Raw genomic sequence first — 113,553 nt, forward strand, 5'->3', positions numbered from 1 at the left:
GCCCGGGGGGGGGGGGGGGGGGGGTGTCGCGGCCATTTCCCCGGGCCCGCGGTGTGTTTTGGGCGCCGGCCCGGGGGGGGGGGGGGCGGCCCCGCCCCGCCCCCCCCCCCCGCCGCGTCGTCGTCCAGGCGGCGGCTATTCGGCCAGATGCCGCTCCACGGTCTCCACCTTGGAGGTGAGACCGTCACTCACGCCGGGCCTGATGTCCGCCTTGAGCACCAGCGACACCCGCGGCGCCCGCGCCTCGACGGCGGCGACGGCCCGCTTGACGACGTCCATGACCTCGTCCCAGCTGTCGCCCTCGATGGACGTGAACATCGCGTCGGTGCGGTGGGGCAGGCCCGACTCGCGGACCACTCGGACGGCGTCGGCGACGTACTCCCCCACGTCCTCGCCGACGCCGAGCGGCGTCACGGAGAAGGCGACGATCATGCGTTGACCTTGCCTTCCCTGCGGGCGCGGGCGGCGATGACCGCGTCCTCGGCCTCGCGCTTGAGCTTGCGCTCGGCGAAGAAGCCGCCGGTCGGGAGGACGGAGAGGACGAAGTAGAGCGCGGCGGTCTTCAGCGGCCACTTGGTGCGGTTCCAGGCGTCCGCCCAGAAGATCACGTACAGGATGAAGAGAACGCCGTGGATCATGCCCATCGCGGGCACCGCGTTGAAGTCCGTGGTCCGCTTCAGCACCGAGCAGACGAGCAGGAGCAGGAACGAGACCGCCTCGGGGGCCGAGACGAGACGGAGGCGGCGGAGGGCGGTGGCGGTCTTGATGTCCACGGGTCACCTTCGGGTGGGTTCGGTGGGTGAGACGTCGGTCGGCTCAGCTCAGCTTGTGAACGCAAGCACAAACGCTTGTCCATTGTGGCAAACCCCGGACGCCGGTTCGGCCCCGGGGTCGCAGCTCCCGGCTGCGCCGGGACGAGTCCGGATGAGCGGCGCCTAAGGGGCCCGTCAGGGGTGAAGTCAGCCTTGGGGATCTGTTGGCGGGACGCCCCGACGGTTACCTTCGCTGCGTGGCGATGTTCCGACTTCAGGGCAGCAAGGTGCTCGCCGTCGACATGACCGGGGACGCCGTGAAGGCGAAGAACGGCTCGATGGTCGCGTACGACGGGCAAATGGACTTCAAGAAGATGAGCGGCGGCGGTGAGGGTCTGCGGGGCATGGTGACCCGGCGCCTCACCGGCGAGCAGATGACGCTGATGGAGGTGAAGGGGCACGGGACGTGCTGGTTCGCGGACCGCGCCTCCGAGATCAACCTCGTCGGCCTCCAGGGCGACAAGCTCTACGTCGAGTCGAGCAACCTGCTCGCGACCGACGGGGGGCTGCGCACCGGCACGTCCTTCACGGGCATGCGCGGCGCCTCGCAGGGCAATGGGCTGTTCACGACGACCGTCGAGGGGCACGGCCAGGCGGCGATCATGTCGGACGGACCGGCCGTGGTGCTGCGGGTCAGCGCGCAGTATCCGCTGACCGTCGACCCGGGGGCGTATGTGGCCCATCAGGGAAACCTGCGGCAGTCCTTCCAGTCCGGTGTGACGTTCCGCACGCTCATGGGCGAGGGCGGCGGCGAGGCCTTCCAGATCCGCTTCGAGGGGGACGGGCTGGTGTACGTACAGCCGAGCGAGCGGAACACGATCGCGGGGGACGTGTGACATGGGCTTCCGCGAGATCAACTCCAAGATGGTCGAGGCGACGGTCATGCCCGGCCAGCGGCTGTTCAGCCAGCGCGGCGCGATGCTCGCCTACAAGGGCGAGGTGTCCTTCACCCCCAACACGGCCGGCGGGCAGGGCGGGATCGTGTCGATGCTCGGGCGCCGGGTGGCGAACGAGGACACCCCGCTGATGACGGTCGAGGGCAGCGGCACCGTGCTCTTCGGGCACGGCGGCCACCACGTCCAGGTGATCAACCTCACCGGCGACACCCTGTGCGTCGAGGCCGACCGCCTCCTCGCCTTCGAGGGCACGCTCCAGCAGGGCACGATGTTCCTCGGCTCGCAGGGCGGGGTCATGGGCATGGTCCGGGGGCAGATCAGCGGGCAGGGGCTGTTCACGACCACCCTCAAGGGGCACGGGTCCGTGGCCGTCATGGCCCACGGCGGCGTCTTCGAGATCCCCATCACCCCGCAGCGCCCCGTCCACGTCGACCCCCAGGCCTACGTCGCCCACCACGGCGACGTACGCAACAAGCTGTCCACCGCGCTGGGCTGGCGCGACATGGTGGGCCGGGGCTCCGGCGAGGCCTTCCAGCTGGAGCTCAGCGGCAGCGGTGCGGTGTACGTCCAGGCGTCGGAGGAAAAGCTGTGAGCCACTACCCGGGTGCGGGTCCCACCGTGTACGACCCCATGACCCTGCCCGCCGACGACAACGTCAACGCCTACACCTTCTGCGTGGAGCTCAAGGGGAGCCAGTGGTTCCTGCAGAAGGGGAAGATGATCGCCTACTACGGCTCGATGGAGTTCAACGGCATCGGGCACGGCCGACTCGACGGACTTGTCCGTACGTCCTTCCATTCGCCTCTGCACGCGAGCGACTGGGTCGTCGCGGCGGGCTCGGGCAAGATGCTGCTGGCCGACCGGGCCTTCGACGTCAATTCGTACGACCTCGAAGACGGCAACCTGACCATTCGCTCGGGCAACCTGCTCGCTTTTCAGCCAAGTCTCGCGCTCAAGCAATCGATCGTGCCGGGTTTTCTGACCCTCATCGGAACCGGAAAGTTCGTGGCCGCATCTAACGGTCCGGTGGTGTTCATGGAACCCCCGATCCGGGTGGACCCGCAGGCGCTCGTCGGCTGGGCCGACTGCCCGTCGCCGTGCCACCACTACGACCATGGCTACATGACCGGCGTGATGGGCGGTCTACGTGCACTGACAGGCCTCGGCGGGGCCTCCGGAGAGGAGCATCAGTTCGAGTTCGTCGGAGCCGGCACGGTGCTGCTCCAGTCGACCGAGACCCTGATGGCCGACCAGGCCACGGGGGCGGTTCCGTCGGAGCCCGGAGTGCCCGGTTCCGGCGGGTCGCACACAGGCCCTTCACAAGTGGCCGGGGCACCGCGCCTTCCCGGACAGCTGGGGGACCTCCAGCGTCGCTTCGGGCTGTGAGCGGTAGTCTGCGGAGTGTGACATCGAACGTGTGAGCAAACAGAGTTCACACAGACGTGTCATAGAAAACCCTCACTAGTTCGCCTTTCAACTTCTTAGGTAGACTTCATTCATGGAGACCGAGACGGCCACCCGCTGGCTGACCGATGCGGAGCAGTGCGCCTGGCGCACCCACCTGGAGGTCAACAGGCTGTTGAGCTACCAGCTCGAAAAAGACCTTCAGCCGTTCGGCCTGACGATGAACGACTACGAGATCCTGGTGAACCTCTCCGAGTCGGAGGACGTACGGATGCGGATGAGCGACCTCGCGTCGGCCACCCTCCAGTCCAAGAGCCGCCTCTCCCACCAGATCACCCGGATGGAGAACGCGAACCTGGTCCGGCGTGAGAACTGCGAGTCCGACCGCCGCGGGCTCTACGCGGTCCTCACCGACCACGGCATGGAGACGATGAAGAAGGTCGCGCCCCATCATGTGGCGTCTGTGCGGAGGCACTTCATCGACCTCATGGCCCCCGAGTCCCTGACCGAGCTCGACAAGGGCCTCAAGCCGATCGCCGAGCACCTGCGCGGCCAGCGCGGACGCCCGTAAACCGGGCCGAACCGGCGCCCAGGGCCTGATCCGCCGGACAGGCCCTACCTCTCCTGCCGCAGGCGGAGTTCGAACAGGGCTCCGCCCGCCGGTGCCCGGCCCACGGTGAGCGTGCCCCCGTGCCGCACGGCGACGTCGCGGGCGATGGCCAGGCCCAGCCCGGCGCCGCCGTCGTCCCGGCTGCGAGCCTCGTCCAGCCGGACGAACCGCTCGAAGATCCGCTCCCGGTCGGCCTCGGCCACCCCGTCCCCGTCGTCGGCGACGGCCACGACCGCCCAGGCACCGTCCCCGCGCACGGTCACGGTGACCGCCGAGCGGGCGTGCCGCTGGGCGTTGTCCAGCAGGTTCGTGAGCACCCGGCCCACCTGCCCCCGCGACCCGGCCACCTCCACGCCCTGCGTCTGAACCGTCACGCCCGCCCGCCCCTCGGCCTCCCGACGGGCCAGCGCCCCGAGGTCGAACCGCGTGTCACCGGGCCGCTCGCCCGCGTCCAGGCGGGCAAGGAGCAGCAGGTCGGCCGCGAGTCCCTGCAGTCGTACGGTGTCCTCCACGGCACCGTCGAGGTCGAGCAACTCGGGGTGCGCGGCGGCCACTTCCAACTGGGTGCGCAGGGAGGCGATCGGGCTGCGCAGCTCGTGGGAGGCGTCGGCGACGAAACGGCGCTGCTGTTCCACGGAGGACTGCAGCGCGGCCAGCGTCTCGTTGGTGGTGCGGGCGAGCCTGGCCACCTCGTCGTGGGTGTCCGGCTCCGGCACACGCCGGGCGAGGTCCTGGGACGCGGTGATCGTGGCCATCTCGCGCCGGATGCCCTCGACCGGGCGCAGGGCGCGCCGGGTGACCAGCCAGGTCACGGCCCCGACGACGCCGAGCAGCAGCGGGAAGCCGATCAGCATGACGGTCAGCGCGCTGTTCACGGCGCTCTGTTCGGCGTCCAGCGAGCCACCCGCATAGACGGTGAGCTGCCCCCTGTCGCCGGCCTCCACCGGGACGGCGGCGAAACGGTAGTCGGCGGTCTCGCCGTCGATCGTCGCGGAGCCGTCGGTGAAGTCGGTCCCCTCGCCGATCTCGCCGGCGTCCTGGGCGGTGTGGTCGTCGGCGTCGTCATCGGCGTCCTCGCCGCCCGTGCCGCCCGTGCCGGTCGTCCCCGTACCGCCCGTCCGTGCCTGCGGCTTCACCGCGTCGGTGGCCGTGCCGCTGATCCGCTGCAGGTCGTCACTGGCCGCGACCAGCGTGTTGTTCTCGTCGACGACCTGGACCGGACTGTCGTCGTCCATGTCCAGCTGGCCGTAGGCCTTCCCGGCGGCGAGCTGGGCGACGACGTTCTGCGCCGAGCGTTCCGCCTCGTTGCCCGCCTGGTCGATCAGATTGGACCGTAGCGACAGCAGCACCGCCGCCCCCGCCGCGACCAGCGCCACGGCGACGACGAGGGTGGCGCCGAGCGTGGCCCGCGACCGTACCGAACCGAAGAGCCTGCTCATCGTTCTTTCTCCAGCCGGTACCCGGCGCCCCGCACCGTCCGGATGAGCCCGGCGCGCAGCTTGCGCCGCAGGGTGCTGACGTACACCTCGACGATGTTCGGATCGCCCTCGTACGCGAAGTCCCAGACGTGCTCCAGGATCTCGGACTTGGACACCACCTCGCCGGCCCGCAGCACGAACTGCTCCAGGACCGCGAACTCCTTGGCGGTGAGGGTCACTTCGTCGTCGCCGAGGAAGACCCGGCGGGCGGCGGTGTCGACCTTCAGATCACCGTGGACGTGCACGGGAGAGGCCCCGGCGCCCTGGCCGCCGCGCCGCAGCAGCGCCTTGACGCGGGCCACGAGGACGACGTACGAGAACGGCTTGGTGAGGTAGTCGTCGGCACCGGTGTCCAGCCCCTCGGCCTCGTCGTACTCGCCGTCCTTGGCGGTGAGCATCAGGATCGGCACCTCGTGGCCGGCGGCGCGCAGGGCGGCGCAGACGCGGTAGCCGTTCATGCCGGGCAGCATGATGTCGAGGATCACGAGGTCGTACGACCCCTCCGAGGCGCGGTACAGCCCCTCACGGCCGTCGTGGACGACGTCCACGGCGTATCCCTCGGCGGTCAGGCCCTTGGCGAGCGACAGGGCCAGCCGCTTCTCGTCCTCCACGATCAACAGGCGCATGCGTAAAGGTTCGCAAAGCGAAGCTGAAGATCTCTTCAGGGGGCTTCAGGTTCCTCTCAGCGTCGGTTCGGCAGATTGGTTCCCGTCGAAGCGAAGAGACACGAAACGACGCGAAGTGAATTACCTCGGGAGGAACCGGAAATGAAGCGCAACATCGTCATCGCCACCGTCGCCGCCGCGGCCCTGATCGGAGGCGGCACCGTCGCGGCCTACGCGGTCGGTGGCGACGAGAGCGCGCCCACGCGGCAGCAGTCGAACGTGCGGGTCGCCGACGACCGGGACGACAGCGCGGAGGACGGCGCCGAGGACAAGGCGGACGACACCGCCGATGACCGGGACGACGACGTCACCGAGATCCGTTCGGAGGCCGCCGCCGCCAAGGTCACCTCGGCCAAGGTCACCGCCGCCGACGCCATCGCCGCCGCGCTGAAGCACACGCCGGGCACGGCCGTCGCCGCCGACCTGGACGACGACGGCTCGAACGTCTGGGAGGTCAACGTCGTCAAGGGCGACGGCGCCGACTACGACGTCCGGGTCTCCGCGGACAACGGCAAGGTCCTCGGCGCCCAGCGCGACGCCGACGACGACAACGACGGCCGCGAGGACCTCGCCGCGCTGAAGGGCGCGAGCGTGGACGCCCGCGAGGCCGCGCGGGCCGCCGCCGCGAAGGGCGCCGTCACCGACGTCGACCTGGACGACGACGGCCCCGCCGCCTGGAGCGTGGAGACCGCGAAGGGCGAGTGGAAGGTCGACCTCAAGACGGGCAAGGCCACCCAGGACCAGGACGACCGGGACGGTCAGGACGACCGCGACGGCGCCGACGACTGACGTCGGACCGTTCACACGAGGGGTACGGGATGTCCGGTACCCCTCTTTCGTTTCTTTCGCCGGCGTCAGGTCGAGCTGGACCGCGAGCGCGGCACGGTCGCCGTCCAGGTCGGCGTCCGCCCTGACCGCCGGGTCCCGCACCGCATGCCACGGCCAGGGCGGTCAGCAGCATCACGGCACCGGCCAGCGCGAAGCACATCGCCGCCGGCAGCCACCCGACCAGCACACCGGCCGTCGCGGCACCGGCCGTACTGCCCGCGTTGACCGCGGTGTTGACCCAGGCCCCGGCCTGGACCCGGGCCTCGGGCGCGGCCGTCTCGTCGGCGATGAGATACGCGGTGGTGATCAACGGGGCGACGAAGACCCCGGCGACCGCGACCGCCACGGCCAGGGTGCCCAGCCCCTGCGCCAGCCCGGCGCCGCACAACGCAAGACCCAGTCCGGCCGCCTGCCCGGCCAGCCGAGTCCCGGCGGAGGCCCGCCACGCGACGGCCCCGTTGAGCAGCCCGCCGACGGCGCTTCCGGCGGACAGGGCGGCCAGCACCCAGGCGGCCGCACTGCCACCGCCGTGACCGTGCGCCTCGGCGAAGGCCACGACCAGCAGATCGACGACGCCCAGCGCGAGGCCGACCCCGGCGGCGGCGATCACCGGCCGCCCGAGCCCGCGCAGCACTCGCCGCCCGGCCGTACGCGGCCCCGCCTCGCGCCCGCCGGCCGGCACCGCCCGCACCACGGGCGAGGACACGAACCCGGCGGTCCCGACGACCATGAGGGCAGCACCGAGGAGCACACCGACCGCCGGCGGAGCGAAGCCGACGAGCACGCCCACCAGCAACGGCCCCGAGACGAAGAGCAGTTCCTCGGCCACGGCGTCGAGACTGTAGGCCCGCTGCATCAGCGCCCGCTCGGGGGCCAGCCGCCCCCACACCGCCCGCATGGTGGGCCCGAGCGGCGGAGTGCAGGCCCCGGCGAGGGCGCCGGCGGCCCCGAGGACGAACGGCGAGGCACCCGGCCGCCAGACGAGCGCCGCCAGCAGCCCGAGCAGGCAGGTGTGGGCCGCGACCATCGGCACGAGCGCCCGGCGCGGCCCGTACCGGTCGATCAGGGCCGCCCTCGCGGGCGACAGGAAGACGCTGGCACCGGAGAACAGCGCGATGACGATGCCCGCCACCGCGTACGACCCGGAGGCCCGGGCCACGGCGAGCATCACGGACAACGGGGCGACGCCGTACGCCAGCCTGCCGAGCAGGGCGGCGGCGAAGGTACGGCGGGCATGGGGGATCCGGAGAACGGCGGCATACGAAGGCCGCACCACAGACGTGGAAGACACGGAGGTTCCTCGACTCGAGGCGGAAAAGGGAACGCGCGAGCGCCGCGACGGCCCCGGCCGAGCGGCCGTTCACCGTGCGCGGGCAGGGCGTGCCCTATGCCAAGAGGAGGTACATGTGGGTCAACCTAGCAGCGGAGGGCGGGAGTTGACCACGTAGAGGCCCTCGGGCCTCAGGTCCGCGTCAGCCCCGCCACCAGTTCGTCCGCCGCCCGGTAGGGATCCAGTTCCCCGGCGACGATCCGCTCCGCCAGGGCGCCGAGGCGGCGGTCGCCGTGGAGGTCGGCGATGCGTTCGCGCAGGGCCGTGACGGCGATGGACTCCACCTCGCGGGCGGCGCGGGCGCGGCGGCGTTCGGCCAGGACTCCGTGCTCCTCCATCCAGGCGCGGTGCTTCTCCAGGGCTTCGAGGACCTCGTCGATGCCCTCGGCGCGGGCGGCGACCGTCTTGACGATCGGCGGGCGCCAGTCGCCGGGGCCGCGGGATTCGCCGAGGCCGAGCATGTGGTTGAGCTCGCGGGCGGTGGCGTCGGCGCCGTCGCGGTCGGCCTTGTTGACGACGTACACGTCGCCGATCTCCAGGATGCCCGCCTTCGCCGCCTGGATGCCGTCGCCCATGCCGGGGGCGAGCAGGACGACGGAGGTGTCGGCCTGGGAGGCGATCTCCACCTCCGACTGGCCGACGCCGACCGTCTCGACCAGGATCACGTCGCACCCCGCCGCGTCGAGCACACGGATCGCCTGCGGGGCGGCCCACGCGAGGCCGCCGAGGTGGCCGCGCGTCGCCATCGAGCGGATGTAGACGCCGGGGTCGGAGGCGTGGTCCGACATCCGGACGCGGTCCCCGAGCAGAGCGCCGCCCGAGAACGGCGAGGACGGGTCGACGGCCAGGACGCCGACCCGCTTGCCCTGCTTGCGGTACGCGGTCACCAGGGCGGAGGTGGACGTCGACTTGCCCACCCCCGGAGAGCCCGTGAGGCCGACGACGTACGCGTTGCCCGTCAGCGGGGCGAGCGCCGCCATGACCTCCCGCAGCTGCGGGGACGCCCCCTCCACCAGGGAGATCAGCCGGGCCACAGCCCTCGGCCTGCCCTCCCTGGCCTGGGCCACCAGCGTGGAGACGTCCTGCATCACAGCTCCGTTCCGAGAGTCACGTACGGCGGGTTCAGGCCTTGGGTACCCGCACGATCAGCGCGTCACCCTGCCCGCCGCCACCGCACAGCGCGGCCGCGCCGACCCCGCCGCCCCGCCGCTTCAGCTCCAGGGCCAGGTGCAGGACGAGTCGCGCACCCGACATACCGATCGGATGGCCCAGGGCGATGGCCCCACCGTTGACGTTCACCTTTTCGGAGGACACTCCGAGGTCCTTCATTGACTGCACCGCGACGGCGGCGAAGGCCTCGTTGATCTCGATCAGGTCGAGGTCGGAGACCTCCAGGCCCTCCTTCTTCAGGGCGTGCAGGATGGCGTTGGAGGGCTGGGACTGGAGGCTGTTGTCCGGGCCCGCGACGTTGCCGTGGGCGCCGATCTCGGCGATCCAGTCCAGGCCGAGCTCCTGCGCCTTGGCCTTGCTCATGACGACGACCGCGGCGGCACCGTCGGAGATCTGCGAGGACGAGCCCGCCGTGATGGTGCCCTCCTTCGAGAAGGCCGGGCGCAGCTTGCCGAGCGACTCCGCGGTGGTGTCGCCGCGGATGCCCTCGTCCTTGCTGAAGAGGATCGGGTCGCCCTTGCGCTGCGGGATCTCGACCGGGGTGATCTCCGCCTCGAAGATCGCGTTCTTCTGCGCGGCGGCGGCGCGCTGGTGGGACAGGGCGGCGATCTCGTCCTGCTCGGGGCGCAGGATGCCGAGGCGGGTGTTGTGCTTCTCCGTCGACTCGCCCATGGCGATGTTCTCGAAGGCGTCGGTCAGACCGTCGTACGCCATCGCGTCGATCATCTGCACCGCGCCGTACTTGTAGCCCTCGCGGGACTTCGGCAGCAGGTGCGGGGCGTTGGTCATGGACTCCTGACCGCCCGCGACGATCACGTCGAACTCGCCGGCGCGGATCAGCTGGTCCGCGAGGGCGATCGCGTCGAGGCCGGACAGACAGACCTTGTTGATGGTGAGCGCCGGGACGCTCATCGGGATGCCGGCCTTCACGGCCGCCTGGCGTGCCGGGATCTGGCCCGCGCCGGCCTGCAGCACCTGGCCCATGATCACGTACTGCACCTGGTCGCCACCGATCCCCGCACGGTCGAGGGCGGCCTTGATCGCGAAGCCGCCGAGGTCGGCTCCGGAGAAGGACTTCAGCGAGCCGAGCAGCCGCCCCATCGGGGTGCGGGCACCCGCGACGATCACGGACGTCGTGCCGTTTCCAGAAGACATGAGGTGCGATCCCCTTCCAGCTTGGACAGCCGAGGAGTGAACGAGGGTTTACTTCGAATGTACTGAGTGGCACTCCGTGCCGTCACCGGGCCGTCGGTGTGATCGCGCGCACGTTGCGTAACCACCTCGGGAGCGCTGCACTGAACAACATGCTGACGCGAATCGACCACATCGGGATCGCCTGTTTCGACCTCGACAAGACCGTCGAGTTCTATCGGGCCACCTATGGCTTCGAGGTGTTCCACTCCGAGGTCAACGAGGAGCAGGGCGTCCGCGAGGCCATGCTCAAGATCAACGAAACCTCCGACGGCGGCGCCTCCTACCTGCAGCTTCTCGAACCCACGCGCCCGGATTCGACCGTCGCGAAGTGGCTCGACAAGAACGGCGAGGGTGTCCACCACATCGCTTTCGGTACGGCGGATGTCGACGCTGATGCCGCCGACATCAAGGACAAGGGCGTACGCGTTCTGTACGAAGAGCCCCGACGCGGCTCCATGGGGTCACGAATCACCTTCCTGCACCCAAAGGATTGCCACGGCGTACTGACAGAACTGGTCACTTCGGCGCCTGTTGAGTCACCTGAGCACTGACCCTCGTACATATGGGCCGGTAGGGTTGGGGGCGGTCGCCGCTCACTCCAGGGTGACCCGGCCCCTCCGTCCTGACGGTGGGACCGTCCGGGGTCCGGGTTTCGGGGGACGAGGGTGGGGCAACAGCCCGTGCTCCGCCGTTGATCTGACACCATTCCCCGGGGGCCCCGTTCGGCGGATGGACGGTGCTCGTATGGAGAGACTTGCGACCAGGGGACGGATGGGACCGCGCAGTGCGGGGCTACGAACGCCAGGAGCGAGAGCCGGCGGCTGACGTCGACCACCTCTCTCGGTTCGAGGCCGAGATGGATCGGCTGAAGACCGAGCGGGAAAAGGCGATTCAGCACGCCGAGGACCTCGGCTACCAGGTCGAGGTGCTGCGCGCCAAGTTGCACGAGGCGCGGCGCACCATCATGTCCCGACCGGCCTTCGACGGCGGTGACATCGGCTATCAGGCCGAACAGCTGCTGCGGAACGCCCAGGTCCAGGCGGACCAGCTGCGCCAGGACGCCGAGCGGGAGCTGAGCCAGGCCCGCGCGCAGACCCAGCGCATCCTGCAGGAGCACGCGGAGAACGCGGCCCGCCTGCAGGCCGAGCTGCACCAGGAGGCGGTCACCCGCCGCCAGCAGCTGGACCAGGAGCTGGCCGAGCGACGGCAGACCGTCGAGTCGCACGTCAACGAGAACGTGGCGTGGGCCGAGCAGCTGCGCGCCCGCAGTGAGTCGCAGGCCCGCCGTCTGCTGGACGAGTCCCGCGCCGAGGCCGAGCAGGCCATGGCGACCGCGCGCGCCGAGGCCGAGCGGCTCACCGGCGAGGCCCGCCAGCGCCTCACGGGTGCGGCCGAGGAGGCCCGGGCGGAGGCCGAGCAGATCCTGCTCCGGGCCCGTACGGACGCCGAGCGGCTGCTGAACGCCGCGTCCACGCAGGCCCAGGAGGCCACCGACCACGCCGAGCAGCTGCGCAGCTCCACGGCGACCGAGTCGGACAGCGCCCGCCGCCAGGCCACCGAACTCAGCCGCGCCGCCGAGCAGCGCATGGCGGAGGCCGAGGAGGCGCTGCGCAAGGCGCAGGCCGAGGCCGAGAAGCTGGTCGCCGAGGCCACGACGGCCGCCGAGAAGGCGCTCTCCAGTGCCGAGTCGGCCAACGAGCAGCGCATGCGTACGGCGAAGGAGCAGGTCGCCCGCCTGGTCAGCGAGGCCACCAAGGAGGCCGAGACCACCAAGTCGGACGCCGAGCAGGTCGTCGCCGACGCGCGCGCCGAGGCCGAGAAGATCGTCGCCGAGGCCGCCGAGAAGGCCCGCACGATCACCGCCGAGGAGAGCGCGACCCAGCTGTCGAAGGCGGCCAAGACCGCCGAGGACGTCCTCAACAAGGCGCAGGAGGACGCGCAGAACACCACCAAGGCCGCCGCCGAGGAGGCCGAGCGGATCCGCACGGAGGCCGAGGCCGAGGCGGACCGGCTGCGCGCGGAGGCGCATGACATCGCCGAGCAGCTCAAGGGCTCGGCGAAGGACGACACCAAGGAGTACCGCGCCAAGACGGTCGAGCTGCAGGAGGAGGCCCGCCGGCTGCGCGGCGAGGCCGAGCAGCTGCGCTCGGACGCGGTCGCCGAGGGCGAGAAGATCCGTGCGGAGGCCCGCAAGGAGGCCGTCCAGCAGATCGAGGAGGCGGCCAAGACCGCCGAGGAGCTGCTCGCCAAGACCCGGCAGGACGCGGACGAGCTGCGCCAGAAGGCCACGACGGACAGCGAGAAGGTCCGCACCGAGGCCATCGAGCGCGCGACGACGCTGCGCCGCCAGGCCGAGGAGACCCTCCAGCGCACCCGTCAGGAGGCCGAGCGGCACCGCGAGGAGGTCGTCGAGCAGGCCGAGGGCATCAAGTCCGACGCCGAGCAGGCCGCCCGTGAGCTGCGCGAGGAGACCGAGCGCGGCGTCGAGGCCCGCCGCGCGGAGGCCGCCGAGGAGCTGGCCCGGCTGCACACCGAGGCCGAGCAGCGGCTCGCGGCGGCCGAGGAGGCGCTCAGCGACGCCCGTGAGGAGGCCGCCCGCATCCGGCGCGAGGCAGCCGAGGAGACCGAGCGGCTGCGCACCGAGGCCGCCGAGCGGATCCGTACGCTGCAGCAGCAGGCCGAGGAGGAGGCCGACCGGCTGCGCAACGAGGCCGCGTCCGACGCGTCCGCGTCCCGTGCCGAGGGCGAGGCCATCGCCGTACGCCTGCGGTCGGAGGCCGCCGCCGAGGCCGAGCGGCTGAAGTCGGAGGCCCAGGACACCGCCGATCGGGTACGGGCCGAGGCACAGGCCGCCGCCGAGCGGCTCGGCACCGAGGCGTCCGAGACGCTGGCCGCCGCACAGGAGGAGGCCGCCCGGCGCCGCCGCGAGGCCGAGGAGACCCTCGGCTCCGCCCGCCAGGAGGCCGACCAGGAGCGTGAGCGGGCCCGCGAGCAGAGCGAGGAGCTGCTGGCATCCGCCCGTAAACGGGTGGAGGACGCGCAGGCCGAGGCGGTGCGGCTGGTCGAGGAGGCCGACCGGCGCGCCACCGAGATGGTGTCGGCGGCCGAGCAGCACGCCCAGCAGGTCCGCGACTCCGTGTCGGGGCTGCACGAGCAGGCCCAGGAGGAGATCTCCGGGCTGCGCAACGCGGCCGAGCATGCGGCGGACCGTACCCGCCGGGAGGCCCAGGAGGAGGCGGACCGGGTCCGCTCCGACGCCTACGCCGAGCGGGAGCGGGCCAGCGAGGACGCGGGCCGCATCCGCCGCGAGGCGAACGAGGAGTCCCAGGCCGCCAAGTCCCTCGCCGAGCGCACCGTCGGGGAGGCGATCGCCGAGGCGGAGCGGCTGCGGTCGGACGCCGCCGAGCACGCCCAGCGGGTGCGTACGGATGCGTCGGAGACCGTCGCCGAGGCCGAGCAGGCCGCGTCGCGCACCCGGGCGGACGCCCGCGAGGACGCCAACCGGATCCGCTCGGACGCGGCGACGCAGGCCGACACCCTCATCACCGAGGCGCGTTCGGAGGCGGAGCGGCTCCAGTCGGAGACGGTCACCGAGGCCGACCGGGTGCGCACCGAGGCGCGCGCCAAGGCCGAGAAGCTGGTCGGGGACGCCACGTCGGACGCGGAGCGGCTGCGCGCCGAGGCCGCGGAGACGGTCGGGTCGGCGCAGCAGCACGCGGAGCGGGTCCGCAGCGACTCCGAGCGGGTCAAGGCGGAGGCCGCGGCGGAGGCCGAGCGACTCGTCACGGCGGCGCGCGAGGAGGCCGAGCGCACCCTCGACGAGGCCCGCAAGGACGCGGGCAAGCGTCGCCAGGACGTGGCCGAGCAGGTCGACAAGCTCATCTCCGAGACCACGGCCGAGGCCGACAAGCTGCTCACCGAGGCGCAGCAGCAGGCGCACAAGACGACCGCGGACGCCGAGGCGCAGGCCGACACCATGGTGGGCGCCGCCCGCACGGAGGCCGACCGCCTCGTCTCGGAGGCGACGGTCGAGGGCAACTCGCTGGTGGAGAAGGCCCGTACGGACGCGGACGAGCTGCTCGTCGGCGCCCGCCGGGACTCCACCTCGATCAGGGAGCGGGCGGAGGAGCACCGCGACCGTGTCACCGGCGAGGTCGAGGCGCTGCACGACCGGGCCCGCCGGGAGATCGCCGAGACGATGAAGTCGACCGGCGACCGCTGCGACGCGCTCATCAAGGCCGCCGAGGAGCAGATGGCCAAGGCGCAGGCGAAGGCCAAGGAGCTGGTGTCGGAGGCCAACTCCGAGGCCGGCAAGGTCCGTATCGCCGCCGTCAAGAAGGCCGAGGGCCTGCTTAAGGAGGCCGAGCAGAAGCGGTCCACGCTGATCCGCGAGGCCGAGGAGCTCAAGGCCGAGGCGATCCGCGAGGCCCGGCGCACGGTCGAGGAGGGCAAGCGCGAACTGGAGGTCCTGGTGCGGCGGCGCGAGGACATCAACGCCGAGATCTCGCGTGTCCAGGACGTCCTGGAGGCGTTGGAGTCCTTCGAGGCACCGTCCGCCGGCAAGGATGGCGGGGTCAAGGCCGGTGCGACAGTGGGCGCCCCCCGATCGGGTGGCAAGTCGCCGGACAGCTAGCCAAGAGACCGGACTGCGGTGTTTTCTGGGGTCTTTGACCAGATCTTTGGCAAGCAGTCCTGAGGTTAGCCACCCAAAAGGGGTGTCATTCTCCAGATCAAACACGCATCCGCTCGATGACACACCGCTTCGGCCCCTAGGATTCCACCTATCACCTCACCGGTCTCATTCGACAGGAACCCCATGAGCGACACTTCCCCCTACGGCTTCGAGCTTGTGCGGCGTGGGTACGACCGCGCGCAGGTGGACGAACGCATCTCGAAGCTCGTCTCCGACCGCGACAGCGCTCTGGCCCGCATCACCGCTCTGGAAAAGCGCATCGAGGAGCTCCACCTCGAAACGCAGAACGCCCAGGCCCAGGTGACCGACGCCGAGCCGTCGTACGCCGGACTCGGCGCGCGTGTCGAGAAGATCCTCCGCCTCGCCGAGGAAGAGGCCAAGGATCTGCGCGAGGAGGCCCGCCGCGCTGCCGAGCAGCACCGCGAGCTCGCCGAGTCCGCGGCCCAGCAGGTGCGCAACGACGCAGAATCGTTCGCTGCGGAGCGCAAGTCCAAGGCCGAGGACGAGGGCGTCCGGATCGTCGAGAAGGCCAAGAGCGACGCCTCCCAGCTGCGCGCCGAGGCGCAGAAGGACGCTCAGTCCAAGCGCGAGGAGGCCGACGCCCTCTTCGAGGAGACCCGCGCCAAGGCCGCGCAGGCCGCCGCCGACTTCGAGACGAACCTCGCCAAGCGCCGCGAGCAGTCCGAGCGCGACCTGGCGTCCCGTCAGGCCAAGGCCGAGAAGCGCCTCGCCGAGATCGAGCACCGGGCGGAGCAGCTGCGCCTGGAGGCGGAGAAGCTGCGCACCGACGCCGAGCGCCGTGCCCGCCAGACGGTGGAGACGGCCCAGCGCCAGGCCGAGGACATCGTGGCCGACGCCAACGCCAAGGCCGACCGCATCCGTTCGGAATCCGAGCGCGAGCTCGCGGCTCTCACCAACCGCCGCGACAGCATCAACGCTCAGCTGACGAACGTCCGCGAGATGCTGGCGACGCTCACGGGCGCCGCGGTGGCCGCCGCCGGCACCCCGGCCGAGGACGAGCCGATCTCCCGTGGGGTTCCCGCCCAGCAGACCCGGTAACGATCCGGCGCACGTCTGCTGAATTTTGGCAAAGCCCTCTGCCACTGGGGTGGCAGAGGGCTTTGTCCCGTTTTAGCGTGGGCGGCATGATCGAGCTAGAGGGGCTGACCAAGCGGTACGGCGAGAAGGTGGCGGTCAACAACCTGACCTTCACCGTCAGACCGGGCATGGTCACGGGCTTCCTCGGCCCGAACGGCGCCGGGAAGTCCACCACGATGCGGATGATCCTCGGCCTCGACCACCCCACCGCGGGCGACGTCCGCATCGACGGCAAGCACTACGACCAGCTCAAGGACCCGCTGACGTACATCGGTGCCCTGCTGGAGGCCAAGGCCTGGCACGGCGGGCGCAGCGCCTACAACCATCTGCTGTGCCTCGCCCAGAGCAACGGCATCGCGAAGCGGCGGGTGCGCGAGGTGCTGGAGACGGTGGGGCTCACGACGGTCGCGCGCAAGAAGACCAAGGGCTTCTCGATGGGCATGGGCCAACGGCTCGGCATCGCGGGCGCGCTGCTCGGCGATCCCCGGATCCTGATGTTCGACGAGCCGGTCAACGGCCTCGACCCCGAGGGCATCCACTGGATCCGCAACCTGATGAAGTCCCTTGCCACACAGGGCCGTACGGTCTTCGTCTCCTCGCACCTGATGAGCGAGATGGCGCTGACCGCCGACCACCTCGTCGTCATCGGGCAGGGCCGGCTGCTCGCCGACACCACCATGGCCGACTTCATCGAGCGCAACTCCAAGTCGTACGTCCGGATCCGCACCCCGCAGCGGGAGCGGCTGCTCGACGTGCTGCACACGGCCGGGATCACGGCCGTGGAGACGGGCAACGGCACGCTCGAAGTGGACGGCGGCAAGGCGGAGCAGATCGGGGAGCTGGCGGCGCGGCACGGGGTCGTGCTGCACGAGCTGAGCCCGCAACAGGCCTCGCTTGAGGAGGCGTTCATGCAGCTGACCGCGGAGTCGGTGGAGTACTACGCGCACGCCGAGGCACAGCCGCCCACGCAGCCGCCCCCCGAGCAGCGGCCGTGGGGCGAAGGCTGGAGGAGGAGCTGAACATGGCAGCCACCCAGGTCATCCGCTCCGAGTGGACCAAGATCCGCTCCGTCGCCTCCACCGTGTGGACGCTCTCGCTCGCCGTGGTGATCACCATCGCCCTGGGCATGCTGATCGCCGCCCTGTCGAAGAGCGAGTTCGACAGCATGAGCCGGGGCGACCAGCTGTCCTTCGACCCGACCTTCATCAGCTTCGCCGGGATGAGCCTCGGTCAGCTCGCGATGATCGTGTTCGGGGTGCTCGTCGTCTCGAACGAGTACAGCACCGGCATGATCCGCACCTCACTGGCCGCCGTGCCACGCCGCGGCACCTTCCTGTTCAGCAAGATCGCGGTGGCCACCGGCCTCTGTCTCGTCGTCGGCCTGGTCACCAGCTTCGTCGCGTTCTTCCTCGGGCAGGCGATGCTCGGCGCGCACCGGGCGGAGATCGGCGACCCGGGTGTGCTGCGCGCGGTGATCGGCGGCGGGCTCTACATGACCCTGATCGCGATGTTCTCGATGGGCGTCGCCGCGATGCTGCGCTCGCCGATGCTGTCGCTGGGCATCCTGATGCCGTTCTTCTTCCTGGTCTCCAACATTCTCGGCAACGTCTCGGCCACCGAGAAGATCGGCCGGTATCTGCCGGACCAGGCGGGCAGCCGGATCATGCAGGTGGTCACCCCGATCGACGACGACAAGCCGTACGGCCCCTGGGGCGGGCTCGGGATCATGGTGCTGTGGGTGATCGCGGCGATCGTGGGTGGCTACGTGACGATCAAGAAGCGGGACGCGTAGGGGGTTCCCGGGTGGCCGCCGGGCCGCAAGGTTTTACCAGCTCTTGAGTGGAACCGTCAGCGCCTCGGTATCCTCCTAACCCTTACGGGGGGCGTGTGCCCCGCTGTCCTGAACCTTTCGATGGGTGCGGAGCATGATCGAGGCAGTCGGCCTGACCAAGCGTTACGGCGACAAGACCGCTGTGTACAACCTGTCCTTCCAGGTGCGGCCCGGTGCGGTCACCGGCTTCCTGGGCCCCAACGGCTCGGGCAAGTCGACGACGATGCGGATGATCCTCGGCCTGGACAACCCGACCGCGGGCCATGTCACCATCGGCGGCTATCCCTACCGCAGGCTGCCCAACGCCCCCCGCCAGGTCGGCGCCCTGCTGGACGCCAAGGCGGTGCACGGCGGCCGGGCCGCCCGCAACCACCTGCTGTCCCTCGCCCAGCTGTCCGGCATCCCGGCCCGCCGCGTGGACGAGGTGCTGGGCGTGGTCGGCCTCCAGGACGTGGCCAGGAGGCGCTCCAAGGGCTTCTCGCTCGGCATGGGCCAGCGGCTCGGCATCGCAGCCGCGCTGCTCGGCGACCCTCAGGTGCTGCTGTTCGACGAGCCGGTCAACGGCCTCGACCCCGAGGGCATCCTCTGGGTGCGCAACCTGATGAAGTCGCTGGCCGCCGAGGGCCGGACCGTCTTCGTCTCCTCGCACCTGATGAGCGAGATGGCGCTGACCGCCGACCACCTGATCGTGATCGGCCGCGGGCAGCTGCTCGCCGACATGAGCGTCCAGGACTTCATCGCGGCGAACTCGGCCGGCTTCGCCCGGGTCCGCACCCCGGACACCGAGCCGCAGCTGCGCGAGAAGCTGGCCGGCGCGCTCACCGAGGCGGGCGGCCATGTGCTGCCCGAGCAGGACGGCGCGCTGCGGGTGACCGGTCTGCCGCTCCCCCGCATCAGCGACATCGCGCACGACACCGACGTACGGCTGTGGGAGCTGTCGCCGCACCAGGCCTCGCTGGAGGAGGCGTACATGCGGATGACGCAGGGCGCGGTCGACTACCGCTCGACGGCCGACCAGAAGGAGGGGCTCCAGCAGCCGCTCCCGCCGGGCGCGCAGCCGCAGATGCCGGTCCCCGGCCAGGGCCAGCCGGGCTGGTACGCCCCGCCGCCGCCCCAGCAGGGCGGGCAGCCGTTCGCCCCGCCGCAGGGGGCGCCCGCCGGCCCCTACGGCGCGCCCGACGCGGGCACGGCCAACCCGTACGCCCAGCAGGCGCCCCAGACGCCGCCCAGCCAGGCTCCGGGACAGTCCGCCGTGCCGCAGGCCGCCGCCGCGCCCGCGCCGCAGCAGGCGCCCGCACAGCCGCCCGCGTTCGCCCCCGAGCCGACCGCCGCTCCCTCCGCCCCTGCCGCCCCGACCCAGCCCGAGGACGCCCGATGAGCACGCCCCAGCCCCCGATGCCGCAGACCGCCGCACCGAACTGGCAGGCGGCGCCCGGCTCGTCGTACCCCGCCTACACCTCGCCGATCCCCGTCGTGCGCACGCACCTCGGGCACGCGCTCTCCTCCGAGTGGACGAAGATCCGGTCGGTGCGCTCCACGATGTGGACGCTCGGCGTGTTCGTGCTGCTCGTCGTCGGCATCGGCCTCGGGGCCGCCGCGCTGGTCGCCGCCAACTCCGAGGGGGCCGGCCTGGAGGGCGAGAACCCGCTGGCGTTCGGCTCCTTCGGGCTGCTGCTCGGCAGCATGTGCATCATCACGCTGGGCGTGCTGACCACGGCCTCGGAGTACGGCACCGGCATGATCCGCACCACGATGACCGCGTGCCCGACCCGTGGCCGGGTGCTGGCGGCGAAGGCCATCGTGTTCTTCGCGGTCGCGTTCGTGGTGACGCTGTCGTCGGCCGTCCTGGTCGCCCTCGCGGACGTGGCCATGCTGGAGGGCGCGCGGGAGCCGTCCGGCGAGGAGTGGCTGAAGGGCACGGTCGGCATCTCGCTCTTCATCGCGCTGCTCGGCCTGCTGTCGCTGGTCGTCGGATCGATCATCCGGCACTCGGCGGGCGCGATCACCATCATGATCGGCGTCGTGCTGGCCCCGCTGGTCATCGCGATGTTCATGTTCTCGGAGTCGCTGCGGGACCTCCAGCAGGCCCTGATCGAGTACTCGATCCCGAACCAGCTCAGTGTCTTCTACTCCCAGTCCCTCAGCGAGTCCGGCCCGTCCGGCTGGGACCCGCTGTGGATCATGCTCGGCGTGACGGCCGCCGCGTTCGCCGGCGCCTACGCACTACTGGAGAAGCGGGACGTGTAAGTCCACAGGCTCTCAGGAACCGGCTCAGAACCTCGGCGCGTTACGGGACCGCTGCACCCGCGTGGTGCGGCGGTCCTTCGCGTTCCAGCACGCCTTGTGCCAGTGGCGGCGGTCGTCGACGCCCCCGTGGTCCGGCCAGGCGACGACGTGCGGGACGCCGTCCGGGATCATCTGGTCGCAGCCCGGGCAGCGGTACGACTTGCCCTGTGCGCTCGCGCCCGCCACATGCCGCACGTTCCAGTCCTCGCCCTGCCAGTTCTCCGTGGACTGCCAGCCGCCGTAACGGCCGGACCGGTCGGCCTCGGCGCTGTGCGCGGACGAGGCACCGCCCTGGGGGCCATTCGGTCGGTTGCGACGCGGGGACACGGAACACCTCTCGGGGCTATACAGGATGCACGGGTCATGTCCAGCCTACGCGGCACGGACAGGGGTAGCCGTACGGCACCAACCCCCACAAGTCCCGCACTTCGGCGATTCGTTCTCCCGACAATCCGCAAATCTCTTCGCCAAGCCGTGTCCTCGGCACGTGTCAGACGGTTATGCCGGGTGGGGGAGCTCCGCGTCGGAGCCAAGGAAGCAGGAAAAGCAATGCGCGTAGGAAGTTTCGTGTTGGCGGCCCGGTTCCCGGGGCAGGGCGACGGGGAAGCGCTGCACCGTGCGGTCCGCTCCGCCGAGGTCGCCGAGGAAGCGGGCCTCGACTCGGTCTGGCTGGCCGAGCACCACTTCGTGCCGTACGGCACCTGCCCGTCCGCGATCACCCTGGCCGCGTTACTGCTCGGCCGCACCAGGCGACTGCGGGTCGGCACGGCGGTCAGCGTGCTGCCCACCGCCCACCCGGTGGCCGTCGGCGAACAGGCCGCGCTGCTGCACATCACCTCCGGCGGGCGGTTCTCGCTGGGCGTGGGGCGCGGCGGACCCTGGGTCGACCTGGAGGTGTTCGGCCAGGGCCTCAAGGCGTACGAGGAGGGGTTCCCGGAATCACTCGATCTGCTGCTGCGCTGGCTGCGCGAACCCTCGGTCGCGGCCGTCGGCGAGCGGTTCGGCTTCCGCGAAGTCCCCGTCGTACCAAGGCCGTCGGACTGCCTCACGGACGCCGAGGGGCCCGAGGTCGTCGTGGCCTGTACATCGCCGCGGAGCGTGCGTCTCGCGGCCGAGCGCGGGCTGCCGATGCTGCTCGGGATGCATGTGGGCGACGAGGAGAAGGCCGAGATGGTCGCCCTGTGGCGGGACCTGGCCCGCGCGGCCGGTCGGCCGGCGGACGAGATCCACGGCGCGGCCCATGTGTCGGCCGGCGTCTGCCAGATCGCGGACCGTCGCACGGACGCGGTCGAGAGCCTCACGAAGGCGATGCCGGGCTGGCTCCGGCAGGGCCTGGAGGCCCATGTGACCGTGGACGGCCGCCATCGCGCGATGCGCGACCCGCTGGCCTACACCGAACTGCTCTGCGGGCTGCACCCGGTGGGCACCCCGCGGCTGTGCGCCGACCGCCTGGCGGCGACCAGCGAACGGACCGGCATCTCCCGCTTCGCCCTGCTCGTCGAGGGCTCGGGCGACCTGGCGGCGACCGAGGAGAACGTACGACGGCTGGGCACCGAAGTGCTGCCACACCTCGGCTGAGAGCCTGTCCACAGGCCCTGAACCGCCCTGCCGAGGATTGCACGGCCCGGTCACACCTGAACCCCCGGTCCGCCAGGAGGGCTTGCCGCCCCACTACTCAATGCACCTCCCGCGTAAGGAGCGGCAAGCAAGCGGGTCACTGCGTCAGCAGTCCCGGAATTCCGGGGACTGGTTCAGCACCTGACTGCGGACCGAGGTGAAGCGGGCATGCGTCTCGTCGACCGAGACGTCAAGCGGGAACACCGCCACCCGGTGGCAGTTCTGGAAGGCCAGTCGCACCCCGAAGTGCCGCTGCAGCGCGCCGCGTATCGCGTCACTCGCAAGCGCACGCAGCAGCTGGCCACGTGCCTGCTCGTCCGGCGGGGGCGTCTGGTTGTCGGCGAACGAGCCGCCGTCGACCTTCAGCTGGGCCACCAGGGAGCTGATCATCTCCCACGCATAGGGCAGGGAGGTCCGGACGCAGTCGACGAAGGCTGCTTCGTCGACCTCGCCTCGCTCGGCCTGTTCGAGTAGGGCCGGTGAGACGTCGAGCGACATGGGTTCTCCTCTCGCACCCCCGCAGTAGCAGGGGTTGCCGGACAGATAAGGAAGTTCGCGATACCGGACACTCTGTGTACACGCCTCGCGACCTCCCGTTTAATACGGTAGGCAACGGACGGTGACGGCACCAGGAGAATGCGTACATGGGCGGTCCTCGTTAGGCACACAATCGGCCAGAAATGAACAGGGGCAGTCCGGGGTCATACGGACTCTCGCAGGGCGAATCGCGTCCACCGGGACCCGTCGAGTAGCGTTGCCGACCATGCGTCTCGTCATTGCCCGATGCTCCGTCGACTACGCGGGCCGGCTCACCGCCCATCTGCCCACGGCACCCCGTCTGATCCTGGTCAAGGCGGACGGCAGCGTGTCGATCCACGCGGACGACCGGGCCTACAAACCCCTGAACTGGATGTCGCCGCCCTGCACGCTGAAGGAGGGGGACGGCGAGCAGCAGGACGTCTGGACGGTCACCAACAAAGCGGGCGAGAAGCTGATCATCACGATGGAGGAGATCCTCCATGACTCCTCGCACGAACTGGGCGTGGATCCTGGCCTGATCAAGGACGGCGTGGAAGCGCACCTCCAGGAACTCCTCGCCGACCGCATCGAGACGCTGGGCGAGGGCTACACGCTCATCCGCCGCGAATACATGACGGCCATCGGGCCGGTCGACATCCTGTGCCGGGACGCCGAGGGCCAGACGGTCGCGGTCGAGATCAAGCGCCGGGGCGAGATCGACGGCGTGGAGCAACTCACGCGCTACCTCGACCTGTTGAACCGCGACCCCCATCTCGCGCCGGTGCGCGGCATCTTCGCGGCCCAGGAGATCAAGCCGCAGGCCCGGGTCCTGGCGACGGACCGGGGGATCGGGTGCCAGGTGCTGGACTATGACGCGATGCGGGGGATCGAGGACGACAAGTTGCGGTTGTTCTGACCGACCGTTCTTGGCCGTTCTTGGCCGACCTCGATTTTTTTACGACAGTGAGGGCCGGGTCCTGGTGGACCCGGCCCTCTTGTCCTGATCGGCGCCTCAGATCACCGAGTCCGAGATCACCGAGTCCGAGGTGGTGCTCGGCGTGCCCTCGTCGGTGGATGCCGGGGCGCTCGCCGAGCTGGTGGTCTCCGCCGGGCTGGACGGAGCCGGACCACTGGCCGTGGTGGATGTCTCCGGGGGCGATGGCGAAGCCGTCGGCGTGGGCGTCTCCGACGCCGACGGCGTAGGTGTCTCCGAGTCAGTCGGTGGAGGCGTCTCCGACTCCGTGGGCGAAGGCGGATCCGACTCGGTCGGCTTGGATGTCGGCTTGGATGTCGGCTTCGTCGGCGAACTCGACGTGCCCCCGCCGGAACCGCTTGTGCCACTCGGGTCGTCCGACGGCTCCGTGGAGCCATCCGTCGGCGTCGGGTCGTCCGCCGTCCCGTACGTCCCGTCAGGGCCCGGATCCGTCGGTCGGCTCGTCGCCGTGCCGGTGTCGCCGGTGTTCTTGTCGTCGTCGCCCTCGGCCTTGTCCGCGCCCAGGCTGTCGTCGCCGACGCCCTGGCTCGCGGACGGGTTGACGCCGACCTGGTCGGCCGGGACGTTCGGGTCGTTGTCGGAGGTCGCCCCGAGCGTCACCACCGTGCCGAGCACCGCCACGAGGAGCGCGCCCGCGCCGGCCGCGACGAGGTTGCGCCGCGCGAAGTTCCGGACGCCGCCGCGGCCCTTGTGCGCGGCCGACGGGGACGACTGAGCGGACGACTGGTGGGTGACCAGCACCGTGGTGTCGCCGCCCGTGGGGAACGCGGCCGGCACGCCACCCGGCGGCGACTGCGACTCCTCGTACCGGGCGTCCGGCACCTCCTCCCCCGCGGTCGCGCCGAACGCGGCCACGCCCACCCCCGGCGTCGTACCGGAGCGGTCCGAGACCAGCGCCAGGGCCCGGCGGCCCGCGACCGTGCCGCGCTTGTCGGCGAGGGCGCCGCGCAGCCCGATGGAGGTCTCCAGCTCGGCGCGGGCCCGGTCAAGCCGGCCGCCGCAGAGCGCGTGGATGCCCAGTTCGTGGTGGAAGTACGCCTGCTCGGAGACGTCACCGGCCAGGCGGGCGGCCTCGGCGCCGGCCCGCAGCACCCGCTCCCAGGCGCTCCAGTGCAGCCCCGCGGCGAAGGCGGGCGCGGCCGTGCGGGCCAGCTGCACGGTCGGGCTGTCCTCGCCCTCGGCGGGCGGGCTCGTGGTCGGCACCAGCACGCCCAGCGCGGCGAGCACGGCGTCGGCCTCGGCGCACACACGCTCCGGCGTGACCGACGGGTGCCCGGCCCACCAGGCGTAGTGCCGGGCGGCGGTGAGGGCGCCGCCCTTGACGTCCTCGGCGTATCCGGCGGCCTCCAGCTGGGCCTGTACGCCCGCGGCGAGGCGGTAGCGGGAGCCGACGGGCGAGACCAGCCCGCAGTCGGCGAGCTCGCCCAGCGCGGCGTCCGCGTGGGTGTCACCGACGAGCGCGGGCAGGTGCGCCTGGTGCGGCACCTCGCCGCCGAGCGCGACGGCGAACTTCAGGGTGGCGCGGGCCGAGGCGCTGAGCCGCGAGGCGAGCAGCGGCGCGGGGCCGGCCGCCTCGCCGAGCGACGGCAGCGGCACGTCCTCGTTGCCTGTCTCGCCGCCGATTGGAGCGTCGAAGGGCGCGTCGACGGGGGCCGCGTCCTCGAAGACGCCGTACTCGTCGACGGCGTCCGCGCCGGCCCGCAGCCGGTCCCGCTGCCGCAGCAGCGCCCCGGCCTGGACGAACCTGAGCGGCAGGCCCTCCGACTCGAACCACAGGTCGCCCGCCCAGTTCAGCTCGTCCTCGGTGAGGACCCGGCCGACCCCGCGCTCCAGGAGGTCCACGCTCTCGGCACGGTCGAGCCCGCCGAGGACGACGTCCTCGATGCCGGACTCGACAGACGGCGCGGGCACGTCGGGTGTGGCGCCGATCAGGAAGGCGCACTCCGGGGTCGCGTCCAGCAGCTCGTCGAGAGCGGCGCCGCCGAACTCGATGTCGTCCAGGACGACGACGGCGCCGACCTCGCGGACGAAGGTGAGCAGTTCGTCCCGGTCCGGGCGGTGCAGGGGTGCGCTGTAGACGGCGTGGAAGAGGTCGTACAGCAGGTCGGCGGGTGCGCGATGGAAGCCGGTGAGGCGGACCACACCGTCGGGGGCAAGATCCTCGCAGTCCTCGGCGACGAGGTCGAGGAGGCTGGTGCGGCCGGCGCCCGGAGAGCCGACGAGGCGTACGGAGCGGCCGCGGGCGAGCATCCGTACCAGTTGCTCGCGTTCGTCCTGGCGGGACAGCAGCGGCTGTGCCGGACGGGTCGGGCCGGGTGGGACGGGCGGTCTGGCGGCGCGGTCGGCCTCGGCGCGTTCGGCCGGGCTCAGCTTCCCGGGTCGCGCGGGGCGCTCCGCCGGCGGGCAGGCCTCGATCTCGCTGCCGTCGACGGGGTTGACGGTGAGCAGGAAGTCGCCCGAGACCAGTTGCACGGTGCGGGCGAGTGCGGGCGAGTGCTGTCCGAAGTCGGGTGTGAGGGGATCCCTTGGCGGGCGCTGGCGCGACGACTGGCCGTCGGCGTCATGGCCGTACTCCTCGGGTCCCCGGGTGTTCGGGTCCATAGGTTTCAAGCCCCCCAAAAGCGTCGTGTGCTGTGGCTTCCTGTCTTCGGCGACAGGATCCGGGCCCCTCCCGGCCTTTGCACACCGCGCTGTCGCTTCTGGTCCGGGCCCGCTCGAAGGGGTTTGTCTAGTCGGCGGGCAGCCGAACCCTAAACCTTCGCACAGTATCTACGACAGATCGGGGTACCGCGCCGTCCGAGACGTCACAGTCTCGTGAGGATTGTGCCCGACGTTCGCTTCGCAGCCGGAACGCCCGGCTGTCCCGTCCCACCCGTGCCGCGTGTCACACCCGGGGCAGTGACTCCACCCCGATGCCGCCCTCGATCGCCAGGATCCGGTGCAGCCGGGTGGCCACCAGCAGGCGCTGCATCTGCGGCGGTACGCCGCGCAGCACCAGGCGCCGGCCGCAGCGGCCGGCCCGTCGGTGGGCCCCCATGATCACCCCGAGTCCGGTGGCGTCCCAGAACTCCAGCTCGGACAGATCCAGCACCAGATCGCCGACTCCGTCGTCGACGGCCGAGTGCAGGACCGTACGGGCGTCCGCCGCGCTGCGGACGTCGAGGCGGCCCCCGACGACCAGCTCGGCGTGGTCGCCCCTGATGTACATATGCGCTCCCCAAGCGTGCGTTCGTACTCCGCGATGCGTTGTCTGTGTCTGCGTCTGTGCCCGTGGTTGCCTGTGGCTGTGTTTGCTATGAGTCTTCGCTGTGGCAGGTGATGCAACCTCTGACTGCGTAGAGCGCCCGGAGGTTGCCGTCTGTAAGCGAACCGATACCGAATTCACCCCATCGCGTGATGCGCTCAGGGGATGTGCGGTGCTTTACGAATGCTCAGTAGCTGTAAAAGCCTTGCCCGCTCTTGCGGCCGATGTCACCCGCGTCCACCATCCGGCGCATCAGCTCCGGCGGGGCGAACTTCTCGTCCTGGGACTCGGTGTAGATGTTGCCGGTGGCGTGCAGCAGGATGTCGACGCCGGTGAGGTCAGCCGTGGCGAGGGGGCCCATGGCGTGACCGAAGCCCAGCTTGCAGGCGAGGTCGATGTCCTCGGCGGTGGCGACGCCCGACTCGTAGAGCTTGGTGGCCTCGACGACCAGCGCCGAGATGAGGCGGGTGGTGACGAAGCCGGCGACGTCCCGGTTGACGACGATGCAAGTCTTGCCGACGGACTCGGCGAACTCCCGCGCGGTGGCGAGGGTTTCGTCGCTCGTCTTGTACCCGCGGACCAGTTCGACGAGTTGCATCATCGGCACCGGCGAGAAGAAATGCACACCGACGACCCGCTCCGGGCGCTCGGTGGCCGCCGCGATCTTGGTGATCGGGATGGCGGAGGTGTTGGAGGCGAGCACGGTGTCGTCGCGCACGATCTTGTCGAGCGTGCGGAAGATCTCGTGCTTGACCTCCAGCTTCTCGAAGACGGCCTCGACGACGATGTCCGCGTCGGCGGCGGCGTCCAGGTCGGTGGTCGCGGTGATGCGGGCGAGCGCGGCGTCGGCGTCGTGCGCCTCCAGCTTGCCCTTGTTGACGAACTTGTCGTACGAGGCCTTGATGCCGTCGGTGCCACGCTTCAGCGCCTCATCGGTGACGTCACGCAGGACCACCTCCCAGCCCGCCTGAGCAGAGACCTGGGCGATGCCGGAACCCATGAGTCCGGCCCCGATGACGGCGAGCTTCCGTGCCACTGACGACTCCCCTTTGAATCACGGCAGCATGACTGCGCGTGCGCTTACACGCTGTTTACGATTGCCTCTTCGGCGGACCTTAGCGCCAGTGAGGCACTGTGTGACCGGTTAGTAACGCGAGTCACGGTCTCACGGCGTGAGACGCCGGTCACGACTCACCGTCCGACGGCCAAGGCCGTGCGCGCCCACGCCGATTGACGCCTCTTCTCGTCAACGAGACCCCGCGATTCAGGACACGGGTGCGACATAAGAATGAACGTACGAAAGGGAGGGCTCGGTCGTCCGGAAGGCAGCGTCTAGATTGGCCGTATGGTCAATCTGACGCGCATCTACACCAGGACCGGCGACCAGGGCACCACGGCCCTCGGCGACATGAGCCGGGTCGCCAAGACCGATCTGCGGATCTCCGCGTACGCGGACGCCAACGAGGCGAACGCGGTGCTCGGGACGGCGATCACGCTGGGGAACCTGGGCGAGGAGGTCGTCAAGGTGCTCACCCGGGTGCAGAACGACCTGTTCGACGTGGGCGCGGACCTGTCGACGCCGGTGGTGGAGAACCCGGAGTTCCCGCCGCTCAGGGTCGAGCAGTTCTACATCGACCGGCTCGAAGCGGACTGCGACCACTTCAACGAGCAGTTGGAGAAGCTGCGCTCCTTCATCCTGCCGGGCGGCACCCAGGGCGCCGCCCTCCTCCACCAGGCCTGCACGGTCGTACGGCGTGCCGAGCGCTCCACATGGGCCGCGCTGGAGGTCCACGGCGAGACCATGAACCCCCTCACCGCGACCTACCTCAACCGACTGTCCGACCTGCTGTTCATCCTGGCCCGGACGGCCAACAAGGAGGTCGGTGACGTGCTGTGGGTGCCGGGCGGCGAGCGCTAGGCGCTCCGCTGGCTGTGCCGCGACATGCCGTCGATCGTCTGCGGCGCCATCGTGGCTGGTCGCGCCGGCGCGGCGGAGCCGCATTTCGAGACAGCCCGCGCCCCTTCAGGGCGCGGCCGGTCCGCCCGGCTCACGACCGGACACGCTCCTCCCCCGTCTTCCCCGTCGTGTGCCGGGGCTCCTCCTCCGTGTCCTCCGCGCCCGCGGGGGCCTTCTTCGGCCAGATCCAGTACCCGAGGGCGATCAGGCCGTAGATGCCGACCGTGCGGATCGCCACCCACTGGAAGGCGCGCAGCGAGCTGACGTCCCCCGAGTCGCCGACGTACCAGACGGCGAGCTGGAGCAGTCCCAGCGCCACCGCGCCGCCGAACACCGCCCGCAGCCACAGCCGGGCCTCGTGCCGGGCGCGGGCACGGCCGTAGCGCGGTGGCTTCCGCGGGGGCGGGGCGCCGCCCAGGCGGTGGGCGGCGTGGCCGTCGAGCCAGCGGATCGTGTAGTGGCCGAACGCGACGGTGTAGCCGATGTAGAGCGCCGCGACACCGTGCTCCCAGCTCGGTTCGGCGCCGTTCTTCAGGTCGATCGCGGTCGCGATGAACAGGACCAGCTCCAGTACCGGCTCGCACAGCAGCAGCACCACGCTCGTCCGGCGCCACTTCAGCAGGTAGCGGACGGCCAGGCCCAGCGCCAGCAGCACCCAGAAGCCGACCTCGCAGGCGATGATGAGGGCGACGATCACAACTTGCTCCCTTCGGTCATCTCCCAGGCTCCCGTCCAGGTCGGCCGCTTTCGTCGTCGGCGGTGACGAACCCGCCGTACATCGAAAGGTGACGTCGTGCTACATCGAAAGATGCAGTCCACGACCCTTCCCCGGGATCAGGCGTCGGGCGCCCGTCCCGTGTTGGATGGGGACATGGCCGTACGACTCCCCCGCCCGAACCACTTCGACGTGTACGCCGGGCTCGCCGGACTGCTCGGGGGCCTGCTGATCTGGGGCGTGGGCATCGGAACCCGGCCGGACGACGACCCGATCGTGCTCTTCGACGGCCGCTGGCCCATCCTGCTGCCGCTCGTCGTGACCGCCGGCTGCGAGGCGATGCGCCGCACCCTGCCGCGTACGGCCCTGCTGGTGGGCTGGGTCGCGCTGACCGCGGACACCCTCACCCAGGGCAACCTGGTCACCGTCGTGATGTTCACCGACCTCGTGTACGCGGCCGTGGTGTACGGGCCGCCCGCCACCGCGATCCGCGTCCCCTGGATCGCCGGGCTGTTCACGGTGGTCGGCACGGTGGTGCCCGTCGCGGTGTGGCGGGTGCCCGAGGCCCTGCTGGTCGGCGTGGTCATCGGCCTGGTCGGGCTGATGCCGGCCCTCACCGGCTGGGTCGTCCGCAACCACCGCGACGCCGCCGAGGCCGCCCGGCTGCGCGCCGAACAGACCGCACTGCTCGCCGAGATGGACCGCACCCAGGCCGTCTCCTCGGAACGCGCCCGCATGGCACGCGAGTTGCACGACATGGTCGCCAACCACCTCTCCGCGATCGCCATCCACTCCACGGCAGCGCTCTCCCTCGACACCCCGAAGACCTCCCGTGAGGCGCTCTCGGTCATCCGGGAGAACAGTGTCGAGGGGCTCGCGGAGATGCGCCGGCTCATCGGCATCCTGCGCGATTCCAGCGGCGACACCGAGCCGGTCGCCGCCCCCACGCTCGACGGGCTCGGCGTGCTGGTCGACGGCGCCCGCACCAACGGCCTCGACGTCACCCTCGAAGCCGCCCACGGCGCCGTCCCCGCCCCGGTCGAGCTCGCCGCCTACCGCATCGTCCAGGAGTCCCTGACCAACGCCCTCAAGCACGCTTCCCCCGGCCGGGTCACCGTCGAGCTGGCCCAGCGCGGCGGTGCTCTCACCGTCGCCGTGACCAGCCCCTTCGGCGACAGCGACGGGCCCCGCGCGCCGGGCTCGGGGGCCGGTCTTGTCGGGATGCGGGAGCGGGTCGCGCTGCTGGGCGGCGCGTTCGAGGCGGGGCCCCGGCAGGACCCGGCCTCCGCCCACGGCAAGATCTGGACCGTACGCGCCACGCTCCCGTTGACCGAAGGAGACCGAGGGTGAGGAGACAGCGAGTGAAGGGAGACAGGGCATGATCCGCGTCCTCGTCGCCGAGGACCAGTCCGCCGTTCGCGCCGGACTCGTCCTCATCCTGCGCAGCGCCCCCGACATCGAGGTGGTCGGTGAGGCTGCGGACGGCGAGCAGGCCGTGGCCATGGCCCGTGAACTGCGGCCAGACCTGGTGCTGATGGACGTGCAGATGCCGCGCCTCGACGGGGTGTCGGCGACCCGGCAGGTGGTCGCCGAGGGGCTGGCCGACGTCCTCGTGCTCACCACCTTCGACCTCGACGAGTACGTGTTCGGGGCGCTGCGGGCCGGGGCGGCGGGGTTCCTGCTGAAGAACACCGAGGCGAAGGACCTGATCGAGGCGGTGCGGACGGTGGCGCGCGGCGAGGGTCTGATCGCCCCGGCCGTCACCCGGCGCCTGATCGCCGAGTTCGGCGCGAAGCCGGCCCGGCAGTCGACGGCCGACCCGTCCGTCCTGGACGCCCTCACGCGCCGCGAGCGCGAGGTGCTGTCCTGCCTCGGGGAGGGTCTGTCCAACGCGGACATCGCGACCCGGCTCGACATGGCCGAGGCGACGGTGAAGACGCACGTCAGCCGGTTGCTGGGCAAGCTGGAGTTGCGCAGCCGGGTCCAAGCGGCCGTGCTGGCACAGGAGTTGGGGATCTAGCGGGGCGGAGCGGGGAGCGGAAGGCTACTGGTCCAGACCTATTGACCGATGGTCCAGACCTTTCTATTCTCACCGCACCATGAGTGGGCGTGAGGCTCAGTCGCGCCCCCCTGACTCCCCACCAAGGAGGCGCAGCATGCGCTTCAGACACAGAGCCGCGGCAGGGTTCGCGACCCTGTTGCTCCCGCTGGCCGGTCTCGTCGGCCTCGCGAGCCCGGCCGAAGCCGCGACATCCGCCACCGCCACCTACGCCAAGACCCAGGACTGGGGCTCCGGCTTCGAGGGCAAGTGGACGGTGAAGAACACCGGAACCACGGCCCTCAGCTCCTGGACCGTCGAGTGGGACTTCCCCTCCGGCACCTCCGTCACCTCCTCCTGGGACGCCGACGTCACCTCCTCCGGCACCCACTGGACCGCCAAGAACAAGTCCTGGAACGGCACTCTCGCCCCCGGCGCCTCCGTCACCTTCGGATTCAACGGCACCGGCGCCGGTTCCCCCGCCAACTGCAAGCTCAACAGCGGCAGCTGCGACGGCGGCAGCGTCCCCGGCGACAACCCGCCGTCCGCCCCCGGCACCCCCACCGCCTCCGACATCACCAACACCTCGGCGAAGCTGAGCTGGTCGGCCGCCACCGACGACAACGGCGTCAAGAACTACGACGTCCTGCGCGACGGCACCAAGGTCGCGACGGTGACGACCACCTCGTACACCGACTCCGGCCTGACCGCAGGCACCGACTACTCCTACACCGTCCAGGCCCGCGACACCGCCGACCAGACCGGCCCGGTCAGCGCATCCCGCGCGGTGCGCACCACCGGCGGCACCACGGACCCGCCCCCGACCGGCGACAAGGTCAAGCTCGGCTACTTCACCGAGTGGGGCGTCTACGGCCGCAACTACCACGTCAAGAACCTGGTGACCTCCGGCTCCGCGTCGAAGATCACGCACATCAACTACGCGTTCGGCAACGTCAAGAACGGTCAGTGCACCGTCGACGACACCTACGCCGCCTACGACAAGGCCTACACCGCCGACCAGTCCGTCAGCGGCGCCGCCGACACCTGGGACCAGCCGCTGCGCGGCAACTTCAACCAGCTCCGCCAGCTCAAGGCCAAGTACCCGCACATCAAGGTGCTGTACTCCTTCGGCGGCTGGACCTACTCCGGCGGCTTCGGCCAGGCGGCGCAGAACGCCGCCGCGTTCGCCAAGTCCTGCAAGGCCGTGGTCGAGGACCCGCGCTGGGCCGACGTCTTCGACGGCATCGACATCGACTGGGAGTACCCCAACGCCTGCGGCCTGACCTGCGACACCTCAGGACCTGCGGCCTTCAAGAACCTGATGTCCGCGCTGCGTACCGAGTTCGGCTCGAACTACCTGGTCACCGCGGCCATCACCGCCGACGGCTCGTCCGGCGGCAAGCTCGACGCGGCCGACTACGGCGGCGCCGCACAGTACCTCGACTGGTACAACGTGATGACGTACGACTACTTCGGCGCCTTCGACGCGGACGGCCCCACCGCCCCGCACTCGCCGCTCACCTCGTACGCCGGCATCCCGCAGGCCGGCTTCAACTCCGCGGACGCCATCGCCAAGCTCAAGTCCAAGGGCGTACCGTCCGCCAAGCTGCTGCTCGGCATCGGCTTCTACGGCCGCGGCTGGACCGGCGTCACCCAGTCCGCCCCCGGCGGCTCGGCGACCGGCGCGGCTCCCGGCACCTATGAGGCGGGCATCGAGGACTACAAGGTCCTGAAGAACTCCTGCCCGGCCAACGGCACCATCGCCGGCACGGCGTACGCGCACTGCGGCAACAACTGGTGGTCGTACGACACCCCGTCGACCATCGCCGGGAAGATGACCTGGGCCAAGAACCAGGGCCTGGGCGGCGCGTTCTTCTGGGAGTTCAGCGGCGACACCACGGGCGGTGAGCTGGTGACCGCCATCAACAACGGGCTCAACTGACAAACAGGCGAACCAAGCAAACTAAGCAACATTGACGCGCTGACCGGGCGGGGCTGCCTCAAGCCACGCGAGAAATCCGGTCAGCGCGTCTTCGCTCATGGCGAGTTCCAGGCGCGTGCCCCGGTGCAGACAGGCGAGGATCACGGCGTCGGAGAGGAGCGCCAGCTCCTCCTCGCCCTCGGGGACACGACGGCCGGCGACCTCGATCGCGGAGCGCTCCAGGATGCGGCGCGGGCGATAGGCGTAGGAGAAGACGCGGTACCACTCGATGCGGTCGCCGTTGTAGCGGGCGACGCCGTAGCTCCAGCCCTTGCCGCTGGTGTCGGGTTTCTCGGGTACGTCCCAGCGCAGGGAACAGTCGAAGGTGCCGCCGGAGCGCTGGATGAGCCTGCGGCGCAGGCCGAAGACGAACAGCCCCAGCACCACCAGGGCGACAACGATTCCGCACACAGTCAGAGCGAGGACCATCGACACCGACCTCCTCGTCTCCTAGGTAACGGAACGGAAAAAACTTCCATATCTGCCTCAGCCGCGACCGGCACCGGATTGCTCCGGTCCCAGCCGCGGCTGAGTGACGTCATCGCGAGCGCTCCCCCAGAGCCTAAAGGGCCCGGGAGGTGACCTCGTGGGTCAGCGCGCCGTCGCCGCCTGCAGGCGGACCTCCGCGCGACGGCCTGCGGACGCGTCTTCGTCCGACTGTGCGCGCTCCAGTGCCCGCTCCGCGCGCTGGACATCGATCTCGTCCGACAGCTCGGCGATCTCGGCCAGCAGCGACAGCTTGTTGTCCGCGAACGAGATGAAACCGCCGTGCACCGCGACGATGACAGTTCCACCATCACTCGTACGGATGGTCACCGGGCCCGACTCCAGCACACCGAGCAGCGGCTGGTGACCGGGCATGACGCCGATGTCGCCGGACGTGGTGCGCGCAACGACCAGGGTGGCCTCGCCGGACCAGACCTCACGGTCGGCGGCGACCAGAGCGACGTGCAGCTCAGCAGCCAAGGGTGGCTCCTCGGGTCACCACCCGGCGGTTCTGCCGGGTGTTGGTTACAAGTCTAGTAGGCATGGAAGAGGGGGCGGGACGTGCCCCGCCCCCTCGCCAAGAGCACAAGGCTCACAAGCACCGGTGCGTCAGGAGACGCCCAGCTCCTTCGCGTTCTTCTTCAGGTCCTCGATACCACCGCACAGGAAGAATGCCTGCTCCGGGAAGTGGTCGAACTCACCGTCGATGATCGCGTTGAACGCGGTGATCGACTCGTCCAGCGGCACGTCCGAGCCGTCCACGCCGGTGAACTGCTTGGCGACGTGGGTGTTCTGGGACAGGAAGCGCTCGACACGGCGGGCACGCTGGACGACCAGCTTGTCCTCCTCGCCGAGCTCGTCGATGCCGAGGATGGCGATGATGTCCTGGAGGTCCTTGTACTTCTGCAGGATCCCCTTGACACGCATGGCGGTGTTGTAGTGGTCCGCCGCGATGTACCGCGGGTCCAGGATCCGGGACGTGGAGTCCAGCGGGTCCACGGCCGGGTAGATGCCCTTCTCGGAGATCGGACGGGACAGAACCGTCGTCGCGTCGAGGTGGGCGAAGGTGGTGGCCGGGGCCGGGTCGGTCAGGTCGTCCGCGGGGACGTAGATCGCCTGCATCGAGGTGATCGAGTGACCACGGGTCGAGGTGATGCGCTCCTGGAGGAGACCCATCTCGTCGGCCAGGTTCGGCTGGTAGCCCACCGCGGAGGGCATACGGCCGAGCAGGGTCGACACCTCGGAACCGGCCTGGGTGAAGCGGAAGATGTTGTCGATGAAGAACAGCACGTCCTGCTTCTGGACGTCACGGAAGTACTCGGCCATGGTGAGGCCGGCCAGCGCGACGCGCAGACGGGTGCCCGGGGGCTCGTCCATCTGGCCGAAGACCAGGGCGGTCTTGTCGATGACGCCCGAGTCCGCCATCTCCTCGATGAGGTCGTTGCCCTCACGGGTGCGCTCGCCGACACCGGCGAACACGGAGACACCGTCGTGGTTGTTGGCGACGCGGTAGATCATCTCCTGGATGAGCACCGTCTTGCCGACGCCGGCACCGCCGAACAGACCGATCTTTCCACCCTTGACGTACGGGGTGAGAAGGTCGATGACCTTGACGCCGGTCTCGAACATCTCGGTCTTCGACTCGAGCTCGTCGAAGTTCGGGGCCTTGCGGTGGATGCCCCAGCGCTCGCCCTCGTACTGCTCGTCGACGTTCAGCACCTCACCGAGGGTGTTGAACACCTTGCCCTTGGTGAAGTCGCCGACGGGCACCGTGATGGAGGCACCGGTGTCGGTGACCGGGGCCTGGCGGACCAGACCGTCGGTGGGCTGCATCGAGATCGTGCGGACCAGGCCGTCACCCAGGTGCTGGGCAACCTCAAGGGTCAGCGTCTTCTTCGCGCCGTCCTGGGCCGGGTCGGCCACATCGACGTGAAGGGCGTTGTAGATCTCCGGCATGGCGTCGACGGGGAATTCCACGTCGACGACCGGGCCGATGACCCGGGCGACGCGGCCCGTGGCAACGGCCGTCTCAACTGTCGTCGTCATTACCTGTCACTCCCCGCGGTCGCGTCGGCCAGGGCTGCGGAGCCACCGACGATCTCGCTGATTTCCTGGGTGATTTCGGCCTGGCGGGCCGCGTTGGCAAGCCGCGAGAGCGTCTCGATGAGCTCTCCCGCGTTGTCGGTGGCCGACTTCATCGCGCGCCGCGTGGCGGCGTGCTTGGAGGCGGCCGACTGGAGCAGCGCGTTGTAGATACGGCTCTCCACGTAGCGCGGCAGCAGGGCGTCGAGGACGTCCTCCGCCGAGGGCTCGAAGTCGAACAGCGGAAGGATCTCGCCCTTGGGGGCAGCCTCCTTCGCGACCTCTTCGAGGCTGAGCGGCAGCAGACGGTCGTCGAGGGCCGTCTGCGTCATCATCGAGACGAACTCGGTGAAGACGATGTGGAGTTCGTCCACGCCGCCCTCGGCCGTGTCCTTCTCGATCGCCTCGATCAGCGGGGCCGCGACCTTCTTGGCGTCCGCGTACGACGGCTCGTCCGTGAACCCGCTCCACGACTCCGCGATCTTGCGCTCACGGAAGTTGTAGTGGGCGACACCACGGCGGCCGACGATGTAGATCTCGACCTCCTGGCCCTCGCGCTCCAGACGCGCGGTCAGCTGCTCCGCGGTCTTGATGGCGTTCGAGTTGAAGGCACCGGCGAGACCCCGGTCGCTCGTCAGGAGCAGCACCGCGGACCGCGTGACCGTCTCGGCCTGCGTGGTCAGCGGGTGCTTGGTGTTCGAGCCGGTACCCACCGCCGTGACCGCGCGGGTGAGCTCGGTCGCGTACGGCGTGGAGGCCGCCACCTTGCGCTGTGCCTTGACGACACGCGAGGCGGCGATCATCTCCATCGCCTTGGTGATCTTCTTGGTCGCGGTGACGGATCGGATGCGACGCTTGTAGACCCGGAGCTGGGCTCCCATGAGTCAGGTCCCTTCCTTACGTCACTTGGCCGCGGCCGGGGCGTCCTCGCCGAGAAGCTTGCCGTCCGAGGTCTCGAACTGCTTCTTGAACTCGGCGATGGCGTCGGCAACAGCGGTGAGGGTGTCGTCCGACATCTTGCCGCCCTCCTTGATGGAGGTCATGAGGCCCTGCTCCTTGCGGTGCAGGTACTCCAGGAGCTCCTTCTCGAAGCGGCGGATGTCGCCGACCGGAACGTCGTCCATCTTGCCGGTGGTGGCACCCCAGACCGAGACGACCTGGTCCTCGGTGGCCATCGGCTGGTACTGAGCCTGCTTGAGCAGCTCGACCAGACGCGAACCACGCTCCAGCTGCGCCTTCGACGCGGCGTCCAGGTCGGAACCGAAGGCGGCGAACGCCTCCAGCTCGCGGTACTGGGCCAGGTCCAGACGGAGACGACCGGAGACCTGCTTCATCGCCTTGTGCTGCGCGGAACCACCGACTCGGGAGACGGAGATACCGACGTTCAGCGCGGGGCGCTGGCCGGCGTTGAACAGGTCCGACTCCAGGAAGCACTGGCCGTCGGTGATGGAGATGACGTTGGTCGGGATGAACGCCGAGACGTCGTTGGCCTTGGTCTCGACGATCGGCAGACCGGTCATCGAGCCGGCGCCCAGGTCGTCGGAGAGCTTCGCGCAGCGCTCCAGCAGACGGGAGTGCAGGTAGAAGACGTCACCCGGGTAGGCCTCACGGCCCGGCGGGCGGCGCAGCAGCAGGGACACGGCGCGGTAGGCGTCGGCCTGCTTCGAGAGGTCGTCGAAGATGATGAGGACGTGCTTGCCCTCGTACATCCACTGCTGACCGATGGCCGAACCGGTGTACGGCGCCAGGTACTTGAAGCCGGCCGGGTCGGACGCCGGGGCGGCGACGATGGTCGTGTACTCCAGCGCGCCGGCCTCTTCCAGGGCGCCCCGCACGGAGGCGATGGTCGAGCCCTTCTGGCCGATGGCGACGTAGACGCAGCGGACCTGCTTCTTCGGGTCGCCCGAGCGCCAGTTCTCACGCTGGTTGATGATCGTGTCGACGGCCAGGGCGGTCTTGCCGGTCTGGCGGTCACCGATGATCAGCTGACGCTGGCCACGGCCGATCGGGGTCATCGCGTCGACGGCCTTGTAGCCGGTCTCCATCGGCTCGTGCACCGACTTACGGGCCATGACGCCCGGAGCCTGAAGCTCCAGGGCGCGGCGGCCGGACGTCTCGATCTCGCCGAGGCCGTCGATCGGGTTGCCGAGCGGGTCGACGACGCGGCCGAGGTAGCCCTCGCCGACGGCCACGGAGAGGACCTCGCCGGTACGGGAGACCGGCTGACCCTCCTCGATGCCGCTGAACTCACCGAGGACGACGGCACCGATCTCGCGCTCCTCGAGGTTGAGGGCGAGGCCGAGGGTGCCGTCCTCGAACTTCAGCAGTTCGTTGGCCATGGCCGAGGGAAGACCCTCGACCTTCGCGATGCCGTCGCCGGCAAGGGTGACCGTACCGACCTCCTCGCGCGAGGCCGCGTCCGGCTTGTACGACTGGACGAAGGTCTCCAGTGCGTCCCGGATCTCCTCCGGCCGGATCGTGAGCTCCGCCATCTGGGTTCCCTGCTCTCCTTGTTGGGCCCGAAGTTTCACTTTGGGGGGATGGGGACTCCCCCCTGAAAGAGGTGAATCCTCTGCACGGCCCAACATGGGCCGTCGTGAGTACGTCTTGCTATTAAGTTGCGGTCAGCTCGCCAGGCGGCGGCCGGCATCCTCGATGCGGTCCGCGAGGGAGCCGTTGATGACCTCGTCGCCGACCTGCACCCGGATTCCGCCGACCACCTCGGGGTCCACGTCCAGGTTGAGGTGCATCGGACGGCCGTAGAGCTTCGCGAGGACGGCGCCCAGGCGCTGCCTCTGCCCGTCGCTCAGCGGCACTGCCGAGGTGACCACGGCCACCATGCGATCGCGGCGATCGGCGGCGAGCTTGGACAGGGACTCCAGTCCCGACTCCAGGCTACGTCCACGCGGCGCGGTAACAAGACGCGTCACCAGACGCTCGGTGGTCGCCTTGGCCCGGCCGCCGAGCAGGCTGCGCAGCAGCTCGCTCTTGGCCGACGCCGTCGCAGCGCGGTTGGTCAGCGCGGCGCGCAGCTCGGTGCTCGAAGTGACGATCCGGCCGAACCGGAACAGCTCGTCCTCGACATCGTCGAGCGTGCCCGCCTTCTGCGCGGCGGTGAGGTCGGCGGTGCTCGCCAGCTCCTCCAGCGCGTCCACCAGGTCGCGGGACTGCGACCAGCGGGAGCGCACCATGCCGGCCAGCAGATCGACGATCTCCCCGCCGATCTGGCCACCGAGCAGGCGCTGGGCCAGCTCGGCCTTGGCCTCACCGGCCTGCGCCGGGTCGGTCAGGACCCGACGCAGCGACACCTCGCGGTCGAGCAGCGCGGTGACGGCGGCCAGCTCGTCAGCGAGCTTGGCCGCGTCGACGGACGTCGAGTCCGTCAGCGCGTCGAGACGCTCACGTGCGGCTGCCAGGGCCTCGCGGCTCGCTCCGTTCATCGGCCGGCCTCGGCCTTCTCCTCGAGGTCGTCGAGGAAGCGGTCGATCACGCGGCTCTGCCGGGCGTGGTCCTCGAGGGACTCACCGACGAGCTTGCCGGCCAGGTCGGTGGCGAGCTTGCCGACGTCCTGACGCAGCGCGGAAGAGGCGGCCTTGCGGTCGGCCTCGATCTGCGCGTGACCGGCGGCGACGATCTCCTCGCGCTGCCGCTGGCCTTCCGCACGCATCTCGGCGATGAGCGCGGCGCCCTGCTCCTGCGCCTCCTGGCGCAGACGCGCGGCCTCGTGCCGGGCCTCTTGGAGCTGGGCCTTGTACTGCTCGAGGACGCTCTGCGCCTCGACCTGCGCCGCCTCGGCCTTCTCAATACCACCTTCGATCGCCTCGCGGCGCTCTTCCAGAACCTTGTTGATGTTCGGAAGCAACTTCTTCCAGAAGAAGAAGAACACGATGGCGAAGGCGATGGTGCCGACGAGCAGCTCGGGGCCGGGAGGAGTGAGCGGGCTCTGCTCACTCTCGGCCGCCAGCTGTACCCAATTGGCGATCATCTCAGTGCCTTTCGTCGAAACGTGTCGGTAAGGGGTGATTACTGACCGAACACGAACGGCATAACGATGCCGATGAGGGCGAGCGCCTCACAGAAGGCGAAGCCGAGGATCTGGTTGGCGCGGATCAGACCGGCAGCCTCGGGCTGACGGGCGAGCGCCTGGGTGCCGTTACCGAAGATGATGCCGACGCCGACGCCGGGGCCGATGGCGGCGAGGCCGTAACCGATCGAACCGAGCGAACCGGTGACAGCGGCAAGGGTCTCAGTGGCAGCCATGCTGATTCTTCCTTCTCTTTCTTGGACCGGCGGGGGTTGGCCACCGGACGTTCTGGGGCGTGAGGGGCGGTGCTACTCAGTGGTGCTCGGCGAGAGCGCCCTGAATGTAGGAGCAGGCGAGGAGTACGAAGACGTACGCCTGGACCGCCTGCACGAAAAGCTCGAAGCCGATCATGGCGATGGTCATCACGAACGAGACGCCGGCCGCCGGGATCATCCAGCTGTTCAGCAGGTACCAGGAGGCGACGGTGAACATCACCAGCATCAGGTGACCGGCGAACATGTTGGCGAAGAGTCGGACCGCGTGTGTGAACGGCCGGACGAGCAGGTTCGAGAAGAACTCGATGACCATGACCAGCGGCAGCACCGCGCCCAGCGACTTGTCGTAGCCCGTGACGTTCTTGAAGAAGCCGACGAAGCCGTGACGCTTGAAGGTCAGGGAGACCCAGGTCACGTAGACGACGGCCGCCAGCACGATCGGGAACGAGATGATCGACGAGACCGGGAACTGGGCCAGCGGAATCACGGACCAGATGTTCATGATCCAGATGAAGAAGAAGAGCGAGACCATCAAGGGGACGTACTTCTCGCCCTCCTTCTTGCCGAGCGTCTCGTACACGATGTTGCGGCGTACGAAGTCGTAACCGGCCTCGCCGACCATCTGCAGCTTGCCCGGGACGACCTTGGCCTTGCCGAAGGCGGCCCAGAAGAAGGAGACGACGAGCAACGTGGTGATGAGCGCGAGCAGCATCACCTTGTTGAACTCGAAGCCGCCGAACTCGGCAATCGGCTGGAACAAGAACGAGTGCAGGCCCGGAGCCGGGAAGCCACAGCCGTTGTCGGACATGATCCGACAGCTCCAGTCAAAGGCGAGCTGGGTCTGGTCAGCACTCACCGCGGGCTCCTTCGGCGTGACGCATGGGTACGGCAACCTCGTTGTGTCGGCGCGGCGCGCAGCCGCGGATCGGCACTGGACTGGTGTTACGGATGTGAGGGCGGCTGGGGGGCATCAAGCCTCGCGATTGAGCAGGCGTCAGCTCAGATGCCCGCGCCCGCGATGCCGCAGTTGGCACCGGACGATAGCAGGAGATACCCGAAGCCTTTATCCCGGGCCTACCCCTCACGACGACGACCCGGACTTCTCGGACTTGTCGCTCTTCTCGTGGTCGGGGTCGACGTAGAAGATCTTGGCTTTCATGTGCGCACGAGCCTGCGCAGCCATCCACACGACGGTCGCGATGACCAGCGAGGCGGCAAACGCCTTCGCGTTGAAGAGGGAGGTGTCCTTGAAGAGGGCGACGAAGATCAGAAGCAGCAGGAGCTGGGCGACATAGAGCATCAGCCCCATGGCCTGGAACAACTGCGGGAGCGTTTTTGCCGTCCACTGGAGGACGATGAGGCCGATCCCCATGAAGAGGATGGCCAGCACCGTGCCGACAGCCGCACCGATCGCACCCTTACCGCCGGCGACCGCACCACTGACCGCGACCGCGACCGCGCCGACCGCGGCTGTGGGCACAGCGATCTGCAGAAGGTTCCGGGCGTCATTGGACGGCATGGCGGCAGCTCCGCTTTCACGGTGGGGGCAGGGGTGTCGTCATGGACGAGCGTAGTCCCCGGGTTGAGATGAGGACCTCACGCCAATGGACCGTCGCACTACGGCCCTTCGGCTCTATCCGGGGTTCTCGTGAACCGTATCACAAACTATTTGATGAGGTCTTTACCTGGAGGTGTGCTCGGTGTCACACATGAGAGTGACCGTGCACGTCTGTGCAGAAACCCGGCTGACTTGTCTGGTATTGGGAAGCTTCGTTCCCCCATGACTTGGCAATGCTCTAGTCAGATTCTTACCTTGGGGCTCTCTTACCTTGACCGTCAGCGCGACGTTCCGGCTTTACGCCGGTCCAGGAGCCGCGAACGGGCGCCGATCGCGGTCGCTCCGTTGACGCGCGAGACCCCCGCGGCGACCGGCGTGCGGGGCTCCGCGTCGGACGGGGTCCCGGCCGGGGCGTCCGCCCCTGTCTCGGCGGAGGCGGTCTGCGGCGTCGTGGCGGCCGGTTCCATGACGGCCCCACGGCGGCGGTAGCGCGGCGGTACGAAGGCCTCGGCCCAGCGCGGGGTGCGCGGTGTGAAGCGGGGCAGCAGGAGCATCACGAGCCCGATGGCGCTGAGGAACACCACGCCCAGCACGATCCACATCGACGCCGAGTTCACGGAGTAGGCGAGCGCGCCGAAGGCGATCAGCGCCGACCAGAAGTACATGATCAGCACCGCGCGGCTGTGGGAGTGGCCGATCTCCAGCAGGCGGTGGTGCAGATGGCCGCGGTCGGCGGCGAACGGCGACTGGCCGCGCCAGGTACGGCGCACGATCGCCAGCACCAGGTCGGCGGCCGGGATCGCGATGATCGTCAGCGGCAGCAGCAGCGGGATGTAGACCGGGACCGTCGCGTGCACGGCCTGCTTCTCACTGCCGTCCATGAACAGCTTCAGCGCGTCCGGGTCGACCTGCCCGGTGATGGAGATGGCACCCGCGGCGAGCACCAGGCCGATCAGCATCGAGCCGGAGTCGCCCATGAAGATCCGCGCCGGGTGCATGTTGTGCGGCAGGAAGCCCAGGCACATGCCCATCAGGATCGCCGAGAACAGCGTGGCGGGGGCGGCGGCCTCGATGCCGTACGACACCCAGACGCGGTAGGCGTAGAGGAAGAACGCGGCCGACGCGATGCACACCATGCCGGCCGCGAGGCCGTCCAGGCCGTCGACGAAGTTGACCGCGTTGATGGTGATCACGACCAGCGCGACCGTCAGCAGGGTGCCCTGCCACTGGGTCAGGGCGACCGAGCCGAAGCCGGGGATGGGCAGCCACAGGATCGTCAGACCCTGCATGACCATGACGCCGGCGGCGATCATCTGGCCGCCGAGCTTGATCAGGGCGTCGATCTCGAACTTGTCGTCCAGGACACCGATCAACCAGATGAGCGCGGCTCCGGAGAGCAGCGCCCGCGGTTCGTTGGACTTCTCGAAGACCGTACTGAGGTTGGTGAGGTGGTCGGCGACCAGCAGGCCCGCGCACAGGCCGAAGAACATCGCGATACCGCCGAGCCGTGGAGTGGGTTCCCGGTGCACGTCGCGTGCCCGGATCTCCGGCATGGCTCCGGCCACGATCGCGAATTTCCGCACCGGCCCTGTCAGCAGATACGTCACCGCGGCCGTGATGCAGAGCGTCAGCAGGTATTCACGCACGGGCTTCCCCACAAGTCTCGCCGGCCATCTCAGCCACACACCCTAGCGATCGACTCACACACGGCGCATATGTGCGGGGACGATCGGGTAGTGACGATGGTTGCATGTGTGGCTGTGAGCGTGGGTGTACGGGGGAGCGCCTACCCCCTTTCGCGCGGGATACGGCGGAAAAGAGCGGGCCGGGCCGACAGGCGGCGGACCCGGCCCGGGGTTCGGACGCCGGCCTCAGCTGAGCAGCGGGGAACCCGTCAGCGTCCACCAGTCCTGCCAGCCCTCGCCGTCCCCGTCGATGTCCCACTGCACCTGGCCGTCGGACGACCAGTACAGGTCGGGGTCGAAGTTGCTGCGGGGAGTGTTGCATCGTGCGGTGGCCGCCCACAGGTCATTGGCGGATGCCGTGTAGTCGCAGGTGTAGTTCCTGTTGATGTAGTCGATGCCGCCCGAGGAGAAGCGGTACTCCAGTCGGGAGTTCACCCGGAAGCCGTCGAACTTCCTGCCGACCGCCGCGGCCGGGGTGGTCGCCGACCAGCTGATCCGCACAGGTCGAGGTCGGACTTGTTGAGCAGGGCCACCCGCCTCTCCTGGGTACTGGAGGTGCACGCTTCCGTTGCCGCCTGGCCGGGCGGCGTGGGCACCCGTCAGCCGGGATACGGCGGAAAGGCCGTGACCAGTTCCCGCACCTCCTGACGGCCCCGCTTGCCCTCGACCTGACCGGACAGCACGCTCACCATCAGGGCCGCGATCCTCGTCATCTCCTCCTCCCCCATGCCCTGGGTGGTCGCCGCGGCCGTGCCGAGCCGGAGCCCGCGGGCGTCGGCGTGGGGCAGGGCGCAGCAGTCCAGGACGATGCCGGCGGCCGCGAGCCGTCCGCGCGCGGCTCGGCCGTCGACGCCGAGCGGCGCCGGGTCGGCGGTGATGAGGTGGGTGTCGGTGCCGCCGGTGGTGACGACCAGCCCCTGCGCGGCCAGCGCGGCCGCAAGGTGCCTCGCGTTGGCGACCACCTGATGGGCGTACGCCGCGAACGCCGGTGTCGCCGCCTCGCCGAACGCCACGGCCTTGGCGGCGATGGTGTGCATCTGCGCACCGCCCTGGGTGAAGGGGAACACGGCGCGATCGACGCGCTCGGCGAGGTCCGAGCCGCACAGGACCATGCCGCCGCGCGGGCCGCGCAGCACCTTGTGGGTGGTGGCGCACACCACATCGGCGTACGGCACCGGGTTCGGCGCCGCTCCCCCGGCGACGAGCCCGATGGGGTGGGCGGCGTCGGCGATGAGGTAGGCGCCCACCTCGTCGGCGACCGCGCGGAAGAAGGCGTAGTCGATGTGGCGGGGATAGGCGATGGATCCGCACACGATCGCCTTGGGCCGGTGGCTCAGGGCCAGGGTGCGCACCTGGTCGTGGTCGATGAGCCCGGTCTCCGCGTCGACGCCGTAGGGGACGAAGTCGAACCAGCGGCCGGAGAAGTTCGCGGGCGAGCCGTGCGTGAGGTGGCCGCCGTACGGCAGCCCGAGGGCGAGCACGGTGTCGCCGGGCCGCAGCAGGGCGGCGTAGGCGGCGAGGACGGCCGAAGACCCCGAGTGGGGCTGCACGTTGGCGTGCTCGGCCCCGAACAGCAGCTCGGCCCGCTCCACGGCGAGCCGTTCGGCGACGTCGACCATCTCGCACCCGCCGTGGTACCGGGCGCCCGGATACCCCTCCGCGTACTTGTTGGCCAGCGGCGACCCGAGCGCCGCCAGCACGGCCGGCGACGTGAAGTTCTCGGCGGCGATGAGCTGGAGGGTGGTCGACTGCCGGTCGAGCTCCCCGAGCAGGATGTCCGCCAGCTGCGGGTCCTGCCGGCGCAGGACGTCGGCCTCGATGGCATGGGTGACCGTCATGGTGGGCTCCGGGCGTGCGTCGACGGTGACGTACGACCAATGTAGGCCCGGGACGACAGGGACGCCCCGTTGTTGCGTCCTGGCGGGTGCTCCGGTGGCGCTGCGGCACTCGCGTCAGGCCCGCGCGGCGACGCCCGTCAGCGCCGTCACCACCGGATCCAGCGCCTCGTGTATCTCGTCCCCCACCGACCGGAAGAACGGCAAGGGTGCCCCGTACGGGTCGTACACCTCGTCCGCCTCCGCCGTCGGCGCGAGGAGCCACCCGCGTAGAGCCGCCGCCGCGCGGACCAGGGCGCGTGCGCGGAAGACCACGCCGTCCTCCAGCGGGGGCAGCGTCGCGGGGTCTATCGCCTTCACCAGGCGGGTGAACTCCTTCAGCGTGAAGGTGCGCAGGCCCGCCGAGTGGCCCATGGAGATGACCTGGGCGCGGTGGTCGCGGGTGGCCGTCAGGACCAGGTCGGCGCGGATGACGTGCTCGTCGAGGAGCTCGCGGCCGGTGAAGCCGGAGGCGTCCGCGCCGAAGTCGGCGAGGACGGTCTCCGCGTTGGATTCCATGGGCGCGCCCTCGTGGCCCCAGGTGCCCGCGCTCTCCACGATCAGCCCGCCGCCGAGCACGCCGAGCCGCTGCGCCACGAAATGACGGGTCAGCCGCTCGGTGATCGGCGAGCGGCACACATTGCCGGTGCTGACGTGGAGGATGCGGAAGCTGTCGCGCGGTAGCCCGACGAAGGTCGTCGTGATCTCCGCGGCACGTTCCCCGTTGCCTATGCCACGCCCCGCTTCAGGGGCTGTCAATTGGCCACCTCGAGGTCGGGTACGACCTTGCGCAGCTCCTCGGCCGAGAGGGCGCCGGCGCGCAGGAGGAGCGGGACCTCGCGGGTGACGTCGACGATCGAGGACGGGACGTTGCCGGGGGTCGGGCCGCCGTCCAGGTAGACGGAGACCGAGTCGCCGAGCATCTCCTGCGCGGCGTCACAGTCCTCGGGGGCGGGGTGGCCCGTCAGGTTCGCCGAGGAGACCGCCATGGGGCCGACCTCGGTGAGCAGCTCGATGGCGATCGGGTGCAGTGGCATGCGCACGGCAACCGTGCCCCGGGTGTCGCCCAGGTCCCACTGCAGCGACGGCTGGTGCTTGGCGACCAGCGTCAGCGCGCCCGGCCAGAACGCGTCCACCAGCTCCCAGGCCAGCTCCGAGAAGTCGGTGACGAGACCGTGGAGCGTGTTCGGGGAGCCGATCAGCACAGGGGTGGGCATGGTGCGGCCCCGGCCCTTGGCCTCCAGCAGATCGCCGACGGCCTCCTTGGTGAACGCGTCGGCGCCGATGCCGTACACCGTGTCGGTCGGGAGGACCACGAGCTCGCCACGGCGGACGGCGGACGCTGCTTCACGCAGACCGGTCGTGCGGTCGGTCGCGTCGTTGGTGTCGTATCGCCGTGCCATATCTAGCGGGCCTCCTCGTACACGAAGTACACGTGCTGCGGGACTGAAGTGCGGGGGGTGGTCACGGCAGCGCCTTGCGGGCGGTCGCGAACCTCGGGCGGTTGTTGAGGTCGGGGTGGTCGGCCGCGTCGGCCCAGCCCCGCTCCTCGGTGAAGATCCACGGCACCTGGCCGCCCTGGGTGTCGGCGTGCTCGATGACGACGACACCGCCGGGGCGGAGCAGACGGTGTGCGGTCCGTTCCAGACCGCGGATGAGGTCGAGGCCGTCCTCCCCCGAGAACAGCGCGAGTTCGGGATCGTAGTCCCGCGCCTCGGGAGCGACGTACTCCCACTCGGTGAGCGGGATGTAGGGCGGGTTGGAGATGACCAGGTCGACCTGGCCGTCGAGGTCGGGGAAGGCGTCCAGGGCGTTGCCCTGCCGCAGGTCGACGCGCGAGCCCTCCACGTTCTTGCGCGTCCACACCAGGGCGTCCTCGGACAGCTCCACGGCGTGCACGCGCGAGCGCGGGACCTCCTGGGCGAGGGCGAGCGCGATGGCGCCGGAGCCGCTGCACAGGTCGACGATGCAGGGCTCGACGACGTCCATCGCGCGCACTGCGTCTATGGCCCAGCCGACCACCGACTCGGTCTCGGGGCGGGGCACGAACACCCCGGGCCCGACTTGGAGTTCGAGATAGCGGAAGTACGCCCGCCCGGTGATGTGCTGCAGCGGCTCACGCTGCTCACGGCGGGCGATGACCTCCCAGTACCGGGCGTCGAAGTCCGCGTCCTTCACGGAGTGCAGCTCGCCCCGCTTCACGCCGTGCACGAACGCGGCGAGCTCCTCCGCGTCGTTGCGCGGCGAGGGCACGCCGGCGTCGGCCAGCCGCTGGGTGGCCTGTGCCACCTCCGCGAGCAGCACGCTGCGGGGGCTTTGGGGTCGCCCCCCAAGAGATTGCTGCACGCATGTCCTCCGTGTCGTACTCGTCCGTGCGTACGTCCTTTACGTCCTTACGCAGCCGCCAGCTTCGCCGCCGAGTCCGCGTCGACGCAGGCCTGGATCACCGAGTCGAGGTCGCCGTCCAGGACCTGGTCCAGGTTGTAGGCCTTGAAGCCGACGCGGTGGTCCGAGATGCGATTCTCCGGGAAGTTGTAGGTACGGATCTTCTCGGAGCGGTCGACCGTGCGGACCTGGCTGCGGCGGGCGTCGGCGGCTTCCTTCTCCGCCTCCTCCTGCGCCGCGGCAAGCAGCCTGGAGCGCAGGATACGCATCGCCTGCTCCTTGTTCTGCAGCTGGCTCTTCTCGTTCTGGCAGGAGGCGACGACTCCGGTCGGAATGTGCGTGATGCGCACCGCGGAGTCGGTCGTGTTGACGGACTGGCCGCCGGGTCCGGAGGACCGGTAGACGTCGATCCGGAGGTCGTTCGGGTTGATCTCGACGTCGATCTCCTCGGCCTCGGGCGTGACCAGCACACCGGCCGCCGAGGTGTGGATACGGCCCTGCGACTCGGTCGCCGGCACCCGCTGCACGCGGTGCACACCGCCCTCGTACTTCAGCCGCGCCCACACGCCCTGCCCGGGCTCGGTGGCACCCTGGCCGCCCTTGGTCTTCACCGCGACCTGGACATCCTTGTAGCCGCCGAGCTCGGACTCGGTGGTGTCGATGATCTCGGTCTTCCAGCCGACGCGCTCCGCGTAGCGCAGGTACATGCGCAGCAGGTCGCCGGCGAACAGCGCCGACTCGTCGCCGCCCGCGCCCGCCTTGATCTCGAGGATGACGTCCTTGTCGTCGCTGGGGTCGCGCGGCACGAGCAGCAGGCGGAGCTTCTCCGTCAGCTCCTCGCGCTGCTTGTCCAGCTCCTTGACCTCGGCGGCGAACTCCGGGTCGTCGGCGGCGAGTTCACGCGCCGTCTCGATGTCGTCGCCGGTCTGCTTCCAGGAGCGGTACGTGGCGACGATCGGGGTGAGCTCGGCGTAGCGCTTGTTCAGCTTGCGCGCGTTCGCCTGGTCGGCGTGGACCGACGGGTCGGCGAGCTTCGTCTCCAGGTCGGCGTGCTCAACGACCAGGTCCTCGACGGCCTCGAACATCTTGGGGCTCCTGTGTCCGTACGTGTGTGAAGGGCGGGCGACCAAAAACGCCGGTCCCGGCACGCCTGGGAAGGGCGTGGCCGTGGACCGGCGAAATGGGGCTCGCTACTTCTTGGAGCCGGCGGCAGCCTTGCCGAAGCGGGCCTCGAAGCGGGCCACACGGCCACCGGTGTCGAGGATCTTCTGCTTGCCCGTGTAGAACGGGTGGCACTCGGAGCAGACCTCGGCGCGGATGGTGCCGCTGGAGATGGTGCTACGGGTGGTGAACGACGCGCCACAGGTGCAGCTGACCTGCGTCTCGACGTACTCGGGGTGGATCTCGCGCTTCAAGGTGTCTCCTAGTTTCGGGAGGGCGCCGGGTCGCAGCCGCGGGATGCGGGAGCGTGAACCGGAGCCGACGTACCAGTCTGCCAGGACTGGGGCCATCCCCCAAAACCGGGGGTTCCTGTGATCTATTCCCTGTGGGTGGGGGGTGGGTTCGCCCAGGGGGGTGCCGCTTGATCGCCGCCGGCGTGGTGCGGGTCCGTTGTGGCTGGTCGCGCAGTTCCCCGCGCCCCTAAGCGGCGTTGACCACGCCGTTGGCATCACCGGTCGCCGTGCCCTTGGTGGCCGCCTTCGGGATCGCCTTGTCGGCCTTCAAGGCCTCCCACACCATCTTCGACTTCGCCTTCGCCACGATCACGCGGTTCGGGTCCGCCGGGTCGTACTGGACCGGCATCGTGACCATGGTCATGTTCTTGGAGCTGATGCCCTTGAGGCCGCCCGCGAAGGACATGAGCTTGTTGACCGAGCCGAGGTCGGAGTCGGTCGTGACCGTCTTGGTGGCGGTGTTGGCCAGGTCGTAGAGCCTCTTGGGGTTGCCGAAGAGGTTGATGTCCTTGACCTGGTTGATGAGGGCCTTGATGAAGGCCTGCTGGAGCTGGATGCGGCCGAGGTCGGAGCCGTCACCGACGCCGTGCCGGGTGCGGACCAGGCCGAGGGCCTGCTTGCCGGTGAGCTGGTGGGTGCCGGCCTTGAGGTCGAGGTGGCTGTCGGGGTCGTTGATGTTCTTGGTGGTGGTGACCTCGACGCCGCCGAGCTCGTCGATCAGCTTCTGGAAGCCGGAGAAGTCGACCTCCAGATAGTGGTCCATGCGGATGCCGCTGAGGGACTCGACGGTCTTCACCGCGCAGGCGGCGCCGCCCGTGCCGTACGCCTCGTTGAACATGACGCCGGACGCGGCGTCGTGCGTGGTTCCGTTCGCGTCGGTGCACTTGGGGCGGTCGACCAGGGTGTCGCGCGGGATGGAGACCACGCTGGCCTTCTTGTGGCCCTCGTAGACGTGCACGATCATCGCCGTGTCCGAGCGGGCGCTGCCGTCGTCGGTGCCGCCGCCGACCTTCTTGTTGTTGCCGGAGCGGGTGTCGGAGCCGAGGACGAGGATGTTCTCCGAGCCGTTGTCGACCTTCTCGGGGCGGTCGGTGCCGAGGGCCTGGTCGATGTCGACGCTCTTGAGGTTGCCGTTGAGCTTGAAGTACAGGTACCCGGCGCCGGTGCCGCCCAGGACGACGATGCCGGCTGCCGTCCAGGCCATGATCAGCAGACCCTTGCGTTTGTCGCGGGGCTTGCGACGGCGGCCCTTGGCGCGATGGCGCGGACCTGTGGTGCCGGCCTCACCCGGTATGGCGGGCTCCGGCGTGCTCTCGGCAGACATGTGCTCCTCAGTTCTCGTCCGGTCGGTTACCCCCTGATTTCAGGGTCAGGCGTGGCCAATTGGCCCGTACCACACCATCGTGACCCCGTCCGGTCAGACGGGGAAACTCGGAGAAGGGTTGCACAACGGACCATGCCCACCGCCGAGGAGCGATGGGCACGGTCCGTAGGGGGTGATACCGGGTGGGCCCGTCTCACCTGCGATTTCAGCCGAAGATGTCGTACTGCTTGAAATCGGTGCCGACGGACTTCGGTGTGGCAAAGATCTCGCTGGTGGCCTTTCCGGTGCCCGGGTACAGGTAGAGCGTGCCGGCGGAGTTGCGGGCCAGGAAGTCGGCCTTGCCGTCGCCGGTGATGTCACCGACGGCGTCGAATCCGTTGTACGTCGCCCACGTGCGCACCTTGATCCGGGTGGCGAAGGCGCCCGTACCGGACTTGCCGGTGCCCTTGAACAGGTAGATGTAGCCGCCGGACGAGCTGCGCGCGATCAGGTCGGTCTTGCCGTCGCCGGTGAAGTCGCCGTGTCCGCGCAGGGAGTTGTACTGGTTCCAGCCGGAGCCGACCTTCACCCTGGTCCCGAACGTGCCGTTGCCGTTGCCCGGGTAGATCCAGAGGTAGCCGCCGGAGTCGACCGAGAGCAGGTCGGGCTTGTAGTCGCCGGTGACATCGCCCGGGACGACGATGCGGGTGCGGGTCTTCCAGTTGTCGGCGATCTGCTTGGTGGCCCAGGTGCCGCTGGACGGCACGTAGTGCGACCAGAACACGTCGCCGTCGGCGCTGCGCCGGTACAGCAGGTCCTGGTAGCCGTCCCGGTCGAGGTCGGTCTGCAGGACGACGTTGACGCCGTCCCAGTTGCCCCAGGACTCGCGTGCGGCGAACGACGTGCCGTTGGAGTCCTTCGAGTAACCGGTCTTGGTGGAGGCGTTGCGCACCCACATGTCGGCGCGGTGGTCACCGCTGATGTTGGTGTCGTCGACCCGCGGGTAGGCGGCACCGACATAGCCGCTGACCTTGGCGAAGACGCTGTACGCGCCCTCGGCCACGCAGTCCTGCACACCCCAGGAGACGACACCGACGATCCGGCCGTTCACGACGAGCGGCCCGCCGGAGTCACCGTTGCAGGCGGAGGTCGTACCGCTGTCGCTGCCGCTCGCCGGCGTGCCCGCGCAGACCATGTGGCCCTTGATGAACTCGGTGCCGTAGTAGCCCGCGCAGGTGCTGTCGGACTGGATCGGCAGCGTGGCCGTCTTCAGCGTCTCGGAGATGTCCTGGCTGGTGGAGCTGGTACGGCCCCAGCCGTAGACCTTGGCGCTCGTCCCGGCGGCGTACGAGGCGGTGTCACCGGACGTCGTCATACGGATCGGCGTCGCCTTGACCGGGTTGGCCAGGGTGATGACGGCGATGTCGTTGTCGATCGTCGTCGAGCTGTACGACGGGTGGTACCACTGCCGGTGCGGCAGCGTGACGGTGCCGCCGTGCAGGTCGCTGTTGCCGGCGTCGTCGGTGGTGGGCAGCTGGGCGGTGCCGGTGACGACGGCGCCGTAGTTGTACCAGTCGTAGCCCTTGACGCAGTGCGCGGCGGTGAGGATCTTCGTCGGCGCGACGACGGCGCCGCCGCAGAAGAACCCGAGGTCGTCGGCCTCGTCGGTGGTGCCCTGGTCGTCGTAGTACCAGAGCTGCGCCATCCAGGGCGCCGAGGTGATGCCGGTCGTGGTGCCGCCGATGACCATGGGGCTCACCGTGGAGTCATCGGAGGAGGCGCTGGTACTCGCGCTGTACGACGACTTCTTCGCCGTCTCCCCCGCGGTGTCGTCCCCGGCGACGGCACCCGCGACGCGCCGCTCCAACTCGGCGAGCGAGGCGGAACTCGTGGCGGGCTTCACGGTGGGCTCGGGCAGCGCGGTCGCGGCCCCGGCGGACGAGGTCAGCAGCGCGGCGGCGACGGCCGCGGCGAGGCCGACGGCGGCGACGGGCAGCCCGAAACGTATCCGGCGTCTGTGCCGACCGCTGCCGGACATGGTGGTGGTCAAGAAGGTCCCCCCAGGGATGCGTGAGCAGGAAGGGGCGCACGGACACGCCCGTCCCTATCAGCGCCAAAAGGCCGCCCTACGTCACTGAATGACGTAGGGCGGCCTCAACGCCCCAAGGGGGCGCGGGGAACTGCGCGACCAGCCACGACGAACCTGCAGTCGACGACCGGCGAGCAGCCCTCAATGACTAGTCGCCATTACCAGGCGTCGGCGTCGTCTTCTGGATCTGCAGCAGGAACTCGGCGTTCGACTTCGTCTGCTTCATCTTGTCGAGAAGCAGCTCGATCGCCTGCTGCGAGTCGAGCGCGTGCAGCACCCGGCGCAGCTTCCACACGATGGCCAACTCGTCGCTGCCGAGCAGGATCTCTTCCTTACGGGTACCGGACGCGTCGACGTCCACCGCCGGGAAGATGCGCTTGTCCGCGAGCTTGCGGTCGAGCTTGAGCTCGGCGTTACCGGTGCCCTTGAACTCCTCGAAGATGACCTCGTCCATGCGGGACCCGGTGTCGACAAGAGCGGTCGCCAGGATGGTGAGCGAGCCACCGTCCTCGATGTTCCGCGCCGCACCGAAGAAGCGCTTCGGCGGGTACAGCGCGGTCGAGTCGACACCACCGGACAGGATGCGGCCAGACGCAGGCGCGGCCAGGTTGTACGCACGGCCCAGACGCGTGATCGAGTCGAGCAGCACGACCACGTCGTGGCCCAGCTCCACCAGACGCTTGGCGCGCTCGATGGCGAGCTCGGCGACCGTGGTGTGGTCCTCGGCCGGACGGTCGAAGGTCGAGGAGATGACCTCGCCCTTGACCGACCGCTGCATGTCGGTGACCTCTTCCGGACGCTCGTCGACCAGGACGACCATCAGGTGGCACTCGGGGTTGTTGTGCGTGATCGCGTTGGCGATGGCCTGCATGATCATGGTCTTGCCGGTCTTCGGCGGGGCCACGATCAGGCCGCGCTGGCCCTTACCGATCGGCGCGACGAGGTCGATGATGCGGGTGGTGAGGATGCCCGGGTCCGTCTCCAGACGGAGGCGGTCCTGCGGGTACAGGGGCGTCAGCTTGTTGAACTCCGGCCGCCCGCGCCCGGATTCGGGCGCCATGCCGTTGACGGAGTCCAGGCGGACCAGCGCGTTGAACTTCTCGCGCCGCTCGCCTTCCTTCGGCTGACGGACCGCACCGGTGACGTGGTCGCCCTTGCGCAGGCCGTTCTTGCGGACCTGGGCGAGGGAGACGTACACGTCGTTGGGACCCGGCAGGTAGCCCGACGTACGGATGAAGGCGTAGTTGTCGAGGATGTCCAGGATGCCCGCGACGGGGATCAGCACGTCGTCGTCGGCGACCTGCGGCTCGCTGCCCATCTCGTCGCGGCCACGACGGCCACGCCGGTCCCGGTAACGCCCGCGACGGCCACGGCGGCCGCCCTCGAAGTCGTCGTCGTCCTGCGGGCCGTTGTCACGCTGACGGTCCTGACGGTCCTGACGACCGCCGCCCTGCTGCTGGCCCTGCTGGCGGTCCTGACGGCCGCCGCCTTGCTGGTCGTCGCCCTTGCGGCGGTCACCGCGGTCCCCGCGGTCACGGTCCCGGCCGCGCTCACGACGGTCACGGCCACGGCGGCCCTCGCCGCCCTCACCGGCGTCGCCCTTGGCGTCGCCCTGCTGGGCCTGCGACTGCGCGGGCGTCTCGGCCTTCGGCTCGCTCTTGGCCTCGGCGGCGACCGTCTCGGGCGCGGCAGCGGCAGCGGGGCTGCCCGCGTCGGCGGTGGCGCGGCGACGGCGGCGCTCGGCCGGCGCGTCCTCTCCCCCACGCTCGAATTCGCTCGCGCGGGAGGGGCCCCCAGCCGGCTGGCCGGGAATCTCGATCTGCTGCTGGGCCACGGCCTTCTCGGCGGGGGCCTCAGCCGCCTTCTCCGCCTTCTTCTCGGCGTCGTCGCCGGTACGGGCCTTGGAGGTGGCGCGGCGCTTGGGCTTGGTCTCGGTGGCGGACTCCGTCTTGGGAGCCGCGGCACCTCCCCCGGCCTGCGCCTCCTTGATGACCTCGATCAGCTGGCTCTTGCGCATACGCGCGGTGCCCTTGATGCCGAGGCCGGATGCGACCTGCTGCAGCTCTGCCAGCACCATGCCCTCGAGGCCGGTACCGCGGCGCCGCCGGGAGCCGGCACCGGTGGCAGGCGCGGAGGCGTCCGTGGCGGGCGCGGCAGCGGTCTCCTCGACACGTGCGCCCATCAGATCGGTGGTGTCGCTCACGAAGGGTCCTTCCCTGGAGCGGACGTCGGCCTGTCTGGCTCGGCGACCGTTTGTGCTGTCCGGCTTCGGTCCTTGGTGTGTGGACCGTGCCGGGGCGGTGGTCCGCCCATAGCGGCGGAGGAAATATCTGGGATGGCGCTTCCCAAAGCCGTGACACGGAGTGTCTGTGTCATGTGGCTTGGTCGCACCGGTTCCGGAGCGTGCCCGGCAAGTCGCTCAGTGCCCGCGTACGAGGTACTGCCCGCGTACGTCGTACGAAACACAGTGCGGCTTGGGAGGCTCCCGGAAGGATGTCTGTCCCGGACGGGGACACAAAGCACCTCGCCATGGTGGGGTCGGGTGCAGACTTGAGGTTAACACTACCGGATCCAACAAACATTCCCCCTCTCGAAATCCGGCAACCGTGTGTCAGGTCGCAAGCGGCAGCACGCTCGCTCCCTGGGCGTCGAGGTCGAGCCGGTTCGCGGCCCACCCCTCGCCTGCCAGATGGGCGACCTTGTCGGCACTGTCCTCATCGGCCAGTGCCAGAACGGTGGGGCCCGCGCCGGAAATGACCGCCGGGACTCCGTCGGCCCGCAGCCGCTCCACCAGCGCCGCGCTCTCGGGCATCGCGGGTGCTCGGTACTCCTGGTGGAGACGGTCCTCGGTGGCGGGCAGCAGCAGCTCGGGGCGCCTGGTCAGGGCCTCGACGAGCAGGGCGGCACGGCCCGCGTTGGTGGCGGCGTCGACGTGCGGCACGGTGCGCGGGAGCAGTCCGCGCGCGGTCTCGGTGAGGACCGGCTTTCCGGGCACGAAAACCACCGGAACGATGGAATCGGCGGGATCCATCCTGATCGCCCGCGCGGCGCCGCCCTCCATCCAGGAGAGGGTGAATCCGCCGAGCAGACAGGCCGCCACGTTGTCGGGGTGCCCCTCGATCTCGGTCGCGAGCTCCAGCAGGGCGGCGTCGTCGAGCTTGGAGTCGCCGCCTATGGTCACGGCGCGCGCGGCGACGATGCCGGCGCAGATGGCGGCCGACGAGGAGCCGAGGCCGCGGCCGTGCGGGATGCGGTTGGCGCAGACGATCTCCAGGCCGCGCGGCTGGCCGCCCAGAAGGTCGAAGGCGGTACGCAGGGAACGTACGAGAAGGTGGTTTTCGTCACGCGGCAGCGTCTCGCTGCCCTCACCCGCGATGTCGATGTGCAGCCCGGAGTCGGCCACCCGGACGACGACGTCGTCGTAGAGCCCCAGCGACAGGCCAAGGGCGTCGAAGCCCGGGCCGAGGTTGGCGCTGGTGGCGGGGACGCGCACCCGGACGGCGGCGGCGCGGAAGGCTGGACCGGCCATCGCTCGATGACTCTCCTTGAGCTGCGTGATTGTCGAAGACATTCGATGACGTACGACGGACCCTGGAGCCGCGTCCGGCCGCGAGGCCGGTGGCGTACCCCTGCCGCTTCCGGGCCGCGGAGACGGCGCGGCCACGTGCCCCATGCGGAGGCATATGCGGCGGGCGGGTTCAGTACAGCCTATCGAAGGTAGGTTCTGTGGCGACATAGGGCGCACAGGAGGCGCACGATGCGTGTCGTAAGCCCCCTGTGCACCCCCCGTAGGGAAGTTCCCCAGGTAAGCGCCCTCGTACTCGCTTGCGCGAGCCTACTGCGACGGGGTGTGGCGGCGCTTACGCCAGCCCGAGCCGCTCGGCCGCCGTCACCGCGTCGACCGGGACGGTGACGGGCTGCGGGGCGCCGGCGACGGCCCAGTCGGGGTCCTTGAGGCCGTTACCGGTGACGGTGCACACGATGCGCTGGCCCGGGTCGACCAAGCCCAGCTCGGCGGCCTTCAGCAGACCGGCCACGGACGCGGCGGAGGCGGGCTCCACGAAGACGCCCTCCTGAGCGGCCAACAGCCGGTAGGCGCGCAGGATTTCACGGTCCGTCACCTCGTCGATGAACCCGCCGGACTCCTCCTTCGCCGCCAGGGCGAACTGCCAGGACGCCGGGTTGCCGATGCGGATGGCGGTGGCGATGGTCGACGGGTCCTTGACGATCTCGCCGCGCACGATGGGCGCGGAACCGGAGGCCTGGAAACCCCACATGCGCGGGGTCCGCTTCGAGACACCGTCGGCGGCGTACTCCTTGTAGCCCTTCCAGTACGCGGTGATGTTGCCCGCGTTGCCCACCGGCAGGACGTGGATGTCGGGGGCGTCGCCCAGCATGTCCACGATCTCGAAGGCGGCCGTCTTCTGCCCCTCGATACGCACCGGGTTGACCGAATTGACCAGCGCCACGGGGTAGTTGTCGCTCAGGTCGCGGGCGAGCGTGAGGCAGTCGTCGAAGTTGCCGTCGACCTGGAGGATCTTCGCGCCGTGGACGAGGGCCTGGCCCATCTTGCCGAGCGCGATCTTGCCCTGCGGGACGAGAACGGCCGAAACCATGCCCGCGCGCACGGCGTAGGCCGCGGCGGAGGCGGAGGTGTTGCCGGTGGAGGCGCAGATGACCGCCTTGGCCCCCTCCTCCTTGGCCTTGCTGATGGCCATGGTCATTCCGCGGTCCTTGAAGGACCCGGTCGGGTTCGCACCCTCCACCTTGAGGTGGACCTCGCAGCCCGTGCGCTCGGAGAGCACCTGCGCGGGCACGAGGGGCGTGCCGCCCTCACGGAGCGTCACGACCGGAGTGGTGTCGGAGACGGGCAGCCGGTCCCGGTACTCCTCTATGATTCCGCGCCACTGGTGGGTCATTGCTGGTTACTCTCCTTCAACCCGCATGATGCTGGCGACACCCCGCACGGTGTCGAGCTTGCGCAACGCCTCGACGGTCCCGACGAGGGCCGCGTCGGACGCACGGTGGGTGACGACGACGAGGGAGGCCTCGCCGCCTCCGTCTTGTCGTCCTTGCTGGCGCACCGTATCGATCGACACTCCGTGCTCCGCGAACACGGTCGCCACCTGGGCGAGAACACCCGGTTTGTCGGCGACGTCGAGGCTGATGTGGTAGCGCGTGACGACCTCGCCCATGGGCGAGACGGGCAGGGCGGCGTACGCCGACTCGCCGGGCCCCGTTGCCCCGCTGAGCCGGTTGCGGCAGACGGCGACGAGGTCGCCGAGTACGGCGGACGCGGTCGGGGAACCGCCCGCGCCGGGGCCGTAGAACATGAGCTGACCGGAAGCGTCGGACTCGACGAACACGGCGTTGTACGCGCCGCGCACGGAGGCGAGCGGGTGGGTCAGCGGGATCATCGCGGGGTGCACGCGCGCGGTGACGGACGCCCCGTCCTGCGCCCGCTCACAGATGGCGAGCAGCTTGATGGTGCAGCCCATCTCCCTGGCGGAGGCGAAGTCGGCCGAGGTCACCTCGGTCATGCCCTCGCGATAGACGTCGTCGAGACGCACGCGCGTGTGGAAGGCGATACCGGCGAGGATGGCGGCCTTGGCGGCGGCGTCGAACCCTTCGACGTCGGCGGTCGGGTCGGCTTCCGCGTACCCCAGGGCGGTGGCCTCGTCGAGGGCCTCCTGATACCCGGCGCCGGTCGAGTCCATCTTGTCGAGGATGAAGTTCGTCGTTCCGTTGACGATGCCGAGCACCCGGTTGACCTTGTCGCCGGCGAGGGACTCGCGCAGCGGGCGGATCAGCGGGATGGCGCCGGCGACGGCGGCCTCGTAGTAGAGGTCCTTGCTGTTCGCCTCGGCCACCGCGTGGAGGGCGGCCCCGTCCTGGGCGAGGAGCGCCTTGTTCGCGGACACGACGGACGCGCCGTGCTCGAAGGCGGTGGTGATGAGGGTGCGGGCGGGCTCGATCCCCCCGATGACCTCCACCACGACGTCGATGTCGCCGCGCTTGACGAGGGCGGTGGCGTCGGTGGTGATGAGCGCGGGGTCGATCCCCTCACGAACCTTGGAGGGCCGCCGTACGGCCACACCCGCGAGCTCGACAGGGGCCCCGATCCGGGCGGCCAGGTCGTCGGCGTGCGTCGTCATGATGCGCGCCACCTCTGAGCCGACCACTCCACAGCCCAGCAGCGCCACCTTCAGCGGACGCGTACGCATCATCCGACCTCGTTTCCTCATACCGTCTACGGTTGCACCAGTCTCACTCACCGGACGGGAGTTTCTGCCCTTCGTCCGGATCGTGAGACGTCTATTTCATTTGTACAGGGGTGGAAGACAGGAGATCTTCCACCCCCGTATTTCCGGTTCGATCCGGTTGACCGGGTGGGTCACCCGACGTCGAGACGCAGGAGGTCCTCCTCGGTCTCCCGGCGGACGATCACCCGGGACTCGCCGTCGTGCACGGCGACGACCGGCGGCCGGAGCACGTGGTTGTAGTTGCTGGCCATGGACCGGCAGTAGGCACCCGTGGCCGGTACGGCGATGAGGTCACCCGGTGCCAGGTCGGCCGGCAGGAACGCGTCCTTGACCACGATGTCCCCGCTCTCGCAGTGCTTGCCGACGACACGGGCGAGCATCGGCGCGGCTTCGCTCGTCCGGGACACGAGGGCGACGCTGTACTCGGCGTCGTACAACGCCGTGCGGATGTTGTCGGACATCCCGCCGTCGACGGAGACGTACGTCCGCAGCCCGTCGAGGGGCTTGACGGTGCCGACCTCGTAGAGCGTGAAGGCGGTCGGCCCGACGATGGCACGGCCCGGCTCGACGGAGATCCGCGGCGTCCGCAGCTTGGCGGCCTCACACTCACGGGTGACGATCTCGGTGAGCGCCTTGGCGATCTCGTGGGGTTCGCGGGGGTCGTCGTCGCTGGTGTAGGCGATGCCGAGGCCACCCCCGAGATCGATCTCGGGGAGCTCGACCCCGTGCTCGTCCCGAATGTCCTTGAGCAGCCCGACCACCCGATGCGCGGCGACCTCGAAGCCGGACATGTCGAAGATCTGCGACCCGATGTGCGAGTGGATCCCGATGAGTTCGAGCCCGTCGAGCTGGAGCGCGCGACGGACGGCTTCCGCAGCCTGGCCGCCTGCCAGGGGGATGCCGAACTTCTGGTCCTCGTGGGCGGTGGCGATGAACTCGTGCGTGTGCGCTTCCACGCCGACGGTGATACGGATCTGGACACGCTGCCGCTTGCCGAGGGACTGCGCGATGTGGGCGACGCGCACGATCTCCTGGAAGGAGTCGAGAACGATCCGTCCGACGCCGTTCTCGATGGCCCTGGTGATCTCTTCCGTGGACTTGTTGTTGCCGTGGAAGGCGATGCGGTCGGCGGGCATACCGGCGGACAGGGCGGTGGCCAGCTCGCCGCCGGAGCAGACGTCGAGGTTGAGCCCCTCCTCGTGCAGCCAGCGCACGATGGCGCGGGAGAGGAACGCCTTGCCGGCGTAGAAGACGTCGGCGTCGGCCCCGAAGGCGCCGCGCCAGGCGCGGGCCCGGGCGCGGAAGTCGGCCTCGTCGACGATGTAGGCGGGGGTGCCGTGCTGTTCGGCGAGGGTCTTCACGTCGACACCGCCGACGGTGACCGTGCCTTCGGCGTTACGGCCGACGGTCTGGGCCCACACCTTGGGGTCGAGGTCGTTGAGGTCGGCGGGCGGGGCGGAGTAGTGCCCCTCGGGGAGGACGTCGGCGTGACGGGGCCCGGCGGGGTGTGCGGAACGGCTCATCGGTCTTCTCTTCGGCTCTCTCAGAGGTGTTCGGGTGCGTCGATGCCGAGCAGGGACAGGCCACCGGCCAGCACCGTCCCGGCGGCTTCGGCAAGAGCGAGCCGGGCACGGTGGGCGGCCGAGGGTTTCTCCGCGCCTCGGGGGAGAACGGCGGGCAGCAGCGGGAGGACGGCATCGGCGACGGTGACGAGGTGCCGGGCGAGACGGTCGGGGGCGCGGTGCGCTGCGGATTGCGCCAGGACTCGGGGGTGGTCGGCGAGGAGGGAGAGGAGGGGGGTCGGGTGCGCGAGGTGTATGTGGTGCGCGTGGGGGGTGCCGTTGTCCGGCTCGGGTTCGGCGGGCGAGGACTCGACGGACCTTCGCTCCACGGATCCAGGTTCGACGGACCCGAGCTCAACCGGCCCGGCTTCGGCGGTGAAGCCCAGGTCGGCTGCGTTGCGGTGGAGGGCCCGGGTGCGGGCGTGGGCGTAGCGGACCCGGAAGAGCGGGTTGGTCTCGCGCTGGACGAGGTGGTCGTCGGTGATGCGGGGCCGGTCGTGGGCGGCCGGGTGGAGGAGGGCCCATCGGGCGGCGTCACGGCCGAGCGGGAGGGGGTCGGCGGAGGCCGGCACCGGTCGTACCGGGACGTGGAGCCGGGCGGGCAGCTGCTGCGTGCGGTGCGCGTCGACTCGTACGTCCAGGATGTCGGTCCACCGCGACGGGAGCTCCGCCTCGCACCGGGTACGGACGGAGGCCCCCTGGGACCGCAGGATCCGCGCGACGGCGTCCATCACGACCACGGCCCGCACTTCTCGCGGACAGGACAGTTGCACGGGGTCCGAGGAGGGGTCCTGGGCGGAACCATGGGCGTACCCATGGCCGTCTCCCTGCACGCGCTCCTGGACGTATTCCTGGGTGTACCCGTACCGGGTGCCGCGTCGGAGGATCTCCTCGACGAGGGCGGTGGGTGCGGTGTCACGCAGGCTGATGTTGATGAACCCCGGCCCGGTGACGACGACGTCGCGTACGCCGTCGCTGTCGGCGAGCCGCGCCCTGAGGATCTCGGCGACGCGCAGGGGCGGCTGTCCGGCCGGGCGGGCGAGCTGGAGGGCGATGTTGGTGGCGTAGTCGCCACAGCCACCGGGCCCGGGAGCGGTGACGACGGCACGCTCGGGCACGGCGACGTGCAGCACCCCGTCGTCGACAGCACGACGCACCGCGCACAGCACGGTATGGGAGAGCTCGACGGGGGTCACGGGACAAGCGTATGGGAGGAGGGGGGTGGGTATGCGAATGGGTTTGGCGAGGTCCCGGGATGTGGACGGCGGGGGGGGGCTCGGCCGGGGGCGGTTGCGGCAGGGGCGGGGTTGGGTGGGCTGGGGGGCATGGTTGATGGCGGGGGTGTGGGTCCGGAGGCGGTGCCGGGGTGCGGTGCCGGCGGGGCGTGTCAGGGGGATTGCGGCCGGGGGCGCTGATGGGCTGCGGACGTGGGAACGACCCTGGGGTTGGCTCAGGCGTGCCACGTGGGCATCGACTTGGTTAAGCCATCGGGGTGTCGACCCAGGTGTGACATCTGGGGTGTGACCCGGGTGCGCCACCCGGGTGGACCGGGTGTGCCACCGAGGTGGACCCGCTGTGCCACCGGCGTGTCAGCCTCCGGTGCGTCCGGCGGCCTCCTCGGCCCCGAAGACACTCCCGAGGACGGCCTCGCCGACACCCCGGCGGTCGCCGCGCCCGCCACCGCCCCGGCTGCCCAGCTCGCCGCTCCCCTCGGCGACCCGACTCCGCTCGATCAACCGCCGTACGAGACTGATGAGTTCAGCGGGCGCGAAGGGCTTGGCAAGGAAGGCGTCGACACCGACGTCGAGGCCGCTGTCGACCTCATGCTGGTTGCAGGCGCTGATGATGGCGAGGGGAAGGTCGCGGGTACGAGGGTCGGAGCGGAGCCGAGCGGCAGTCCGAAGCCCGTCCAGGCGGGGCATGACCACATCCAGGGTGATCACATCGGGCCGCACCTGATGAACGACTTCCAGACACTCGGCACCATCGGCCGCGGTCACGACCTCAAGCCCCTCCAGCTCGAGATTGACCCTGATCAGCTGCCGGATGACCTTGTTGTCGTCCACAACAAGCACCCGGCCCGACGCGCCTGGCACAACTCGAGAGTAGGTCGGGACCGGCCACCGCGTCCGGGTTTTCCCGACTTCCACCCCCTGCGGGCGAGGCACCCCAGGTAGCGCCGGGTGCCACCACCCGAAAACCGTTCATGAACACCCCCCTGAAGCTGGTAGGGTTCTACCCGTCGCCGCCAAGCAAGGGCGCCCGACACGCCCCCGTAGCTCAGGGGATAGAGCAACGGCCTCCGGAGCCGTGTGCGCAGGTTCGAATCCTGCCGGGGGCACTTCGCCTCAACCAGCACGATGATGCGGTTGATCAGCGCAGATGCCGAGCATGAAGAGCGGGAACCAGTTTCACTGGGTCCCGCTCTTTGTCGTTGTTGAGCACTGGTCGCGATAGACCTGCGATAGAACCCCCCGCGTCGCCCCCTACGCCCGGTAGACAGCCCAGGTCTTGGGTGTCTCCGAGACCTTCACGGCGCTGAGTTCAGGCAGGTCGTCGCACCAGGTGTCGTAGATCCACTTGGCGAGGTTCTCTGCCGTCGGGGGGATACTCCCCCCCCATCGCTTCATTGAGGTGCCGGTGATCGAGCGTCGCGTCGACCCATTTCTTGAAGCCGTCCAGGTCGCGGTAGTCGCGGACGAAGCCGGGCGGGGCGAGGGCGTGGTCCTCCGCCGAGAGTTCGAGGACGACCACGTAGTTGTGGCCGTGCAGGCGCGCGCACGGGTGCCAGGAGGGCAGCGTGTCGAGCACGTGGCTCGCGGAGAAGTGGAACTCCTTGCTGATGGTGAACATGCTGGCTCCCGTCTACTCCGCCCCCGGCTGGGACCCGCGCGAGTCTCGCACTGTAATCGGTCAGCCCTCCCCGGCCTCTCCCTCGACGGCGCCGCTGTCATGGAGCAGGGATCGGTTCAGGGGCACGTCGGTCAGGAACCGCGCCCGCAGGACCGGGTCATCGATGCTGTCCGCCTTGCGCACCACTTCGGCACGGGCTCTGCCCAGCAGGTTGCGGACCTCGCTCCCGCTGTCCTCGGCCCGCAGAGCCCGGGCGGCGTGATACAGAACCTCTTCCGTACGCAGGGCGGGCATGTCCCCGTGTTCGGCGAGCAGGGCGAGCGCCTGGCGGCCGTCGCGGGCGGCCCCATCCATCTCGCCGTCCTGCAGATGGATCCGGCTGCGCAGCACATACCCGGCGATCTCGCTGCGCACCATGCCACTGTCGCGGGTGTCGACGAGGGTGTCCTCGCACAGCCGCCGAGCCAGGCTCCTGTCGTGGCCGGTCGCGAGGAGGACCTCCACGTACAGGTTGCGCACGATCGGCACCAGGTTGACCAGCCAGGTGCGCTGGGTCTCCAGCCAGGCGTTCCGCGCGTGCTCGACCGCTTCGTCGTGGCGAGCAGGATCACGGGTGAGCAGCGTGGCGAGGAGGGCGTTGTTGTACGCGTGCCAGCCACTGTCGCCACCGCGCTCCTCCTCGAAATCCAGGGCCTCACGCAGCACCGTGCCCGCTTCCTCCCACGAGCCGGTGGACAGGTGGAGCTGGGAGAGATAGTTCAGCGCTATGGGCAGCTCGGCGCGGAGGGGCTCACCTCTCAGCCGCTCGGTGCAGCGCAGCAGTCTCTGCCGGGCTTCGCCGAGCCGGCCCGCGTCGAAGAGGTTGACCCCGATCTGCATCTCGTTGAGATTGCGGGCGTGCTGCAGCACAGGGTTCCCCGCCTCGCCGAGGCGCGGGTCCGAGGCATACAGCCGCTCGGCGTCCAGCAGCACCCGCAGACCTGCGTGCAGATCGCGTTTGGGCAGCTGGCGTCCGTATTCGACCATCGCCACGAAGAGCGCCTGACGGCCTGCCTCGCCACACTCCCGGGCGCGTTCGACCGCCTCTTCGAGCTTGGCGAGGGAGGGTTGGACGCCGTGGACGGCCAGCAGGGTCTTGCCGCGCAGCAGGGTGGTGCGGGCGATGAGCAGTTGGTCCCCGAGGCGGTGCGCCGCCTGCTCCGCCTCGGCTGCCAAGGCGTCGATTCCCATGCTCTCCTGCTCGCCCTCGCCTCCCTTCCAGCGCACCTCGGTGATGCTGAGCAACAGCTCGATCGCCTCCACCAGACGGCGATCGCGCTCCGGACGGCCGGCGGGCATCAGCCGGGCGGACTCGATCGCCGTCCGGCAGTGCTGTTCGGCCTGGGCGAAGGAGAGATCCTCCACCGCCACGGAACGGGCCAGGCCGTAGTGGGCGGCGGCTGTCTGTGCGGCATACGCGGGCCCGGCCTGCAGGAAGTGATCGGCGATCAGCGTGCGCAACTCGAGCGGAGCGGCGCCGACGTCGACTCCTGGCAGGCGTGGCAGTGCCTCGGCGATGTCCGCATGCCGTTGCCGGCGGGCGCCGTCCGACTGTTCGCCGCGGATCCCCCTTTGCAGGACCCGGTGCTCGAAGTCGTACCAGTCGATGCCCAGACCCGCTGCCCAGTCGGGGACCTCGTCCCGGTGCCGGCAGCGGATCAGGCCGTGTTCGCGCTCTATGCGGTGCAGCAGGTCCTGGACTTGGATCCGCGGCGAGCCGGACGCCTCGGCGAGTGTGTGGGAGAAGAAGAACTCGCCCATCGTGGCGCCGGTGACCAGGAGTTCGCGCGCGGCCGGGTCCAGCTGCCGGAAACGGTCCAGTACGGCCGCGGGAAGGCTCCCCGGCAGCGGCACCCGGACGCCGTCTTCGGGTCGCCACAGCCTCAGGCACTGCTCGACGAAGATCGGATGGCCGCCCGTCGCCCCGGTCAACCGGACGGCGAAGTCCTCGGGGGCGGGGTGACTCTGAAGCCTGGCATCGACCAGTTCCCTGACAGCCCAGGCAGGCAGCGGCGGCAGCGCGTGGCGGGACACGAGTTCCGCGTGATCCCTCTGCCAGGCGTCCAGCAGCTGCTCCACCGCCCTGCCGTTGCCCTCGGCTGCGGCATACAGGCCGAGCCCGAGAACAAGACCGAGCGGTTCACCCTCGATCCTGGGCAGCAACAGGTGCAGGAACTCCAAGGTCGACACATCGCACAGCTGTATGTCGTCCAGCATCAGAAGCAGGGGCCGGCCTGCGCGCGCCTGCTGCAGCAGGACGTCGATCAGCTGCCGGGTCACCGTGCTTTCCACGGGCAGGAGGCTGTCACCCGGGATGGACCCGGTGGCCACCGTGGCCTCGGCGAACACCCGCCCGGCCGCGACCACCGCACCGAGCCCCGGCACCGCGGCGGACAGCAGGTCGGGGGCGGCCGCCAGCGCGCCGCGGGCCGCCGTGCGCCTGAAACCGGCCAGCCGTCTGCGGCCCTGCGCGGGACGGTCCAGTGCGTGCAGAGCGTCCAGGACGGCACCGTACGGCCGCCGCGAACCGATGCCGGGCGCGGCCCGCACGAGCGCCACCCGGCAGGACTGCTCCGGGGAACCGGGGGAGGTGCCCAGGCGGCGGGCGAACTCGCTCAGCAGGGACGACTTACCCATCCCCGAGTCGCCCTCGACGACCAGCACACTCGAGCGCCCGTCCGCCAGAGCACTCGCCGCGCTCTCGAGCCTGGCCAGGCTCTCCTCCCGGTCGACGAACACCGTCACCCCACGCCCCCGTTCATCGCACCAGCCCGGCTGTGCCTCGCCATCAACTGCCTGCACCCTACGGTCCGTTGTTCAGCGTGCCAGGTGAGTGATCCACAACTGACCGAAACCATACGCCCCACCGGGCACCCGGTGTCCCATATCTCCGCATCGCTGCACCCCTCCTGTGGAACCCTCAATGCCCCCGAACAACCTCCGCAGGCGCCGACCGCAGCGCCTGCCGCGTCGGGAGTTCGATGGTCACGAACGCCGTCGCGGTGACCGTCAGGGCGAGGGCGGGGAGTAGCCAGGGCGGGCCCGCCGGCCAGGGGTGGCCGAGGAAGGCCTGGCCCAGGAGGGTCAGGGGAATCGCGGACAGGAGGAGGGCCGTGGTGAGCGCGGTGGTGGCCGTGACGGCGGCCTCGCGGCGCATCATCGCTCGGATCTGACGTGGAGTCGTGCCGTTGAGGCGGAGGGCCGCCATTTCGGTCCGGCGCTGGGCGGTCGCGGCGACGAGCTTGTTGGCGATGCTCAGCAGCAGGTAGCCGAGGAGGACCACGATGGTCGCCAGGTTGATCCACACCTCGGGCGGGGCGTCAGCCAGCAGACTGCCGGCGGAACGTGGGCTCGCGGCGTCGAGGGTCAGGCCGGGGGCGGACGCGGTGAGGTCGGTGAGGGCCTGACGGGCTGTCGCCGTGCCGTCGGTGCGGATCAGGATGCTCTGGTCGAGCCCCGTCGTGGTGTGGCCGGCGGCCAGGTCCTGGGAGAGGGCCACTGTGCCGAAGCCGAGGCCTCGGGCGTAGAGGGCCACCACCTCGGCGTCGACCTTCGCGCCGTCGCCGAGGACCAGCCTCACCCGATGACCCACCGATGCGGAGCGCGAACGGGCGACGTCGCTGCTGACGGCGACCGTGGCTCCGGTGAGGCGGTCGAGGCTGCCGTCCCGTACGTCGAGGTCGAGGACGTCCGCCGCGTCCCGGGTGAGGATCATCGCCGGGCCGGACTCGGTCTCCGGTTCGCCGAACATCTCGAACGGCCATACGACCGTCGTCGTACCGAGTGGGGCCGCCGCTCTCACGCCTGGTGTGTTCCGCACGGCGGTGAGGGTGCCGTCGGGCAGGCCGCCCAGGGCCGGTGCGCTCAGCCGGTGCTGGGCGAGGGTGCCGGTGCGGGTGTCGGCGTCGGTGGCGGCGAGCACCGTGGTCTGGGTGAGGGTGTAGGTCAGGACGAACACCACCGCCATGGCCAGGGTGCTGACGATCCCGGCGTTGCGTTGGGCGTAGGCGCGGATGTTGGACATCGCCAGCCAGGTGGGGGCTGAGGTGCCGGTGCGGGTGCGCCGGGTCGCGGCCGTGCCGATGGCCCGGACGAGCGCGGGGCCGGCCAGGGCCAGGCCGATCGCGCCGAGGATGCCCGCGAGGGAGGTGGCGGTGGCGCCGAGGACGGTGCGGGAGAAGAGGGGTACGGCTGACATGGTCGTCGCTGCGACGATCAGCAGCAGTCCCGCGCGCGTGCGGATCTTCGACTGGGTGCGGGGTTCGCTGCGTGACTCGGCCACCGCCTCCGTGGCCGGCATCCGGGAGGTGCGCCAGGCCGCGCACCGGGCCGAGAGCTGGACGGCCAGGGTGGTGAGGACCACCGTCGTGGCGGCCGGCAACGGGCTGATGCTCAGGGGGAGTTCCGGTGGGATGACCCCGCGGTCCGCCGGCATCGCTCGGAACTGACCGGCCAGGAGGTAGCCCAGCCCCACGCCGGGCACCAGCGCGGCGCCCGCGATGACGGTGGCCTGCGCTGCCGCAAGTCGCCTGATCTGTCGGGGAGTTGCGCCTACGGCCCGCATCAGCGCCAGGTCGCGGCGCTGCCCGGCGATCGACACGGCCAGCGCGCTCGCCATGACGAACCCGGTGATCAGCAGGATGATCCCGGCGAGGGAGCCGGAGAGGAGGATCAGGAGGGAGCGGGACGCGCCCGCTCCGGGTGACACGAGGTCTCCGCGGGCTGCTCCGGTGACCGTTTCCAGACCAGTGCCCCGCAGTTTCGTGCGGACCTCTGCGGCGACCCGCCCCTCGGCGCCGGGCGCGGCGCGCAGGCCGATCAGGTCGACGGTTCCCGCGCGCGGTCCGCCGTCGCCGCTTCCGCGACCTGACAGTCGTACGGCCGTCGTGTCGGCGAAGAGGATCCCTGCGTCCGGTGCGTCGACCACCGCCGAGACGCGGTAGCCGGTGGCGGGGCGGGCGTGGGCGACGACCTGGACTCGGTCGCCCACCTCGATCCCCGCCGCGGCGGCGGTGGCGCTGTCCACGGCGACCTCGCCGGAACCGGTCGGCTCACGGCCGTCGACGCGCGGGCCGGCCAGCAGCTTCGTCGAGGACCAACCGTGTCCCGCGGTCCGGGGATCCCCGGCCGCCACGACCCGGCCGTGGGCGTCGACGAGGGCGGCGGGGAAGCCGATGTCCCCGACCGTCGCCTCGACCCCCGGCAGCCCGGACAGTTCGGCGACCAGCCCGGCCGGGACCGTACGGCGCTCCGGGAGCGCGATCGGCAGGTCCTGAGGTGGGTGGAACTCCTGGTCGGCCGCGACGACGACGTCCGCGCCTGCGAGACGGCCGGCGGGCAGGTGGGAGCGCAGGCCGGACTCGGCCAGGACGCCCGTGCCGGTGATCAGGGCGGCGCCGCCCAGCACCGCGCAGGCCACGGCGATCAGGGCGGTGACGCGGTGGCCGGCCATGCATATCGCGAGACGGAGCATGGCTCAGATCTCTCCCAACGCGACGAGACGGCGGGCGAGTTCGGGAGCGGTCGGCTTGTCGAGGGCCTCGACGACCCGGCCGTCGGCCATCACCAGCGCCCGGTGCGCGCGGGCCGCGGCGGCCGGGTCGTGGGTGACCATCACCACGGTCTGGTTCAGCGCGTCGACGAGATCCCGCAGCAGGCCAGGACCTCGTGGGCGCTGCGCAGGTCCAGTGCGCCGGTCGGTTCGTCGGCGAACACGACGGCCGGTCTGGCCACCAACGCCCGTACGACGGCGGCCCGTTGCTGCTGACCGCCGGAGAGTTCGGCGGGCCGGTGGTGCAGCCGGTCGGACAGCCCTACCCGCTCCACCAGCGTCCGCAGCCAGTCGGGGTCCGGAGCGCGTCCCGCCAGGCGCAGCGGCAGCAGGATGTTGTCCGCGATGCTGAGCGACGGGATCATGTTGTACGCCTGGAAGACGAAACCGATGCGCTCCCGGCGCAGTTCGGTACGGCGGGTCTCGTTCAGTCCGCCGATCTCCCGGCCGTCGAGTTCCTGGACGCTCTGCGGCGGGTGGCGGACGGGGGCACCGCCATCGACCCCGAGGTCGTAGCGCAGCTGTTCACCCGCTCCCGCCAGGACCAACGCCTGGAACGCCTCAGCCCTCGCGAGCGCGACGTACTGGCCCTGATGGCCGAGGGGTTGGGCAATTCGGCCATCGCCGGGCGACTCGTCGTCACCGAGGGCGCGGTCCACAAGCACATCCGCAGCATCTTCGCCAAGCTCGACCTCTCCCCCACGGACCAGGTGGACCGACGGGTCGCCGCGGTCCTGCGCTATCTGGAGGACGTGCGCCGTCTGGCGTGAGAGCCGAAACTCCGTCAGCCGCCCCGGAGCCTCGCCCCGACGATTCCCTCCCTGGCGACGACAAAGGGGCGGTGCCGGGGTCCCCTCCCGGCACCGCCCAGGCCGTGCGCCGCTCAGGCACGGCCGTCCTTGGGGCCCTCAGGCCGCGCCCACGCGCTCCTTCTCCTGCTCCGCCGCCTCGTCCCGCGCGGGCTTCGCGGTGCGCCCGCGGCCCGGCAGTACCGCGAGGACGATCGCCGTGCCGGCGGCCATGATGATGCCGCCGATGAGGCTGGTCTGGGCGACGCTGTGGGCGAAGGCCTCGTGCACCGCGTCGATGAGGGCCTGGGCCTGCTGGGCGCCCCCGGCGGGGTTCTTCGCGACCTCCTCGGCGACCGCGAGGCCGCCGCCGACCGAGTCCTTCGCCGTCTCCAGCGCGGTGTGCGGGAGGTTGGCGCCGACGAGGTCGGTCAGCTTGTCCTTGTAGGAGGTGCCCAGCAGGGAGCCGAGGATCGCGATGCCCAGGGCGCCGCCGAGCTCCAGCGCGGTGTCGTTGGCGCCGCCGCCGACGCCCAGTTCGGACTCGGGGAAGGAGCCCATGATGGTGTCGGTGGCCGGCGACACGCTCAGGCCGATCGCGAAGCCCAGCATCATCAGGGGTGCCAGGAAGTCGGTGTACGTCGAGCCCGACTCGATCCGCGTGAGCAGGAGGACGCCCGCCGTGCCGACCACCATGCCGGTGACGACCATGGCCTTGACGCCCAGCTTCGGGGTGAGCCGTCCGGTGGCAGCGGCGCCGACGAACACGGCTCCGGCCAGCGGCAGCAGTCGTACGCCCGTCTCCAGCGCGCCGTAGCCGAGGACGAACTGCAGGTACTGGGTGGCGTAGTAGAGCGCGCCGAAGGTGCCGAAGAAGAAGAACAGCACCGCCAGCATCGAGCCGCTGAACGGCCGCTGGGCGAACTTGCGCACGTCCAGCATGGGGTGCGGGTGGCGCAGCTCCCAGGCGACGAAGGCCAGCAGGCCCACGCCCGCGACCACGGCCGCGGCGACCGGGCCGACGCCCCAGCCGAAGTGCGGGCCCTCGATGGTCGCGTAGACCAGCGAGCCGACGGAGACGATCGAGAGCAGACCGCCGACGTAGTCGATCCGGCCCATTCCCTCGGCCTTCGACGGCGGGACCAGGGCCAGCGCGCCGATCACGGCGAGGACGGCGATCGGGACGTTGATCAGGAAGGTCGAGCCCCAGGCGTGATCCTCGAGGAGCCAGCCGGCGACCAGCGGACCCACCGCGATGGCGAGGCCGGAGGTGGCCGTCCAGGCCGTGATGGCCTTGGCGCGCTCAGCCTTCGGGAAGATCGCGACCAGCAGGGAGAGCGTGGCCGGCATGACCACCGCGGCGCCCACGCCCATGACCGCGCGGGCCGCTATGACCAGTCCGGTCTCGTCGACCAGGCTGCCCGTCACCGCGCCGGCCGCGAAGATCACGAGGCCCGTGATCAGGGCGCCCCGGCGGCTGTACTTGTCGCCGATCGAGCCAAGCACCAGCATCAGCGCGGCGTACGGGACGGTGTAGCCGTCGATGACCCACTGCAGATCGCTGCTGCTCAGGCCCAGGTCCTTGGTCATGTCCGGCGCGGCCACGATCAGCGACGTGTTCGCCATGACGACGATCAGCAGGCTCAGGCACAGCACCAGCAGCGCCCACCAGCGCCGCGCGTACGGCGCGGTCATCTTCTCGACGGGGGTGGTGGCTAGGAAGGGCATCGGAGGCTCCCTGGGGGCGATTAATTGCACATCCATGAGCAGAATAGTTTGTTGCTCATGGATGTGCAAATAGGGAGGCGGGGAGGGGCGGGAAGGGGGGAGGCCGCACAGCACGACGGAGCCCCCGACCGTCCGTGGTCGGGGGCTCCGTGTTGCTGGTTGTCACTCACACAGCCGTGTGCTGACAGTTGTCACTCACACAGCCGTGACGCCTCTTTCGGCGACGACCGCCTCGACCACCGCGCACGCCTCCTGCTCCGGCACCCCGGCCGCGATGAGCGTGGCGACGGCCACCCGGGATCCGTCGTCCTCCAGCGTTCCGGCGTTGACCTCTTCGAGCAGGGCGATGGTCATCGACTCAAGGCCCGCGGCGAGTACGGCGGGCGGGAGGTGGGTGTGGAAGAGGCCGTCCCGCTGGCCTCGCTCCAGGATGGCGGCGGCAGCGCTGCGGGCCGGTTCGAGGATCTTGGAGACGCGTTCCGCGCCCAGGTCGTGCCGGGCCAGTGCGATGAGCATCCGGAAGCTGTCGCCCACGGGCCAGATCGCCAGCACGAAGTGCGCGAGGGCGTGGTCGGCCGGCCCCGACGGCCTCGCTCCCTCCGCGATCGCGCCCCTGAGGCTCTCGCCGGCTTCCTCGGCCAGCGCCTCCACCAGCGCCGCCCGGCCGGGGAAGTGGCCGAAGAGGGTGCGTCGTACGACACCGGCGGCCTTGGCCAGCTCCTCCAGGGTGATCTCCGGGTTGCGCCCCAGTTCCCGGCGGGCCGTGGCCAGGATGCGGGCCCTGTTGGAGCGGGAGTTGCGTCGCTGCGGCTCGCGGGCGACCGGCTTGGACACGGAGGACACGGAAGGAACCTCGATGGCTCGATGGATCGGGAGGGCGTACGGCGGGACGGACCTCGACGGTCCGTCTTTCCATTCTGGCATGCGGGTCCGGACGCGGTCCGGCCGCCGCCGGGGGCTGACGCGCGGCAGGATTCGCGTCGGCTCGGCGGCAGGATTCGACCGGCTCAGTCGTCCGGGACGCCGGTGCCGCTCAGGGCCGGGACGGTCCGCTCCGGATGGGCGAGGGAGCGGGCGCCGAGCCGGAACTGGGCGAGTTTGTCGATGATGGTCTGGCCGACGGACTGGTGGCCCCAGATGCTGATGCCCTGGTGGGTACTGGGCTCCCAGGTGGTCTCGTCGATGACGAGGGGGTTCCAGCCGACCTCCCACTCGAAACCCGAGGGGGTGCGGGCGTAGTAGGAGAGTTCCTTGTCGTTGGTGTGCTGTCCGACGGACAGGGCCATCTCGAAGCCGAGTTCGTGCACGCGCTGGTAGCTCCGGGCCACGTCGTCGAGGGTGGCCGCCTGGATGTTGAGGTGCTGGACGCGGGTGCGGATCGGGTCGATGGGCAGTCCGCGTACGGCGGCGATCGCGATGGAGTGGTGGCGTTCGTTGACCCGCAGGAAGCGGATCTTGAGCTTGATGCCGCTGATCGTCTCGTCGATGTAGTCGGTGAGGCGGGCGTCGAAGACCGTGTCGTAGTAGCCGCGCAGGAGGGTCGGCTTGGCGGAGGTGATGGCCACGTGGCCCAGGCCCGAGTCGCCGGTGACCCACCCGGAGGCCAGCATCCGCAGGGGCTCGGACGAGGTGAGAGGCGTCGTGTAGATCTCCTGCGTGATGCCCTTGGGGCCGGGGAAGCGCAGGAGGCGTTCGACGCCGCGCAGGGCCGCCTCCTCGTCGGAGCCCCGCACGACGGGGACGCCGTGGGCGCGTACGCGGGCCTCGATCCGCTCGAAGGAGGCGTGGTCGTCGATGTGCCAGCCGGTCGCCACGACGTCCTCGGCCCGGCCGCGTTGGATCAGGAAACGGCACGCGTGGTCGTCGAGCCGGAAGCGCATCAGGTCGCGGGAGATGGCGTCGTGGTGCATGCCGATGGCGTCGGTGCCGAACCGACGCCAGTCGGCGAGGCGGTTGGACTCGATGACGATGTAGCCGAGGTGGACCGCGCCGAAGACGGAGGCCGTGGCTTGGCGGGTCATCGGCGGCCCGCCAGGAAGTCGGCGCACAGGCTGTTGAACAGCTCGGCGCGCTCCCACTGCACCCAGTGCCCGGTGTTGGCGACCTCGTACAGATCGCAGTTGGGCATGCGCCCGGCCAGCATCCGGCCGCCGGACGGCCGGTTGACCCGGTCCGCCGCGCCCCACAGCACCAGCGTGGGAACCGGCAGCCGGGACAGCCGCTTGTCGCGGGTGAAGTCCATCTTCCACAGGGTGCGCAGGGCGTTCGGGCCGGACGGGCGCCGCAGCGGCGGGGCCGCGACCACCTCGGGGTCGATACTCGCCTCGTAGCGCGCGTCGATCACGGAGTCGGGCACCTCGGCGGCGTTGAAGACGAGGTGGTTGCGGATGAACTTCTCCAGCTTCAGGCGTGAGGGCCCGTCCCCGCCGTAGTAGTTGAGCAGGCTGTTGAGGCCCGGCGTGGGCAGGGCGCGGGTGGTGCCGACGCCGCCGGGGCCCATGAGGACCATGCGGTCGGCCCGGTCGGGGGTGTCCAGGGCCAGGCGCAGGGCGCAGGCGCCGCCGTAGGAGTTGCCGACCAGGTGGGCCTTGTCCAGGTCGAGTCGGTCCATGAGGCCGCGGATGCCGTCGGCCAGGTGGCCGAAGGGGTCGGCGCCGTCGACGCCCTTGGTGCTGCGGCCGTACCCGGGCAGGTCGGGGACGATGACCCGGTACTCCTTGGCCAACTCCCCTATGTTGCGGGCGTAGTTGGAGACGCCGGAGGCGCCGGGGCCGCCGCCGTGCAGGAGGAGGACGGGCGGGCCGTCTCCGGTCTCGGCGACGAAGACCTTCTTGCCGGCGATGTCGAGCAGGCGCTCCCGCATCGACGGCGGCTCGGTGTGTGTGGTCATGGTGTCCCTCACGGTGCGGTCGTGGCGGTCGGGTGCGGCGCCGGAGCGAATCCGGCTGGGGGCGGCGGGAGTTGGGCACCGCCCGCGGGGGCGGCGGCGTAGACGTAGGCGTCGGGGCGCAGGGCGACGGTGGCCGCCTTGTGCCGGGCCAGCCAGGGCAGCAGGACGCCGTCGCTGTCGACGACCGTGCCCTCGGCGGGGCGGGATCCGGCGGGCGTGACGGCGAGCGAGGGGACGCCGAGGCGGTCCCAGGCGGGCTGGGGCACGGGCAGCCCGCCGTGCAGGAGCAGCCAGCGGCCGGCGAGGAGGTCGTCCAGCCGCACCCGCTCCCCGTCGGGGCCGGTCACCCAGGGCTGCGGGATCTGGTGCCCGCAGGCCTTGGTGCGGGGGCGGGCCTGGAAGCCGTCGGCGTAGTGGGCGACGGGTATCCAGTTGGAGTCCTGCAGCCAGGCGCTGAAGCCCGCCACCCGGTTCAGCACCGGCATCACGCCGTCGCGGACCCGGGTGACCGCGCGCCGCCGCTCGGTGATGATCCGCCCGACGAACACCGCCCGCCGGGTGACCTCCTTGACGTGCGGCTTGCGCTCGGCCTCGTAGCTGTCCAGCAGCGTCTCGGGCAGCTCGCCGCGCAGCACGGCGGCCAGCTTCCAGCACAGGTTCGCCACGTCGCGCACGCCGGCGGCCATGCCCTGGCCGATCCACGGCGGCATCGCGTGGGCGGCGTCGCCGGCCAGGAAGACCCGGCCGACCCGGAAGCGGGCGGCGAAGCGGACGTGGTGGCTGTAGACCGTGGCGCGCAGGATCCTGATCTGGTCCGGACCGATCCCGTACTTGGCGACCATCGAGTGGACGGCGTCATCGGTGGTCAGATACGTCTCGTCGTCGCCCGGCAGGATCGGGAACTCCCAGCGGTGGTGCCCGAGCGGGGTCGGGCAGTCCACGGCCGGCCGGGCCGGGTCGCAGCGGAAGCGCAGCCGGTCGTGGTCCGGCCAGGGCTTCAGCATCTCGGTGTCGACGACCACCCAGCGGTCCTCGTACGTCCGCCCCTCGTACCCCACGTTCAACTGCGCGCGGGTGAGGCTGGAGCCGCCGTCGGCCGCGATGACGTAGGACGCCCGGAGCCGGTGCACGGAGTCGTCGGCACCGACCACGGTCAGTTCGACGCCGTCGGCATCCGGGCGCAGTCGCAGGCACTCGTGCCGCAGCAGCACCCGCACGTTCGGGTAGCGGCCGACGCCGTCGCGCAGGACCTGCTCAAGGGCGGGCTGGTAGATGAACATCTGCGGCGGATGGCCGTGGCCGCGGGGCGTCGGACGGGCGCTGAGAAAGGTCCGGCCGTGCGCGTCGACGAAGTCCAGCGGGCGCTCGGCCAGCATGTCGCGCTTCAGCCGGTCGGCGAGCCCCATACGCTGCCAGATCCGTACGACCTCCTCGTCCGTGGAGATCGCGCGGGCCCGGGAGAAGACCTCGGCGTCGCGCTCGATCACCACGACCCTCAGACCCAGCTCGCCCAGCAGATTCGCGGCGGTCACCCCGGTCGGCCCGTATCCGATCACCGCCACGTCATAGGCGCCGCCTACAGCTTCACCCTCGTCGCCCTCTTTGTCCTCGGCATCGACTTCACTCACCAGGCCACCTCACTGTCGTCCCGTCGTCGCCCCGCCGGCCTGCGGCGCTTGCTGCAGTCGGCTCGTACCGCAGTCGGCTCGCGCCCCGGTCCGGATCTTGACCGTGTCTTGCTGTAGCGCTTACTCCAATTGGAGTGGCCGCTACGGTAAGCTGGGTCCCGGAGACGGTCAAGTGCCGGCACGACAGGAAGGGCGGAGCCATGACCAGGCCGCAGACGACGCGCAAGAAGCGCGCGAACGGGGTGGAGTCGCGGCAGCGCATCCTCGACGCCACCGTGGAGATCGCGGGCGAACGCGGCTACGAGGGGACGTCCATCGCGGCCGTCAGCGCCAAGTGCGGGCTGCCCGCCAGCTCGATCTACTGGCACTTCAAGGACAAGGACGACCTGATCGCCGCGGTCATCGAGCGCAGCTTCGAGACCTGGCTGGCGGCCGTCGAGCTACCGGGCGACGAGACCGGCACGCCCCTGGAGCGGGCCACCGCCATGGCGGCGAACGTCGCGAAGTCCCTGGTCGACGCGCCGGACTTCCTGCGCCTCGGCCTGATGCTCGCGCTGGAGCGAAGGCCCACCGAGCCCCGGGGGCGCACGGTGTTCCTCCAGGTCCGGGACGTCGCCACCCAGAAGATCACCGAGATGATCGAGATCCTGTTCCCCGACCTGGACGAGGCATCCGTACGCACCCTCACCACTTACGCGGTCGCGGGCGCCGACGGCCTCTTCGTGCACCGGGAGATCCACGGGGACGCCGTCGACCTGATGGCGATGTTCGAGCTGCACGCGCGACTGGTCTACGACGCGGGCACCCGTATGGCGGCGAGGAGCGAGGAGCGACCTTGACCGCGCCGGGGATCGCGCGGCGCCTCGCGGACGGTACGACCGCCGTAGGCCACAAGGGCCTGTCCGGCGGATCAGGCCGGCCCCGAGAAACAGTTCCTTGCGGCGGACCGAGCGGGGCCATGGGGGTGCCCCCGCGCGAGGTCGTTCGAGCGTGGGGGAGTCGGCAACCTACGACAACGCGGCTGGGGTCCCCCCTCTGGGGGAGCGCGTGCCAGGCCCCGCGACGCCGACATGATCCGCCGGACAGGCCCTCCGCGCCGAACCTCACCGAGAGTCCGGACCGAACCTCACCAGGGTCCCGAGGGGCCCGACCCGCTCACCCCGCCCCACCCAGGAGCCGCCCCCATGACCACCACCCCGAGTCGCATCGACGTCCACCAGCACCTGATCCCCTCCTTCTACCGGGACCTCCTCGCCAAGGCGGGCATCGCCGAGGCCGGCGGGCGTGAACTGCCGGACTGGAGCCCCGAGTCGGCCCTGGAGGTGATGGATCTGCTGGGCACCACCACGGCGATCCTCTCCATGTCCACCCCGGGCACCGGGTTCCTCACGGATCCGGGCGAGGCCGCCCAACTGGCCCGCCGGCTCAACGACTTCTCCGCCGGCCTCGCCGCCGAACACCCGGGCCGCTTCGGGTACTTCGCCACGCTGCCCCTGCCCGACATCACCGCCTCGGCCGCCGAGGCCGAGCGCGCACTGGTCGAACTGGGCGCCGACGGGGTCACGTTGCTGGCCAACAACCAAGGCGTCTACCTGGGCGCGGACGGCCAGGACCCCCTGTGGCGGACCCTGAACAAGCACGGAGCCGTCGTCCTCGTCCACCCGGCCGACCTCCCGGCGCCGCCCGTCGAGAACATCCCGCCGTTCGCGGCCGACTTCCTCCTCGACACCACCCGGGCCGCCTACCTGCTCGTCCGCAACGGCATCGTGCGCAGGTACCCGGACATCCGGTTCATCCTCGGTCACGCGGGCGGCTTCGTCCCGTACGCCTCCCACCGCATGGCCGTCACCATCGCCGGCGACACCGGACGCAGCCCCCTGGACGTCCTGGACGACCTCCGCTCCTTCTACTTCGACACGGCCCTGTCCTCCAGCCCGGCCGCCCTGCCCACTCTGCTGGCCTTCGCCCGCCCCGGGCACGTCCTGTTCGGCAGCGACTGGCCCTTCGCGCCCACCATCGCCGGGCAGTACTTCGCCAACGGGCTCGACAGCGGCGTCGACCCCGGCACGCTCCAGGCCGTCAACCGCACCAACGCCGAGGCGCTCTTTCCCCGCCTGGGCAGGATCCCCGTACCGGAACCCCGGCCCAGCCTGCGGCAGTCCGCCCGGCGCACCGCCGCCCGCCTCCTCTTCAGGCTCGTCCAGCCCGGAACCGGATGAGAGACCCGAACCGGTAGAGGGACCCGAACCAGTTGAGGGGCCCGAACCGGTTGAGGGGCCCGCACAAAGGCACCCGCCCTACGCCGCCCGACCGCCCCGACAACCCGCCTCAGGAACCCGCCCGCAGCACCCTCGACAACCCCAGGGCCGCCGTCCGCACCGCGGGCGCGAGCTGGGCCGGGCTGAAGCGTGCGCGGGGGACGGCCACCGAGAGGGCGGCGACCGTGGTGCCGCCCGCGAACACGGGGGCCGCGATGCAGGCCACGCCCCGCGCGGCCTCCTGCTCCTCGTAGGCGAGGCCGGAGACCTGGATCTTCTCCAGGGCCATGCTCAGCCGCGCCGGGTCGGTGATCGAGTACGGGGTGAGGCTCGGCAGTGGGCGGGACAGCAGTTCCTCGGTCAGCTCGGGGCCGGAGAAGGCGAGCAGGGCCTTGCCCACGCCGGTGCAGCTCAGCGGCAGGCTGCCGCCGATGCGGGAGGGCAGTTGCAGGGCCTCGTGACCGTGGATGCGTTCGAGGTAGACCACCTCCATGCCCTCGCGGACACCGAGGTGGACGGTCTCGCGGGTCGCCTCGAACAGGTCCTGGAGGAACGGCAGGGCCGTCTCGCGCAGATCGAGCCGGTGCGGCACGAGCGAGCCGAGCTCGAAGAGCTTCGCGCCGAGCCGGTAACGGGGGCCCGAGCGCTCCAGCCAGCCCAGCCGCATCAGGTCCGCCGCCAGCCGGTGGACCGTCGGCTTGGGCAGGCCCGTGCGCTCCGAAAGTTCCGAGAGGCGGAACGATCCACCGCTCGGACGGAAGGACTCCAGGATGATCGCGGCCTTGTCCAGCATGCTGCCGCCCACATTGTTCCGTTCCACGGAACAAACTTTGGCCCAACGCAGGCTCGGCGTCTATACCGGAAGTCACAGGGCGGCGCATCGCAAGCTCCCGCTCCCCCGCTACGCCCCTACTGCCCTACTCCCCTGGAGGCACCCGTGTCGACCGTGCTCGACAGCGCCGACCGTCCGGACGGCACCCCACCGGCCGTGGTCAAGGCCGCCGACGTACTGGCGGAGGCGACCCGCACCGGCGTCACCTGCCCGCCCGTGCGTGACGTGCTCGACGGCGGCGGCGACCTGGAGACCGCGTACGCCGTGCAGCAGCTGAACGTCCGGCGCGCACTGGACGCCGGGCGCCGGATCGTCGGCCGCAAGATCGGGCTGACCTCGTCGGCCGTGCAGCGCCAACTCGGCGTGGACCAGCCCGACTTCGGCGCCCTGTTCGCCGACATGGCGGTGCCGGACGGCGGCGAGGTGCCCGCCGGGCGGCTGCTCCAGCCCAAGGTGGAGGCCGAGGTGGCGCTCGTACTGGGCCGCGATCTGCCGGACCGGGAGTGCACGGTCGTGGACGTACTCCGTGCCGTCGACTTCGCGCTGCCCGCCCTGGAGATCGTCGACAGTCGCATCGCCGGCTGGGACATCTCCCTGGTCGACACCGTCGCCGACAACGCCTCCTGCGGTCTGTACGTCCTGGGCGGCACCCCCGTACCGCTCACCCGGGTCGACCTGCGCGCGGCCACCATGGCGATGACCCGCAACGGCGCGATCGCCTCCGAGGGCACCGGCGCCGCCTGCCTCGGCAGCCCCCTCAACGCGGCGGTCTGGCTCGCCTCGGCCCTCGCGGAGCGCGGCGACCCGTTGCGCGCCGGCGACCTGGTGCTGACCGGCGCCCTGGGCCCGATGGCGCCCGCCGCGCCGGGCGACGTGTTCGAGGCCCACATCTCGGAGCTCGGCTCGGTGCGGGTCGGCTTCGCCCGGGAAGCCGGAACCGCCCAGGAACAGGAAGGGGAGCAGCGGTGAGCACCAAGGTCGCCATCATCGGTTCCGGCAACATCGGCACCGACCTCATGATCAAGGTCCTGCGCCTGTCGGAGAGCCTGGAGATCGCCGCCCTGGCCGGCATCGACCCGGACTCCGACGGCCTGGCCCGCGCCCGCCGCCTCAAGGTCGCCACGACCCACGAGGGCGTCGAGGGCCTGGTGAAGCTGGACGAGTTCGCCGACGTCGAGTTCGTCTTCGACGCCACCTCGGCCGGCGCCCACCGCCACCACGACGAGGTGCTGCGCCCCCTGGGCCGTACCCTCGTCGACCTCACCCCGGCCGCCGTCGGCCCGTACGTCGTCCCGCCGGTCAACGGCGCCGCCCATCTCGACGCCCCGAACGTCAACATGGTCACCTGCGGCGGCCAGGCCACGATCCCGATCGTCGCCGCGGTGGGCGCCGTCACCCCGGTCCACTACGGCGAGATCGTCGCCTCCATCGCGTCCCGCTCCGCCGGGCCCGGCACCCGGGCGAACATCGACGAGTTCACCGAGACCACCTCCTCGGCCATCGAGAAGGTCGGCGGCGCCGCCCGCGGGAAGGCGATCATCGTCCTCAACCCGGCCGAACCCCCGCTGATCATGCGGGACACCGTGCACTGCCTGGTCTCCGAGTGCGACGAGGCGGCCGTCACCGCGTCGGTCGAGGAGATGGTGGGCCGCGTCCAGGCGTACGTGCCCGGCTACCGGCTCAAGCAGAAGGTCCAGTTCGACCGGGTGACGGCGGACGACCCCCTGCGCACCCTCGCCCCGGACGCGTCCGACCCCCTGAAGGTGTCCGTCTTCCTGGAGGTCGAGGGCGCCGCCCACTACCTCCCCGCCTACGCCGGAAACCTCGACATCATGACCTCGGCCGCGCTGCGCACCGCGGAACGCATGGCCGCCCACCGTGGCAAGGAGGCCGCCAAGTGACAAGGCTCTACGTCCAGGACGTCACCCTGAGGGACGGCATGCACGCCATCCGGCACCGCTACACCGTCGACCAGGCCCGCACGATCGCCGCCGCCCTGGACACGGCGGGCGTGGCCGCCATCGAGATCGCGCACGGCGACGGCCTGGCGGGCTCCAGCATCAACTACGGCGTCGGCGCCCACACCGACTGGGAGTGGATCGAGGCCGTGGTGGACGCCACCACGCACGCCGTCCCCACCACCCTGCTGCTGCCCGGCATCGGCACCCTGCACGACCTCCGGCAGGCCCACACCCTCGGCATCCGCAGCGTCCGGGTCGCCACGCACTGCACCGAGGCCGACATCTCCGCCCAGCACATCGCCGCCGCCCGCGACCTGGGCATGGACGTCGCCGGGTTCCTGATGATGTCCCACATGGCCGAACCGGCCGAGCTGGCCCGCCAGGCCAAGCTGATGGAGTCCTACGGCGCCCACTGCGTCTACGTCACCGACTCCGGCGGCCGCCTCACCATGGACGGCGTCCGCGACCGCTTCCGCGCCTACCGCGATGTCCTCGACCCGGCCACGGAGCTGGGCATCCACGCCCACCACAACCTCGCCCTCGGCGTCGCCAACAGCGTCGTCGCCGTCGAGAACGGCGCGGTAAGGGTCGACGCCTCCCTCGCCGGCCAGGGCGCGGGCGCGGGCAACTGTCCCCTGGAGGCCTTCGTCGCGGTCGCCGACCTCATGGGCTGGGAGCACGCCTGCGACCTGTTCCCGCTGATGGACGCCGCCGACGATCTCGTACGACCGCTGCAGGACCGCGAGGTACGGGTGGACCGCGAGACCCTCAGCCTCGGCTACGCGGGCGTGTACTCCAGCTTCCTGCGCCACGCCGAGACGGCCGCAGCCCGCTACGGACTCGACACCCGCAGCATCCTGGTCGAGGTCGGCCGGCGGGGCATGGTCGGCGGCCAGGAGGACATGATCACCGACATCGCGCTGGACCTGGCCGGCCGCGCGGGGAGCGCTGTCTGATCGAACGCGGCGGGGCGCCTATCCGAAGGCGGAGGGAAGCTGGTTCTGGTGCTGGTGCCCCGTCGGTTTCTGGTGCTGGTGCTGATGCTGGTGCCCGCTCGGTCCGTCCCAGCGGTTCGGCTCCGCGGCGGCCAGCAGCTCCTCAGGGCCCAGCAGTTCCGTCGCCTGGTTCTGGGTGTGTGCGGCCGCTATCTGTGCCGCCGCCACGACGTCTCCGCGTTCGCGGACCAGATCCTCATAGATCGGCAGGTGATCGTTTTCGGCGGGACTGCGCGTCACAATGCCGATCCTTTCGCGGGTCATTTGCCGTCAGGCTCTGTCGAGTCGGGCAGCAGTCGCAGGCCCGCGCAACAAATACAACACGGCCGGAAGACCGTAACTAAGGAGAACCCGTAGCCCCTCTGTGCTCATCATGAAAATGTCCCGTGCCCGCGCTGAGACAGAAGATGACGCGTGAATCAGACCGGCCGGCCGGTCTGGAGCATCGCCCAGACCGTCTTGCCCCTGGGCTGCCGCCGGGTCCAACCCCAGTGCTCGGACAGGGCGTCAATGATCCGCAGCCCTCGGCCGTGCTCGTCGAAGGGGTCGCTCGCGTGCGGGTACACGGGCAGGCCGTCGCAAGGGTCGGTGACGGCGCAGACGAGGTGGGCCGGGCGGCGCAGGCTCAGCCGCAGCCAGATCTCGGCCTCACCGTGGACCGGGGAACAGTCCGCGTGGACCGCGCGGTCCGCGCCGTGCGTCGCGGTGCGAGCCGAGGAGCGCGCCGCGGAGTGCGACACGCCGTGCAGTACGGCGTTGGCGGCGAGTTCGGTGACCACCATGAGGGCGTCGTCGCCGCAGTGGTCCAGCGCCCACTCATCGAGAGTGCGACGGACGAAGTCGCGGGCCCGGCCGCAGTCCCGTTCGGCGCCGGTGAGGCGCAGGGCGGCCGAGCGGGGCGGGGTGCGCGCGGGCTCGGGCGCGGTGAGATGGCGCCGGCCCGGGGCGCCGGGGCGCACTTCCGGCGGCGCGCTCAAACTCGCAGGTGACGCGGCGCTACCGGGCAGTCGAAGCCCTTCGTACGCAGGTAAGGACACAACGTCTCCCTGATACACGGTCAGGACGAGGCGGCTGAGCAGCAGTTGACGCCACGGACTATTATCCACGCCGACGGCGTCTCCGTGCAATTTCACGGGAAATTGCGCGAGCGGTGCCGACGCAGAGCACGTGGTGCGGTCCGGCCCGCCGGGGCTGCGGGGCGTACGCGTGGCGGAACGTGAGCAAGGAGAGTGCAGTGCCAACAGCAACGAACGGCGTACGGGCAAGCTCGTTGAGCGTCCGCTGGATCAAGAGCCGGCACAGCAATGCCGAGGGCAACTGCGTCGAGGTGGCCTCCCTGGTCGACGGCAGTGTCGCGATGCGCAACTCCCGCCATCCCGACGGACCGGCCCTCGTCTACACGCCCGCCGAGATCGCCGCCTTCCTGGCGGGTGCGAAGGAGGGAGAGTTCGACCACCTGGTCCGACCCTGACCTTTCGCGACCCCCGCACGGGGTCAAAATGCCGCGGGAAAACGGAAGTTGGCTCCCCATTTCCCGCGGCTGCGGCGCCAGGAGGCGGCGGGATGCGATAATGCGGTCTGTCGTATGCCGGTCTACGGGGAGTCAGGATGTCCGTCGAGTCACCTCGTATCTCCCGCCTCGAACCGTATCTGACCCGCACCGAGCCCGCGCCGACCCTGCTGAAGATGCTGGTCGGCGTGCAGCTCGCGGGTATTCGCGAGGACTTCGGTCTCTCCCAGGACCAGGCCGCCCGCGCCGCCGGGTTCAGCCCCGCGAAGCTGTCGCGCATCGAGGCGGGCAAGGGCCGTCGGCCGCCCACGGAGGGCGACATCCGCACGCTGCTGAAGCTGTACCAGGCCGAGGACTACGAGGCCTCGGTGCTGCTGCAGTTGCTGCAACGCGCCGGTGAGCCCGGATGGTGGCAGCGCTATGACAAGCGACTGATGCCGGAGTGGTTCGACCGGCTGGTCGGGCTCCAGGAGGCCGCGACGGCCATCCGTACCTTTGAACTCCAGTACGTTCCCGGCCTGTTGCAGACCGAGGCCTACACCCGGGCCGTGGTGGAGCGCGGGCTGCCCTCGGCGCCGGCCCGTGAGGTGCAGCGGCGGGTGGAGCTGCGAATGCGCCGACGGGAGCTGCTGCAGCGCGCGGACGGGCCCCGACTGTGGGCGATCGTCGACGAGTCGGTGCTGCTGAGGGTGCTGGGCAGCCGCGAGGTGATGCGCGAGCAGCTGGAGTATCTGGAGGAGATGGCCCGGCTCCCCCATGTGACCGTGCAGATCGTTCCGCTGGACGTGACCAACGCCTCCGCGCCCGCCATCCCCGTCACCTATCTGCGCTTCGGCGGCGTCGACCTGCCCGACATCGTCTATCTGGAGCACATCAAGAGCGCGGCCTTCCTGGAGGACCAGGACGAGACGGAGGAGTACCGGATCGCCCTGGACCGGCTGGGCGACGAGGCCCTCAACCCGCGCGAGTCACTGGAGCGGCTGCGCGAGACGAAGGCCCGGTACTCCCCGACGACCTGAGCGCCCCCACCTACGGGAGCCGGCCCGCGCCGCCGAACTCGATCCACTCCTGGGTGAGCTGGCGCGGTGCCACCTCGGTGTCGGGGCGCCAGGTGGAGACCTCCACCAGGCCGGGTTCGAGGATCTCCAGACCCTCGAAGTACTCCGCGACGTCCTTCTCCTGGCGCACCCGGCCCCAGTGTCCCTGCGTCGCCTGGTCCATGAAGTCGGTGACGAACTTGCGGACCTCGGGGTCCTCGCTGACGAGCTGGCACATCACCATGAAGCTGCCGGGCGCGAGGCGCTCGCGCACCCGGCGGGCCACCGCGAGCGGGCCGTCGGTGTCGCTGTCGGGGATGCAGTGGAACACCGAGTTGAACAGCACGGCCACCGGCTGCGAGAAGTCGATCAGGCGCTCGGTGTCGACGTGGCCGAAGATGCCGTCGGTCTCGCGCATGTCGGCATGGATGACGGCGGTGTTGTCGTTCTGGTCGAGCAGGGCGCGGCCGTGGACCAGGACCATCGGGTCGTTGTCGACGTAGACCACGCGCGAGGACGGGTCGACGGACTGCGCGACCTGGTGGACGTTGTTCTGGGTGGGCAGGCCGGAGCCGTGGTCCAGGAACTGCCGGATGCCGTGGTCCTCGGCCAGCGTCCTGACCACCCGCTGCAGGAAGCGCCGGTTGTTCAGCGCGAGGGCACGGGTGCTGGGGACGACCTTGTCCAACTGCTCGCAGGCGGCTCGGTCGGAGGCGTAGTTGTCCTTGCCGCCGAGGTAGTAGTCGTACATGCGCGCGGCGGTCGGAACCGTGGCATCGATCGACGTGGACAGCTGCTTTCCAGGCTCCATCGTTCCCCCAGGGGCAGTCCGGCCGAGGAGATCACCTCACCGACAACACATCCTAGGGAACGGGCAGTTGGTGAGGCCAGTCCGTCGGTCAACCACCAGGCCGTTCCACGGCCCCTTCCACGGACCGATCACAATGAGGGACATGACGACCCAGGACATACGAACCCAATGGTTCCGTGGCGTGCGCGCGCCCGGCGCGAAGATCCGGCTGGTGTGCTTCCCGCACGCGGGCGGGGCCGCGGTCTCCTTCCGTGCCTGGGCGACGCTGACGCCACCGGAGATCGAGGTCATGTCCGTGCAGTACCCGGGCCGCCAGGACCGCCTGCGCGATCCGTGCCCGACCACGATGGAGGAACTGGCGGACGCGATCACGACGGCCCTGCAGCACGAGGCGGACGACCTGCCGTTGGCGTTCTTCGGGCACAGCATGGGTTCGTCGGTGGCGTACGAGGTGGCCCGCCGCCTGGAGGACGCCCCCGGCCGCACCGTCACCCACCTGATCGTGTCGGGCCGGTCCAGGCCCCGCCTCCCCCAGGAGTCGCCGCCCCGCCCGGCCCCGACCGACATCGAGATCCTGGACCGCATCCGCCTGCTGGACCCCGAGGGCGCGGCCGTCTACGACCACCCCGAGCTGCTACCCATGATCATGCCGGCGCTGCGCGCGGACTTCGGGATCCTGGCGGCGTACCGCCCGGCCCACCTGCACCGGCTGGACATTCCCGTCACGGCCTGCGGAGGTGACCGCGACCCGGTGTGCCCGGTCGAGGCACTCTCGTCGTGGTCGGACGTCACGACGCAGGGCCTGGACGTCCGGGCCTTCCAGGGGAACCACTTCTACCTCAACCCGCGGAAGGAGGAGTTGCTCGCGTTCCTGACGTCACGACTGCTGTGACGGATGCGCCTGGGCACGTCGAACGGACGTGCAAGTGATGAGAAAACTGGGCATGTTTCCCTTTCAACCACCAGAGGGGACATGCAGAGATGAGCGAGTCCGCCGCGTCCACGCCCCGCAAGGTCGTCGTCACCGGACTCGGGGCGCTCACGCCCCTCGGGGTCGGGTTCCGGGAGTTGTGGCAGGGGCTGCTCGACGGGCGGCACGGGATACGGGAGTTGGCGGGCGAGGAGTTCGAGGGGCTGCCCGTGCGGGTCGCCGGGGTCGTACCCGTGGATCCCGCTCAGCTGCTGCCCCGGCCCTTGGCGCGGCGGATGAACCGGGCGGCGCAGTTAGGGGTGTTGGCCGCCCGGGAGGCGTGGGCCGACGCCGGGTTCGTCGAGGGCGGTACGCGGGAGAGCGGGGTCGACCCGGCGCGGGTGGGGGTGAGCCTGGGAGCCATCCTCGGGGACGCGTCCGTGCTGGTGGGCGGGGACCGGAGGCTGCGGGAGAAGGGGCCGCGTGCGGTCTCGCCGCTCACCACTCCCATGACCGTGCCCTCCCAGGCCGCCTCCCAGGTCTCGCTGGATCTGCACATCACCGGGGAGGCCCGGACCGTGACGAGCGCGTGCGCGTCGGGGACCGAGGCCATAGGGCAGGCGATCGACCGCATACGGTACGGGCGCGTCGACATCGCGCTGGCGGGCGGCGCCGAAGCGGTCGTCACGCCGGCGATCATGGCGTCCTTCGCCGCGATGCGGGCGCTGGCCGACAGCGATCTCGCCGACGGTTCACCCTCCCGGCCCTTCGCCAAGGACCGGGGCGGCTTCGTCAACGGCGAGGGCGCCGGGATCCTCGTCCTGGAGGCCGAGGATCACGCGCGGGCGCGCGGGGCGCGGATCTACTGCGAGGCCGCGGGGTGGGGCCTGTCCGCCGACGCCCACCACATGGCCGCCCCCGACCCGTCCGGCGACGGCATCGCGCTCGCCGTGCGCCGGGCCCTGCGGGACGCCGGGAGCCATGCCGATGCCGTCGTCCACGTGAACGCGCACGCCACGGCGACGATCGAGGGCGACCTCGCGGAGGCGGGCGCGCTGCGGGCGGTACTCGGCCGACGGTCCGTCCCGGTCACCGCGCTCAAGGGACACCTGGGGCATCTGCAGGGCGCCGCGGGCGGAGCCGAGGCGGTCGCCGCCGCACTGACGCTGCATCACGGGGTGGTGCCGCCGACCGTGGGGTGCGGGGAGGTCGATGACGCGATCGACCTGGATGTGGTGAGGGGGGCGCCCCGGGCGTTGCCCGAGGACGGGGACCTGGTGCTCAGCAACTCGTTCGGGTTCGGCGGGCACAACGCGGTGCTGGCGTTGCGGCGGGTGGCAGGGCACCGGCGTTGAGAGGTGGGCCGGCCCGGCTCCGGGCGCCGCCCGTCACGCCGTGCGCTTGCGCGATGTCGCCTTCTTGGCCGGGGTCTTCTTCGCGGTGCTCTTGGCCGTGCTCTTCGCGGTGCTCTTCGACGTACTCTTCGCGGTCGTCTTCTTCGCTCCCTGGGCCGTCTTCGAGGTCGACTTCCTGGCCGAGGACGCCGTCTTCTTCGCCGCTGTCTTCTTCGTCGCCGTCGACTTCTTGCCGGCCGCCTGCTTGGGGGCCGCCCTGGCCGACTTGCGCTGAGGCAGGCGTCTGACCTGGCCCTCCGCCTTCTCCGCCGCCTTCTCCCCGGCCGGCTCCTCGCCGCGCGACTCCTTGGCCGCCCGAACGCTGTTCTCCAGGGCCGCCATCAGGTCGAGGACCTTGCCGCCGCGTGCCGGTTCGGGGGCCTCGGGCGGGGCCTCGCCGGCGGCCTTCGCGGCGACGACCTCCTCCACGGCCTCGCGGTACTCGTCGTGCAGGTCGTCGAGGTCGATCTCGCCGAGGGTGTCCATCAGGGCGTCCGCGAGGTCCAGTTCCTTGTCGTTCACCGTGACCGTCGTGTCCGGCGCGACGCCCTCGGGCTCGCGCACCTCGTCCGGCCACAGCAGACCGTGCATGGCGATGGCGTCGCCGACCACCCGCAGCATGCCCAACCGCTCACGCCCCCGCAGCGCGAACTTCGCGATCGCCACCTTCTGGCTGCGCTTCAGCGCCTCCCGCAGCAGGGTGTAGGGCTTCGCCGCCGGCGCCCCGCCCACGGCGAGGTAGTACGCGCTGTCCATGTGGAGCGGGTCGATCCGGTCGGCCGGCACGAACGCCACGATCTCGATCGTCTTCGCGGTCGGGAGCGGAAGGTGGGCCAGGTCCTCGTCCGTGATCGGGATGATCGTGCCGTCCGCGTCCTCGTACCCCTTGCCGATCTCCGACTGGCCGACCTCACGGTCGTCCAGCTCGCAGACCTTGCGGTAGCGGATGCGGCCACCGTCCTCCAGGTGGATCTGCCGGAAGGAGATCGAGTGGCTCTCGGTCGCGTTCACCACCTTGATCGGGATGCTGACCAGGCCGAACGAGATGGCGCCGTTCCATATGGATCGCACGTGCAGCACCCTTTCCAGCGGTTCGCGCAGTTCGCCCAGACATGCACCACAAATTCTGGAATTCTCATCGTATGACGCCGATCACAGAGGTGGAGGGGCGACGGCTCGCGCTCAGCAATCTGGAGAAGGTGCTGTATCCGGCGACCGGCTTCACCAAGGGCGAGGTGCTGCACTACTACGCCATCACCGCCGACGTCCTGCTGCCGCACCTGCGGGACCGTCCGGTGTCCTTCCTGCGCTACCCCGACGGGCCGGACGGCCAGGTGTTCTTCACCAAGAACGTCCCGCCGGGCACCCCCGAGTGGGTCACCACCGAGGAAGTGCCCCGCGTCGAGGGGCCGGCGCGCATGGTGTTCGTGCAGGACCTGGCGAGCCTGATGTGGGCCGCCAACCTCGTCACCGAGTTCCATACGCCCCAGTGGGTGATCGGCGCGCCCGGCGAGGCCGACCGGCTGGTCTTCGACCTCGACCCCGGCTCGCCCGCGACCGTGGTCGAGTGCTGCGAGGTCGCCCTCTGGCTGCGGGAGCGGCTGGCCGCCGACGGGATCGAGGCGTACGCGAAGACCTCCGGGTCGAAGGGATTGCATCTCACGGCCGCGATCCGGCCCGCCCCGTCCGAGGAGGCTTCCGAGTACGCCAAGGAACTCGCCGTGGAGGCCGAGAAGGCCATGCCTCGGCTCGCGATCCATCGGATGACGAAGAGCCTGCGGCCCGGCAAGGTGTTCGTCGACTGGAGCCAGAACGCCGCCCGTAAGACGACGGCGACGCCGTACACCCTGCGGGCGCGGCCGGAGCCGACGGTATCCGCGCCGGTGACCTGGGAGGAGGTGGAGGACTGTCGGTCCCCCGGCGGCCTGACCTTTCTGGCTCCGGATCTGGCGCCTCGCCTGCAGGACTACGGCGATTTGTTGGCCCCGCTGCTGGACGCGGGGCGGGCGGGGGCGTTGCCGTGACTTTTCTCGCCCCCGCCGCCCCTACCCGTCCCATCCTGAAGGGGCTCCGCCCCTTCCACCCCGCCAGGGGGCTCTGCCCCCTGGACCCCCGTCGGCCCCGAAAGGGCCTCGTCCTCAAACGCCGGACGGGCTGGCATTAGCCGGCGTTCCAGATCCTTCGGTCCCTTGCCATCGCGTGCAGTGCCTCCACATCCGCCGGCTTCAGCACCCCGCCCAGCCTCGCCAGCCCCTCCACCTCGGTGTCCCGCAGCACCCGTACCTCACGCAACGGCCCCGGGATCGCCACGCCGGAGGGATCGACCAGGGCCAGGACCGGGTGGACCTCCGCCGTGAGGGCGTAAGAGGCGCGGTCGGCGTCGGCACGGACGCGGCGCAGCAAGGGGCGCGGTTCTCGGCGGCCGAGGGAGACCATCGGGTCCGCGATCGTCACCTTCTGCTTACGGGCGTACAGGGCGTGCAGTGCGAAGAGCCCGCCGGGTCCGATCACCAGGTGGTGGATGCGGTCACCGCCGGGCAGCGGGATGGAGTGCAGCGTGTGCCACCCGGCGCCGTCGAGCCGGTCCAGGGCCTCGCCGACCGTCTGCTCGGCGGTCAGCGCACGTCGGCGCGGGTCGGGACGGCGCAGCCGGTGCGTGGGGCCGGGATCCCGGTCGAGGGCCACCAGGAGCGCCTCGCCGGGACGGTTCGGCGCGAGGTCGTCGTCCGGGTGGAGGGTCAGCCGGGCCAGTTCGGCCGGGGTGGGGACCGGCGGCGGGCCCACGGTCACCGGGCCGGTGACGAAGGGGCCGAGCACCTCCAGCACCTCCGCTCGGCGGTCCTCGCTGAGCAGGTTGATCCGGGCCGCCTCACGGTCGTACCAGGCGATGTTCCGCCCGTCCCGGAGGCAGACGTAGAGCCGCTCCTGGCCGTGCTGCCAGGTCGGTATGACGCGCAGTCCGCTCATGCACCATCACCCCACTGACCATGGGAACAGGCAGGGTGCTGCGCGGGCAAGAACCCGGTTACCTTTGGCAGGAGTTGGGCAGACCCCCCGGGAGGGGTGGTTGGGGAGGCGCCGTTGCGTACCCGCAGGAAGCAACCCGACGTACCGGCTCCGGACAGCCCGTGGAGCGAGATCGTGCCCGGCCTGTGGATGGGCGGTCACGAGTTCCGGGGGCGTGCGGGACAACTGGAGTTCGCCGTCGTGCAGGACGAGTTCGATCTCGTACAGACTCTGCTGCGGCTGCCCGGCCACGGGCCGGATCCCGGCGTCGAACACCATGTGTGGCCCATACCCGACGGGCCGCTGGACGGCACCCAACTCGCGGGGGTGATTCGGCTGGCCGAGGCGGCCTGCGAGGCACTGGACGAGGGCCGAAGGGTCCTCGTCCGCTGTTACCACGGGTACAACCGCTCGGGTCTTGTCGTGGCCCACGCCCTGATCCGCCGGAACCACTCCGTCGAGCGGGCGATCCGGCTGATACGCTCCCGCCGCTCTCCGTGGGCGCTGCACAACGAGCTGTTCGTCGAGTACCTCCGGGCCGGTCTGCCGACCGCCCGTCTCCTGGAGGAACTCGCCGAGTAGCCGTGTCGCCCGTCCGCCCACCGGGTGCGCAAAAAGGACTTCCGTACGAATAGTGTGTACGGGCCGACCATCAGCACCAGCACCAGCACCAGCACCAGCACCAGCACCAGCACCAGGAGAACCGTGCCCCGCAGCCGCCCCGCGCGCTTCGCCGCGCGCAGTGCCCTTGTCGCACTGCTGCTGTCGGTCGCCGCGGCCTGCGGTGACGCCGGGGGACTCCAGGGCGCGGGCCCGACCGAGACCGCGGTGAGCCCGGACAAGCTGTGGCCGCAGCTGACACCGGCGTCCAGGCCGGCGTATGAGATCGGCGAGGTGAACCGGGAGGTCATGAAGGGCCTCACCGTCCCCGGGAACGACATCCTCGACGTGGATCCGGTGGCGGTCGTCCGCACGGAGATCGCGGAGGGCCCGGGGGACTACGACCCCGACGACGGGACGTACAAGCAGACCGGCCGTCTGATGGCCGAGTGCGACAAGGGGGCCGGCCACGGCAGGTGCCCGGTGCTGCAGCCGTACTACCGGGACCTGACCGGCGACGGGCACCCCGAGCTGACGGTGGGCTTCCGGCTGATGCCCGGCAGGACGACCGCGGTGCGCGTCTACACCGTCGAGAAGCACAGGCTCGTGAAGGTCATGGGGTGGGAGGACGCCGTCAGCGGCGTCGAGCTGGCCGGGCGGTCGGTGATCATCCGCTCGCCGTCGGAGGTCGCCGGGTACGAGTACCGGCTGCAGTGGACGTGGGACGCGGACCAGAAGGCGATGCTGCTCACCCACGACGAGATGCTGCGCACCGGCCCGCACAAGAAGACGCCGCGCCCCTCGCCGTCGGGCCGCTCCCCGTCGCCCTCCCCCTCGTCCTCCGTGTCGCCCTCGCGGTCCGCCTCGTCCTCGTCCGCCGCGAGCACGCCATGAGGCTCGCACTCCCCCAGTGGGCCGGCACGCTCGCCGTGAAGGCGGCCGTCTTCATCACCGTGATGTGCTGTGCGCTCGCCGCGCTGCTCGGCGTCCTCGTGCACGTCTCGGTGACCAACCAGACCGTCGGCGAGGCCCGCGACCGCGCCCTGTCCCGGCTGGCGGACGCGACGGAGGCGTTCGAGGCCGGCGACGCCCTCGGGTATCGGGTCGCCCTCGATCCGCCGGGGCTGCCCGAGCGGCTGCGGGCAATGGCGGTGGCCGGGGAGCGCGGCACGATGGTCGCCGAGCACGAGGGGCGGCCCACGATGTGGGCGGCGGGGCCGGTCGACGGCGAGCGGGCGCTCGCGGTCGAGGTCGACTACTCGCAGCAGACCCGCACCATCGACGGCCTGGACCGGGCGATCCTGTGGTCCTCGGGGCTGGCGATCGGGGCGACGCTGCTGGTGGGCGCGTTCGCGGTGACGCGGGTGACGCGCCGGCTGCACGCCACGGCCCAGGTGGCCCGGCGGATCAGCGGGGGCGACCTGGACGCGCGGGTCGACGATCCCCGTACGCAGGATCCGAGCCGGCCGCAGGACGAGGTGGCCGCGGTCGCCGCGGCGCTGGACTCCATGGCGTCGTCGCTGCAGAGCAAGCTGCTGTCCGAGCAGCGGTTCACGGCGGACGTGGCGCATGAGCTGCGGACGCCGTTGACGGGGCTGCATGCCGCGGCCGAACTGCTGCCGCCCGGGCGGCCGACGGAGTTGGTACGGGACCGGGTGGCCGCGTTGCGGACGCTGACCGAGGACCTGCTGGAGATCTCGCGGCTGGACACCGGGCGTGAGCGGGTGGAGTTGGACACCGAGCCGCTCGCCGCGCTGGCGGAGCGGGTGGTTCGGGCGTCCGGGACCGATACCGAGGTCGTTGTCGTGCGGGACCTCGTGGTGGAGACGGACCGGCGGCGGCTGGAGCGGGTGCTGGGGAATCTGGTGGCGAACGCGCACAAGCACGGGCGTGGGCCCGTGGTTCTGACGGTGGACGGGCCGGTGGTCACTGTGCGGGATCACGGCGAGGGCTATCCGGGGTATCTCGTCGCGCACGGGCCGCAGCGGTTTCGTACGGAGGGTGGGTCCAAGGGGCACGGGCTGGGGCTGACCATCGCGTTGGGGCAGGCGGAGGTGTTGGGGGCGCGGCTGGCGTTCTCCAACGCGGCCGATGGTGGGGCCGTGGCCGAGCTGACCTTGCGATAGCAGGCCGAGAAACCAGAGCTCGGGACCACCGGTTGTTCGTCGACTGCGGGTTGTGGGGGTTGATCGCGCAGTTCCCCGCGCCCCTGAGCGTGCGCCCCTGCAGGGAGCTTCGCCCATTTGGGCCGTACATCCACAACATCGGGTCCGCGCCGCGCTGGTGCTGAGCCATGAGGAGCACACAAGACGGACTATTTGGGTAGGTTCCGGACATGACCAAGGCCGGAACCACCCTGGTGGCAGCGGACGCACCCGCTCCCGCCGCGCCCCTCCCCCGGCGCCGTGGCATCGAACTGGCCCTCATCGTCGTGGCCGTCCTGCTCTCCGTGTACGGCTACTGCGCGGTCGGCCTCGCCCAACACGGCACCGTCCCGCCCGGCGCCGCCGGCTACGGCGCCGGGCTCGGCGTGCTCGCGTTGGTCGCGCATCTGGCCGTGCGGCTGCGCGCCCCCTGCGCCGACCCGCTGCTACTGCCGATCGGCGTGCTGCTCAACGGCCTCGGCCTGGTCCTGATCTACCGGCTCGACCTGGAGACGCCGGACGACCTGGCGGCCCCCACCCAACTCGTGTGGTCCACGCTGGGGGTGGCGCTGTTCATCCTGGTCGTCCTCCTGCTGCGCGACCATCGCGTGCTCCAGCGCTACGCCTACGTGTGTGTCGTCGCCGCTCTCCTGCTGCTCACCCTGCCGATCTTCTTCCCCTCCGTGAACGGCGCCCGCATCTGGATCCGGATCGCCGGATTCTCCATCCAGCCCGGCGAGTTCGCGAAGGTGCTGCTCGCGGTGTTCTTCGCGGCGTATCTGGCCGCCAACCGCAGCGCGCTGGCGTACACGGGCCGTCGGGTCCTGGGGGTGGAGCGGCTGCAGCTGCCGACCGGGCGGGTCCTCGGTCCCATCGTCGCCATCTGGCTGCTGAGCGTGGGTGTGCTGGTCCTCGAACGCGATCTGGGCACCTCGCTGTTGTTCTTCGGCCTGTTCGTGGTCCTGCTGTACGTCGCCACCGGCCGTACCGGCTGGATCGCGGTCGGCCTGCTGCTGGCGGCGGTCGGCGCGGTGGCCGTCGGGCAGTTGGAGCCGCATGTGCACAGCCGGGTCGAGGACTGGCAGCACCCGTTCGCGTCGATCGAGGCGGGCGAGGGCCCCAACCAGCTGTCCCAGTCGCTGTTCGCCTTCGCGGCGGGCGGCATCCTCGGCACCGGGCTGGGCCGCGGTCACTCCATCCTGATCGGCTTCGCGGCCAAGTCGGACTTCATCCTGGCGACGGCCGGGGAGGAGCTGGGCCTGGCGGGCCTGTCCGCCATCTTCCTCCTCTACGGCCTGCTGGTGGAGCGCGGCTACCGGGCGGGCCTCGCCCTGCGCGACCCCTTCGGCCGGCTGCTAGCGGTGGGGCTGGCCTCGATCGTGGCGCTCCAGGTGTTCGTGATCGCGGGCGGCGTGACCGGCCTGATCCCGCTGACCGGCATGGCGATGCCGTTCCTGGCGCAGGGCGGCTCGTCGGTGGTGACCAACTGGGCGATCGTGGCGCTGCTGATCCGGGTGAGCGACAAGTCGCGCAGCCGGCTCGGCGTTCCCAAGGGCGAGGAGGCGGCCGTAGCGATGGAGCACGACGACCGTGCGGAGGCGGCCCGATGACCCGGCACATCCGGCACGCCGCCTTCTTCTGCGCCCTGCTGCTGGCCGCGCTGCTGGTGAACGCCACCCGCATCCAGGTCTTCGAGGCGCCGTCCTACGACGACAACATCGCCAACCGCCGCCCCACGATCGCCCGGTACGGGCAGCCGCGCGGCGACATCATGGTCGGCGGCGAACCGGTCACCGGATCCCACGACACCGGCGAACACCTCCGCTACGAGCGGACGTACACCAACGGCCCGATGTACGCCCCCGTCACCGGCTTCGCCTCGCAGGTGTACGGCACGACGTTCCTGGAGCACGCCGAGGACGGCGTCCTGGCGGGCACGAACCCGCTGCTGTCGCCGTTCCCGCTGTGGAAGGGTGCCACGACCCGCGACCGCTACCCCGGCGGCGACGTCGTCACCACCCTGCACCCCGGCGCGCAGGAGGCGGCGTTCGAGGCGCTGGCCGGCCGCAAGGGCGCGGTCGCCGCCGTGGAGCCGGCCACCGGGCGGATCCTGGCCCTGGTGTCCGGCCCGTCGTACGACCCGTCGGTGCTGTCCGGGAACGGCTCGGCGGTGCCCCGGTCCTGGAAGTCGCTGAACCGCGATCCGGACAAGCCGATGCTCAACCGGGCGGTGCGCAAGACCTATCCGCCGGGTTCGACCTTCAAGGTGGTGACCGCGGCGGCGGCCCTGGACGCGGGCGTGGTCGAGGACCTGGACAAGCGGACGAAGTCCCCGGATCCGTACCGTCTGCCGGGCACCAGGACCAAGCTGACGAACGCGTCCAAGGGCTGCCGGGACGTCCCGCTGCGGAAGGCGTTCGAGTGGTCGTGCAACACGGTGTTCGCCAAACTGGGGGTCAAGGTCGGGGTGGAGCGGATGGCGGCGACGGCGGGGGCCTTCGGCTTCAACGACGCGGACGTGCGGATCCCGTTCTCGGTCTCCGAGTCCACCTTCGACACCAAGGTGGACCGGGCGCAGCTCGCCCTGTCGTCGATCGGCCAGTACAACACGCGGGCCACCCCGTTGCAGATGGCGATGGTCGCGGCGGCGGTGGCGAACGGCGGCAAGGTGCGCTCGCCGTATCTGGTGGAGCGCACGACCCGGGCGGGCGGTTCCACGGTGTCGACGGCGGGCTCGCGCCCGGCGCGGCAGGCGATGCGCCCGTCGACCGCCGTGCTCCTCAAGGAACTGATGGTGGACGTCGTACGGGAAGGCACCGGCAGCAACGCCTGGATCCCGGGCGCCACGGTCGGCGGCAAGACCGGCACCGCCCAGCACGGCCTCGGCAACTCCGGGACGCCGTACGCCTGGTTCGTCTCCTGGGCGCAGGGCGACCTCGATCTGGAGCCCAAGGTCGCCGTGGCGGTGGTGGTGGAGGACGCGGACGCCGACCGGGGCGAGATCAGCGGCGGCGGGGACGCGGCGCCGATCGCGCGGGCGGTGATGCAGGCGGTGCTGAAGTCACCCTCGGGCGACGGCGGTTGACCTCGGCTCCTGGATCAGGGCGGCCGGCAGGGCGACGTACGCCGTGACGCCCGTGCCCTGGGTGGGGCGGAGCTCGACATGGGCGCCGAGGCGGGCGGCGAGGGCGCCGACGACATGGTGGCCGAGGAACCTGGTCGGGGCGGTGGTGTGCGGGGAGCCGCCCCTGCCGGACAGGACCGCGTTGGACTCGGCCATGCGCTCCGGGGTCATCCCGATCCCCCGGTCCACGACGGCCAGGCAGTACTCGGCGCCGTCCCACCAGCCGTAGACTTCCACGGGCTGCTTGGGCGGGCTGAACATCAGCGCGTTCTCCACCAACTCGGCGAGCAGGTGGGACAGTTCGGCGACGCAGTGGCCGCGGACACCGCACTGCTGGATGTCGACGGCGGCGACCCGCCGGTACTGCTCGACCTCCGACACGGCCGAGCGGACCACGTCGGCGACGGCGACCGTGCCCTTCCAGGACCGGGCCGGCGACTCCTCACCGGCGAGCACGAGGAGCGACTCGGCGTTGCGGCGCATCCGCGTGGCGAGGTGGTCGAGTTCGAAGAGCTCGGCGAGCGCGTCCGGGTCGAGCTCCTGGCTCTCCAGGGTGGTGATCAGGCCGAGCTGCCGGTTGAGCAGGCTCTGGTTGCGGCGGCCGAGGCTGGCCAGGGACTCGGTGCTGGTGCGGCGCAGGACGGCCTGCTCGGCGGCGAGTCCGACGGCCGTGTCCTCGACGTTGCGCAGGGCGGCGGCCAGACGGCTGATCTCCCGTGCGCCACCGGGCAGTTGGGGCCGCTCGGACTCCGGCACGGGCGGGCTGTCGGGGTCGGCCTCCTGGATCCGCCGGACGGCCTCGGGCAGCCGGCCCCCGGCGACGGCGTCGGCCTCGTCGGCGAGGGCGCCGAGCGGCCGGGTGATGGAGCGGGCCGAGAAGACGGCGAGCGCGACGGCCACCGCGAGGATCAGCACCCCGAGGGCGAGGAACCCGCCGAGCTGCCGCGTGGCGGCGGACCCGGCCTCGGCGGCCCGCGCACGGACGTCGTCCCCGACGGCCCGCTGCACACCGTGCAGATCGTCGACGAGAGTCGTCATGTCGGCCCACCAGCGGCCGGGGGCGACCGCCAGGGCGGATCCGTCGGCACCCCGCTCGGCCCGCGCCTCGTATCCGGCGACCCGGCGCGCGGCGGCCGTACCGAAGGCGTCGTCGAGCGCGGACTCCTCGCCCTCCCCGGCGAGTTGGCGGAACTGCCCGAGGGCGGCCACCCGGGTGGCCCGGACCTCCGTGAAGCCGAGGTACTCCCCGGACCGGAACCGCCCGGCCGCGAACACCCCGTTGAGGGAACCGCGTTCGAGCGCGACGGCCTCCGTGGCCCGGGCCAGGGCCTGGAGCGCCTGCACGCCCTGGGCGATGCGCCGGTCACCGTCCGGGGCACCGGCCGACTCGGCGTCGATGAGGACGGTGACGGCCTTGGTGTACGTCCGCAGGGTGGCGGCGCGATCGGCGGTACCGGCGTCGACGTCCTCGCGGGTCGCGGTGAGCGCGGCGAGGGGAACGTCGGCGGCGCGCAGGGCGGCCAGCGCGGCATCGGGCAGCGCCCCGCTCTCCTCGTCGAGCGCGGCCCGCAACGCGTCCCGTGCCTCGTCGGTACGCCCGCGCTGCGCGACGACGTCGTCGCGGTACCCCTCTTCGCCTCCCAACAGCCCGTTGGTCAGCCCGCGTTCGCGCTGCACCTCCCGGACGAGCCCCTGCGCCCGCAGCAGCACCCCGACCTGTGCCTCGGTCTCCCGGGCGGCGGACCAGTCGGCGGCCCGGTCGGCGACGCCGAGCCCGATGAGGGCGAGCAGGAGACAGGTGGGAACGGCCAGCACTATGGCCATACGGCCACGGATGGAGCTCCAGCCGGGAAGGGCGGCCGGGCTGCGGCGGACGGTCGAGTGGAGGGTGGTCAGTACATTCCCCGTCATGCCCCGTGAGGCTACGGGCGGGCCGGTCAGGGCACGGTTTCCCGCCCGTAAGACAGCCGTAGACAGGTACTCACCCCCACATGGCCCCGACTGTGAAAGAGGGACATCTGCCCACGTACTGAGACGCCCTCTGGGACTGCTCCGCCGCCCGACCTATCGTTCGGTTCCATGACGACATCAGCCAACCCGGAAGCCGCCCACGAACTCGCCCAGGTCAACATCGCCCGACTCAAGGCCCCGCTGGATTCCCCGCAGTTGAAGGACTTCGTCGACAACCTGGACCCCGTGAACGCCGACGCCGAGGCCGCCGACGGCTTCGTCTGGCGGCTGAAGGGCGACTCGGGAGACGCGACGGACGTGAGCGTCTTCGGCGACGAGTGGCTGATCATCAACCTGACGATGTGGCGGGACACGAACGCCCTGACCGCGTACATGTACCAGGGCCGCCACCGCGAGATGCTCGCGCGCCGCCGAGAGTGGTTCGAGCGCGTGCAGGAGGCGATGACGGCCCTGTGGTGGGTGCCGGCGGGCCACCGCCCGACGGTCGCGGAGGCCGAGTCCCGCCTGCTGCACCTGCGCACGAACGGCCCGACCCCGTACGCCTTCACCCTGCGCACGTCGTTCCCGCCGCAGGGGGCGAAGCCGGTGCTGGGGGAGGTGCCGGAGGGGCTGGGCTGCGAGGTCTAGCTCCGGCCGGGGACCGCATATCACTGCAGCCGCGTGGGCCGGGGAGGATCTCCCCGGCCCACGGGCGGGCAGGTCAGAGGTCTCCGATGTACCAGCCGCGCGCCGCGGCCCAGCACAGTTCGTTCAGGAGCCCGTCCGTCCCCCGGTAGACGACGCGCTGGGCGTCACCGACGACATAGCCCTGGGGGTCACCGGCCGCCGCGATGCCCTGCGCCACCGCGTCCAGCCCACCGCGCTGCCAGCCCGTCGGCGCGGACCACCACAGCTCGTGGATACAACCATCCGTGCCCCTGTAGACGACATGCTGCGTGTCCGCCAGCACATAGCCGTACGGATCACCCGCCGCCGGAACCGCCTGCGCCACCGCCGACGTACCTCCCACACGCCACCCCGTGGCCGCCGTCCACCACAGCTCGTGAACACGGCCGTCCGACCCGCGGAAGGCCACGTGCTGACTGTCACCCAGGACGTACCCCTGGGGGTCGCCCGCCGCCGGGATACCCTGCGCGACCGCGTCCAGCCCACCCCGCTGCCAGCCGGTCAGCGCGGACCACCACAGCTCGTGGATACGACCGTCCGTGCCCCGGTAGACGATGTGCTGACTGTCGCCCAGGACGTAGCCATACGGATCACCCGCCGCCGGAACCGCCTGCGCAATCGCCGACGTACCACCGACACTCCACCCAGTCGCCGCCGTCCACCACAACTCATGGACACGGCCGTCCGACCCCCGGAAGACCACGTGCTGACTGTCACCCAGGACATAGCCGTGCGGGTCGCCCGCCGCCGGGAGGCCCTGGGCGGCCGCGTCCAGGCCGGGTGTGCGCCAGCCGCCGCTCGCCGGGGACCACCACAGCTCGTGGATACGGCCGTCCGTGCCCCGGAAGACCACGTGCTGGCTGTCGCCGAGGAGGTATGCGGCCGGGTTGCCCGTCGCCGGGATACCGAGTGCCGTCGTGCCCAGGTCGCCGACGCGCCAGCCGCCGGTCGCCGGGGACCACCACAGCTCGCGCAGGCGATTGTCCGCGCCGCAGTAGAAAACGTGCCGGTCGGTTCCCCGCGCGTAGGCCGCGGGACCGCCCGCCGCCGGGACAGCGGCGTGCACCGCCGCCTGGGCGTCGGCCAGGCCCCACCCGGTGGCCAGGTCGAAGCCGGGGCCCGCCGGCTCGCTGCCGGTCGAGGGGCTGGACGTGCCGGTCGTGACGTCCTTGGCGGTGCGCGTCAGGGCGTTGCGCATCCCGCGCAGGTTCAGGCCCGGCTGGGTCTGGCGGATCAGCGCGCAGATGCCGGCGATCTGCGGCGCCGACGCCGAGGTGCCGCTGAAGGCCGCCCAGCCGTCGTTCGGGGCGGTCTCGTCACCGTTCGGGAAGGCCGCCCCGTTGCCCAGGTCCCGGTCGATGTCGCAGCCGGGCGGGACCGGCAGCATGATGTACGCGGCGCGCGGGCGCATGCCGACCAGTCCGCTGAGGTCGGGGACGTTGCGGCCGGGGTAGACGCGGCTGGCGAAGCCGCTGGCGTAGTCGGAGGCGCGGGCGTTGCCCACCTGGTCGATGTACACGCCGCCGACCGCGATGACGTCGGGGTGCTGGGCGGGGAAGCCCCAGTGGCCGTTGCCCGCGGAGAACACCACGATGACGCCGTTCGCCGCGGCGAGCGCGACCGAGGCGGCCAGGGCCCGCTGGATGGCGCTCAGCGGCGGGTTCGGGACGCTGTATCCCCAACTGTTGCTGATGATCTGCGGGGCCGGGGTGCGGGCCACGGCGGTGTTGAACGCGCCGAGGATGTTGACGAAGTTCGCCTTGACCATCGAGAAGTCGATACCGGGCGCCAGGGCGAACGCGTTGGCGGATTCCCCGGTCCCGTGGCCGTTTTCGTCGGTGGCCGGGTTGTTCGCGCCGGGGCCGAGCACGACCGTACCGTTGAGATTCCGGGCGGCGAAATACGGGTGCCGGAACCAGCCCGTGTCCACCATGGTGAGCCGGATTCCATTTCCCTTGATTCCATGCTGGTGCGCCCGGTTCGCGCCCAGCAGTGCCGCCACCTGGTCCGGCACCTGAAGATGCCAGTAATTCACCTTCGGCGGGGTGGCGTTCTGGAACGCGAACACCGGCTCCTCGATCGCGACACCCTCCACGACGTCGCCGACCGGTGTGCCGGCGGTCGAGATCAGCCCGGGCAGGTCGGTGTCCGGCGAGTCGATGAAGGTGGCGGTCGCCTCCCGCGCGCCCGGCTTGACGACCTGGCGTTCCTCCATGACCAGCCGGGTGCCGAAGTACTCCTGGTAGAGGGCGGGCGGACCTGCGATGTTGAGGGTCTGCGGGGACCGCTGCAGGACGCGGAAGCCGGCCCTGGTCAGCCGTTCCTCGGCGACCGCCACGACCTGGTCCTCGGACGTGTAGTCCGCCGCCTGTCCGACGGTGACGTCGCCCGCCTCGAACAGCGAGGTCCCGCCGACGGAACGTGGCGACGCCTGGGCGTACAGAATTTCGGGCAGCCTTGAATCGACCTCATCGGGCATTTTCTCCCCCAACTCCGATGAACAACTCCGACGAACACTCCGACGGACCCGTCAAAGAAAATTTCGACGGACAGCCTTCATCTATAGGGGAAACCACACCCGTTGGACATACTCATTTAGACGTATGCCCTCATGATTCTCGACCGTTGGACGAACCGTGACCCAGAATTCCCTGAACCCTCTTTCGTCCCATGTGCTGCTCGCTCCGCAGAAACCCGTCGAGCGAGTACGCGCATACTTCACGGACCATGGATTCGATGTGGGCGAGGTGATCGCCTCGGGTTTCGCACTGACCGGCCCACGGGCCGCGTACCTGGAGACCTTCGGAACGGCACCGGACACAACAGAGTCGGACGAACTGCCGCTGGAGCGGCTGCCGCGCGAGATCGCGGACGGCATCGAGGCGGTGGCCGTCCTCTCGCCGCCCGACTTCGGCCCGGCGTCCTACTGAGAGCCGCCCGCCTCGATCGCCTCCGCCACCTCGCCCACCCGTTCCCGCTCCTCCACCGCGAACCGCTCGGCGTCCAACTGCTCCGCGATCTCCTCGTCCTGGGCCATCAGCAGGTCCAGATTCGAGTCGCCCATCTCGAACACGCCCATGTCGACATAGGCCTGCTGCAGACGCTTCCCCCACAACCCGATGTCCTTGACACAGGGGACGATGCGGGAGAACAGCAACTGACGGAACAGGGCGAGGAACTCGGACCGCTCGCTGAACTCCTCGGCCTCGGCGGCCGGGATGCCGAAGTTCGTCAGCACCTCCACACCCCGCAGCCGGTCGCGCATCAGGTAGCACCCCTCGATGACGAACTCCTCCCGCTCACGGAGTTCGGCATCGCTGAGCTGCCGGTAGTAGTCCCGCAGCGCCATCCGCCCGAAGGCCACGTGCCGGGCCTCGTCCTGCATGACGTACGCAAGGATCTGCTTGGGCAGCGGCTTGTCGGTCGTGTCCCGGATCATGCCGAACGCGGCCAGCGCCAGCCCCTCGATGAGCACCTGCATGCCCAGATACGGCATGTCCCACCGACTGTCCCGCAACGTGTCGCCCAACAAGGCCTGCAGATTGTCGTTGACCGGATACAGCATCCCGATCTTCTCGTGCAGGAACCGCCCGTAGATCTCCGCGTGCCGGGCCTCGTCCATCACCTGGGTCGCCGAGTAGAACTTGGCGTCCAGGTCCGGCACCGACTCCACGATCCGCGCGGCGCACACCATCGCGCCCTGCTCCCCGTGCAGGAACTGGCTGAACTGCCAGGAGGCGTAGTGCTTGCGCAACTCCCCCTTGTCCTTCTCGCTCAGCTTGGCCCAGTACTTGGTCCCGTACAGGGACATGGACTCATCAGGCGTACCAAGAGGATCGGCCGGATCGACCTCAATCCCCCAGTCAATACGCTTCTGCCCGTCCCACTGCTTGTCCTTGCCCTTCTGGTACAGGGCCAGCAGCCGGTCGCGGCCGTCGTCGTACTCCCAGCTGAAACGTGCCGAGCCGGTCGCCGGCACCTGCCAGAGAGGTTCTCCCGGATCCGAGGCGTACAGGTCGTAAGTCGGCATGTTCCGCAGGCTCACACGTAGTAGACGCGGGGTCAACAACTCTTGCGCAAGGGATTGACGACCTTGCTGACAGGCAGTCTCATAAGCTCATGACGACGCTGACGGAAGCCGATGCGCTCGCGGGGCTGCGCGACGCGCTCGGCCTGCTCAAGGACCGGGAGCAGGTGGCCCAGCGGCTGCTCGACTCCTCCGCCAAGCACTCCTTCGACCCCGACAAGGAGCTGGACTGGGACGCGCCCTTCGAGGAGGGCAAGTGGTTCTGGCCCCCGGAACTGCTCTCGCTCTACGACACCCCCCTGTGGAAACGCATGAGCGAGGAACAGCGCCTCCTGCTCTCCCAGCACGAGGCCGCAGCGCTCGCCTCCCTGGGCATATGGTTCGAGATCATCCTCATGCAGCTCCTGGTCCGCCACATCTACGACAAGGCGGCGACCAGCGCACACGTCCGCTACGCCCTCACCGAGATAGAGGACGAGTGCCGCCACTCCAAGATGTTCGCCCGCCTGATCTCCCACGGCGACACCCCCTGGTACCCGGTGAGCCGCGCACACCAGCACCTGGGCCGCCTCTTCAAGACGATCTCCACCACCCCCGGCTCCTTCACCGCCACCCTCCTCGGCGAGGAGGTCCTCGACTGGATGCAGCGCCTGACGTTCCCCGACGACCGAGTCCAGCCCCTCATCCGCGGCGTCACCCGCATCCACGTGGTCGAGGAGGCCCGCCACGTCCGCTACGCCCGCGAGGAACTGCGCCGCCAGATGGTGACGGCCCCGAGGTGGTCCCAGGAGTTCACCCGAGTCACCTCCGGCGAGTTCGCCCGCGTCTTCTCGGTCGCCTTCGTCAACCCCGAGGTCTACACGAACGTAGGCCTGGACAAGCGAGAAGCCCTGGCCCAGGTAAAAGCCAGCGCCCACCGCCGAGAGATCATGCAGACAGGCGCGAAGCGCCTGACGGACTTCCTGGACGACATCGGAGTACTGCGCGGAGTGGGCCGCAGGCTCTGGAAGTCATCGGGCCTGCTGGCATAGCCGAACCCCCACGCACGGGCAGCCGCGTACGGCGGCAAGGGGACGTGCCGGGGGGTGTCCGCCCGCAGCGGCGGGCGTCAACGCCGACCAGCCTCCTGGCCGACAGAGCCGCCCGACCGAGGACGGACACCCCCCGGCGCGGCCCCGACCACAACACACCCGCAGGCGCTACGCGCACCCCCACCGAACCGGCACAGGCCGCCGCAGGCATCCCCGCCCAACCGCCGGAGGCACCCGCAGGCATCCCCGCCCAACCGCCGGAGGCACCCGCAGGCATCCCCGGCCCACCCGCCGGAGGCATACCCTGCTGGTCATGACGTCCTCGGCACCCACCCCTGCCTACCGCCGCCTAAGCGTCGAGGAGCGCCGCAGCCAACTCCTCACCGCCGCCCTCACCCTCTTCGCCCACCGCACCCCCGAGGACGTGAACCTGGACGACGTGGCAGAGGCGGCCGGCGTCTCACGCCCCCTTGTGTACCGCTACTTCCCCGGCGGCAAGCAACAGCTCTACGAGGCCGCCCTCCGCTCGGCCGCCGAAGAGCTCCAGCACTGCTTCGACGAACCCCCCGAGGGCCCCCTCCTCCCCCGCCTCACCCGCGCCCTCGACCGCTACCTCACCTTCGTCGACGAACACGACACCGGCTTCAGCGCCCTGCTGCACGGCGGCAGCGTCGTGGAGACATCCCGCACGACGGCCATAGTGGACGGTGTCCGCCGCGCCGCCGCCGAGCACATCCTCAGCCACCTGGAGGTCACCGACCCCGGCCCACGCCTGCGCATGACCGTGCGGATGTGGATCACCGCGGTCGAGGCCGCCTCCCTCATCTGGCTCGACGAGGACAAGCAGCCCCCCATGGAGGAACTGCGGGACTGGCTCGTCGAGCAGTTCGTCGCCGTCCTCTCGGTCACCGCGGCCCGGGATCCCCAGACCGCCGCCGTGACCGAGAAGCTGGCGGCGGATGGCTGACACTGGTGCCGTGAAGAGCGAAGACACCCCTTTCGAGGGCGGCCCCATGGACGGCCGCGTACTCCCCGTCCTCCTGGGCATCACCGGCCACCCGCCCAAGACGTACCGCATCCCGGTCCCCGACCCGCACGGCGGCCCGCCCACGGTCCTGGTCTACCGCCGCGTCCCCCGCACACCGGGCGCCCGCCCGAGCCTCACGCAGCGCTGGAAGTACGAGTACGCCCCCGAGGGGCAGCCCACCCGCCGACTGAACTGGCCGTGGTCCAAGCCAGAAGCCACGCCGCGCGGCAAGCCGGAAGACACCGAAGGGTGACGGAGTTACGCCGATCCGCGCACACCTGACGCGCGAAGCCGGCAACCACGTCCGATGCTCGCGATGCGGAGCAGAAGGCCTCTCCGCACCGGAGGTGATGACGTGTCAGGAAGGCTTCTCCGTCTGCTGTGCACGGCCGCCGCGGCGACCACGGCGGCAGCCGGCACGATTCTCGTTCCGACCCCCGCGATGGCGGCCCCCGAACCCGCGGAGCCCCAGGAACGCTCCGTCACCGCTCTCCTGACGGACCTTCAGCGCCTGTACCGAGAGGCCGAACAGGCCACGGAGACCTACAACGCGACCGAGGTGAGGCTGAAGAGACAGCGCACCGAGGTCGCCCGCCTGGACACCGCCCTGTCCCGCGCCCGCCTCGCCCTGCACGACAGCCGGGGCGCCGCGGGCCGCCTGGCCCGCCAGCAGTACCAGAACACCACCGACATCTCCCCGTACGTACGCCTGCTCCTGGCCCGCGACCCCCAGCACGCCCTGGACCAGGGCCATGTCATCGGCCAGCTGGCCCGCGAGCGCGCCGAGACGGTCGGCCGGCTGACCGGCACGGAGCGGAAGGCCGACGAGCTGGCCCGCAAGGCACGGGGGGCCCTGGACGACCAACTCGCCCTCGCCGAGCGCCGGAAGAAGAACAAGGACGCCGTACACAAGCGTCTCAAGAAGATCGAGGACCTCCTGGCCGCCCTCACCGCCGAACAGCTGGGGGAGCTGGCCGCACTGGAAAAGAGAGGCGTCTCCACGGCGCAGAAGGACTTCCTGGCGTCCGGCGCCCTCGCCGAGGACGACCACAAGCCCTCACGCGAGAGCGCCCGGGCGGTGCGCTATGCCAAGAAGCAGCTCGGGAAGCCGTACAAGTGGGGCGCGGAGGGCCCGAAGGCGTACGACTGCTCGGGCCTGACCTCCGAGGCCTGGGCGCACGCGGGCACCCCGATCCCGCGCACGAGCCAGGAGCAGTGGGCGCGGCTCGACCGGATCCCGCTGACCGAGTTGCGCCCCGGCGACCTGGTCGTCTACTTCCCGGACGCCACCCACGTGGCCATGTACCTGGGCAAGGGCAAGGTGGTCCAGGCCCCGCGCACGGGCGAGAAGATCAAGATCTCCCCGATCGCGTCCAACCCGGTCCTGGGAGCCGTACGCCCGGAGGTCAGGTCCCCGAAACCTCAGCGAGGTAAGCCCCGGTCTTCTCCGGCTCATAAAAGAAGTTCTCGAAGTCAGCCGGGTCATTGAACCCGTTGGCGAACCGGTCGGCCACCGGCGGCAGCTGCCCCGCCGCGCCGATCAGGTTGAGGATGTGCTCCGGCGGCGGCGCCAGCATCGCGTTCGTCCACTTGGTGACGTGCTGTGCCGTGGCCCAGTAGCGGTCGAAGGTGCCGCGCATCCACGCCTCGTCGAACTCCTTGTCCCCGTGTTCGAGGATCGAGTCGAGGTAGGCGGCCGCGCACTTGGAAGCGGAGTTGGAGCCCTGCCCGGTGATCGGGTCGTTGGCGACGACGACGTCCGCGACACCCAGCACGAGCCCGCCACCCGGAAGCCTGCCGATCGGGTTGCGCACGGTCGGCGCGTACCGCCCGCTCAGCACACCCCCCGCGTCCGTGAGCTCCACCTTGGTCGCCCGGGCGTACTCCCACGGCGTGTACTTCTCCATGAGTCCCAGGGTCAGGGAGAGGTGCTCCGCCGGGTCCTTCACGCCGTCGAAGACATCGAGCGGCCCGCCGGGTATGCCCTCCCAGAACAGGATGTCGGCCCGCCCGGAGGTGGTCAGACACGGCATGACGAACAGCTCGCCGACGCCGGGGACCAGGTTGCAGCGGACGGCCTCCGTGTCCGGGTGCTCGGGGCGCGGGCCCAGGCCGTGGACGTACGACACGGCCAGCGCGCGCTGCGGCTCGCTGTACGGGGAGCGCTCCGCGTCCCGGCCGAACATCTGGACCAGCTCGCCCTTGCCCGCCGACACCAGCACCAGGTCGTAGGTGCGGGCGAAGTAGTCGAGGTCGCCGACCGCCGCGCCGTGGATGACCAGCTGTCCACCGCGCTGGGCGAACGTCTCCATCCAGCCGGCCATCTTCACGCGCTGGTCGACCGACTGCGCGAACCCGTCGAGGCGCCCCATCCAGTCGATCGCGCGGGCCGCGGGGCCCTCGCCCCAGGAGCCGGGGGCCGCCACCGAGACACCGAGCCCCTCGATCTTCGGGGCCTGGGACTCCCAGAAGTTCAGCTGGAGATCGCGCTCGTACTGCAGCGCCGTGTGGAACATGCACTGCGTGGACATGACCCGGCCGGAGCGGATCTCGTCCGCCGTCCGGTTGGACATCAGGGTGACCTCGTACCCGTGCGACTGGAGTCCGAGGGCGATCTGGAGTCCGGACTGACCGGCTCCGACGACGAGTATCTTCCGCATCCGGGGCTGTTCTCCTACTCGGGGGTGACGTCCAGCGCGTGGCCGACGAGGGACAGGAGGGTCTCGATGACCGAGATCCGCCGCCGCGCGTCCATGATCATTACAGGTATGTGCGCGGGGATCGTCAACGCCTCCCGCACGTCGTCCGGCTCGAACAGCTCGCTACCGTCGAAGTGGTTGACCGCGACGACGTACGGCAGCCCGCAGCTCTCGAAGTAGTCCAGTGCGGGGAAGCAGTCCTTGAGCCGCCTGGTGTCCGCGAGGACCACCGCCCCGATCGCGCCGCGCACCAGGTCGTCCCACATGAACCAGAACCGCTGCTGACCCGGCGTACCGAACAGATAGAGCACCAGGTCGTCGTCGAGCGTGAGGCGGCCGAAGTCCATGGCCACGGTGGTGGTCAGCTTGCCGGGCGTCGAGGTGAGGTCGTCGGTCTCCTCGCTCGCCTCGGTCATCAGCGCCTCGGTCTGCAGGGGCGTGATCTCCGAGACGGCGGTGACCAGCGTGGTCTTGCCGACACCGAAGCCGCCCGCCACGACTATCTTCGTGGCGACGGGGGCCCGGGTGCGGTCCGTCTGCCAGGACTTCAGGTCCTCATCGGTGTCTTCAAAGACGACGGAGTCCACTCAGCACCCTTTCGAGCAGAGCGCGGTCCGGCCGGCCCGTGCCGTGGCCGGTTCCGGTGCCGTACACACGGATCTTTCCCTGGTCCGCGAGATCGCTGAGGAGCACGCGGACCACGCCGAGCGGCATCTTCAGCAGCGCGGCGATCTCGGCCACCGTGCGCATCCGGCGGCACAGTTCGACGATGGCCCGCATCTCCGGCATGACCCGGGTGCTGAGAGAGCCGTTCGTCAGCTCCCTGCGCTCCTCGCCGGCCTCCAGCGCGGCCGTGCTGCTGACGAAGGTCTCGACGAGCAGGACGTGGCCGAAGCGGGTACGGCCGCCGGTGAGCGAGTAGGGGCGCACGCGGGCGGGTTTGCGGTCGCCGCCGCGTACGGGGAGGTGGGGCTTGTTCTTGGGGGCGTTGCTCATCGGGTACTCCCTGCCGACGCGGTCTCGAGGGATTTCCGTAGCTCGCTGCGGAGTTCGGGGGTGAGGACGTGGCCGGCGCGCCCGACGAAGAGCGCCATGTGGTAGGCCACCACGCTCATGTCGCAGTCCGCGGAGCCGTGCACGCCGAGCAGCGAGCCGTCGCTGATGGACATCACGAACAGGCTGCCCTCGTCCATGGCGACCATCGTGTGCTTGACGCCGCCGAACTGCATCAGCTTCGCGGCGCCGATGGTGAGGCTGCCGATGCCGGAGACGATGGTGGCGAGGTCGGCGGAGGAGCCGCGGGGGCCGGTGGGCTTGTCGTTCCTCGCCTCCCGCGCCGCTTCGTTGCGGGCGTGGTCCGAGGAGAGCAGGAGCAGGCCGTCGGAGGAGACCACCGCGACCGACTGGATGCCCGGCACCTCCTCGACCAGATTCGTCAACAACCAGTGCAGGTTGCGGGCTTCACTGCTCAGTCCGAAGGTACTGGGCGCGGTCAACTGCTTGCCTCCTCGACTGTGCCCCCCGTGGCTGCTTCGGATGTCGGTGCCTTGTTCTGACCCGTCTGATCGGCGATCTCCGCCTCCACATCGCGGTAGCCGGCCTCCGCTCCCCTTCGGAAGCCGCCGAGCCTTCTGCGCAGGGCTTCGGCGTCGACACCTCCGGTCCGCTGGCGCGGGGCCTGCACCGGGGCGGTGATCTTCGGGGTGCGCTTGGGCAGGCCCTTGTCGGTGACGAGTTCGCTCCCGTCGTCACCTTCGTCACCCTCGTCGCCCTCATCCCTCTCGTCCCGGGCACGCTCGTGGGTGTCGGGTCCGATGGCGTAGGGGTCGGTGACCGGGGGCTGCGTCTCCTGGGCGGGCCCGGCGGGCTGCTCCGGGATCAGGAGTTCCATCGTCGTCTCGGCGGGCGCGGCCTCCGGTGCCGTACGTTCCTCCTCCGCGCCCTCCTCCGTCGCCCGTACGGCCTTCTCCGCCAGCGCCACCAACGGGTCGCCGTCCCTGGACCGGCCGTGCAGGACGTTGGAGTTGGCCTCCGCGTCCGCGCCCGGCAGGGAGAAGGCGTGCGTGCCGGTGTGGTGCGGGGTGTCCGCGGGGACCGCGGGCGCGGGGGCCGCCGCGAAGAGGCCCTTCGACAGGACCGCGACCGCCGCGACGCCGCCCTGCTTCTGCTCGCGGAGCTGGACGCGGACGCCGTGGCGGTGGGCGAGGCGGGCGACGACGTAGAGGCCGAGGCCCAGGCCGTCGTCGCCCTCCTGGTCGTAGGAGGCCTCGGGGTCGAAGTCGGAGAGCCGGGAGTTGAGCCGCGTCAGGCGCTCGTCGGTCATGCCGATGCCCTCGTCCTGGACCGAGAGCATGACCTCGCCGTTCTCCAGCAGCCAGCCGGAGATCTCGACGGGCCGGTCGGGCGGGGAGAACGCGGTGGCGTTCTCCATCAGCTCGGCCAGGAGGTGGGACAGGTCGTCGGCGGCGAACCCGGCCACGTGCGCGTGCGGCGGCATCGCGGCGATGCGGACGCGCTCGTAGCGCTCGATCTCGCTGACCGCCGCGCGGACGACGTCGACCAGCGGGACCGCCCCGGCGTGCTGCTGGACGTGCTCGGTGCCGGCCAGGACGAGGAGGTTCTCGCTGTGCCGGCGCATGACCGTGGCGAAGTGGTCGAGCTTGAAGAGCGTGGCGAGCCGCTCCGGGTCCTGCTCGCGCTCCTCCAGGCCCTCGATGACGGCGAGTTGCCGCTCGACGAGGCCGAGGGTGCGCAGGGCGAGGTTCACGAAGGTGGAACCGATGGTGTCCCGCAGACGCTCCAACTGGGCGGCGGAGTCGGCGAGTTCGGTCCGCAGTTCCTCGCGGGCGTCGGCCATCTTCTGGCGCTGGCCGACGAGGTGCTTGCGGTCGGACTCCAGCGTGGTGATGCGCTCGTGGAGGGTGACGGCGTGCGCGTGCAGGGCGTTGACGGAGTTGACGACCTGGGCGAACTCGTCCTTGCGGCCGGTGAACTTGACGGGCTCCTCGGCCGCCGGGTCCTCGGCCTGGGCGAGCCGGGCGGAGCCGAGCCGCAGGACGGCCAGCGGCCGGGTGAGGGAGCGCGCCATGCCGGTGGCGACGCCGACGGCGAGCAGCATCAGGGCGCCCAGGATCGCGATGCGGATCTCCAGCGCGGTGACGTCGTCGTCGCGGAGCTGTTCGAGGTCCTTGGTGCGGCGCTCGTAGAGGGCGGACTCCACGCCGCGCATCAGGTCGACGCGGGCCGACAGGACGGCCTCGGCGCGCTGGGTGCTGGTGTTCAGGTCCCGGTCGGAGAGCGCGGCCTGGTCGGTGAGGGCGGCGAGATACCGGTCGGCGGTGTTGACCTCGGGGCCGGTGACCGTGGAGTCGTACGACGTCCGCGCGGACTTGGGGGCGGTGTCGTGGAAGTCGGCGAGGGCGGCGTCGGAGCGCAGGCGGGCCTGCTGGGCGGCGGCGCTGAGGGCGGCGCGCGCCTTGGCGTCGGCAGCCGAGGAGGTCTTCCGGGTGGTCGCGAGGCCGGTGACCGGGTCGACGACGGTCTCGGTGGTGGTCGGCACGCTGAGCGCGGCGAGCAGCAGCCCTCGGGCGGCGGCGGCCTGCTGCACGGCGGAGTCCAGCTCGGCCAGGGCGTAGGCGCCGGCGCCCGTGCGGGGCGGCATCTGCTCGGCCAGCCGCTCGGCGAGCCGGTGGAGTTCGGTGATGGCGGCCGAGTAGGCCTCGTGCGCTTCCAGGGCGCCGCTCTTGCCGGTGAGCGCGGCGCGGCGCACGGCCGCGATGCCGTCGAGGTCGTCGTGGAGCGAGGCCGGGGCGTCGGGGTCGGTGCGCAGTTCCTCGACCTGCCGGTCGACCCGGACGCTGCGCTGCTCGCTGGGCGCCTTGGACTTGGGGCGGCCGGCGGCGATGTACGACGTGACCTCGTCGCGCTCGTCGGCGAGGGAGTGCGCGAGGGCGAGCGCGTCCTGGGTCTGCTCGGCGAGCGTCACCAGCTCCTGGGAGTCGTGCAGTTGCCCGGAGGCGGCGACGATCGAGGGGACGCCGGCCGCGGCGATGGCGGCGGCCACGACGGCCACGGCGACGATCAGCCGGTTGCGTACGTGTGTCGGGCGCCCCTTGCCGGCGGGTGTGACCTCGGTGGTGGCGCCGGGAGTGGGCTGCGTGCCTCCTGCGGAGGCCGTCTGCTTGCCTGAGCGACGAGGCCGCATCTTCTGCACCGGTGCTCGCATTCCTGACTCGTGATACCCATGGATCCGAGTGACGCTCCGTCAAGTACTGTCGACTGTACGTACACTCGATGCGGTTCCCGACCCTCCCAGTGCCGGTGGGCAGCGACCGCGCATCACCTGACCCGCCACCCGAAGGAGTGAACCCCGGAGGGGAGTTGGCGGGCAAGTTTCTCCGACGCTCACACATGCCTTGCACGGCGGGCCGGTTGGACGTCTGCGGCAGGCGATGGCAGTATTCGCCGCCACGCCCGCCCGGAGCGAACCATTCCACCCCAAATCAGGCGTCTGACCTGCGCGACTGCACCCATTCGGCAGCCGATGCAGCCCCTTCGCGAACCTTGTGAAGGCCTCGTGCAGACTGGCCGAATGCGAACAGAGCTAGCTTCCGAGCCCGGCGACCGCACCCGCCCCAACGAGGACTTCGCGAGTGTCGGACTTCCCGCCTCGGGACAGGGCGGCGTCCTGGTGGTCCTGGACGGCGTGACCCCACCGAGGGGCGGGACGGGTTGTCTGCATTCCGTTCCCTGGTTCACCGCACGGCTCGGCGGCGCCCTGACCGAACTGACCGTTTCACTCCCGGATGTTCCCCTGGCCGACGCGCTGGGCCGCGCCATCGCTCGTACCGCCGAGGCCCACACCGCAACCTGTGACCTTTCTCACCCACGCACCCCACAGGCAACGGTGGTCCTGGCGCGGTGGTCGCCGGAGTCGGTGGAGTACCTGGTCCTGTCCGACTCGGCCCTGCTGGTGGAGTCGCCGGACGGCACGATCACGCCCTTCCTGGACGACCGCCTGGCCCGCCTCCCCCGCGCGTCCCTGGCCACGGACGCGCTGATCGACGCCCACGTCCGCAACAAGGAGGGCGGCTTCTTCACGGCCGCCGCGGATCCGTCGGTGGCGGGGCGGGCGGTGACGGGGGTGCTGGCCCGGGAGGACGTGCGGGCGCTGGCGGCGCTGACGGACGGGGCGACGAGGTGGGTGGAGAAGTTCCGGGAGGGGGACTGGGCGGACTGCTTCACCGTCGTACGGAAGGAGGGGGCGCGGGCTCTGGTGGAACGCGTGCGGGCGCTGGAGTCGGCCGACGCGGAGGAGCGGACGCATCTGGGGCGGAGCAAGACGCATGACGATGCGACGGTCGTGTACGCGCAGTTGTGAGGCACGGGCCTCGCGGTCTTGCTTCTCTCTCCCCCCCCGGTTCGGCTTCCTACTTCTCCATCCCCCGGTTCAGCTGGTTCAGCAGCCGCGCCAGCTCCGCGACCTCGCCCCGGTCCCAGTGGGACAGCTGCTCGACATACCGGCCCCGGCGGGCCTCCCGCACCTTCGCGACCCGACCGCGCCCCTCCTCGGTGAGGTGCACAAGCCAGGCCCGCCCGTCGGCGGGGTCCGGCTCGCGCGCGACGAGGCCCAGGTCCTCCAGGGCCCGGAGCTGACGCGACATGGTGGCCTTG

101 protein-coding genes, 1 tRNA gene and 4 pseudogenes (1 of these 106 cut by a window edge) are annotated in these 113,553 nt (G+C 70.6%); 42 read left to right on the top strand and 64 right to left on the bottom strand.

Translation table 11 applies throughout. From position 1 onward, the window contains the following. Nucleotides 1-135 precede the first annotated feature (135 nt). Together ACIA8X_RS10835 and ACIA8X_RS10840 are read right to left on the bottom strand one after the other, a co-directional pair. Nucleotides 136-432, bottom strand: a complete 297-nt coding sequence (locus ACIA8X_RS10835) for an MTH1187 family thiamine-binding protein (RefSeq protein ID WP_393448950.1) — start codon at nt 430-432, stop codon at nt 136-138. Further along, the gene (locus tag ACIA8X_RS10840; protein WP_393448947.1) at nt 429-773 is read right to left on the bottom strand and encodes a DUF3817 domain-containing protein; all 345 of its coding nucleotides are present in this window, start codon (nt 771-773) and stop codon (nt 429-431) included. The genes ACIA8X_RS10835 and ACIA8X_RS10840 overlap by 4 nt, the downstream gene beginning before the upstream one ends. A 242-nt stretch (nt 774-1,015) precedes the next feature. On the opposite strand from ACIA8X_RS10840, the gene ACIA8X_RS10845 reads away from it, so the two are divergent. The 4 genes from ACIA8X_RS10845 to ACIA8X_RS10860 all read left to right on the top strand — a co-directional run bounded on the left by ACIA8X_RS10845 (nt 1,016) and on the right by ACIA8X_RS10860 (nt 3,683). After that, nucleotides 1,016-1,648 carry an AIM24 family protein gene (locus ACIA8X_RS10845; RefSeq protein ID WP_393449022.1) on the top strand — a complete coding sequence of 211 codons (633 nt, stop codon included), beginning with the start codon at nt 1,016-1,018 and terminating at the stop codon, nt 1,646-1,648. Between the two features lies 1 nt (nt 1,649). Continuing rightward, nucleotides 1,650-2,300 (top strand): AIM24 family protein, encoded by a 651-nt coding sequence (locus ACIA8X_RS10850; protein ID WP_393448944.1) that lies wholly within the window; start codon nt 1,650-1,652, stop codon nt 2,298-2,300. Continuing rightward, nucleotides 2,297-3,094, top strand: a complete 798-nt coding sequence (locus ACIA8X_RS10855) for an AIM24 family protein (protein ID WP_399458211.1) — start codon at nt 2,297-2,299, stop codon at nt 3,092-3,094. Before ACIA8X_RS10850 ends, ACIA8X_RS10855 begins: the two co-directional genes overlap by 4 nt. Before the next feature lie 112 nt (nt 3,095-3,206). Continuing rightward, nucleotides 3,207-3,683: a MarR family winged helix-turn-helix transcriptional regulator gene (locus ACIA8X_RS10860; protein WP_393448938.1), complete on the top strand. Its 477-nt coding sequence runs from the start codon at nt 3,207-3,209 to the stop codon at nt 3,681-3,683. A gap of 44 nt (nt 3,684-3,727) precedes the next feature. On the opposite strand, the gene ACIA8X_RS10865 is transcribed toward ACIA8X_RS10860, so the two are convergent. Further along, nucleotides 3,728-5,161 carry a sensor histidine kinase gene (locus ACIA8X_RS10865; RefSeq protein ID WP_393448935.1) on the bottom strand — a complete coding sequence of 478 codons (1,434 nt, stop codon included), beginning with the start codon at nt 5,159-5,161 and terminating at the stop codon, nt 3,728-3,730. Then, complete coding sequence (locus ACIA8X_RS10870) at nt 5,158-5,826, bottom strand: response regulator transcription factor (protein ID WP_393448932.1); 669 nt, start codon at nt 5,824-5,826, stop codon at nt 5,158-5,160. Before ACIA8X_RS10870 ends, ACIA8X_RS10865 begins: the two co-directional genes overlap by 4 nt. A 141-nt stretch (nt 5,827-5,967) precedes the next feature. Here ACIA8X_RS10870 and ACIA8X_RS10875 point away from each other — a divergent pair, with 141 nt between their 5' ends. After that, nucleotides 5,968-6,654, top strand: coding sequence for a PepSY domain-containing protein (locus tag ACIA8X_RS10875; protein ID WP_399458212.1), 687 nt, complete (start codon nt 5,968-5,970; stop codon nt 6,652-6,654). On the opposite strand, the gene ACIA8X_RS10880 is transcribed toward ACIA8X_RS10875, so the two are convergent. The 3 genes from ACIA8X_RS10880 to ACIA8X_RS10890 form a co-directional block, all read right to left on the bottom strand. Next, complete coding sequence (locus ACIA8X_RS10880) at nt 6,581-7,984, bottom strand: MFS transporter (RefSeq protein WP_399458213.1); 1,404 nt, start codon at nt 7,982-7,984, stop codon at nt 6,581-6,583. The two genes, ACIA8X_RS10875 and ACIA8X_RS10880, sit on opposite strands and share 74 nt — an antisense overlap. A gap of 170 nt (nt 7,985-8,154) precedes the next feature. Next, a complete protein-coding gene (meaB, locus tag ACIA8X_RS10885) occupies nt 8,155-9,111 on the bottom strand; it encodes a methylmalonyl Co-A mutase-associated GTPase MeaB (protein ID WP_393448923.1) in 957 nt (318 codons plus the stop codon). A gap of 34 nt (nt 9,112-9,145) precedes the next feature. Further along, nucleotides 9,146-10,348: an acetyl-CoA C-acetyltransferase gene (locus tag ACIA8X_RS10890; protein WP_393448920.1), complete on the bottom strand. Its 1,203-nt coding sequence runs from the start codon at nt 10,346-10,348 to the stop codon at nt 9,146-9,148. 149 nt (nt 10,349-10,497) lie between these two features. Here ACIA8X_RS10890 and mce point away from each other — a divergent pair, with 149 nt between their 5' ends. The 7 genes from mce to ACIA8X_RS10925 all read left to right on the top strand — a co-directional run bounded on the left by mce (nt 10,498) and on the right by ACIA8X_RS10925 (nt 20,256). After that, a complete protein-coding gene (mce, locus tag ACIA8X_RS10895) occupies nt 10,498-10,938 on the top strand; it encodes a methylmalonyl-CoA epimerase (RefSeq protein WP_059192301.1) in 441 nt (146 codons plus the stop codon). Between the two features lie 233 nt (nt 10,939-11,171). Then, the gene (scy, locus tag ACIA8X_RS10900; protein ID WP_399458214.1) at nt 11,172-15,020 is read left to right on the top strand and encodes a polarized growth protein Scy; all 3,849 of its coding nucleotides are present in this window, start codon (nt 11,172-11,174) and stop codon (nt 15,018-15,020) included. A gap of 183 nt (nt 15,021-15,203) precedes the next feature. After that, complete coding sequence (locus ACIA8X_RS10905) at nt 15,204-16,139, top strand: cellulose-binding protein (RefSeq protein ID WP_093906566.1); 936 nt, start codon at nt 15,204-15,206, stop codon at nt 16,137-16,139. Between the two features lie 86 nt (nt 16,140-16,225). Next, entirely contained in the window at nt 16,226-17,197 is a 972-nt protein-coding gene (locus ACIA8X_RS10910; RefSeq protein WP_399458215.1) for an ATP-binding cassette domain-containing protein, read from the top strand. A 2-nt stretch (nt 17,198-17,199) separates the two neighbouring features. After that, entirely contained in the window at nt 17,200-17,970 is a 771-nt protein-coding gene (locus tag ACIA8X_RS10915) for an ABC transporter permease (protein WP_393448911.1), read from the top strand. 133 nt (nt 17,971-18,103) lie between these two features. Further along, entirely contained in the window at nt 18,104-19,387 is a 1,284-nt protein-coding gene (locus ACIA8X_RS10920) for an ATP-binding cassette domain-containing protein (RefSeq protein ID WP_399458216.1), read from the top strand. After that, nucleotides 19,384-20,256 carry an ABC transporter permease subunit gene (locus tag ACIA8X_RS10925; RefSeq protein ID WP_393448905.1) on the top strand — a complete coding sequence of 291 codons (873 nt, stop codon included), beginning with the start codon at nt 19,384-19,386 and terminating at the stop codon, nt 20,254-20,256. Before ACIA8X_RS10920 ends, ACIA8X_RS10925 begins: the two co-directional genes overlap by 4 nt. Before the next feature lie 24 nt (nt 20,257-20,280). On the opposite strand, the gene ACIA8X_RS10930 is transcribed toward ACIA8X_RS10925, so the two are convergent. Continuing rightward, nucleotides 20,281-20,622: an ATP/GTP-binding protein gene (locus ACIA8X_RS10930; RefSeq protein WP_393448902.1), complete on the bottom strand. Its 342-nt coding sequence runs from the start codon at nt 20,620-20,622 to the stop codon at nt 20,281-20,283. A gap of 222 nt (nt 20,623-20,844) precedes the next feature. On the opposite strand from ACIA8X_RS10930, the gene ACIA8X_RS10935 reads away from it, so the two are divergent. Next, on the top strand, nt 20,845-21,873 hold the full coding sequence (locus ACIA8X_RS10935; RefSeq protein ID WP_393448899.1) for an LLM class flavin-dependent oxidoreductase: 1,029 nt from the start codon (nt 20,845-20,847) through the stop codon (nt 21,871-21,873). Between the two features lie 144 nt (nt 21,874-22,017). Here ACIA8X_RS10935 and ACIA8X_RS10940 read toward each other — a convergent pair whose 3' ends face one another. Further along, a complete protein-coding gene (locus tag ACIA8X_RS10940) occupies nt 22,018-22,410 on the bottom strand; it encodes an SCO5389 family protein (RefSeq protein WP_093906572.1) in 393 nt (130 codons plus the stop codon). A 265-nt stretch (nt 22,411-22,675) separates the two neighbouring features. Here ACIA8X_RS10940 and nucS point away from each other — a divergent pair, with 265 nt between their 5' ends. Beyond that, the gene (gene nucS / locus ACIA8X_RS10945; RefSeq protein ID WP_093906573.1) at nt 22,676-23,347 is read left to right on the top strand and encodes an endonuclease NucS; all 672 of its coding nucleotides are present in this window, start codon (nt 22,676-22,678) and stop codon (nt 23,345-23,347) included. A 96-nt stretch (nt 23,348-23,443) separates the two neighbouring features. Here nucS and ACIA8X_RS10950 read toward each other — a convergent pair whose 3' ends face one another. From ACIA8X_RS10950 to ACIA8X_RS10960, 3 genes are all read right to left on the bottom strand, one after another. Further along, entirely contained in the window at nt 23,444-26,026 is a 2,583-nt protein-coding gene (locus ACIA8X_RS10950; protein ID WP_399458217.1) for an ATP-binding protein, read from the bottom strand. Nucleotides 26,027-26,309: 283 nt separating this feature from the next. Then, nucleotides 26,310-26,633 (bottom strand): STAS domain-containing protein, encoded by a 324-nt coding sequence (locus tag ACIA8X_RS10955; protein WP_093906575.1) that lies wholly within the window; start codon nt 26,631-26,633, stop codon nt 26,310-26,312. A gap of 223 nt (nt 26,634-26,856) precedes the next feature. Next, a complete protein-coding gene (locus ACIA8X_RS10960; RefSeq protein ID WP_393448892.1) occupies nt 26,857-27,705 on the bottom strand; it encodes a 3-hydroxyacyl-CoA dehydrogenase family protein in 849 nt (282 codons plus the stop codon). 309 nt (nt 27,706-28,014) lie between these two features. Here ACIA8X_RS10960 and ACIA8X_RS10965 point away from each other — a divergent pair, with 309 nt between their 5' ends. Then, nucleotides 28,015-28,587, top strand: a complete 573-nt coding sequence (locus tag ACIA8X_RS10965) for a cob(I)yrinic acid a,c-diamide adenosyltransferase (protein WP_393448889.1) — start codon at nt 28,015-28,017, stop codon at nt 28,585-28,587. 130 nt (nt 28,588-28,717) lie between these two features. On the opposite strand, the gene ACIA8X_RS10970 is transcribed toward ACIA8X_RS10965, so the two are convergent. After that, nucleotides 28,718-29,323 (bottom strand): hypothetical protein, encoded by a 606-nt coding sequence (locus ACIA8X_RS10970; protein WP_393448887.1) that lies wholly within the window; start codon nt 29,321-29,323, stop codon nt 28,718-28,720. Between the two features lie 174 nt (nt 29,324-29,497). Between ACIA8X_RS10970 and ACIA8X_RS10975 the strand changes: the two genes are divergently transcribed. The 3 genes from ACIA8X_RS10975 to ACIA8X_RS10985 all read left to right on the top strand — a co-directional run bounded on the left by ACIA8X_RS10975 (nt 29,498) and on the right by ACIA8X_RS10985 (nt 33,321). Continuing rightward, entirely contained in the window at nt 29,498-30,691 is a 1,194-nt protein-coding gene (locus ACIA8X_RS10975) for a sensor histidine kinase (RefSeq protein ID WP_393448884.1), read from the top strand. 28 nt (nt 30,692-30,719) lie between these two features. After that, nucleotides 30,720-31,361, top strand: coding sequence for a response regulator (locus ACIA8X_RS10980; protein WP_393448881.1), 642 nt, complete (start codon nt 30,720-30,722; stop codon nt 31,359-31,361). Between the two features lie 136 nt (nt 31,362-31,497). Then, nucleotides 31,498-33,321, top strand: a complete 1,824-nt coding sequence (locus ACIA8X_RS10985; protein WP_393448878.1) for a glycosyl hydrolase family 18 protein — start codon at nt 31,498-31,500, stop codon at nt 33,319-33,321. Nucleotides 33,322-33,342: 21 nt separating this feature from the next. Here ACIA8X_RS10985 and ACIA8X_RS10990 read toward each other — a convergent pair whose 3' ends face one another. The 27 genes from ACIA8X_RS10990 to ACIA8X_RS11120 form a co-directional block, all read right to left on the bottom strand. Then, complete coding sequence (locus ACIA8X_RS10990; protein WP_093906582.1) at nt 33,343-33,789, bottom strand: DUF2550 domain-containing protein; 447 nt, start codon at nt 33,787-33,789, stop codon at nt 33,343-33,345. 162 nt (nt 33,790-33,951) lie between these two features. Then, on the bottom strand, nt 33,952-34,326 hold the full coding sequence (locus ACIA8X_RS10995) for a F0F1 ATP synthase subunit epsilon (RefSeq protein WP_393448875.1): 375 nt from the start codon (nt 34,324-34,326) through the stop codon (nt 33,952-33,954). 129 nt (nt 34,327-34,455) lie between these two features. Next, entirely contained in the window at nt 34,456-35,892 is a 1,437-nt protein-coding gene (gene atpD, locus ACIA8X_RS11000; protein ID WP_393448872.1) for a F0F1 ATP synthase subunit beta, read from the bottom strand. Further along, nucleotides 35,892-36,809, bottom strand: coding sequence for a F0F1 ATP synthase subunit gamma (locus ACIA8X_RS11005; RefSeq protein ID WP_393448869.1), 918 nt, complete (start codon nt 36,807-36,809; stop codon nt 35,892-35,894). The genes atpD and ACIA8X_RS11005 overlap by 1 nt, the downstream gene beginning before the upstream one ends. A 21-nt stretch (nt 36,810-36,830) precedes the next feature. Continuing rightward, nucleotides 36,831-38,420, bottom strand: coding sequence for a F0F1 ATP synthase subunit alpha (gene atpA, locus ACIA8X_RS11010; RefSeq protein WP_393448866.1), 1,590 nt, complete (start codon nt 38,418-38,420; stop codon nt 36,831-36,833). A gap of 132 nt (nt 38,421-38,552) precedes the next feature. Next, nucleotides 38,553-39,368 (bottom strand): F0F1 ATP synthase subunit delta, encoded by an 816-nt coding sequence (locus ACIA8X_RS11015; protein ID WP_399458218.1) that lies wholly within the window; start codon nt 39,366-39,368, stop codon nt 38,553-38,555. Further along, a complete protein-coding gene (locus ACIA8X_RS11020) occupies nt 39,365-39,913 on the bottom strand; it encodes a F0F1 ATP synthase subunit B (RefSeq protein WP_393448860.1) in 549 nt (182 codons plus the stop codon). Before ACIA8X_RS11020 ends, ACIA8X_RS11015 begins: the two co-directional genes overlap by 4 nt. Before the next feature lie 38 nt (nt 39,914-39,951). Next, on the bottom strand, nt 39,952-40,188 hold the full coding sequence (locus ACIA8X_RS11025) for a F0F1 ATP synthase subunit C (RefSeq protein WP_269661666.1): 237 nt from the start codon (nt 40,186-40,188) through the stop codon (nt 39,952-39,954). Nucleotides 40,189-40,264: 76 nt separating this feature from the next. Then, nucleotides 40,265-41,035: a F0F1 ATP synthase subunit A gene (gene atpB / locus ACIA8X_RS11030; RefSeq protein WP_393449019.1), complete on the bottom strand. Its 771-nt coding sequence runs from the start codon at nt 41,033-41,035 to the stop codon at nt 40,265-40,267. A 273-nt stretch (nt 41,036-41,308) separates the two neighbouring features. After that, nucleotides 41,309-41,746, bottom strand: coding sequence for a hypothetical protein (locus ACIA8X_RS11035; protein WP_399458219.1), 438 nt, complete (start codon nt 41,744-41,746; stop codon nt 41,309-41,311). 317 nt (nt 41,747-42,063) lie between these two features. Further along, nucleotides 42,064-43,431, bottom strand: coding sequence for an MraY family glycosyltransferase (locus ACIA8X_RS11040; protein WP_393448854.1), 1,368 nt, complete (start codon nt 43,429-43,431; stop codon nt 42,064-42,066). Nucleotides 43,432-43,656: 225 nt separating this feature from the next. Then, complete coding sequence (locus ACIA8X_RS11045) at nt 43,657-43,971, bottom strand: hypothetical protein (RefSeq protein ID WP_393448851.1); 315 nt, start codon at nt 43,969-43,971, stop codon at nt 43,657-43,659. 98 nt (nt 43,972-44,069) lie between these two features. After that, a complete protein-coding gene (gene glyA, locus ACIA8X_RS11050) occupies nt 44,070-45,308 on the bottom strand; it encodes a serine hydroxymethyltransferase (RefSeq protein ID WP_393448849.1) in 1,239 nt (412 codons plus the stop codon). Nucleotides 45,309-45,422: 114 nt separating this feature from the next. After that, a complete protein-coding gene (locus tag ACIA8X_RS11055; RefSeq protein ID WP_393448846.1) occupies nt 45,423-46,103 on the bottom strand; it encodes a protein-tyrosine-phosphatase in 681 nt (226 codons plus the stop codon). Further along, nucleotides 46,100-46,747: an L-threonylcarbamoyladenylate synthase gene (locus ACIA8X_RS11060; protein ID WP_399458220.1), complete on the bottom strand. Its 648-nt coding sequence runs from the start codon at nt 46,745-46,747 to the stop codon at nt 46,100-46,102. The genes ACIA8X_RS11055 and ACIA8X_RS11060 overlap by 4 nt, the downstream gene beginning before the upstream one ends. A gap of 61 nt (nt 46,748-46,808) precedes the next feature. Further along, a complete protein-coding gene (gene prmC, locus ACIA8X_RS11065; protein ID WP_250089048.1) occupies nt 46,809-47,648 on the bottom strand; it encodes a peptide chain release factor N(5)-glutamine methyltransferase in 840 nt (279 codons plus the stop codon). 89 nt (nt 47,649-47,737) lie between these two features. Beyond that, the gene (gene prfA, locus ACIA8X_RS11070) at nt 47,738-48,814 is read right to left on the bottom strand and encodes a peptide chain release factor 1 (RefSeq protein WP_393448840.1); all 1,077 of its coding nucleotides are present in this window, start codon (nt 48,812-48,814) and stop codon (nt 47,738-47,740) included. 105 nt (nt 48,815-48,919) lie between these two features. Continuing rightward, complete coding sequence (gene rpmE, locus ACIA8X_RS11075; RefSeq protein ID WP_151785881.1) at nt 48,920-49,144, bottom strand: 50S ribosomal protein L31; 225 nt, start codon at nt 49,142-49,144, stop codon at nt 48,920-48,922. A gap of 226 nt (nt 49,145-49,370) precedes the next feature. Next, entirely contained in the window at nt 49,371-50,507 is a 1,137-nt protein-coding gene (locus ACIA8X_RS11080; RefSeq protein WP_393448836.1) for an LCP family protein, read from the bottom strand. A 205-nt stretch (nt 50,508-50,712) separates the two neighbouring features. Further along, nucleotides 50,713-52,524, bottom strand: a complete 1,812-nt coding sequence (locus tag ACIA8X_RS11085; RefSeq protein ID WP_393449016.1) for a trypsin-like serine protease — start codon at nt 52,522-52,524, stop codon at nt 50,713-50,715. 199 nt (nt 52,525-52,723) lie between these two features. Next, nucleotides 52,724-54,778 (bottom strand): transcription termination factor Rho, encoded by a 2,055-nt coding sequence (gene rho / locus ACIA8X_RS11090; protein ID WP_393448833.1) that lies wholly within the window; start codon nt 54,776-54,778, stop codon nt 52,724-52,726. Nucleotides 54,779-55,186: 408 nt separating this feature from the next. Next, nucleotides 55,187-56,104, bottom strand: a complete 918-nt coding sequence (gene thrB / locus ACIA8X_RS11095; RefSeq protein ID WP_393448830.1) for a homoserine kinase — start codon at nt 56,102-56,104, stop codon at nt 55,187-55,189. A 331-nt stretch (nt 56,105-56,435) separates the two neighbouring features. Continuing rightward, nucleotides 56,436-57,494, bottom strand: coding sequence for a threonine synthase (thrC, locus tag ACIA8X_RS11100; RefSeq protein WP_393448826.1), 1,059 nt, complete (start codon nt 57,492-57,494; stop codon nt 56,436-56,438). 6 nt (nt 57,495-57,500) lie between these two features. Continuing rightward, the gene (locus ACIA8X_RS11105; protein ID WP_393449013.1) at nt 57,501-58,799 is read right to left on the bottom strand and encodes a homoserine dehydrogenase; all 1,299 of its coding nucleotides are present in this window, start codon (nt 58,797-58,799) and stop codon (nt 57,501-57,503) included. Between the two features lie 170 nt (nt 58,800-58,969). Continuing rightward, nucleotides 58,970-60,361, bottom strand: coding sequence for a diaminopimelate decarboxylase (gene lysA / locus ACIA8X_RS11110; protein WP_399458221.1), 1,392 nt, complete (start codon nt 60,359-60,361; stop codon nt 58,970-58,972). A gap of 20 nt (nt 60,362-60,381) precedes the next feature. Further along, nucleotides 60,382-61,596, bottom strand: a complete 1,215-nt coding sequence (nrtL, locus tag ACIA8X_RS11115; RefSeq protein WP_399458222.1) for an ArgS-related anticodon-binding protein NrtL — start codon at nt 61,594-61,596, stop codon at nt 60,382-60,384. A gap of 393 nt (nt 61,597-61,989) precedes the next feature. Further along, the gene (locus ACIA8X_RS11120) at nt 61,990-62,496 is read right to left on the bottom strand and encodes a response regulator (protein ID WP_399458223.1); all 507 of its coding nucleotides are present in this window, start codon (nt 62,494-62,496) and stop codon (nt 61,990-61,992) included. Nucleotides 62,497-62,669: 173 nt separating this feature from the next. Between ACIA8X_RS11120 and ACIA8X_RS11125 the strand changes: the two genes are divergently transcribed. Next, nucleotides 62,670-62,741: transfer RNA gene (locus ACIA8X_RS11125), tRNA-Arg, on the top strand. Between the two features lie 145 nt (nt 62,742-62,886). Here ACIA8X_RS11125 and ACIA8X_RS11130 read toward each other — a convergent pair. From ACIA8X_RS11130 to ACIA8X_RS11145, 4 genes and pseudogenes are all read right to left on the bottom strand, one after another. Beyond that, nucleotides 62,887-63,253, bottom strand: a pseudogene (locus tag ACIA8X_RS11130) (6-pyruvoyl trahydropterin synthase family protein). A 60-nt stretch (nt 63,254-63,313) separates the two neighbouring features. After that, nucleotides 63,314-66,037 (bottom strand): AAA family ATPase, encoded by a 2,724-nt coding sequence (locus tag ACIA8X_RS11135; RefSeq protein ID WP_393448814.1) that lies wholly within the window; start codon nt 66,035-66,037, stop codon nt 63,314-63,316. A 175-nt stretch (nt 66,038-66,212) separates the two neighbouring features. Next, complete coding sequence (locus tag ACIA8X_RS11140; protein WP_393448811.1) at nt 66,213-68,765, bottom strand: FtsX-like permease family protein; 2,553 nt, start codon at nt 68,763-68,765, stop codon at nt 66,213-66,215. Between the two features lie 3 nt (nt 68,766-68,768). Next, nucleotides 68,769-69,298: pseudogene (locus ACIA8X_RS11145) on the bottom strand (ABC transporter ATP-binding protein); the annotation flags it as partial. Between ACIA8X_RS11145 and ACIA8X_RS11150 the strand changes: the two are divergent. Then, nucleotides 69,296-69,613: pseudogene (locus tag ACIA8X_RS11150) on the top strand (response regulator transcription factor); the annotation flags it as partial. The pseudogenes ACIA8X_RS11145 and ACIA8X_RS11150 overlap by 3 nt on opposite strands. Before the next feature lie 138 nt (nt 69,614-69,751). On the opposite strand, the gene ACIA8X_RS11155 reads toward ACIA8X_RS11150, so the two are convergent. The 5 genes from ACIA8X_RS11155 to ACIA8X_RS11175 form a co-directional block, all read right to left on the bottom strand. After that, nucleotides 69,752-71,359 carry an MFS transporter gene (locus tag ACIA8X_RS11155; RefSeq protein WP_393448808.1) on the bottom strand — a complete coding sequence of 536 codons (1,608 nt, stop codon included), beginning with the start codon at nt 71,357-71,359 and terminating at the stop codon, nt 69,752-69,754. A 195-nt stretch (nt 71,360-71,554) separates the two neighbouring features. Then, a complete protein-coding gene (locus tag ACIA8X_RS11160; protein ID WP_393449010.1) occupies nt 71,555-72,193 on the bottom strand; it encodes a TetR/AcrR family transcriptional regulator in 639 nt (212 codons plus the stop codon). Nucleotides 72,194-72,366: 173 nt separating this feature from the next. Then, nucleotides 72,367-73,380: a VOC family protein gene (locus ACIA8X_RS11165; RefSeq protein WP_393448805.1), complete on the bottom strand. Its 1,014-nt coding sequence runs from the start codon at nt 73,378-73,380 to the stop codon at nt 72,367-72,369. Further along, nucleotides 73,377-74,249, bottom strand: a complete 873-nt coding sequence (locus tag ACIA8X_RS11170; RefSeq protein ID WP_393448802.1) for an alpha/beta fold hydrolase — start codon at nt 74,247-74,249, stop codon at nt 73,377-73,379. The genes ACIA8X_RS11165 and ACIA8X_RS11170 overlap by 4 nt, the downstream gene beginning before the upstream one ends. A gap of 8 nt (nt 74,250-74,257) precedes the next feature. Next, on the bottom strand, nt 74,258-75,877 hold the full coding sequence (locus tag ACIA8X_RS11175; RefSeq protein ID WP_393448799.1) for a bifunctional 3-(3-hydroxy-phenyl)propionate/3-hydroxycinnamic acid hydroxylase: 1,620 nt from the start codon (nt 75,875-75,877) through the stop codon (nt 74,258-74,260). Between the two features lie 200 nt (nt 75,878-76,077). On the opposite strand from ACIA8X_RS11175, the gene ACIA8X_RS11180 reads away from it, so the two are divergent. Next, the gene (locus ACIA8X_RS11180; protein WP_393448796.1) at nt 76,078-76,716 is read left to right on the top strand and encodes a TetR/AcrR family transcriptional regulator; all 639 of its coding nucleotides are present in this window, start codon (nt 76,078-76,080) and stop codon (nt 76,714-76,716) included. A 345-nt stretch (nt 76,717-77,061) separates the two neighbouring features. Next, a complete protein-coding gene (locus ACIA8X_RS11185; protein ID WP_393448793.1) occupies nt 77,062-78,096 on the top strand; it encodes an amidohydrolase family protein in 1,035 nt (344 codons plus the stop codon). A gap of 109 nt (nt 78,097-78,205) precedes the next feature. Here the strand turns inward: ACIA8X_RS11185 and ACIA8X_RS11190 are convergent, their stop codons facing one another. After that, on the bottom strand, nt 78,206-78,928 hold the full coding sequence (locus ACIA8X_RS11190) for an IclR family transcriptional regulator (protein ID WP_393449007.1): 723 nt from the start codon (nt 78,926-78,928) through the stop codon (nt 78,206-78,208). Between the two features lie 144 nt (nt 78,929-79,072). Here ACIA8X_RS11190 and ACIA8X_RS11195 point away from each other — a divergent pair, with 144 nt between their 5' ends. The 3 genes from ACIA8X_RS11195 to dmpG are packed head-to-tail and all read left to right on the top strand — an operon-like array spanning nt 79,073 to nt 81,884. Then, nucleotides 79,073-79,936 carry a 2-keto-4-pentenoate hydratase gene (locus tag ACIA8X_RS11195; protein ID WP_393448790.1) on the top strand — a complete coding sequence of 288 codons (864 nt, stop codon included), beginning with the start codon at nt 79,073-79,075 and terminating at the stop codon, nt 79,934-79,936. Continuing rightward, a complete protein-coding gene (locus ACIA8X_RS11200; RefSeq protein ID WP_393448787.1) occupies nt 79,933-80,868 on the top strand; it encodes an acetaldehyde dehydrogenase (acetylating) in 936 nt (311 codons plus the stop codon). The genes ACIA8X_RS11195 and ACIA8X_RS11200 overlap by 4 nt, the downstream gene beginning before the upstream one ends. Then, complete coding sequence (gene dmpG / locus ACIA8X_RS11205; RefSeq protein ID WP_393448784.1) at nt 80,865-81,884, top strand: 4-hydroxy-2-oxovalerate aldolase; 1,020 nt, start codon at nt 80,865-80,867, stop codon at nt 81,882-81,884. The genes ACIA8X_RS11200 and dmpG overlap by 4 nt, the downstream gene beginning before the upstream one ends. An 18-nt stretch (nt 81,885-81,902) precedes the next feature. Here the strand turns inward: dmpG and ACIA8X_RS11210 are convergent, their stop codons facing one another. Continuing rightward, on the bottom strand, nt 81,903-82,163 hold the full coding sequence (locus tag ACIA8X_RS11210; protein ID WP_393448781.1) for a hypothetical protein: 261 nt from the start codon (nt 82,161-82,163) through the stop codon (nt 81,903-81,905). A gap of 179 nt (nt 82,164-82,342) precedes the next feature. Then, entirely contained in the window at nt 82,343-82,900 is a 558-nt protein-coding gene (locus tag ACIA8X_RS11215) for an ATP-binding protein (RefSeq protein ID WP_393448778.1), read from the bottom strand. 257 nt (nt 82,901-83,157) lie between these two features. On the opposite strand from ACIA8X_RS11215, the gene ACIA8X_RS11220 reads away from it, so the two are divergent. Beyond that, nucleotides 83,158-83,394: a DUF397 domain-containing protein gene (locus ACIA8X_RS11220; protein ID WP_393448775.1), complete on the top strand. Its 237-nt coding sequence runs from the start codon at nt 83,158-83,160 to the stop codon at nt 83,392-83,394. A 137-nt stretch (nt 83,395-83,531) separates the two neighbouring features. Further along, nucleotides 83,532-84,452, top strand: coding sequence for a helix-turn-helix domain-containing protein (locus ACIA8X_RS11225; protein ID WP_393448772.1), 921 nt, complete (start codon nt 83,532-83,534; stop codon nt 84,450-84,452). Nucleotides 84,453-84,462: 10 nt separating this feature from the next. Here ACIA8X_RS11225 and ACIA8X_RS11230 read toward each other — a convergent pair whose 3' ends face one another. Then, on the bottom strand, nt 84,463-85,281 hold the full coding sequence (locus tag ACIA8X_RS11230) for an SAM-dependent methyltransferase (RefSeq protein ID WP_393448769.1): 819 nt from the start codon (nt 85,279-85,281) through the stop codon (nt 84,463-84,465). 142 nt (nt 85,282-85,423) lie between these two features. On the opposite strand from ACIA8X_RS11230, the gene ACIA8X_RS11235 reads away from it, so the two are divergent. Together ACIA8X_RS11235 and ACIA8X_RS11240 are read left to right on the top strand one after the other, a co-directional pair. Continuing rightward, on the top strand, nt 85,424-86,173 hold the full coding sequence (locus ACIA8X_RS11235; RefSeq protein ID WP_393448766.1) for a thioesterase II family protein: 750 nt from the start codon (nt 85,424-85,426) through the stop codon (nt 86,171-86,173). 104 nt (nt 86,174-86,277) lie between these two features. Continuing rightward, a pseudogene (locus tag ACIA8X_RS11240) lies at nt 86,278-87,546 on the top strand (beta-ketoacyl-[acyl-carrier-protein] synthase family protein); the annotation flags it as partial. A 33-nt stretch (nt 87,547-87,579) separates the two neighbouring features. On the opposite strand, the gene ACIA8X_RS11245 reads toward ACIA8X_RS11240, so the two are convergent. After that, a complete protein-coding gene (locus tag ACIA8X_RS11245) occupies nt 87,580-88,656 on the bottom strand; it encodes a Ku protein (RefSeq protein ID WP_393448763.1) in 1,077 nt (358 codons plus the stop codon). A 71-nt stretch (nt 88,657-88,727) separates the two neighbouring features. Between ACIA8X_RS11245 and ligD the strand changes: the two genes are divergently transcribed. Beyond that, a complete protein-coding gene (ligD, locus tag ACIA8X_RS11250) occupies nt 88,728-89,609 on the top strand; it encodes a non-homologous end-joining DNA ligase (RefSeq protein ID WP_393448760.1) in 882 nt (293 codons plus the stop codon). Nucleotides 89,610-89,745: 136 nt separating this feature from the next. On the opposite strand, the gene ACIA8X_RS11255 is transcribed toward ligD, so the two are convergent. Next, nucleotides 89,746-90,552, bottom strand: coding sequence for a nuclease-related domain-containing protein (locus ACIA8X_RS11255; protein WP_393448757.1), 807 nt, complete (start codon nt 90,550-90,552; stop codon nt 89,746-89,748). A gap of 114 nt (nt 90,553-90,666) precedes the next feature. Here ACIA8X_RS11255 and ACIA8X_RS11260 point away from each other — a divergent pair, with 114 nt between their 5' ends. From ACIA8X_RS11260 to ACIA8X_RS11280, 5 genes are all read left to right on the top strand, one after another. Then, nucleotides 90,667-91,173, top strand: coding sequence for a dual specificity protein phosphatase family protein (locus ACIA8X_RS11260; RefSeq protein ID WP_393448754.1), 507 nt, complete (start codon nt 90,667-90,669; stop codon nt 91,171-91,173). Nucleotides 91,174-91,296: 123 nt separating this feature from the next. Continuing rightward, nucleotides 91,297-92,085: a hypothetical protein gene (locus ACIA8X_RS11265; RefSeq protein WP_393448751.1), complete on the top strand. Its 789-nt coding sequence runs from the start codon at nt 91,297-91,299 to the stop codon at nt 92,083-92,085. Then, a complete protein-coding gene (locus ACIA8X_RS11270; protein ID WP_393448748.1) occupies nt 92,082-93,317 on the top strand; it encodes an ATP-binding protein in 1,236 nt (411 codons plus the stop codon). The genes ACIA8X_RS11265 and ACIA8X_RS11270 overlap by 4 nt, the downstream gene beginning before the upstream one ends. Before the next feature lie 209 nt (nt 93,318-93,526). Then, the gene (locus ACIA8X_RS11275) at nt 93,527-94,945 is read left to right on the top strand and encodes an FtsW/RodA/SpoVE family cell cycle protein (RefSeq protein WP_393448745.1); all 1,419 of its coding nucleotides are present in this window, start codon (nt 93,527-93,529) and stop codon (nt 94,943-94,945) included. Then, a complete protein-coding gene (locus tag ACIA8X_RS11280; RefSeq protein ID WP_393448742.1) occupies nt 94,942-96,420 on the top strand; it encodes a penicillin-binding transpeptidase domain-containing protein in 1,479 nt (492 codons plus the stop codon). The genes ACIA8X_RS11275 and ACIA8X_RS11280 overlap by 4 nt, the downstream gene beginning before the upstream one ends. On the opposite strand, the gene ACIA8X_RS11285 is transcribed toward ACIA8X_RS11280, so the two are convergent. Beyond that, nucleotides 96,397-98,370, bottom strand: a complete 1,974-nt coding sequence (locus tag ACIA8X_RS11285) for a nitrate- and nitrite sensing domain-containing protein (RefSeq protein ID WP_393448739.1) — start codon at nt 98,368-98,370, stop codon at nt 96,397-96,399. The genes ACIA8X_RS11280 and ACIA8X_RS11285 overlap by 24 nt on opposite strands. 168 nt (nt 98,371-98,538) lie before the next feature. Here ACIA8X_RS11285 and ACIA8X_RS11290 point away from each other — a divergent pair, with 168 nt between their 5' ends. Next, a complete protein-coding gene (locus ACIA8X_RS11290; protein WP_393448736.1) occupies nt 98,539-99,057 on the top strand; it encodes a DUF3291 domain-containing protein in 519 nt (172 codons plus the stop codon). 73 nt (nt 99,058-99,130) lie between these two features. Here ACIA8X_RS11290 and ACIA8X_RS11295 read toward each other — a convergent pair whose 3' ends face one another. Then, nucleotides 99,131-101,575 carry a S8 family serine peptidase gene (locus ACIA8X_RS11295; protein ID WP_393448733.1) on the bottom strand — a complete coding sequence of 815 codons (2,445 nt, stop codon included), beginning with the start codon at nt 101,573-101,575 and terminating at the stop codon, nt 99,131-99,133. Nucleotides 101,576-101,732: 157 nt separating this feature from the next. Here ACIA8X_RS11295 and ACIA8X_RS11300 point away from each other — a divergent pair, with 157 nt between their 5' ends. Continuing rightward, nucleotides 101,733-102,026, top strand: a complete 294-nt coding sequence (locus ACIA8X_RS11300) for a hypothetical protein (RefSeq protein ID WP_393448730.1) — start codon at nt 101,733-101,735, stop codon at nt 102,024-102,026. Here the strand turns inward: ACIA8X_RS11300 and ACIA8X_RS11305 are convergent. Beyond that, a complete protein-coding gene (locus tag ACIA8X_RS11305; RefSeq protein ID WP_393448727.1) occupies nt 102,020-103,126 on the bottom strand; it encodes a ferritin-like domain-containing protein in 1,107 nt (368 codons plus the stop codon). The genes ACIA8X_RS11300 and ACIA8X_RS11305 overlap by 7 nt on opposite strands. An 89-nt stretch (nt 103,127-103,215) precedes the next feature. On the opposite strand from ACIA8X_RS11305, the gene ACIA8X_RS11310 reads away from it, so the two are divergent. The 4 genes from ACIA8X_RS11310 (at nt 103,216) to ACIA8X_RS11325 (ending at nt 106,670) form a co-directional block, all read left to right on the top strand. Continuing rightward, nucleotides 103,216-104,154, top strand: coding sequence for a diiron oxygenase (locus ACIA8X_RS11310; protein WP_399458224.1), 939 nt, complete (start codon nt 103,216-103,218; stop codon nt 104,152-104,154). A 313-nt stretch (nt 104,155-104,467) separates the two neighbouring features. Beyond that, the gene (locus tag ACIA8X_RS11315) at nt 104,468-105,121 is read left to right on the top strand and encodes a TetR/AcrR family transcriptional regulator (protein ID WP_393448721.1); all 654 of its coding nucleotides are present in this window, start codon (nt 104,468-104,470) and stop codon (nt 105,119-105,121) included. Continuing rightward, entirely contained in the window at nt 105,114-105,434 is a 321-nt protein-coding gene (locus ACIA8X_RS11320; protein WP_393448718.1) for a hypothetical protein, read from the top strand. Before ACIA8X_RS11315 ends, ACIA8X_RS11320 begins: the two co-directional genes overlap by 8 nt. A gap of 102 nt (nt 105,435-105,536) precedes the next feature. Continuing rightward, nucleotides 105,537-106,670, top strand: coding sequence for an NlpC/P60 family protein (locus ACIA8X_RS11325; protein WP_399458225.1), 1,134 nt, complete (start codon nt 105,537-105,539; stop codon nt 106,668-106,670). Here ACIA8X_RS11325 and ACIA8X_RS11330 read toward each other — a convergent pair. The 5 genes from ACIA8X_RS11330 to ACIA8X_RS11350 are packed head-to-tail and all read right to left on the bottom strand — an operon-like array spanning nt 106,588 to nt 112,105. Next, nucleotides 106,588-107,841 carry a styrene monooxygenase/indole monooxygenase family protein gene (locus ACIA8X_RS11330; protein ID WP_399458226.1) on the bottom strand — a complete coding sequence of 418 codons (1,254 nt, stop codon included), beginning with the start codon at nt 107,839-107,841 and terminating at the stop codon, nt 106,588-106,590. The genes ACIA8X_RS11325 and ACIA8X_RS11330 overlap by 83 nt on opposite strands. Before the next feature lie 14 nt (nt 107,842-107,855). Next, entirely contained in the window at nt 107,856-108,467 is a 612-nt protein-coding gene (locus tag ACIA8X_RS11335) for an ATP/GTP-binding protein (RefSeq protein ID WP_393448709.1), read from the bottom strand. Next, complete coding sequence (locus ACIA8X_RS11340) at nt 108,448-108,876, bottom strand: DUF742 domain-containing protein (protein WP_393448706.1); 429 nt, start codon at nt 108,874-108,876, stop codon at nt 108,448-108,450. Before ACIA8X_RS11340 ends, ACIA8X_RS11335 begins: the two co-directional genes overlap by 20 nt. After that, a complete protein-coding gene (locus ACIA8X_RS11345; RefSeq protein ID WP_393448703.1) occupies nt 108,873-109,376 on the bottom strand; it encodes a roadblock/LC7 domain-containing protein in 504 nt (167 codons plus the stop codon). The genes ACIA8X_RS11340 and ACIA8X_RS11345 overlap by 4 nt, the downstream gene beginning before the upstream one ends. Further along, nucleotides 109,373-112,105, bottom strand: coding sequence for a nitrate- and nitrite sensing domain-containing protein (locus ACIA8X_RS11350; RefSeq protein WP_399458227.1), 2,733 nt, complete (start codon nt 112,103-112,105; stop codon nt 109,373-109,375). Before ACIA8X_RS11350 ends, ACIA8X_RS11345 begins: the two co-directional genes overlap by 4 nt. A gap of 366 nt (nt 112,106-112,471) precedes the next feature. Between ACIA8X_RS11350 and ACIA8X_RS11355 the strand changes: the two genes are divergently transcribed. Then, the gene (locus ACIA8X_RS11355; RefSeq protein ID WP_393448697.1) at nt 112,472-113,260 is read left to right on the top strand and encodes a protein phosphatase 2C domain-containing protein; all 789 of its coding nucleotides are present in this window, start codon (nt 112,472-112,474) and stop codon (nt 113,258-113,260) included. A gap of 49 nt (nt 113,261-113,309) precedes the next feature. Here ACIA8X_RS11355 and ACIA8X_RS11360 read toward each other — a convergent pair whose 3' ends face one another. Further along, nucleotides 113,310-113,553: the final stretch of a MarR family winged helix-turn-helix transcriptional regulator gene (locus tag ACIA8X_RS11360; RefSeq protein WP_393448694.1), read on the bottom strand. 281 nt of this gene lie beyond the right edge of the window; the window shows 244 of its 525 coding nt (coding positions 282-525); the start codon falls outside the window, past its right edge; it ends in the stop codon at nt 113,310-113,312.

The sequence above is a fragment of the Streptomyces sp. NPDC051738 genome (assembly GCF_044453205.1).
Classification (GTDB): Bacteria; Actinomycetota; Actinomycetes; order Streptomycetales; family Streptomycetaceae; genus Streptomyces.

What these genes read in the sequence shown, in the direction of transcription:
- ACIA8X_RS10835 (WP_393448950.1), bottom strand. Translation starts at nt 432, where the DNA reads ATGATCGTCGCCTTCTCCGTGACGCCGCTCGGCGTCGGCGAGGACGTG.
- ACIA8X_RS10845 (WP_393449022.1), top strand. Translation starts at nt 1,016, where the DNA reads ATGTTCCGACTTCAGGGCAGCAAGGTGCTCGCCGTCGACATGACCGGG.
- ACIA8X_RS10850 (WP_393448944.1), top strand. Translation starts at nt 1,650, where the DNA reads ATGGGCTTCCGCGAGATCAACTCCAAGATGGTCGAGGCGACGGTCATG.
- ACIA8X_RS10860 (WP_393448938.1), top strand. Translation starts at nt 3,207, where the DNA reads ATGGAGACCGAGACGGCCACCCGCTGGCTGACCGATGCGGAGCAGTGC.
- ACIA8X_RS10865 (WP_393448935.1), bottom strand. Translation starts at nt 5,161, where the DNA reads ATGAGCAGGCTCTTCGGTTCGGTACGGTCGCGGGCCACGCTCGGCGCC.
- ACIA8X_RS10870 (WP_393448932.1), bottom strand. Translation starts at nt 5,826, where the DNA reads ATGCGCCTGTTGATCGTGGAGGACGAGAAGCGGCTGGCCCTGTCGCTC.
- ACIA8X_RS10875 (WP_399458212.1), top strand. Translation starts at nt 5,968, where the DNA reads ATGAAGCGCAACATCGTCATCGCCACCGTCGCCGCCGCGGCCCTGATC.
- meaB (WP_393448923.1), bottom strand. Translation starts at nt 9,111, where the DNA reads ATGCAGGACGTCTCCACGCTGGTGGCCCAGGCCAGGGAGGGCAGGCCG.
- ACIA8X_RS10890 (WP_393448920.1), bottom strand. Translation starts at nt 10,348, where the DNA reads ATGTCTTCTGGAAACGGCACGACGTCCGTGATCGTCGCGGGTGCCCGC.
- mce (WP_059192301.1), top strand. Translation starts at nt 10,498, where the DNA reads ATGCTGACGCGAATCGACCACATCGGGATCGCCTGTTTCGACCTCGAC.
- ACIA8X_RS10905 (WP_093906566.1), top strand. Translation starts at nt 15,204, where the DNA reads ATGAGCGACACTTCCCCCTACGGCTTCGAGCTTGTGCGGCGTGGGTAC.
- ACIA8X_RS10910 (WP_399458215.1), top strand. Translation starts at nt 16,226, where the DNA reads ATGATCGAGCTAGAGGGGCTGACCAAGCGGTACGGCGAGAAGGTGGCG.
- ACIA8X_RS10915 (WP_393448911.1), top strand. Translation starts at nt 17,200, where the DNA reads ATGGCAGCCACCCAGGTCATCCGCTCCGAGTGGACCAAGATCCGCTCC.
- ACIA8X_RS10920 (WP_399458216.1), top strand. Translation starts at nt 18,104, where the DNA reads ATGATCGAGGCAGTCGGCCTGACCAAGCGTTACGGCGACAAGACCGCT.
- ACIA8X_RS10925 (WP_393448905.1), top strand. Translation starts at nt 19,384, where the DNA reads ATGAGCACGCCCCAGCCCCCGATGCCGCAGACCGCCGCACCGAACTGG.
- ACIA8X_RS10935 (WP_393448899.1), top strand. Translation starts at nt 20,845, where the DNA reads ATGCGCGTAGGAAGTTTCGTGTTGGCGGCCCGGTTCCCGGGGCAGGGC.
- ACIA8X_RS10940 (WP_093906572.1), bottom strand. Translation starts at nt 22,410, where the DNA reads ATGTCGCTCGACGTCTCACCGGCCCTACTCGAACAGGCCGAGCGAGGC.
- nucS (WP_093906573.1), top strand. Translation starts at nt 22,676, where the DNA reads ATGCGTCTCGTCATTGCCCGATGCTCCGTCGACTACGCGGGCCGGCTC.
- ACIA8X_RS10950 (WP_399458217.1), bottom strand. Translation starts at nt 26,026, where the DNA reads ATGGACCCGAACACCCGGGGACCCGAGGAGTACGGCCATGACGCCGAC.
- ACIA8X_RS10955 (WP_093906575.1), bottom strand. Translation starts at nt 26,633, where the DNA reads ATGTACATCAGGGGCGACCACGCCGAGCTGGTCGTCGGGGGCCGCCTC.
- ACIA8X_RS10965 (WP_393448889.1), top strand. Translation starts at nt 28,015, where the DNA reads ATGGTCAATCTGACGCGCATCTACACCAGGACCGGCGACCAGGGCACC.
- ACIA8X_RS10975 (WP_393448884.1), top strand. Translation starts at nt 29,498, where the DNA reads ATGGCCGTACGACTCCCCCGCCCGAACCACTTCGACGTGTACGCCGGG.
- ACIA8X_RS10980 (WP_393448881.1), top strand. Translation starts at nt 30,720, where the DNA reads ATGATCCGCGTCCTCGTCGCCGAGGACCAGTCCGCCGTTCGCGCCGGA.
- ACIA8X_RS10985 (WP_393448878.1), top strand. Translation starts at nt 31,498, where the DNA reads ATGCGCTTCAGACACAGAGCCGCGGCAGGGTTCGCGACCCTGTTGCTC.
- ACIA8X_RS10990 (WP_093906582.1), bottom strand. Translation starts at nt 33,789, where the DNA reads ATGGTCCTCGCTCTGACTGTGTGCGGAATCGTTGTCGCCCTGGTGGTG.
- atpD (WP_393448872.1), bottom strand. Translation starts at nt 35,892, where the DNA reads ATGACGACGACAGTTGAGACGGCCGTTGCCACGGGCCGCGTCGCCCGG.
- ACIA8X_RS11005 (WP_393448869.1), bottom strand. Translation starts at nt 36,809, where the DNA reads ATGGGAGCCCAGCTCCGGGTCTACAAGCGTCGCATCCGATCCGTCACC.
- atpA (WP_393448866.1), bottom strand. Translation starts at nt 38,420, where the DNA reads ATGGCGGAGCTCACGATCCGGCCGGAGGAGATCCGGGACGCACTGGAG.
- ACIA8X_RS11015 (WP_399458218.1), bottom strand. Translation starts at nt 39,368, where the DNA reads ATGAACGGAGCGAGCCGCGAGGCCCTGGCAGCCGCACGTGAGCGTCTC.
- ACIA8X_RS11020 (WP_393448860.1), bottom strand. Translation starts at nt 39,913, where the DNA reads ATGATCGCCAATTGGGTACAGCTGGCGGCCGAGAGTGAGCAGAGCCCG.
- ACIA8X_RS11025 (WP_269661666.1), bottom strand. Translation starts at nt 40,188, where the DNA reads ATGGCTGCCACTGAGACCCTTGCCGCTGTCACCGGTTCGCTCGGTTCG.
- atpB (WP_393449019.1), bottom strand. Translation starts at nt 41,035, where the DNA reads ATGTCCGACAACGGCTGTGGCTTCCCGGCTCCGGGCCTGCACTCGTTC.
- ACIA8X_RS11035 (WP_399458219.1), bottom strand. Translation starts at nt 41,746, where the DNA reads ATGCCGTCCAATGACGCCCGGAACCTTCTGCAGATCGCTGTGCCCACA.
- glyA (WP_393448849.1), bottom strand. Translation starts at nt 45,308, where the DNA reads ATGACGGTCACCCATGCCATCGAGGCCGACGTCCTGCGCCGGCAGGAC.
- ACIA8X_RS11060 (WP_399458220.1), bottom strand. Translation starts at nt 46,747, where the DNA reads ATGGCACGGCGATACGACACCAACGACGCGACCGACCGCACGACCGGT.
- prfA (WP_393448840.1), bottom strand. Translation starts at nt 48,814, where the DNA reads ATGTTCGAGGCCGTCGAGGACCTGGTCGTTGAGCACGCCGACCTGGAG.
- ACIA8X_RS11080 (WP_393448836.1), bottom strand. Translation starts at nt 50,507, where the DNA reads ATGTCTGCCGAGAGCACGCCGGAGCCCGCCATACCGGGTGAGGCCGGC.
- ACIA8X_RS11085 (WP_393449016.1), bottom strand. Translation starts at nt 52,524, where the DNA reads ATGTCCGGCAGCGGTCGGCACAGACGCCGGATACGTTTCGGGCTGCCC.
- thrB (WP_393448830.1), bottom strand. Translation starts at nt 56,104, where the DNA reads ATGGCCGGTCCAGCCTTCCGCGCCGCCGCCGTCCGGGTGCGCGTCCCC.
- thrC (WP_393448826.1), bottom strand. Translation starts at nt 57,494, where the DNA reads ATGACCCACCAGTGGCGCGGAATCATAGAGGAGTACCGGGACCGGCTG.
- ACIA8X_RS11105 (WP_393449013.1), bottom strand. Translation starts at nt 58,799, where the DNA reads ATGCGTACGCGTCCGCTGAAGGTGGCGCTGCTGGGCTGTGGAGTGGTC.
- lysA (WP_399458221.1), bottom strand. Translation starts at nt 60,361, where the DNA reads ATGAGCCGTTCCGCACACCCCGCCGGGCCCCGTCACGCCGACGTCCTC.
- ACIA8X_RS11140 (WP_393448811.1), bottom strand. Translation starts at nt 68,765, where the DNA reads ATGCTCCGTCTCGCGATATGCATGGCCGGCCACCGCGTCACCGCCCTG.
- ACIA8X_RS11155 (WP_393448808.1), bottom strand. Translation starts at nt 71,359, where the DNA reads ATGCCCTTCCTAGCCACCACCCCCGTCGAGAAGATGACCGCGCCGTAC.
- ACIA8X_RS11165 (WP_393448805.1), bottom strand. Translation starts at nt 73,380, where the DNA reads ATGACCCGCCAAGCCACGGCCTCCGTCTTCGGCGCGGTCCACCTCGGC.
- ACIA8X_RS11170 (WP_393448802.1), bottom strand. Translation starts at nt 74,249, where the DNA reads ATGACCACACACACCGAGCCGCCGTCGATGCGGGAGCGCCTGCTCGAC.
- ACIA8X_RS11180 (WP_393448796.1), top strand. Translation starts at nt 76,078, where the DNA reads ATGACCAGGCCGCAGACGACGCGCAAGAAGCGCGCGAACGGGGTGGAG.
- ACIA8X_RS11185 (WP_393448793.1), top strand. Translation starts at nt 77,062, where the DNA reads ATGACCACCACCCCGAGTCGCATCGACGTCCACCAGCACCTGATCCCC.
- ACIA8X_RS11190 (WP_393449007.1), bottom strand. Translation starts at nt 78,928, where the DNA reads ATGCTGGACAAGGCCGCGATCATCCTGGAGTCCTTCCGTCCGAGCGGT.
- ACIA8X_RS11225 (WP_393448772.1), top strand. Translation starts at nt 83,532, where the DNA reads ATGTCCGTCGAGTCACCTCGTATCTCCCGCCTCGAACCGTATCTGACC.
- ACIA8X_RS11230 (WP_393448769.1), bottom strand. Translation starts at nt 85,281, where the DNA reads ATGGAGCCTGGAAAGCAGCTGTCCACGTCGATCGATGCCACGGTTCCG.
- ACIA8X_RS11235 (WP_393448766.1), top strand. Translation starts at nt 85,424, where the DNA reads ATGACGACCCAGGACATACGAACCCAATGGTTCCGTGGCGTGCGCGCG.
- ligD (WP_393448760.1), top strand. Translation starts at nt 88,728, where the DNA reads ATGACGCCGATCACAGAGGTGGAGGGGCGACGGCTCGCGCTCAGCAAT.
- ACIA8X_RS11255 (WP_393448757.1), bottom strand. Translation starts at nt 90,552, where the DNA reads ATGAGCGGACTGCGCGTCATACCGACCTGGCAGCACGGCCAGGAGCGG.
- ACIA8X_RS11270 (WP_393448748.1), top strand. Translation starts at nt 92,082, where the DNA reads ATGAGGCTCGCACTCCCCCAGTGGGCCGGCACGCTCGCCGTGAAGGCG.
- ACIA8X_RS11275 (WP_393448745.1), top strand. Translation starts at nt 93,527, where the DNA reads ATGACCAAGGCCGGAACCACCCTGGTGGCAGCGGACGCACCCGCTCCC.
- ACIA8X_RS11280 (WP_393448742.1), top strand. Translation starts at nt 94,942, where the DNA reads ATGACCCGGCACATCCGGCACGCCGCCTTCTTCTGCGCCCTGCTGCTG.
- ACIA8X_RS11285 (WP_393448739.1), bottom strand. Translation starts at nt 98,370, where the DNA reads ATGACGGGGAATGTACTGACCACCCTCCACTCGACCGTCCGCCGCAGC.
- ACIA8X_RS11290 (WP_393448736.1), top strand. Translation starts at nt 98,539, where the DNA reads ATGACGACATCAGCCAACCCGGAAGCCGCCCACGAACTCGCCCAGGTC.
- ACIA8X_RS11295 (WP_393448733.1), bottom strand. Translation starts at nt 101,575, where the DNA reads ATGCCCGATGAGGTCGATTCAAGGCTGCCCGAAATTCTGTACGCCCAG.
- ACIA8X_RS11305 (WP_393448727.1), bottom strand. Translation starts at nt 103,126, where the DNA reads ATGCCGACTTACGACCTGTACGCCTCGGATCCGGGAGAACCTCTCTGG.
- ACIA8X_RS11310 (WP_399458224.1), top strand. Translation starts at nt 103,216, where the DNA reads ATGACGACGCTGACGGAAGCCGATGCGCTCGCGGGGCTGCGCGACGCG.
- ACIA8X_RS11315 (WP_393448721.1), top strand. Translation starts at nt 104,468, where the DNA reads ATGACGTCCTCGGCACCCACCCCTGCCTACCGCCGCCTAAGCGTCGAG.
- ACIA8X_RS11320 (WP_393448718.1), top strand. Translation starts at nt 105,114, where the DNA reads ATGGCTGACACTGGTGCCGTGAAGAGCGAAGACACCCCTTTCGAGGGC.
- ACIA8X_RS11330 (WP_399458226.1), bottom strand. Translation starts at nt 107,841, where the DNA reads ATGCGGAAGATACTCGTCGTCGGAGCCGGTCAGTCCGGACTCCAGATC.
- ACIA8X_RS11340 (WP_393448706.1), bottom strand. Translation starts at nt 108,876, where the DNA reads ATGAGCAACGCCCCCAAGAACAAGCCCCACCTCCCCGTACGCGGCGGC.
- ACIA8X_RS11350 (WP_399458227.1), bottom strand. Translation starts at nt 112,105, where the DNA reads ATGCGAGCACCGGTGCAGAAGATGCGGCCTCGTCGCTCAGGCAAGCAG.
- ACIA8X_RS11355 (WP_393448697.1), top strand. Translation starts at nt 112,472, where the DNA reads ATGCGAACAGAGCTAGCTTCCGAGCCCGGCGACCGCACCCGCCCCAAC.